This is a genomic window from Gordonia asplenii (assembly GCF_012933505.1).
In the GTDB taxonomy this organism is placed as follows: domain Bacteria; phylum Actinomycetota; class Actinomycetes; order Mycobacteriales; family Mycobacteriaceae; genus Gordonia; species Gordonia asplenii.
On the sequence record NZ_JABBNB010000004.1, the window covers coordinates 114,408 to 229,750 of the forward strand.

The window sequence follows — 115,343 nt, forward strand, 5'->3', positions numbered from 1 at the left end:
CCATCGAGGTGCGACGTGGACGCGGTAGGCCGTCTCACGACTCGCGAGAGTCTTCGGCGACAGGTGCCCGGATTGCGAGGCGAGCTGGTCCCACAGGTCGCCGATGGTGATTCGCCCTGCGCGATCGTGGACGAACCGGCCAGTGTTGCGCGCAGTGGTCAGCGATGACAGGTAGGCGCCGGCCTCCGACTTCTTGTCGAACGAGCGAGAGTATTCCTGACCTTCGTCCACCCATCGGACCAACCAGCGCTTGCCGCGCCCCCATCGGGCCGAACGCGTGCCGTCTGCCCTGGTCCACGAGTCTGTGACGCCTTCGCGTCGATTCCGGTTCACTTGGCGTTCTCGATCTCGGCCCGGTCTGCGGCGTAGAACGCTGCCAGCGCCTTGTCGAGGGTTACGCGCGTGATACCGGCCCATCGGGCAACGTCGGCCTTACGGTAGCCGCCATCGACCGCGCAGCAGGCGGCTTCGTAGAGCTCGGCCCGCGCCTCTGACTCGCGTTGCATTGTCTCGGCGTGCTCGGCCGCGAGCTGTTCGAGGTTGTCGCGGTTGAACGCCGCGGCGTGGCGCTGATAGTTCCGGTCATGTGCATTGCTCTGTGCTTTCATGTTTACCACTGTACACCCTCTAGTCGGCGGGTACATCCAAAATGGACGTGAATTGCACTGCGCGACAAGGGGATCAGTTGACAACTGGCAACATCGAACATAAGTTCGTAGGCGGGAAGGACGGCCCGACAGCACCTCGCAGGGCATCGCGAGGTGAGTGAAGTTGCTAGAACGATGAACGATCCTGGCCAACAGTTGCTGGGTTACAAAGAGATTCACAGTCAGTACATGCCGGGCGTGCCGATCGGCACTCTGCGGATGTTCCAGAGTCGAGGTGACTTGCCCCCGTCTATCGTGGTCGGCCGTCGTCGCGTATGGCGACGAGCTGACATCGAAACGTGGATTGACGGCCTGTATGACGGTGCCGCATGAACATTCGGCACTCGACTACCTGCGCGCGCAGTTCGCCCGCGTATGGCGCGCACGTCAAGCGTTACGGCCCGGTCTGTGATCAGTTCGCCCGGGATGCATTGGAGGACTTGGGATTACCCGAGTCGCGCCCCGCTCACGACGAGGACCAGCCGCGGCCTATGCGGCTGGTCCGGGTCGAGCGTATCCCGAGGGGGCGCGCGTGACGTGGATTCGCACTGACGACAACTTCACCGACTGGCCTGTGTTCGAGAGTCTGGACTTTGCCGCGCGCTGGCACTACCTCGCGCTGATTCACCTGTGCGGCCGGACATTCCGCTACGACGGCCGGCTTCGCGCGGTTGACGTCCGCAGAGCATCCGACGTGCCTGACCCCGACGCTTGCACCGAACAGCTGATTGTCACAGGTTTGGTCACGCGTGACGGTGACGGTTACAAACTTGCGCGCATTGACGAACACATGCCCCCGCCGAGCATGAGGGACGGTCGGCGCAAGGAAAGCCAGAGGGACCGTCAGAGACGTGCGCGGCTCCACAAGCAGGGGAACCACTGCGAATGCCTACCTGAAAATTGTGACGCCGCAACGGCTCCCGACGCCCCGGTCACAAGTGAGGTCACGCGTGACCCCGGGACAGGTCAGGTTCCGGGTACAGGTCTGGCCGCGATGAGAACGGAGTTCTACACCTGCGTATGCGGTGAACCGGCGCCCTCCGGCGAACAGTTCCATCCCGCTTGTGCCGACTCTGCTCGCCGGTGTGCCCTGTGCCTCACGACGAAGGTCGCGGGCACGAAGGTGCGAGGCACCGATCGCCAAAAGGTCTACTGCGATCCCTGTTTCGCGGTTGTCCGGGCATTGCTCCCGAGTCTCTCGACCAATCGGCGCGAGATAACCCTCGCAGACCTGACGGCCTTGCTGCGGGCCGCTGACGAGCGCGAGGTCGCCGACGTCATGGAGCGAAGTCTCGGGCCGCTCCCGAAGGCGAGGGCGCTGTCGGAAGTGCTACGCCCCTTGATTGGGAGGGCGTCATGAATGAAATAGCAAGTGATACAACAAGATTGGAGGACACTTGATCGAGAGTTTCACCACGTGGTTCGACGCTCAGACCGCGAAGTCCAGAACGTGGGCGCGCGCTCGCTGGCATCGCGTCGTCGCGGGTCAGGTCATGTGCGCGATGCTGACTGACCGTGATCGCGAAGTTGGTGGTGCCGTCGCGATCCCGGCAGTGAATCCCGACGAAGCGGTTCAGGCCATCGAGATCTGGAGATCCGGTCGGCGCGTCGTGCTCGACGGCTACTTCCGGTTGACGTCGGACGAGGCACTCGAGCTCGCCCGCGAACTCGCACGTCACGCCGCGGCAATCGACCGGGCGGACTGAGATGGGCCGACGACGCCAGAAGCACAAGGGCAAAGCGCGCCCAAGGTCATGGCACCACCGAGGCGCCGGCCCCGACGCCGCGTTTCGGGCAGCTGCCCGCACGCTCGACCGCGCGATTCGACGCGGTGAACGCGATCGAGAGGAGGGCGACGAATGACTCGATATGTCGATTCGCCCGCCGGTGAGCGTCGCTACGGCGTGCCGATCGGTACTCCGATCACCGGCGGTCGACACCGGCTCGCGGAAGACATGAAGGGTGTCCGCTCGATGGACACCCACAGCCGTATCGAGCGTGCCACGGTCGACGACATCATGAAGCCGCCGAAGTTCACCACGAGCACGCTTAAGGAGCATCTCCGCTCGCTCGGCGTCGACCCCGTGCCCGGTCGGTACGACTACGCAGCGGTCACGAAGTCGCTGAACGCGTCGCTTCGCGACTCCTACGCCGACACTCGCGAAGCCGTGACGACCGACACGATCGCCAGCGAGACCGACTATTCCGCCGCAGCGCTGATCGACACCCTGGCGGATCACGCGCTGGTCGATGACGCGCCGGACCTGCACGCACTCGTTGACGCGGGCCACTGGGACGACGCTCCCGCCGTTTGGAAGGCATTCGAGGGCGGGGGCATCCCGTGGGCGAATGACCAGCGAAACCCGGCGCTCGACGACAGACCAGCGGTCCGAACCCTGACGCCTGCCGAAGAAGCCAGGGTCATGAAAATGCTCGGTCGCGACCGCGGCCGCAAGATCACACCGATGAGACACCGAGGAGTTCCGAAATGACCAATCCTGTTGCGCCCAAACGTAATAGCCCCGTCACGCCGAACCGTGATAAGACCGTTAACACGGCACGCAAGGCGCCGACCGCTGCACAGCTCGCCGACGCGATCAAGGCCAAGGGCTACAAGCCCAAGCCGAAGACCGCGTCCAAGCCGAAGACCGAAGCGCCCACGACGCCGTGCCCGGCGTGCGGGTCCGACGCCGTCGAGATCGACCGCGCCGCGCTGAACAGCAATACCCCCAACCGCGAGATCGACGCCGCACGCGCCGACCGCGCAGCACGCCTTGCCGACCGCGCCGGAAACTACGAAGAAGGTATCTATCGACGCGACCTGAGCGCCGTTCTCCGCGCGCAGAGCGTCGAAACGCCCGCGGCTACCGGACCGGCGAAGTCGGGTACCGAGACGTGCCCCGCGTGCGGTGCCACCAACGTGACCGTCGACCGCGCCAAGCTGAGCCCTATCGGCGCGCGACGCCTGCGGTCCTCTACGGCGTCGAGCATCGACGCGATCCGCGAGGGCAAGAAGCGCCCCAAGCTCGACCAGGTTAAGGCGCACAACGCCAAGGCCAAGCGCTTGCGCGACGCCGAGCTGGAGGCGCGCGGTATGGGACCTGGAGGAGATGCAGCATGAGCGTGAAGAAGGTGGGACTTGAGCCCGCTCTACTCGCCGATGAGCGACGCCGGATCGACCGAGCCGTCGACCGGCGTGCTGCGTTGCGCGAACGTACCCAGGTGCTGGCCGAGCGATTCCGCCGCACGAAGGAACGTCACGCGATCACCGCCGATCATGCCGACTTTGTTCAGGCACTTGAGATTCATCGTGTCTGGGCCGCTCTCCAGGCCGAGATCGACGCTGAGCGTGATTAGGAGAGGAGGCATGGAAGGTTCCGCGCGCGCGTCCGGCGTCCGGCCTGCCGACGTCGAGGTCGAGATCCGGCGTATGCACGACCAGGGCGCTACCCAGGGTGAAACCGCTCGCGCCCTGGGCGTGTCCCCTGCCTCACTGAGTCGCTGGTCCAAGCGCGCTGGTCTGTTCTGGGGTATCCCGCCTCGGGTGGAGTTCGCCCGGGCCGAGCGTCTCCGGGCAGCACGTGCACAGCTCGCCGAGGAGGCACTCGCCGACGCGCTTGAATTGCGAAAACGGTTGTGGGACAAGGTAACTGAGCACGTCGTCACAGCGGACGGGGTGGAGAAGGTCATCCACGACTTGCCGTCAGCGCGTGCAGTTCGGGATCTCGCGAGCGCGATCGAGCGCCTGAGCCGTATTTCGGATCACGAGTCGGTCGGCGCCACCAACGACGCGGTGAGCATGGTCGACGCCTTGACCGTTCAGCTCCGCGAGTGGAAGGAGGCCAACCCTTGAGGTTGGAGGTGAAAATCGTTGGCGACGTCATCGTCGCCCGCGCTATCCGCGACGACGGTTCGGTGTCCGGCGTGCAGCGGGGTACGAACCTCCTGCTCCAGCGCCCCGAGGTCCGCCGTCAGACCGCGCAACTCCTGGCCCAAGAGCGCGCCCAGGAGGCCGCGCAGATGAAGCGGGATGGTTGGTCGACCGTCGTGATCAACGACCGCTCGGACGCCGTACGCCGCGCCGTGCCGCAGGTGCTTCGTTCGACGGACGACATCTATCGGCGCGTGGTTCAACAGGTCATGTCGCAACCCTTGACCACGACCACCGAGGACGAACGACTCGCTGCGGTTCAGCGCGCGTTGGACAAGTTCGCCTCACGGGGCATCACGGCGTTCGTCGACGAGCGGGGGCGCCGATGGGGCTTGGACTCGTACCTGGAGATGGCGACCAGGACGGCCGTCGCCCGGGCGTCGATCGACGTGTTCGCGGCCGACCAGCAAGCGCAGGGGCGCGGTCTCGCGCTGGTGTCGCAGCACGTCGATTGCGCACCGCAGTGTGCCCCGTACCAGGGTCGAGTCCTGTCGTTGTCCGGCGCGACAACCGGAGATGTCCGCGCCCGCGACGGTCAGGTTCCGGTGGTCGCGAGTCTCGCCGAGGCCAGGGCGCGCGGCTTCGGTCACCCAGGGTGCCGACACTACCTTCTGCCCTGGGCAGAGGGCGACGAGTACGTCGAACCGCGCCCTGTCGACCCGCAGGCGTACCGCGACAGTCAGGAACTCCGCCGACGCGAGCGTGCCGTTCGCGCTGCGCAGCTTGAGCAGGCACGGGCCATCACCCGTCCTGCCAGGGGCGCGGCTCGACGCCGTGTCGCAGCGGCTCAGAAGGCGATGTACGAGCACGCGAGAGCGGCCCAGATCAGAACCCAGCAGCACCGAACGGTTGCGAACGGGGCGCGCTAGCAACGCTGGTAAGCTCGACGGTGGTATCAGTTCGGGTTGTAGCTGATCACAATCTCGCGCGGCACGGCATGGACAACCCCCGAAGCGATTCGGGATCGAGTATCCATGCAAGTGAAGGGACGAAACCCAATGCGCGACAACACCAATCGCGTCGCACGTCTGCGACGGCTGGCCAAGACCAACGGGCTGTTGCTGGTCAAGAGTCGCCGGCGTGATCCGAGCGCCGACGACTACGGGCTGTATGTGCTTGTGGATGACAGCAAGGGAAACCGCATCGGCCGCTACGGAGGCCAGGCCGCAGCGTCGGCGTTCTGGAGAGGCGAGGGGACGACGCTCGACGGCATTGCCGCTGAACTTGGTATCCACTGACCCGAACGACAAAAGCGCCCCCGACCAGCGTCGGGGGCACTCTCGTCTGTGCGGTCAGTGGCGAATGGCGACACCGGCCGACCGGCGACCGGCGCAGTCTCGCGCGTCGGCTTCGGTCGAGTGCTGACAGAGCACTACCCACGTCCGTGTGAGGTAGCGCGGGTGCTCACACACCGCTATCCACGTCCGAGACCGGAACGTCTCGACGCTCCAGGCGACGGCGCCGGTCGTGAATTGGTGCTTGTTGCAGGTGCGGTACATGGTTGGTTCCCTCCAGGGTTTCGTCCCGCAGCCGTCCCGCAGTGGTCCCGCAGTAGGTCCAACACGTCCGGCTGTAACCAATACTTTCAGCGGTGTAGTTCACGCGATCGGTGCAGGTGAGAGCGGTTTTGTTGCGCGCTGACCTGGGAGGGTGAAAACCGTGAAGAACTCGTTCGCATCGAGTAGGTCGGGAGTTCGATTCTCCCTAGCTCCACAACCACGAGACCCCCTCTGGCCTGGGATGGAGCAGGAGCGAGGGGGTATCGGCGTCGGAAGGCCGAAGGACACAGCGAGGGCACGCGCAGCGACCCTGCGGGCCGCGTGCTAACGTCTCATCAGCAAGTCCTTGTAGATCGGCTAGGCGAATCTTCGGGCTGCCTGCTGCCGGATCAGCCTGATTGTCGAGATACGGTTCGGAGTCTGAGACGCTGAATGTATGACCACCGCGATCCCGCTCGACACGGAAGCAATCGCTGCGGTGTCCGTGCGGTATGGGGTCGAGCGGTTGCGGATCTTCGGTTCGGTACTAACCGACCGCTTCGATCCGGGCCGTAGCGATGTCGATTTTCTGGTGGAGTTCAAGAGTGATCGCGAGAACGTGTTTCATGACTACTTTGACCTCAAGGTGGCGCTCGAACAGATCGTTGGGTGCGATGTCGATCTGGTCGTTGCCAATGCCGTGAAGAATCCTTATGTGGCCAAGTCGATCTTCGACGGCGCTGAAGAGGTCTACGCGGCCTGACAACAGCGAGGCCGCGTACCTTGGGACGCGTTGACCGCAGCACGAGACGCGCGGTTGTTCCTCGCCGAGATCTCACTTGATGGCTACGTCGGCAACCTACTCTTGGAGTCTGCGACCGAGCGTCAGATGGAGATCATGAGCATCTCGCTGATCGAATACCGCACGGGCACAAGATTATTGGCATGCGCAACGTGCTTGTGCACGGGTACGCCCAGGTAGACAGCTCGATATTTGGGAGAGGAACTGCTCGCCGGGTTCGACAAGGATCTGTCGCTTCACAAGTAGTTGGCTGGCGCGATTCTTTGAGGACTTAGTGACGTGGGAACCCACCGTACCGACACCTGCGACAATCACAGCGTGCAGCAACACATCCGGCGTGCCGAACTCTCCGATGGGACGTCGGTCGCCTATGCGGTCTCCGGCACCGGGCCGCCGCTGCTGTTGATGCCCGGTTGGGTGTCCCACGTCGAACTGGACTGGGCGCTGGCACCCGGTCGGCGATTCTTCGAGGCGCTCAGCGACGGCCGCACCCTGCTGCGCTACGACCGTTCGGGTTCGGGACTGTCCGAGCCCGTCCCCGACGTCGACATCGTCGAGCGCGAGTTCCAGATCATCGCCGCGGTGCTCGACGCCGCCGCCTACGACGTCGTCGACCTGCTCGGCATGTCGCTGTCCGCGCCGCTCGCGGTCAAATGGGCTGCGGCACAACCGAAGTCGGTCCGCAGGATGGTCCTCTACGGCGGCTGGCTCGACGGTGCCCGGCTCGCCGATGCACAGGTGCAAGCGCACGTCCTCGGACTCGTCGAGCAGCATTGGGGTTTCGGATCGCAGATCCTGACCGAGATCTTCGCGCCCGACGCCGACGCCGCGTTCCGCACGGCCTTCGCGACTCTGCAGCGCGACGCCGCAGGACCCGACTTCGCACGTGCCATGCTCGACGCCGGCTACCGCATCAGCGTCGCAACAGAATCGGCGAAGGTAACCGCACCGACGACGGTCATTCATCGCGACGGTGACCGCGCCGCGCCTATCGCCGAGGGGCGACGACTCGCGGCAGCGATCCCCGGCGCACGGTTAGTCGTCCTGCCGGGCCGCGCCCACATCCCGTATGTCGGCGACGTCGACACCCTGATCGATCACATCCGGGCAGGACTCGGCCTGCCCAAGACGCGTGCGCACACCGCGCCCCGGTTGACCGCCCGACAGCTCCAGGTGGCGGCCCTGGTCGCTGCGGGCATGACCAATCGCGAGGTGGCAGCCGAACTAGTCATCTCCGAACGGTCGGCGGAGTCGCACGTCGAGCGCATTCGCACGCGCCTGGGACTTCGATCCCGCGCACAACTCGCCGCCTGGTACGCGACGACATACCCGTGAAAGTGCGGTATTTCCACGGCTGATTCCTTCCGCCGTCCGCGTCAGGATCGAGTCATGAACCGTGCTCTGCTGATCCTCTACGCGACGATCGCCTACCTCGGATTCTTGGTCGTAATGGGGTGGGCCATGGCCTTCCTCGCCGATGTCGACGTGCTCACCACCATCGACTCCGGGCCGTCCTCGTCGTACGCCGTTCCCGTCGACCTCGTTCTGCTCGGACTGTTCGCCGTACACCATTCGGTGCTGGCCCGTCCGGCGTCGAAGCGGCTGCTGACCCGGGTGATACCAGTCGAGGCGGAACGCGCCACCTACGTGATGTCGACGAATCTTATTCTGGCGCTGACGTTTTGGCTGTGGCGGCCAATCGGTCCGACAGCCTGGGACATCCAGACCCAGCCGTGGCGCTGGCTGGTCTGGGCGGTCTATCTGGTCGGTTGGACGATCGCGATCGCGTCGACGTACATGATCGACCATTTCGACCTGGTCGGCCTTCGGCAGGCCGCGACCCGTGACTATCACCCGCCGGTGTTTCAGGCGCGGTGGCTCTATTCGGTGGTCCGGCATCCGCTCATGCTCGGTCTGCTGATCGCGTTCTGGGCCACGCCGACGATGACTGTCGGACATCTGCTGTTCGCCGGCGCGTCGACGGCCTATATCGCGGTAGGAGTGCACTTCGAAGAGCGGGATCTGCGCCGTGAACTCGGTGAACCCTATGTCGAATATGTCCGACGCGTGCCCGCGGTGATTCCGCTGATGCGTCGCCGTACCATCCGTTCGACGCCATCGTAAGCCCGCCAACGTCAACCTTGCCATTACCCGATGTAAAGGTTGGCGCGACGTCCGGCTACAGTCACTCCCCATGACCTCACGCGAACTCACGCCGGTGTACATCCTGGGCGGCAACCGCATTCCCTTCGCCCGCTCGAACGGCCGCTATCTCGGCCAGACCAATCAGACGATGCTGACCGCCGCGCTCGACGGACTCGTGACCCGATACGGGCTGCAGGGCGAGCATCTCGGCGAGGTGGCCGGTGGTGCCGTCGTGAAACTCGCCCGCGATCACAGCCTGACCCGCGAGGCCCTGCTCGACACCGAGCTGTCGCGGGCGACGCCCACCGTCGACATGCAGCAACAGTGCGCGACGGGCGGTCAGACCATCGTCCACATCGCCAACAAGATCGCGTGCGGTCAGATCGAATCGGGTGTGGCCTGCGGTGCCGACACGACGTCGGACCCGCCGATCGGCTTCGGTCCGCGCCTACGTGAACGTCTCGTCCGGATCAACGCCGCAGGTTCGACGCTGGAGATGGCCAAGCAGGCCGCTCGTATCCCGCTGTCGCTCGACTTCGACATCCCCAGCCCGGCTGAGCGTCGAACCAACCTGGTTCCCGGTGCGGCACAAGCGATTACCGGAGCAGCGTGGGGCGTGACCCGCGCCGATCAAGACCAGATCGCGCTCAACTCGCACCGGAACCTTGCTGCGGCTTACGACAACGGCTTCTTCGATGACCTCGTCTCGCCGTTCGCCGGACTCACCGAAGACGACAATCTGCGCCGCGACATCTCCGCCGAACGCCTCGCCACACTCAAACCGTGTTTCGGCGGCGCCGACGGCACGATGACCGCGGCCAATTCGACGACCCTGACCGACGGCGCGTCGTCGGTCCTGCTGTGCAACGAATCCTGGGCGGCCGCACGGGGATTGACGCCGATGGCGCGCATCGTCGACGCCCAGAGCTGGGGCGTCGACTACGTCGACGGTGATCCGAAGACTCAAGGCGTCCTAATGGCGCCGGTCTACGCGGTCGACGAGTTGCTGCGCCGCAATGAACTCACACTGCAAGACTTCGACTTCTACGAGATCCACGAAGCCTTTGCCTCCCAAGTGCTTTCGACGCTGGCCGCCTGGAACGACGCCGACTTCTGCCGCGACCACCTCGGTCGCGACCGCCCGCTCGGCACGATCGACCGCACGACGCTCAACGTCACCGGCGGATCGCTCGCCACCGGGCACCCGTTCGGTGCAACCGGCGGACGGATCACCGCGACGGTGGCAAAACTGTTGGCCCAGAAGGGAAGCGGTCGGGCGTTGGTGTCGATCTGTGCCGGCAGCGGGATGTCGGTGGCGATGATCGTCGAGGCCGCCTAGCGTCCGTACTGTTCAGTTCCAGACCGCTGATGCGGTGATCGGGGCGCCACGACTGGTTGATCGAGTAGCCGTCGTGCGAGGACCCCGGCGCCACCACTGGCTGATCGAGTGCCGTCGTGCGAGCGCAGCGAGCCCGTCGGCATATCGAGATCCGGTCAGACACCATACTCGACGCACCCACCACTGCGATTGGTGTTGTCGGTTGTGTGAGTTCTGTTCTGCCACTGTGCTTTTCCGGTGATGATCGGAATTCGTATCGCTGGGGGTCTCGATATGCCGGCGGGCTCGCTGCGCTCGCACGACGGCTACTCGACCACCCAGCCTGGATCCACCGATCGCAGGCCCTCCGCTGGTCAACCAATGGTTGAGCCGTGAGGAGCGTTGGCGACGGGCGTGTCGAAACCAAGGTGAAACAACGGATTTCGGCAACTGATGGCTGACCGGGACCGCAGCATCAACGCAACCGTCGGATGCACCTGCTGGGTGCGCGGCTGGTAGATGATCACCACGAGCGTAACGCGACATGAACGGTCGCGCGAAATCTGTTGTGTCACCGTGGTTTCGACACGGACCTCGGCTAGCGCCTCGGACCGGCTCAACCGGCGAAATGAGTTCACCATCGGTGGATCCAGGCCCAGGGGGCGGACTCGCTGCGCTCGCTCGTCGGCTACCCGCTCGATCCACTTCAGGAGAATCAAAGTTCATTAACTGAAAGCCACATCGAACAACTGACCCGGTTCAACCTGTTGACCCGCCGACTCGATCGAGTTAGTGTATCGCTATTCACTAACTCGATCTGAGTCGACGAGAGGGTCATGCATGTCCGTCCTGAAGACCGCGATAGACGTCGCAGCCGCGGAGTATCTGGAGAATCGCCGTGTTCAGGAGGCGGCGGTGGCGGCGCTCAACACCGAGCTGGCCACCGTGGTCGCGGGCGGCGGGCCGCGCTATGTGCAGCGTCACCACGACCGTGGGCGTTTGCTGGCCCGCGAGCGGATCGAACTCCTCCTCGATCGCGATGCACCGTTCCTGGAACTGTCGGCACTGGCGGCGTGGGGGACGGAGTTCACCGTCGGAGCGGCCATCGTCACCGGCGTCGGCGTGGTCTCCGGCGTCGAATGCATGATCATCGCCCACGACCCGACCGTCCGCGGCGGCACGATGAACCCCTACACGCTGCGAAAGAACTTGCGTGCGTTGGAGATCGCGCGGATCAATCGCCTCCCGGTGCTCTACCTGGTCGAGAGCGGCGGCGCGGACCTGCCCACCCAGTCGGAGCTGTTCGTCCACGCGGGCAAGATCTTTCACGATCTCACCGAACTGTCGTCGATGGCCATACCGACCATTGCGCTCGTCTTCGGCAACGCGACCGCGGGCGGTGCCTACGTCCCCGGCATGTGCGACTACTCGGTGCTCGTCGACCAGGGCGCCAAGGTATTTCTCGGTGGCCCGCCGCTGGTCAAGATGGCGACCGGAGAGGATGCCGACGACGAACAACTCGGCGGCGCGGACATGCACACCCGGGTCTCCGGCGTCGGTGACTACTTCGCCGTCGACGAGCACGACTGCATCCGCATCGGCCGCGACATCGTCGCGCATATCAACTGGCGCAAGCTCGGTGGCGGTCCGACCCGCGCCGCCGACGAACCGCTCTACGACGCCGACGAACTCCTCGGTGTCGCCTCGGGTGACCAACGTGTCCCGTTCGATCCGCGCGAGGTCATCGCACGCGTCGTCGACGGGTCCCGATTCTCCGAATACAAACCCCGCTACGGAACCAGCCTCGTCACCGGCTGGGCGTCGATCCACGGCTACCCGGTCGGGATCCTGGCCAACGCTCGCGGCGTCCTGTTCAGCGAAGAGGCAAAGAAGGCAAGCGAATTCATCCAGCTCGCCAACCAGAGCGACACACCCCTGATCTTCTTGCAGAACACCACCGGCTATATGGTCGGCACCGAGTACGAACAGGGCGGCATCATCAAAGACGGCTCGAAGATGATCAATTCGGTCACCAACAGCCGCGTGCCGCACATCACCATCAACATCGGCGGATCGTTCGGCGCGGGCAACTACGGAATGTCCGGGCGCGCATACGATCCGCGGTTCATGTTCACCTGGGTCAACGCCAAACTGGCCGTCATGGGCGCGGCTCAACTCGCCGGTGTGATGTCCATCGTGGGCAAGGCGTCGGCGCAGGCGAGCGGGCGCGAGTTCGACGTCGAGGCCGACGCAGTGCGGACCGCCGCGATCGAGGAACAGATCGAGAAGGAATCGCACTCCTTCTTCGTCTCCGGCCGCATCTACGACGACGGCGTCATCGATCCTCGCGACACCCGCTCGGTGCTCGCGATGGCACTCTCGGCGGCCCATTCCAATGTCATCGCCGGCCAGCGCGGCTACGGCGTCTTCAGAATGTGAGACTCTCCATGGCCATCAACAAGATTCTCGTCGCCAACCGCGGTGAGATCGCCTCCCGTGTCATCCGGACCGCTCGCGAGATGGACATCGCAACGGTCGCCCTCTACTCCGACGCCGACCGTGATCTGCCCTATGTGCGGGCCGCAGACGAGTCGGTGCGCCTGCCCGGAACGGCGCCGGCCGACACCTACCTGCGTGCCGACCTCGTGCTCGCCGCCGCGCGCGCCATCGGGGCCGACGCCGTCCATCCGGGTTACGGATTCCTTTCTGAGAACGAGGATTTCGCCCGCGCCTGCGCCGCCGATGGAATCGTGTTCATCGGTCCCTCACCCGCGGCCATCGCCGCCATGGGGTCGAAGATCGAGGCCAAACGAATCATGTCCGACGCCGGGGTGCCGGTCCTGGCCGGAATGGTCATCGAATCCGAGGCCGACGAAGATCCCAGCCGACTCGCCGCGGCGGCCGTCGACATCGGACTGCCCGTGCTGGTCAAGGCAGCTTTCGGCGGCGGCGGCCGCGGCATGCGAATCGTCGAGACCACCGACGAACTCGTCGAGGCCGTGCACAGTGCGCGTCGCGAGGCGGCCTCCGCCTTCGGCAACGGCACGGTGTTCCTGGAGAAATTCGTACGCTCCCCGCGGCACATCGAGGTACAGATCTTCGGCGACAGCCACGGCACCATCGTTCACCTCGGTGAACGTGAATGCTCCATTCAGCGCCGCTATCAAAAGGTCGTCGAGGAATCGCCGTCGACCGCCGTCGACGCCGAGCTGCGAGACAAACTGGGGCAGGCTGCGGTCGCCGCGGGTAAGGCACTGTCCTACGAAGGCGCCGGCACCGTCGAGTTCGTCATGGCACCCGACGGGGCGTTCTACTTCCTGGAAGTCAATACCCGCCTACAGGTGGAGCATCCAGTGACCGAACTCGTCACCGGCACCGACCTGGTGCGGGCCCAGATACTCGTCGCGGCGGGCGAGCCCCTGCCGCCGGCCGTGGCGCAGCCGGTGTTCACCGGGCACGCGATCGAGGTGCGCCTGTACGCCGAAGACGTTGCGGCCGGATTCATTCCGGTGTCGGGCGAGCTCACCGCGTTCGAGATCCCCGACCTGCCGGGCATCCGCGTCGACGGTGGATTCGCGCCCGGTTCGGTGGTCAGCACGTTCTACGACCCGATGCTCGCCAAGGTGATCGCCTATGGTGCCGATCGCGACGACGCGCGACGTCGGCTGGCCCGAGCCCTCGACGAATCGGTGATCGGCGGCGTCACCACCAACCGGCAGCTGCTCATCGGGATCCTGCGCGACGACGAGTTCCGTTCGGGGGCAACGGATACCGGCTACCTGGAGCGGCATCGACCGGCCGACTTGATGGCCTCGCGCGCGCACCCTGATCGGCACCCCGTCCATACTCTGATAGCTGCCGTCGCCGGAGCGACCCGGAGACGTTCAGCGGCTCCGGTGCTGGGTGGGTTGCCACCGTCGTTCCGGACGGTTCGCAGTGCGTCACAACGTATTTCGTACTCGGTCGGCGACGACCAGTACGACGTGGCCTACGACCTGAGCCGCACCGGGGTCAGCGTCACGGTGGGGAATCGGGAATTCCCCGATGTGCAGGTGATCGGCAACGACGGGACCACGCTCGACGCGGTGATCGACGGTGTACGGCGAACCTACCGGGTCGCGCAGTCGGGTGCCGGCGTCGTCGTCCACAGTTCGCTCGGTGTGAGTGAACTGCACGAGTGCCAACGCTTCACCGATCCGAGCGAGCTCACCGAGGAAGGCTCGCTGCTGGCGCCCATGCCCGGATCGGTGGTCCGAGTGGAAGTCGGCGAAGGCGACCGAGTGAGCGCCGGACAGGCGATCGTCGTTCTGGAAGCGATGAAGATGGAGCACACCGTTCGCGCCGCCGTCGACGGCGAGGTCGCCAAGCTGGTGAGTGTCGGTGAACAGGTGGATTCGGGCACGGTGCTCGCGATCATTCACGACGACCACTCCGGCGAGTAGCCGGCTCCGCTGACCGGACGAGAGAACCACCGTAGGAGGGAACAATGACCGACGACGTGACGTATCGACTCGACAATTCCGTCGCATGGCTGACCATCAACCGGCCCGACGCTTGCAACAGCCTCAACCAGGCGGTGCGCGACGGACTGTTCGACGGATTGCGCAGATTCAACGCCGACGACGACGCCAAAGTCCTGGTGCTGACCGGTACGGGGGACAAGGCGTTCTGTGCAGGCGGCGACCTCAAGGAGATGGCCGACGCCGCGCTGGGCGTGCCGCCGGTGAACTTCGTCCCGCAGATCGGGCGCAACATCGAGGTCGACAAACCCACCATCGCCGCGGTCAACGGATCCGCACTCGGCGGCGGCTTCCTGCTGGCCCAGACCTGTGACCTGTGCGTGGCGTCGTCGACGGCGAGATTCGGGATCTCCGAAGTCAAGATCGGACGCGGATCACCGTGGGCGGCACCGCTTTCCTGGTTGATACCGCCACGTGTCGCGATGGAGATGGTGTTGACCGGCGAGGCGCTCTCGGCCCAGCGCGCACTCGAAGTCGGGTTCGTGAACCGGGTCGTCGAACCGGCCGAGCTGCACGACGCCGCACAGGGGCTCGCCGAGCAGATAGCGGCGAACGCGCCGTTGTCGGTGCGCGCGGGACGCAAGACGGTCCGACTGAGCGCTGAAATGCCGTTGTCGTCGGCATTCGAACGGGCCGAGGCCATCTGGGAGCCCGCGTATCTCAGCGACGACGCTCAAGAAGGCATGGCCGCCTTCCGGGACAAGCGCCGCCCGGTCTGGACGGGACACTGATGGCACTCGACTATGCCCGGCTCCTCACCGAGCTCCGGGTCGAATCGCAAGGGCTCAGCGCCGTGCTGGCCGACCTGTCCGACGCCGACTGGGCACTGCCGACGCCGGCGGCAGGCTGGTCGATCACTGATCAGGTGAGCCACCTCGCGTTCTTCGACGACGCGGCGAGCTCGGCGATCACCGCACCGGACGACTTTCGCTCGGCAGCCGATGAGTTGATCAGCGGCGGAATGGATTTCCCCGATCGCATCGCTGAGCGATACCGCGACACGCGTCCCGACGCGCTACGGCGCTGGTTCACCGACGGCCGAGCGCAGCTGCTCGACACCTTCGCCGCCACCGACCCCAAGGCGCGGGTGCCATGGTACGGCCCCGACATGTCGGTGGCATCGTCGGCGACGGCGCGGCTGATGGAGACCTGGGCGCACGGGCAAGACGTCTACGACACCCTGAACATCGAGCATCCGCCGACGCTCGCACTGCGCAGCATCGCTCATCTCGGTGTGAGTACCTTCGGGTTCACTCACCGGAACAACGGGCTGCCGGTGCCCGACGCACCCGTTCGGGTCGAACTCACCGCGCCCGACGGCGACGTCTGGACGTGGGGCCCCGAGACCGCCGACGACGTGGTGACCGGCGCCGCAACCGATTTCGTGTTCGTGGTCACTCAGCGACGCCACCGCGACGACACGAATCTGCGCGTCGTCGGCGACGTCGCGATGGCCTGGATGACGATCGCGCAGGCGTTCGCCGGAGCGCCGTCGCCGGGGCGTGCTCGACTGACTGGGGGTGAATCCGGACGCACCGACACCGAATCCGGCCGCAGAGACACCGAATCCGTTGGAGGACAACGATGATCGAGAACCGTCCGGTACGCATCGGCAACATCTCCGGCTTCTACGGCGACCGGCTCTCGGCGTTCCGCGAGATGATCGACGGCGGCCCGCTCGACGTCGTCACCGGCGACTACCTCGCCGAGCTGACCATGCTGATTCTGTGGAAGGCCAAGGCCAAGGACCCCCATACCGGTTATGCCCGAACGTTTCTCACCCAGCTGCGCGATGTGTTGGCCGACTGCGTCGACCGCGGAATCAAGGTCGTCGTCAATGCGGGCGGGCTCAACCCGGCCGGGCTGGCAACCGAGGTGCGTAAAGTCGCGGCCGACCTCGGCGTCGACGTTTCGGTTGCACATGTCGAAGGAGACGACATCGCACCACGGCTGGCCGAACTCACCGCGGCCGGTCATCGGCTGACCAATATCGACACCGGCGTCGACCTCGCCGACGCCGGCATCGAACCGGTATCGGCCAATGTGTACCTGGGCGGCTGGGGAATAGCCGCAGCACTCGCCGCCGGCGCCGACATCGTCGTCTGCCCGCGGGTGACGGACGCCTCGCTGGTCGTCGGCGCCGCCGCGTGGTGGCACGATTGGGCCCGCGACGATTTCGATGCTCTCGCCGGAGCGGTCCTGGCCGGCCACATCATCGAATGCGGCCCGCAGGCCACGGGCGGCAACTACTCGCAGATCGGTGAGGTGACCGATCGCTCCTATCCCGGCTTCCCGATCGCCGAGATCGCCGACGACGGCGCCTTCGTGATCACCAAACACCCCGGCACCGGCGGTCTGGTCTCGGTCGGCACGGTCACCGCGCAGATCCTCTACGAGATCAACCACCCGCAATATCTGAACCCCGACGTCGTAGCGCACTTCGACACCGCCCGGCTGCATCTCGAATCACCTTCGCGGGTAAGGGTTTCCGGTGTGCGCGGCACGCCTCCGCCGGAGACGTCGAAGGTCGCGATGAACTACGTCGGCGGCTACCGAAACACGATGACGATGGTGATCACCGGACTCGACGTCGAGGAGAAGGCGGCGTGGGCGCTCGACGAATTGTTCGACATCATCGGTGGCAGAACACAATTCGCCGACGTCGACGTACAGTTGCTGCGCTATGACACCCCCGATCCGCCGACCGCGGCACAGTCGACCGCTCACCTGCGCGTCACCGTCAAAGATCCCGACCGACGCAAAGTGGACCGCCGATTCTCCAACGCGGTGATGGAGCTGTTCCTCGGCGGATACGCGGGCTTTCACACGACGACGCCACCGTCGTCGGCCACCGAATACGGGGTCTACTGGCCCGCTCTGATCGACTCTGGGGAGGTCAGCCACGTTGTCGTGCATGCGGACGGATCTCGACAGGACATTCCCCACACCCCCGGGGTGCCGCAACCGAGAACCGAATCCCCGCACGTGCCGACGCCACCGGTGGTGCACGACGGTGACACCGTCAGGGCGCCGCTGGGCAGGGTCGCGGCCGCCCGCTCCGGCGACAAGGGCGGCAGCGCGAACGTCGGCGTCTGGACCGACACCGACGACCGCTGGGAGTGGCTGCGCGCGACGCTCACGGTCGACGCCTTCGCCGACCTGGTGCCCGAGGCGGTCGGTCTGCCGATCACCCGATACGAGCTGCCGAATCTACGGGCACTGAACTTCGTCGTCGAACGCTTTCTCGGTGAGGGAGTGGCGTCGTCGACTCGACCCGATGCCCAGGCGAAGGGGCTCGGCGAGTACATCCGCGCCCGCCACCTCCCGATACCCGACCGACTCCTGACCAACCCACCGGCCTCGCCGCCCACCACCCAGGGAGAACTTCGATGACCACCGCCGCCAACGCCTTCGACGAGAACGAGGACCACCGTGCCATCCGCGCGGCAGTCGGTGCCATCACCGACAAGTTCGGCGGCGCCTACTTCGCTGAGCGTGCCGCCAGTCACGAACCCACCACCGAGCTGTGGAAAGCCTTGGCCGACAGCGGTTTCATCGGCATCAATCTGCCCGAGGAGTACGGCGGCGGCGGGGCGGGCATGACCGAACTGGCGCTGGTCTGCGAAGAGACCGCGGCACACGGCTGCCCACTGTTGCTGCTACTGGTCTCCAGTGCCATCTCGGGCGAGCTGATCGCGAAGTACGGCAGCGCCGAGCAGAAGCAGCGGTGGCTGCCGGCGATGGCGTCCGGCGAGACCAAGGTCGTCTTCGCGATCACCGAACCCGACGCCGGATCGAATACGCACCAGATCTCGACCAGCGCGGTCGCCGACGGCGACGACTACATCCTCAACGGCACCAAGTACTACATCTCCGGCGTCGATGAAGCCGACGCACTCGTCGTGGTGACGCGCACCGGCGTCGACGAGACCACCGGTCGCGGACTCCTGTCGCTGTTCGTGGTGCCGACCGATTCGCCGGGCCTGATCAAACAACGTCTGCCCGTCGCCGTCTCGGTGCCGGAGAAGCAGTTCACCCTGCATTTCGACGACGTCCGGCTGCCGGCAGACGCGCTCATCGGCGAGGTCAACGAAGGCTTCCGGCAGGTGTTCGACGGCTTGAACCCCGAACGGATCACCGGCGCCGCGGTATGCGTCGGAATCGGCAGGTACGCGGTGGCCAAGGGCGCCGAATACGCCCGCAACCGCGCGGTGTGGGGACAGCCCATCGGTGCGCACCAGGGTGTGGCGCACCCGCTGGCCAAGGCGAAGATCGAAGTGGACCTCGCCGCGCTGGCAACCGCACGTGCGGCCTGGCTGTATGAGACGGGCCGGTCGGCCGGCGAGGCGTCGAACATCGCGAAGTACGCGGCCGCCGAAGCCGCGATCAACGCGGTCGACACCGCTATCCAGACGCACGGTGGCAACGGGCTCAGCGTCGACTTCGGGCTGATCCCGCAGTGGGGGCTGGCGCGACTGCTGCGCATCGCACCGGTGAGCCGCGAGATGATCCTCAATTACGTTGCCCAGCACAGCCTTTCACTTCCTCGGTCCTACTAGTCGCGCACAGCAGAACGGAATTGGCCATGAGTCATGATGTGCATTCGCTCTACAACCGTCGGGCCGACAATCGGTGGGACCGCACGGCGGTGGGTGATCTGCTCGAACGCGTCACGTGGAGTACACCGGACAAACTGGCGCTGATCGGCGTCGTCGGAGCGTACGCTCACCCGCAACACCAGCGACTGACCTACCGGCAGGCCGACGAGATCGCGAACCGCTTCGCGAATGGCCTTCGCGCCCACGGGCTCACACGTGGCGACGTGGTGATGTTGTTCTGCGACAACTCGGTCGAAGCGATCCTCGCCAAGATCGCGATCGCCAAGGCCGGGCTCGTCGCCGCGCCGGTGAACACGATGATGGCACCCGACGTGATCGCCGGACTCATCGAGTTGGTGGAGCCGAAGCTCGTGATCGCCGACGAATCAGCGTCGCAGCAGGTGCGGGATGTCTTCGCGGCGGCGGGACTCGACATCGGCGTGACCATCGACCTCACCGGGCAGTCGTCCGCCGAGGGAGTGACATTCGCCGATTTCTATGCGGGACAGGAGAAGTCGGAGCCCAAGGTCGTGATCCACGGCGACGACATCTGGCAGATTCTGTTCACCTCCGGCACGACGTCAGCACCGAAGGGGGTGATGATTTCGCACCACGCGGCGTATGCCGCGGGTACCGCGTTCGCACTCGACGTCACCCGGGGACTGCGCTTGGCCACCGACCTCGTGCTGTGCTCATTTCTGCCGATCGTCTACCACGTCGGCGAGCTGCCGTTCGTGTTCTCGACGTTGATGTGCGGCGGTACCTTCGTGGTCGGCCGCAAACCCGATCCGGCCCAGATCGCACAGACCATCGCCGCGCAGCGGGTGACCGCACTGTGGGCCGGTTCGCCGGCGATGCTGAGTGCGCTGGATGACGTGGTCAGCGCTGATCCGGCGTTGGATGTGGGCTCGCTGACGATCGCGGTGTACGGCTGGGCTGCGCTGGCCCCGGCGGTTCTTGCTTCGCTCAAGCGCAGGTGCAGCAAGGACTTTCAGGTGTTTGCGATCTTCGGGCAGACCGAGGCGATCGCGTGCCATCGATTCTGGCCGGACAGTTGGCGCGAGTTGTACGAGCGCACCGCTCCCCGCGACAACTACGTCGGGGTGCCCAGTTCGATGCTGGCGTCCAAGATCACCGACGTATTCGGTGGGTCGATCGGCGCAGACGGCGGGCCCGACGGCTCGGCGGGTCCCGGCGAGGCCGTCTATCGATCGCCGGCAGTGATGTCCGGGTACTACCGCAACGCCCAGGCGACGGCCGACGCATTCCAAGGCGGATGGTTTCACTCCGGTGACAGCTGTGTGATCGGCGAAGACGGCCAGCGGATCATGGTGGACCGGTTCAAGGACATCGTGAAGTCCGGCGGCGAGAACGTCTCCACGATGCGGGTGGAGGCCGTCCTGTTGGGACATCCCGACGTCGAGCGGGTCGCGGTGGTCGGCCTGCCGCATGAGCGGTGGGGCGAGGCGGTGACCGCCGTCGTCGTTCGCGCGGCGTCGTCGGAGTTGTCGGCGAATGAGCTCATCGAGTGGGCGCGCGAGCGGCTCGCGGGATTCGAGACGCCCAAACAAGTGGTGTTCGCCCCGACGCTGCCCGACACCGTCGGCGGCAAGGTGCTCAAATACAAGCTGCGGCAGGAGTATTCGGGACTGTACGAGACCTGAGCGGGTTGGGCGTGACTACCGCGTCACGTCGCCAGGCAGTTTTTCGCCACCGCGGCCAGCCAGGCACTCTCTTCATCCCGCGTTCGGCCGCTGCGGTAGCTGACCACCGACTGAATGGCACCGATGGCCGCGTACACCAGCGACCGCGCCGCTGCGTCGTCGAGTTCGGGGCGTAGTTCGAGCAGCGTCGACACCCACTCCTCGTTGTAGCGGCGCTGCATTCGCCGGAGGCGGCGGCCGTCCTCGACTTTCAGCGAGTGCAGTTCCCTGCGGTAGAGCAACACGTGAAGCGATGAATCCAGGCAGAAGTCGATCTGTGTCGCGACGAGCCGGTCCATCGTGGTCGAGCTGTCCGCGTGGTCGTCGATGATCGTGTCCGTGCTGGCCAGCAGGCGGGTCATGACGTCTTCGAGCAGTGCGACCAGGACGGCGTACTTGCTGTCGAAGTGACGGTAGATGCCGGACCCGACGATGCCCGCGGCCTGACCCACCTCGGCCATCGACACCGAGTGGTAGCCGCGCTCGGCGAACAGCTCGGCGGCCGCGTTGAGGATCTTCGCGCCGCGCTCGGGATCGCGTACCCGGCTCGCGACCGCTTCACGTTGACTCACGCAACGACTTTACCATTGTGATGGCTCATTCACTTATTCTGGCGCGGATCTATCGGAAATGGTGTTCTTGTGACACACTCGGGTGGATTCAGTTAGTTGTTGGCAATTCACTAGAGGAGTGGTCGATGAGTGACCAGCTAGCTCTCAATCTCATTCACCGGGTCAACGTCGGCGACAGTCTCACGCGAAGCGCGGCGCGCGACGCGGCTGCGACAGCGGTCGTCGAAGGAGACCGGCGATTGTCCTACGCGCAGTTCAACCGATACGTCAACCGCACCGCGCACGCACTCGCGAGTGCGGGAATCGATGTGGGCGACGCCGTCGGCCTCGCGTCCGGCAACAGTATCGAATTCCTCACCGTCTACTACGCCTGCGCCAAACTGGGTGCCGTGTGCGTGCCGATCAACCTCGGTTGGCGTGCCGACGAGGTCCGCCACGTGCTCAGCGATGCCACGGTGGCGTTGTTCGTCGTCGCCGAGCCCTTGCAAGAGGTACTCGCCGAACCGGCGAAGTCCACTGCCACAATCGAACTCGTCGTCGTCATCGGCGAGCCGACCGAGTGGACCGGCGTGCGGGTGACGTCCTTCGCAGACTTCGTGGCCGACCGATCGGAGGACGAGCCGCAGCGCGTCGTCGACGACCGTGCGCCGTTGACCTATCTGTACACGAGCGGCACGACGTCGTTGCCGAAGGGAGTGGTCGGAAACCACACGGCGGTGTATCTGGAGTCGATGACGATGGCGCTGGAAGGTCAGTTCCGCGCCGACGATCGATTCGCCGCGATGATGCCGATGTTTCACACCGCGCAGCTCAATTGTCACTGCACGTCGGCGATCATGGTCGGCGCGACCATCCACATCTTGCCCGGGTTCGACGCGGTGGTGCTGCTGGACCTGATCGAGCGCGAGTCCATCACCCAGGTGTTCGGTCTCCCGATGATGTATCGCGCGATGCTCGACCACGAGTCCATCGAGCGGCGGGATCTGTCGAGTCTGCGCCGAGCGCTCTACGCGATGGCGCCGATGCCCCAGGACATGCTCGTCAAATGCATCGAAGTGTTCGACTGCGGCTTCTACCTGCTGTTCGGCCAAACCGAGATGAGCCCGACCGCGACCATCTTCCGCCCCGAGAATCAGTTGACGCATCCCGGAGCGGCCGGCACGCCCGTCGTCAACGTCCAGGTGGCGATCATGTCACCGGACGGAGATCTTCTCCCGTCGGGAAGTGAGGGGGAGATCGTCTACCGCGGTCCGCATGTGATGACCGAGTATCTGAACAACCAGGCCGCAACCGACGAAGCGTTTCGGTTCGGGTGGTTCCATTCCGGAGACATCGGGCGATTCGACGACGACGGGATCCTGTGGTTCACCGACCGCCGCAAGGACGTGATCAAGACCGGCGGCGAGAACGTGTCGTCGTTGGAGGTGGAGAAGGCCCTCTACTCTGCCGAACCGGGTGCGGCGGAGGTCGTCGTCGTCGGTCTTCCGCACGACCACTGGTCGGAGGCGATCACCGCGTTCGTGGTTGCGCGGCCAGGCGTCGTACTCGACCCCGAACTGATCCGTCGATCCATGCGCGAGCATATCGACGCCTACAAGATCCCCAAGGCGATCGTCGTCGTCGACATGTTGCCCAAGACGTCGACCGGAAAGATCCAGAAGAACAAGGTGCGCGACGCCAACTCCGGCCTCTATCGCTGACTCCGCGTGTTTTACCCGGCGCCGCGGCGCTGATTGCGGAAAGGTGATGGGCGTGGAGTTCATCACCTTTGCCGTTATCGGCATCCTGATCGTGGCCGCGGCCAACGCAGTCGGCCCCAAACTGGCCGTTGCGCCCGCGCTGATCCTGGTGCCGCTCGGCGTCGCCATCAGTTTTCTGCCGGTGGTGTCGGCGATCGAGGTGGATCCGGAGTGGATCCTCGTCGGTGTGTTACCGCCGCTGCTGTATTCGGCGGCCGTGTCGATGCCGACGATGGATTTCCGCCGGGACTTCACTGCGATCAGCGGTCTTTCGGTGGTGCTCGTCGTGCTCAGCGCCGTGGTACTCGGCTTCATTCTCAGTGCCCTGATTCCCGGGGTGAACATCGCCACCGGCATCGCGCTGGGCGCGATCATCAGCCCGACCGACGCCGTCGCCACCGCGATGGTCAAGAAGTTGGGCGCGCCGTCGCGGGTCGTGGCGGTGCTCGAAGGGGAAAGCCTGCTCAACGACGCCACCGCGCTGGTCCTGTTGCGTGCGTCGGTGGCGGCGATGGCGGGCGGCATCTCGTTCGGCGGGGTCGCATTGAACTTCGTGTGGGCGGTCGTCGCCGCCGTCGTGGTGGGCCTTGTCGTCGGCGGAGTCAACCTGTGGGCGCGCGCCCGGATCGCCAATTCGACGGTGAACACCGCCATTTCCTTCACCGTTCCCTATGTGGCGTATCTGCCTGCCGAGCATCTGGGTGCGTCGGGGCTGGTCGCGGCTGTCGCGGCCGGGCTCGTCACCGGGCGTGGCGCGGCGAAGTATCTGAAACCACGCCACCGCGTGTCCGACACCGAGAATTGGCGGACCGTCGAGCTCCTCCTCGAAGGCGGCGTCTTCTTCCTGATGGGGTTGGAATTGTGGGGGCTGCTCGGGCATGTCCGCGAAGAACACGAGAGCGCTACCGTCGCCCTGTGGGTGGGGCTGGCGGCGCTGCTCGTCACGCTCGTCGTCCGGGCGGTGTTCGTCGGGCCGCTGGTCTATGCGCTGTCGCGCAGTGCACGCCGGGGCGAGAACATCAAACCCCGGCTTCAAGACCTCGGCGAACGTCTGACCCCGACCGACGGCGAGCCGGTGGCGCTACCCAAGCGAAAACTGTTCGGCCGCAAGGCCGTCGACGGTGACGAGCTTCACTCGCCCGAACAGGTCGCGCGGTTCAGCTCGCGGGTCAACCGCAAACTCGCCGACATCGACTACTACCTGTCGGCGCCACTGGGCCGCAAAGAGGGCGCGCTGGTGGTGTGGGCCGGCATGCGCGGTGTCGTCACCGTCGCCGCCGCGCAGACCCTGCCGGGCGACACGGCGTCGAGGTCGCTGCTGGTCCTCACGGCATTCACCGTCGCCGCGGCGTCGTTGCTGATCCAGGGGGGCACCCTGCCGTGGTTCATGCGCGCCCTGCGCCTTCCCGACACATCGTCGGAGCAGGAGTCCGAACGGGACCGTCTGCACCTGGAGATGCGCGGCTCCGCACAACGCGCGATCGCCGAGTCGGGCGTCCTCGACTCGATTCCCGGGCTGCGTGAGCGGCTCGGCGCATACATGAAGACCGCTGAACACGAAGACGACGAGGAACACCACCTGACGCCGATCGCCCGCGCCAACTTCATCAAAGCGCGGTTGACGATGATCGAAGGCCAGCGCACCGAGCTCCTGCAGCTGCGGGACGAGGGGGTTTACAGCGCGTCGGTGCTCACTCACGAGCTCGCCGTGCTCGACGCCGAGGAGATCAGTCTGCGGATGCGGACCGAGAACGACTAGAGTGGCCGGTCGTGGGTAAACGGAACGGGCGGAAGACTCAGAAACGGCATCTGCGAGTGGTGCCCAGCAGCCAGCCGCGCACTACTCCATCGGCTCCCGACGCCGAGATGCTCGCGCCGCTGCGTGGACCCCTGCGCGCCGACGACGCCCTCGCGATGTTCATGAACTTGAGCGGCTTGGTCGAGGCGGCGTCGCATCGGGGCGACCCGTTTTATCGCCCCTCACCCGACGAACCGACGATCGAAACGCTCGTCGAGGCCTTCTGTCAGGCCAAATTCGCGGAAACCACGGCGGCACTGACCGTCTTGCGGGCGATGGTGTCCGACGACGTGCTGCGCGGGCGGATCGCCCGCGAACTCGCCGGTCGGCGTCACCCGATGCCTGACTGGTTGATCGGCCTCGACGCGGTGCGCGTGACATCCGAGGTGATGGTTGTCAGCCATGAGCTCGGGGACGGGGAGAACTATATATTCACCGTCGAACTGCAGTCGGGGTACGAACTGACTGTGATCGCCTACATCGATCACAACCTCGGGTCGGCGGTGAAGGACGCCTTCGTCGTCGACATGGGTCACGCGGAGACCGTCGACCGATACCGCAACGGCGGCGCTGAAGCGGCGGGTTTGACAGTCGCCGGCGTCGACGCCGCGGACGCGCGGGCCACCATCGAGGATGCCATCGACGTCGGTATGCACATCCTGCCGCCACCGGAATCCGACACGTGGCCATTGGCCCGACCACTGATCGAATGGTTGCTGCGACTGCTGCCCGCCGGCGGCGTCGCTCGTGAGCGGCGACTGTGGGACGAATCGGAATGTCGCGTACTCACCGACGACTTCTTCGCGTCGCCGGAAGGTCGTGATCTCGATCCGGTGGAGCGCAGCATCTTCGAGCCATTGCTGTGGATGTGTTCGAACGACCCGATGCGATGGAGCCCCGCCGTCGTCGAGACCATCATGCTCTATTTGTTTCCGCGCAAAGTCGCCGACAAACCGGAGAACCTGGCGAAGCTGCCGAAGGTGTTGCGCGCCTTCGTCAAATACTGCGGCCGGGTCCGCGGGATCAGTGCTCGCGGGATCGCCGAAACGTTGGTCGCTATCGACCATCTCGAACCGGAGTACCGCGACGAGATCGCTCGCCCACAGCCGTCCGCGGAGGACAATGCCCTGATGCTGGCCGAGCTGGTGCGGAGCCAGATGAACGTGGCCGAGCCCCTGCCCGAGTCACCCCTCGCGGATGATTTGTCCATTGCCCGTTACCGGGCTGATTTCGCCGAAATGCGTCTGGAAAGCGCGGAGCGGCGCGCGGGCAGCTGGGAGAACCTGTTGTCGCTCAACGAGATCGAGCTTCCCGATGAAGAGCTCGACGTAACGGGTGTCGCCGACGACATCGTCGAGATCGTGCGGCAGATCAGCCGACGCTGCGACGAGTGCGCCGACGCATTGTTCGACGTCGAACACCGAACGGCGATGCGCCGCTTGCTTTCTCGTGTCGCGACCGCCGATCCGGCGGTGTTTCGCCGCAAGGCGTCGGTGGATCGCAGTGCCGCGGCCATCGGATGGGCGGTCGCCCGGATCAACAACTCGATAATGTACAACGGCGCGATGCCGGTGAAGGACTACCTCGCGTGGTTCGGACTCAAGTCCACCGTGACGCCACGTGCGGAGGTCATGCTGCGCGCGATCGGCGTAGCCCATGTCACCACGCCGACGTACTCCGGGGCACTGGAAGTCGGCGACCTCGATCTGCTGACCTCGGCCTCCCGCCGCGACATGATCGACGCCCGCGACGCCGCGCTGGGCTAGGGGAGAGTCGCGTCTATTTTCGGTCGCCACGTGATGGCGGTCGTAGGGTGAATCGGTTCGGTGTCACTGGTGGGGCGGGTGGTGTGGCTGTTGCAAGTCGGGGATGGTTGTGTGAGCGTTCGGCGTGGGTGTCGGTGTCGCGTCAATCGCGGTGGCAGTCGCAGAGTCCCTGGCACCGATGGGAAACTGCCTGCTCAGCGGTGGCGGGGTGAATGTTCCCCCGGCGCCGGTGACGGGGCAGAGTGCAATCGGCCGCTCGGGGCGCGAGGCCGCAACACCACACCGTGTAGCCGCGACACTCCACAAGGGGTGGAGTGGGCAGAATTTCGTCGGCGCCCGAGCGGCAATCCCCGCCCCGCGCCGCTGGATCGCCGCCGTATCAATCACCTAGTGACCCCGCCCACAGTGGCGTATGCCTCACCGTGGAAATTCGCGGTTCAGGTTACCGTGGCGTACTCTTAGAGATGATTGATCCGCGCTTCGGCGCCGATCACGCGTCGTAGAACGCTTCTTTGAGCCGGACAGCCCGGCGGTGATGACTTCATACGGCGAACGAATGCGCACACCTGCGCCTTCGCCATTCGATTCCACCGGATCGTTGCAGCGCAGCCACAAGCTGCGATGCGCGCGGTGAATCATGTTGCCGGAAAGGCAGTTTAGAGTTTTGAGTACCACCTTCGAGTCCCTCGGCGTGCCCGCACCCATCGTGAAAGTGCTTGCGGCGCAGGGAAAGACCGAGGCATTCCCCATTCAGGCAGACACCCTGCCCGATACCCTCGCGGGCGACGACGTGCTCGGCCGCGGTAAGACCGGCTCGGGCAAGACGCTTGCTTTCGCCATCCCGATGGCCGCGGGCCTGGCCGAACTGGAGGTCACCCGCAAGCCGGGTGCCCCGACCGGACTGATCCTCGCGCCGACCCGCGAACTCGCGACCCAGATCGCCGAAGCGCTCAGCCCGCTCGCTGAGGCCGTCGGCCTGACCGTCACCACCGTGTTCGGCGGGGTCAAGCAGGCACGCCAGGAGCAGGCGTTCCGCCGCGGCGTCGACATCGTCGTCGCATGCCCGGGCCGTCTGGAAGACCTCATGCGACAGAAGATCGTTCGACTCGACGACGTCGAGATCACCGTGCTCGACGAGGCCGATCACATGGCCGATCTCGGCTTCCTGCCGGTCGTCACCCGCATCCTCGCCGCGACGCCCGCCGACGGTCAGCGGCTGCTGTTCTCGGCGACCCTCGACAACGGCGTCGACAAGCTCGTCAAGCGCTTCCTCAACGATCCGACCCTGCATTCGGTCGACGAGGCCAACTCGCCGGTCGCGCAGATGACCCATCACGTCTACGAAACCGCTTCTGCCGCAGAGAAGAACGACCTCGTGCAGGAACTGGCATCGGGTCTGGGCAGGCGAATCCTGTTCATGCGCACCAAACATCAGGCCAAGAAGCTCGCCAAGAAGCTGACCGCCGAGGGCATCCCCGCCGTCGACCTGCACGGCAATCTGTCTCAGGCGCAACGTGATCGGAACCTCGCGGCGTTCGGCGACGGCAGCGCGCGGGTGCTGGTGGCGACCGACGTCGCCGCCCGCGGTGTACACGTCGACGGCGTCGAGCTGGTCGTGCACGTGGATCCGCCCGCCGAGCACAAGGCCTACCTGCACCGTTCGGGCCGCACCGCCCGTGCCGGAAGCGAGGGTGACGTCGTCACCCTCTGCCTGCCCGAACAGCGCAGCGACCTGCGAAAGCTGTTGAACAAGGCCAAGATCGACGTCAAGCCGCAGCGCGTCGACGCGAAGTCCGCCGTCGTCGACGAGTTGGTCGGCGAGCGTGCACCGTATGTCAAGCCGGAGCCCGCCGCGCAGGCACCGCAGCAACGCGCCGGTGGCGGACGGTCGTCGAACGGACGAGCATCGAACGGGCGCAACGGTGGTGGCCGGCCGTCGGGCAACCGTGGTGGCGCCGGAGCGCGTCGCGGCGGTTCCACCGGCGAGGGCGGTCAGTCCCGCCGGTCCGGTGGCTCCGCGGAGAGCCGCAGCGGCAGCGGCCACAGCGCGTCGGGCCGCTCGGCGGGCAACCGTCGCGGCGGATCGTCGAACGCAGGGCACCAGCCCGGCCGACGTCGTAGCGGCGCCGCGCAGGGCGCCCGTCGTCCGGCTCGCCAGGCCTAGCCTCATACATCCGACTCAACGGCCCAACCCACCCGTCTCGCCGGGTCGGACTTGGGCCGTTGTGCTGGATGTAGTTGTGCCGGATGCGGAGGCTATGCCAGGCCGGCGACCCGCAGCACCGCCGTCGTTGCCGCGGCGACGACGATCACCACGACTAGCGGTGCACGGAGTACCGCTGCCAGGATGCCGACCGCGACGCCGATCGGGCGGGCCGGCCCGGCGAGGTCGGAGCCGACGAACAGCGTGCTGGTCAAGGCGACGGCCATCAGCAGCACGATCGTCGCGCGTTCCATCACCGCTTCGGTAGCGGGCGAGAGGTCGAGCCGCGCTCGAAGCGCCGTGCCCGCGACCCGCATCAGGTAGGTGCCACCGGCCAAAAGTGCTACGGCACCGGCGAATTGCCATTCGGTCATCGTGTCGCCAATTCTCGGTCGCTCGGTTCGGCGGCGTCGGAGGTTCGACGCCGGGTCACCACCCAGCCCAGCGGAACACCGAGCAAGGCGAGGACAACGGGTAGACCCGCGGTGATGAATCCCGCGGTGGCGACGGCGACACCGCCGCCGAACAATGCGGCCCAACGGGTTTCGCGGTCGCGTAGTGCGGGGACCGCGAGCGCGAATAAAAGGGCGGGGAACGCGGCGTCGAGCCCCAGAGTCTCCGGCGAGATGATCTGTCCGATCAGACTGCCGGTCAGTGCGCCGAGCGGCCACGATATCGCCACTCCGATCCCGCAGATCACGAAAGCGGTTCGTGCAGAACGGATATCGCGGTGCGGAGCCGCGTAGACCGCGGTCTCGTCGTTCACGAAGTGTGCCAACGCCAGTCCGCGTATCCCACCCGGCAGATAGCGGCCCGCGGAGAGGCCGTATGAGATGTTTCGCGCATTCACCAGCAGTCCGGCCAGTGCGCCGACGATCGGAAGACCGCCGCCGGCGACCACCGAGATCAACACGAACTCCGACGAGCCGGCCAGCACGGCCGACGCCATGAGGAGAATCTGCCACCAGGCCAGCCCGATCGAGTGTGCCGCCGCTCCGTACGACGCGCCGATGGCCCATATCGATGCCGCGATGACTAGCAGATCCCGGGGAACTGTTCTCCATACTGAACGCATGGACATTATGATGGACCTATGGGTGAGATCCGTCAAGATGAACAACCGGCCGGTATGACGAACGCAAGGTCGAAGACGACGCCTCAACAGCTCGTCGCTGCCGCGCTGAAGCGCGAGCGCGGTCGAGCGGGGCTGTCGATCACCGAGTTGGCCCGTCGGGCGGGTATTGGAAAGTCGACCCTGTCACAGCTGGAGAGTGGGGAAGGGAACCCCAGCGTGGAGACGCTGTGGGCGCTGAGTTTGGCGCTCGGCATTCAATTCTCCGCGCTCGTCGACGCTCCCACGCCGACCGTCGAGGTGATCCGACTCGGGGAGGGGCCGACCATCAAAGCCGGTGACGCGGACGACTATTCGTCGACCCTGATGTCGGCGGCCCGCCCGGGGACGCGTCGCGACATCTACGTGATTCGAGCAGAGCCCGGTAAGCCACGCATCTCCGAACCCCATGCGCGCGGGGTCGTCGAGCACGTGATCATCAGCACGGGCCGTGCGCTGGTGGGCCCGACCGATCACGCGGTTGAGCTGTCGCCGGGAGACTACATGAGCTACGCGGGCGACCTGGAGCACATGTTCGACGCGCTGGAGCCGGGAACCGTCGCGGTATTGGTGAGCGAGTTCTGAGGGGCGAGATCCCCTTGTTTATCGTCGGCTGCGCGTTTAAAGTGAACCTCGTTCACAATTAGGTATGGTAAGCCTAACCAATACAGGGAAACGCATATGTCGACAACTGCGCCCGCGCACGCCGTATCTCAGGACCCGGTTCACGATTCGGCCGGGACCGATGACCCGAAAGCGCAACAAAAAGCAGGAGCACGCGCCCTCAATGAGCTGATGAAGCCGGTATCGGTGCGACTCACCGCCGGACGCATCCTCGCGGTGATCTCCGGAATCTTCGCGGTCTTTCCGTATGTCGCTCTGGTTCACATCGGTGACGTGCTCCTGGCGTCCTACAACTCAGGTGCGGCCGTGGATGACGACGCGGTCCGACGGTGGATCCGGATCCTGGTCCTCACCTTCGCGTTACGGCTGCTGTCCTACTTCATCGCACTGTTGGTCACCCACCTCGCCGACATCAAGCTCGGCCACATCATCCAGTTGCGGATGGTGAAGCGTTTCGCGAGAGTGCCGCTGGCGTGGTTCACGTCGACCAATTCCGGCCGGGTTCGCAAGGCGCTGCAGGACGATGTCGGCACCATCCACCAACTCATCGCACACCAGCCGGTCGACGGAACCAACGCCGTCGTGATGCCGGTGGCGTTGATGGTCTACGCGTTCATCGTCGACTGGCGACTCGGACTGCTGGCGATCGCGACCATCCCGCTCTACGTCGCCGCGATGTCGATGTCGTTGCGCGGCATGGGCCGCAAGACAGTGGAGTTGGACCAACGGCTGTCGACCGTGTCGGCGCGGATGGTGGAGTTCGTCACCGGCATCGTGGTGGTGAAGGCCTTCGGTCAGGTGGGCCGCGCGCACCGCAGATACCAGGACGCGGCCGACGACTTCTACGACTTCTACACCGACTGGGTCAAGCCGCTGATTCGGGTCTCCGCCCTGGGCACGTCATTCCTCGCGGTTCCGCTGGTGCTGCTGATCAACCTCGGAGTCGGGTCGATACTGGTCCACCACGACGTCGTCACCGCCGCGGACCTGCTCGCAACCTCTCTCATCGCGCTGCTGATCCCGTATGCGCTCGAGACGCTGATGAACTCGATGTGGGCACAACAGATCGCGGGCGCGTCCGCGTTGCGGCTCGTGGAGCTCCTCGATACGCCGACTCTGCCGGACGGCGAGGTCGGCCTAGAGCCCCGTTGCCACGACGTCACCTTCGAGCATGTGAGCTACTCCTACACCGCCGAAGCCGATGCGCCCCTCGCTGTCGACGACGTCAGTTTCGTACTGCCGCAGGGATCGGTGACAGCGCTCATCGGTCCGTCCGGCTCCGGCAAGTCGACCATCGCCACCTTGCTGGCCCGTTTCGACGACCCACGATCGGGCACCGTCCGTATCGGCGACGTGCCGATCGCGGCCCTGCCCGACCTGTACTCGCATGTCGGTTTCGTCCTGCAGGACCCGCAACTGCTCACCATCAGCATCCGCGACAACATCACGCTCGGCCGCCCCGACGCTACCGACGACGATATTCGCACGGCGGCACGAGCGGCTCGCATCCTCGACGAGATCGAAGCGCTACCACGAGGTTTCGACACCGTCTACGGTGCCGACGCCGGACTGTCGGGTGGGCAGGCGCAGCGCATCGCCATCGCGCGGGCCCTCCTGGTCGACGCACCCGTTCTGATCCTGGACGAGGCGACCGCCCTCACCGACCCCGAGTCCGAGCATCAGATCCAGCAGGCGTTGTCGGCCCTCGCACGAGGCAAGACGGTGTTGGTGATCGCTCATCGGCCCGAGGTCATCAAAGGCGTCGATCAAATCATCGTCGTCAACGACGGACGAGTGAGCGCGATCGGAACTCACGACGAACTGCGCGACGACCCCGACTACGCACGATTGTGGCGAAACACCGGCGCTGACGCACGAGTCTCACATACCGCGCCCGCCGACCTGGACGGAGACCGACGATGACGACACTCCCGCTCATCGACATCGTGCCGCGGATGCAACGCATGATCTCGCATCCGGAGAAGATGCGTCCGGCCGTCGCGGCGAGCATCGCCGTCGGTGCGGTGGAGGGCTTGGCCCTCGCCGCGGTGTTGCCGACCATCAGCGCGCTGGCACAGGGCAGCGCCGTGTGGGGACTCGGTTTCGCCGGGTGGTTATGGATTCTCGCGATCGCCTCGGCGGCCAGTTTCGGTCTCAACTATCTGGCTGAACGCGCCAACTATGCTGTCGCTCTTGACTTTCTGCTGAGTCTGCACCGCCTCGTCGGCGATCAGGTTGCCAAGCAGCCGCTCGGCTGGTTTGCGCGGCCGCTCGCCGGCGCGCTGTCGCGGATGGTGTCGTCCGAGTTGATGTCGGCCGGGGAGATCTTCGCGCACATGTTCGGACCACTCCTGTCCCGGACGACGGCGGCCGTCGTGATCGTCATCGCGGCGTGGTTCTGGAGTCCCGCACTCGGTCTGATCCTGACCGTGGCGATACCCGTGTTCGTTCTCATCACACTGGCGTCCACGGCGCTGATGCGCACGGGGCGGGCGATTCACGAGCCCGCGGAAATCGTGCTCGCCGACCGCGTGGTGGAATACGCACAGTGCCAGGGCGCTATTCGCTCATGTGGGCGCAGCGACCACTATCCGGCACTCGACCGAGCACTCGAATCCGCGTACGGCGCGAAGACCCGAGCGTTGTGGCTGGAGACGGTCGGAATGCTGCTCAGCGGCATGGTCACGCAAGGGGTGGTCGTCGTCCTGATCACGGTGACCGGCTCACTCGCGGTCGACGGCACCCTGAAGCCGATTCCCGCGCTGGCGTTCATCGGACTCGCGCTGCGCTTCACCTCGACGCTGTCGGCGATCACCACCAGCGCCATGGCGTTGGAGTCCAGACGTCCGCTGCTCGACGGACTCGACGATGTCCTGACCGCGCAGGCGCTACCCGAACCGGAGGTGCCGGCCGTACTCTGTTCGCCGGGCGCGGTGGAACTCGACGACGTGACGTTCTCGTATTCGCCCGACGCCGCGCCCGCGCTCCGCAATGTGTCGATGACAGTTCCCGCGCGGTCGATGGCGGCACTCGTCGGACCGTCGGGTGCGGGTAAAACCACTGTCGCACGGGTGATCTCGCGATTCTATGACGTCCAGGGCGGCCGGGTGCTGGTCGGTGGCGCGCCGGTGCGGGAGCAGACGACCGAACAGCTGATGGGACAGTTGTCGATGGTCTTCCAGGATGTGTACCTCTTCGACGACACCCTCATGGCCAATGTTCGTCTCGGCAGGGCCGACGCGACCGAGGCAGAGGTCTCCGAAGCCGTCGAACTCGCCGGCGTCGCGGAGATCGCGCAACGACTTCCAGACGGATGGGACACGCGGGTCGGCGAAGGTGGGCGAGCACTGTCGGGTGGCGAGCGGCAGCGCGTCGCGATCGCACGCGCGTTGCTCAAGAAGGCGCCGGTCGTACTTCTCGACGAAGCGACGTCGGCGCTCGACGTCGAGAACGAGGCCCACATCGTCGCGGCCGTTGACAAACTGCGCGAAAAGGCAACGGTAATCATCATCGCTCATCGCCTGGCGACCATCGCGAGGGCTGACACGATCATCGCGTTGGACAGCGACGGGCGAATCGAAGCGCAGGGCACGCACGCTGAGTTGCTCGACGGCGGCGGTACCTACGCGAGATTCTGGCACCGGCTCCAGAGTGCGCAGGGGTGGCAACTGACCAATTAGCCTTGATGTATGGCTCATAACGCGCGCGCCGGTAATGCCACGGCGAGGGCGGTAGGTAGGAAGGTCGGTCGAAAGCCCGCGTTCACCGAAGACGATGTCATCGCGGCCGCGATCGACGAAGGGCTCGACCGGTTCACCATGTCCGCGGTCGCGGGCAGGCTGGGGGTCGTCACCGCCGCGATCTACCGTCGGTTCGCCTCGCGCGAGATGATCGTCGTCGCGTGCCTAGACCACATCGCCGCCGGAATCCGGCTTCCAGACGACGATGCGGACTGGCGTGATGTCCTCGTCCTGTGGGCCGACGAATGCTGGCGAGTCTGCGAAGACTTCCCTGGTCTGAGCAGGGTCGTCTACGAGTACGCGCCGGCTTTCACGCGAATCGAGGGTGTTCTCGAGGGCTATGCCCGGCGGCTCGCGGAGCACGGCAAAACGAGCGGGCAGTCGATGTTCGCCCTCGACTTCATCGGTGACACCGTGTTCGCCTGTCACCTCGGTGTGGAGGCACTGCGTACGGTTGACGAACGCGGTACCTCCGGCTTCGACCGCGTGAGACAGGCGGTGGATCACGGGTCGATCATCGAACCGCGCGAGTCTTGGCGCGACCGTGGCGTCGTCGACGTCAAGCTCGATTTCATTCTCACGGGTCTGGAGAACTTCTGGCCAGAGATCTGACGTGTCGGCGGGCTGGCGAGGTCGGGTCGCCACACCTCGATACACGCAAGCTCGCGAGCTCGCTTGCGCACTCGGCGAGCGGGGGGCATCAGATCTGACGTGTCGGCGGGCTGGCGAGGTCGGGTCGCCACATCTCGATACACGCAAGCTCGCGAGCTCGCTTGCGCACTCGGCGAGCGGGCCCATCGTCGAGTCGTGGAGTGTCATGCGGGCTCGCTCAACCAGCGGAGGGACCTCCCGCATCTACACCCGCGCCAGTGCTCCCGCTTCGAGGTCTTCGCGCAGCATGCCGACAGTCTCGGTCGAGTCGGTCTTGTTCGTGCCGATGAAGCCCGACGGGCCGCGCTTGATCCAGCCGGTGACGTAGCGGCCGCGGATCGGCGTCGAGCCGTCGAGTACCCGACCGCGATCATTCGGGATCACTCCGCGCGTGTCGTCGAACGGAAGGCCCGGCACTGCAACACCGCGGTAGCCGATGGACGTCAGGACCAAGCCGGCCTCGACGTCGACACTCGTGCCGGTCGCTACTGCGCTACCCGCGGCGTCGATTTCGTTGATGCCGAAGCGAATTCCGTTGACCGACCCGTCGGCCCCGACGAGGATCTCCTCGGGGGAGCGGCGGAAGGCCAAGCGAATGACCTTGCCGGGGCGCGGCGCGCGCTCCGCGATCTCCCGCAGCAGCGCGACCTTTTCGGCGGCGACGTGATCGCCCGGGCGACCTTGCGCCGCAGCGAGATTCGGCATCGCGGACAACTCGAGCGGATCGACTGCGACGTTGGCGTGGCCGTCTGCCAGGCCGACCAACTCGGGCAGTGTGAACGCTGCGACGTCGGGTCCGCGACGTCCGACGACGAGTACCTCGGTTACCTGGGACTCCCGCAGTTTCGCCAGTGCCCGACGCGAAATCGTCGTCGACGCAAGGGAATCCGGGTCCGCGGTCAGAATTCGGGCGACGTCGAGTGCGACATTGCCGTTGCCGACGATCACGACTCGTTCGCCGGACAGGTCGAAATCGAGGTCGGCGAAGTCGGGATGACCGTTGTACCACCCGACAAATGACGTGGCGCTGGCACAGCCGGGTGCGTCGACGCCGGGAATGTCCAGACGACGATCAGTCGGTGCGCCGCCGGCCCAGATCACGGCGTCGTGCCGTGCGTCGAGTTCGTCGAGCGTGAGGTCGCGGCCCACTTCGGTATTCACCAGGATGGTCAGCCGGGGATCGCGTGCGACGGTGTCGTAAAGTCTTATGACGCTTCGTGTTTCGAGGTGATCGGGAGCGACGCCGAACCTGGCGAGCCCGAACGGCGTCGAGAGGCGTTCGTACATGGTCACCTCGACACGCGGATACCGGAGCAGCTCGTCGGCGGCGTACATCGCCGACGGCCCGGACCCGACGATGGCCACCGAGACCGGTTTGTTACCCGAAAGCCGAAGTGGCTCAGGATGACCCATCGGGGCCATCGGTAGCCGGAACTTCTGGTCGACGGGGAAGCGAACGTCGCCGACCGAGTCGCCGTACTGTCCGGCGTTGATATCGAGGAATCGTTGCTGGTCGTCGGGGAGTCGATGACCCGGCTTGATCGCTCCGACCGGGCATGCGCTCACGCATGCGCCGCAGTCGACGCATGTCGACGGATCGATGTAGAGCATTTCCGCTGTGCCGAAGTCGGGTTCGTCGGGCGTCGGGTGAATGCAGTTGACAGGACAGGCATAGACACAGGAGGCGTCGCCGCAGCACGCCTGGGTTACAACATGGGGCATGGGGAGATCAGGCCGCCCGGTACAGCGGTTCGCTGCGGAAACGCGACGACCGACCGTCGATGCCGAGCACCTTCCAGAGGCGACGCGAAACCGGGTTCATCAGGCCGCACTGATCGCCGAGCATCCGGACGTCGCCGAAGACGTTGTGCAGGAAGGCCTTCGAATCATCCGAACGCCAGAACAGGTCCTTCATGACCGAGTCCGGCACATCGAAGCGTCGCTGAAACTCCTTGGGCGGCACCACGATCGCGCCACACAGAATTCGCATCACCAAGGGGAACATCAGTGACAGCAGGAAGCGCTGGACCCGGCCTTTGGCCGGCACCGTCTCACGGAGCAGATGATGCGCGAACGAGATGTGCCGCGCCTCTTCGGCGACGTGCAACTGCATCACCGCGGCCATCGTCGGGTGCAGCTGGGACCCGGTACGCAGGAAGTCCTTCTGAATGTGGTCGATCGGCTCCTCGCCGCCGAGCACGCCGAAGAAGAAGATGGTGGGAAAGATCGTCGACGCCAGCGGCACGAGCGGTGAGATGATCCGGTAGCCGACCTTGGCGCCGGGAACGTCCATGCCCGAGCGGTTCACGAACTCCTGGAACATCAGAGTGTGGTTGCACTCTTCTTTGGCCTCGTGAGTCGTGTAGCGGAACTCCTTGGCCATGTTCGGCAACTTGAAGCTGTATTGCATGAGCCCGCGGATCAAGATCGACTCGAACTGCAGCCCGACCTTCGCGACGTTGGCCTGGCGCCACATGCCGATCTCGATCTGTTTGGCGAGCGGCAGGGACTGATACCAGGACGAACGGCCGATCGGGTCGGCCTCGGCGGACAGCACCCAGCGCGGATCGTCGGGAACCACGGCCATGTGCGGCGCATCCCAGTCGATGTCGACGTAGGGGTCGAAGTTTCGCCGCACCGACGCGTCGGAGAGATCGTCGAGGAGCTGCGCGTAGTCGTCGCGCTCGTCCGTTGCCGGAGCGGGGACGTACTTCTGGGCATTGCCGCCGTTGAGTGTGCTGGTCATGATTCCTACGTTACCAACAGTCATTGTCACAATCCATAGTGGCGGGCGACGGATTGTGAAACGTACAGCTCAGCGACCTGACGTGGACGACTTTCCGAACGGCAGAAGGGCCATTTCGCGCGCATTTCGTATCGCCGTCGCGACTTGACGCTGCTGTTGAGGCGTCAGTCCGGTGACCCGCCGGCTACGGATCTTGCCGTTGTCGGACAGGAATTGCCGCAGGAGCGCGGTGTCGTGATAACCGATCGGTTCGGTGCGTCCGGCGAGCGGGTTGGGCCGGGGTTTGACGGGGACGGAGGTGCGGACGCGGCGTTTGGAGCCCATGGTCGAATGCCTTTCTCGATTACCAGCTGGATTTGGTGATGCCGGGCAGCTCGCCGCGGTGCGCCATGTCACGGAAGCGGATGCGCGAGAGCCCCGCCTTTCCGATGTAGCCCCGCGGTCGACCGTCGACGACGTCGCGGTTGCGAACGCGGGTGGCGCTGGCGTCGCGCGGCTGGCGGTCCAGCTCGGACCGGGCGGCGGAGACCTGTTCGGCGCTGGAGGCCGGGTCGGCGATGATCGCCTTCAACTCGGCGCGCCGCTGAGCGTACTTCGCCACGATGGCGCGGCGTTGCTCGTTGCGAATGATCTTTGACTTCTTGGCCATCGGTTTCAGCGCTCCTCTTTGAAGTCGACGTGGCGTTTGACGATCGGGCGAGCGTCCGTCGAGCGGCTCATACCCGTTCTCCTCGCGCGCGGATCGCCGCGACGACAGCTTCGATGCCGTCGCGGTCGATCGTCTTGATTCCTTTGGCGGATACCCGCAGCGTGATGATGCGCCCCTCGTTCGGGAGGTAGTAGCGGCGACGGTGGATGTTGGGATTCCAGCGTCGTGACGTGCGCTTATGTGAATGCGACACCTGCTTGCCGAAGCCCGGACGGCGTCCGGTGACCTGGCAGTGTGCGGACATGACGTGACCTTTCTCGTGACCGATGCCGACTCGTTAATGAAAACGATTGGCGTTAACTGTGTGGCCACGCTACAGTCGAATTCGTTCAAATGGAAATCGTTACCAATAACCGTTCTCAAAGACTCGGAGGTGGGACATGCCCGAATTCGGGCGTACCCCGGTGGTGCTGGTCGCCGGACTAGACGCCGACGCGACTGCCCGAACAGCCAATGCGCTGGTCGTCGCGGGAGTGACCCTCGTGCATCACGACCTGTCGCGACTCGAGGAGGGAGTTGTGGTGGCGACGGTCCGCAGCGTCGACCTCGCCGGCGACGAGCACGCCACCACGACCGAACTCGTCCTCGACCACGGTTGTGTCTCCTGCACGCTGCGGGCCCATCTGCTACCGATGTTGCGTCGGCTCCACCGACGATCGTCAGTGGAAAGCATTGTGGTGCAACTGGACCCGGCGATGGAGCCCGAACGGGTGAGTTGGGCGATCAGTCATGTCGTCGTCGCCGACATGCCGGGATTCGCCGACGCCGCGGCGGGCGCCGATGTGTGCGTGCGGGCCACCATCACCTGCGTCGCCGAAGACTCCTGGCTGACCGCGGCGACAGGCGACGAAGAACTGCCCGGCGCGCCCGACGACGACGAGCGGACTCTCGCGCAGGTCGCCGTCGGACAGGTGCGCTTCGCCGATGCGCTCGTGGTCGCCGGGTGCGATCCCGTGCTGCGCGAACCCTGGGAATCGGCGCGGTTGATGGCAGTGCTGCGGCGCCTGGTGCCCAGGGCTCCGATGATGATCGAACTCCCGCAGCGGCGAGTGACACCGATCTTGCTGGCGCAGTTGATGACTGCGATCCCGCCGAACTCGCGGCGCGGTCGCGTGTCGGGGCCGCACGACCCCTTGTTGTCGGGGCAGCCGCCGCTCGACGAAGACTGCGGTGTGCGCCTCGTCGAATTCAACTCAGACCGCCCGTTTCACCCGCAACGATTGCACGAGGCGGTCGACGCGTTGCTCGACGGCGTCGTGAGCGCACAGGGCAGGCTGTGGCTGGCAACTCATTCCGCCGATGCGCTATGGCTCGACAGTGCGGGTGGCGGCCTGCGCATCGGCTCGGGTGCCCCGTGGCTCGCCGCGCTGGAACCCGACGAACGATCGCTCGAAGACCCTGTGCGCGTTGCGATGTCGGCGTTGCGCTGGGACCCGGTATACGGCGACCGGCACAGTGCGGTCGTCGTGCTGGTCCACCGGCCCGACGCCGGGCGCATTCAACACGCTTTGCGCGCCGCGTGCCTCACCGATGCGGAAATGGCCGGTGGTCCCGAACTCTGGGACACCTTCGACGATCCGTTCGGTATGGCGCATGTCGACCCATGCGACGACATCGAGCTTTCCGACCCGTCCACCCACCCCGCTCAGAAGGGCGAAAAACCATGAGTACCAACGTGAATCCCTACGCCGGCACCGGCGAGATCGACTACCACCCGGTGGTCTTCGCCGACGCCACCACCGGCACGCGTTTCCTCACTCGTTCCACTGCGACCTCGGAACGGACCATCGAATGGTCCGACGGCAACTCCTATCCGCTGATCACCGTCGACGTCACGAGCGACTCCCATCCGTTCTGGACTGGAACGGCGCGACGGATGGATACCGCCGGGAGGGTGGAACGCTTCGAACGGCGCTACGGGAAACGGTCGAGGTGACCTCGCGCGCTCCGACCGCTCCGAGTGCGCAGCCGATGGTGACCAGGCAGCACAGCGCCATCGCGACGCTGATGTGCTCACCGAGCAACAGCACCGACCATCCCAGCGTCATCACCGGTTGCACCAGCTGAACCTGGGAGACCTGACTCATCGGTCCGAGCGCCAGCCCGCGATACCAGGCGAAGAAACCGAGGAACATGCTCACCACACCGAGGTAGGCGAACGACGCCCAGGTGTGGGCGTCGACGTCGGCGAGCGGCGTTTGCGCGCGCACCGCTCCGCACACGCCGATCACGACCATCACCGGCAGGGCAACCACCAGCGCCCAGCTGATCGTCTGCCACGCCCCGAGCGTTCGTGAGGTGATGCCGCCCTGCGCGTAGCCGAGCGCGCCGAGTGCGACGGCGGCGAACAGGTAGAGGTCGGTTGACTGCCACGCGCCGATTCCGCCGTGTGCGACAACCGAATACACGACCACCGATACGGCACCTCCGGCGCTGTAGAGCCAGAACTGCAGTGCGGGCCGCTCTTTGGTGAGGGTGACCGCGACGATCGCCGTCGCCATCGGCAGCAGGCCGATGATGACCGCGCTGTGGCCGGCGGTGGTGGTGGTCAGGGCGACGCTGGTGAAGATCGGGAAGCCGAACACCACGCCGAGTCCGACGATCGCGGTGCCGATCAGCTCGCGACGGGTGGGCAGTCGCGAGCGAGTGGCCGACAGGAGCGCCGCGGCCAACACCCCGGCGACGACCGCGCGAGCACCGCCGACGAACAGCGGGTCGAGCTCGCGGGTGGCGATACGGGTGAACGGCACAGTCAGCGAGAACGCGGCGACTCCGACGAGGCCCCACGCGACGCCGCCGGATAGCGGTTGATGGCCAAGTGTGATAGCGCTATTCTTGATCTTCATGATTGACGATAGCAGTAGTCGTATCGCCACGCACCTGCGTTCCGTCGTCGCGCAGTCGGCGACCGGAACCAAGCTGCCGTCGACGAGGGCGCTCGCCAAGCAGTTCGGCGCGGGCCCGGTGACGGTTCAGCGCGCCATCGCGACGCTGGTCGGTGAGGGGATCGTCGAAACCCGCCCCGGCGCAGGGAATTTCGTCCGGCGCGCGCGGTCGGCGGTACCCGGCGTCGACCTGTCGTGGCAGACGACGAGCCTTGGGGCACAACGTACTTCTCGTGGCGAAGTGGGTTCGCCGTTGGCGACGGCCGGGCCGGACACGATCGTGATGCACAGCGGCTACCTGTCCGACGACCTGCTTCCGATGCGTGAACTGCGCGCCGCGTTGACGCGAGTCACCAAGGGCGACACCGCCTTCACCCGGCCGCCGGTCTCCGGGCTGCCCGAACTCCGACGCTGGTTTGCCGCCGAGCTCTCCGACTACCCGGGTGCGGCAGGGGGCTGGCGGGACTCCGACGTCGCGATCGCGTCGGGCGGACAGGGCGCTCTCGCCTCGCTGTTCCGGGCACTCGCCGGACCCGGCGACGACATCGTCGTCGAATCCCCGACCTATTGGGGCGCCATCGCGGCGGCACATCAGGCGGGGCTGCGGATTGTGCCGATCGCGACCGCCGACGACGGCCCCGCGCCGGACGCGCTCGACGCCGCGCTGAGTCGCGGAGCGCGGCTCGTCTACGCCCAGCCGACGTTCACCAATCCGACCGGCATCGTGTGGAGTCAGCGGCGCAGAGCCGAGATTCTCGACGTCGTCGCAGCTCACGGAGCCTTTCTTATCGAGGATGACTGGGCACGTGGATTCGGCATCGTCGACGAACCGGCGCCCGTCGCGACTCTCGACACCCGTGGACACGTCATCTATCTGCGGTCGCTGACCAAGTCGCTGTCGCTCTCGATGCGGGTGGCGGCGGTCTGTGCACGTGGGCCCGCGCGGATCAGATTGGAAGACGATCTCGCCGTGAACGACCTCTACGTGTCGCCTCTGTTGCAGGCCGCGACGCTCGACGTCGTGAGCGGGGCAGGTTGGCGTACCCATCTGCGCAGGTTGCGCGGGCAGTTGCAGCAACGTCGGGATGCGCTGGTCGACGAGGTGCGCGGTGTCGCCGGGCTGGAACTGACCCGAATACCCGGCGGCGCGACCAATCTCTGGCTGCGACTGGCCGACGGAATAGAACCCAATGATGTCGTCGCACAAACGTTGCGCCGTGGACTGTCGATCTCACCGGGCAGCGAGTGGTTCCCGACGCAGTCACCCGCCCCGTTCATCCGGCTCAACTACGGGGCGGTGGAGCCATCGCGGTATCGGGAGGCGGCAGAGATCCTCGGTGAGGTGCTGGGCGACTGGCGCTGAGTCGAGTCGTCGTTACGGACGTGTCGCTCAACCAGCGGAAAGGAATAGCTCGCCCAGTTGCGGCAGCGCCACCGGTCTCACTCGGTGTTCAGGACCACACTTCCCGAGGACATGAACACCATCAGCGACAGGCACAGCAGGAACCATGCGGCGCCCTGCCAGACGCCCCAGCGTCGACCGCTGCGGTAGGCGAGATAGGTCCGGACCAGCGCGGTGAGGCCGCCGAGCAGCATGATCGCCGGCGCGATCAGCAGCAACGCCGTACGCAGGGCATCGCTCGATGCCGCCGCGACGATCAGCGTGCCGACTCCGAAAGCGGCCGTGACCACGGTATGCAGCACCGCCTGCCGAAGCGAGGGGTCGCGGGCGTCGAGGTCGGACGGATCCGACTGCGGTATGGAGCGGTGCGGCCCGGGCTGTGCAGGGCCGGAATTCTGGTGACCGTCCGCCGAACTCACACCGTCGATCGTACTCGTTTGCCCGATTTCGATGTCCGCGGTCTCACCCGGGCGGCTATGCGCGCACCGGAACGACAGGGGACCGAAGTCCATTGCCAGGCATTGCGTACGACGGCACCATAGGTGGTGAGTCCGCAATCAAGGCGGACCGTTCGGTTGAGTTCGACACCACGAAGGAGCGCACTAAAGATGGCTAAATTCGTTGTCGGAGTTGATGATTCGGAGTCATCGACCAAAGCGATTCGGTGGGCCGCGCATGCGGCGGCCATGGAGGACGCCGACCTCACGGTGGTATGCGCCTACGACGCCAGCGTGAGCAACTATGCGCCGGGGCTGGTGATTCCGCAGGACGTCGTCGACGCGATCAGTGCCGAAGCACGTGAACTCGCCGATTCCTCCGCAACGCTGGCCGCCGAGGTGGCTCCCGACATTCACATCTCGACGACCGTCGTCGAGGGTGACGCCGCGGGCGCGCTGCTCGAACTCGGCAAGGACTCGACGGTGGTCGTCGGCACGCGCGGGCTCGGGAGCATTCGCGGATTGCTGCTCGGTTCGGTCGGCGTGTCGATCGCCGCGCACCATCACGGACGTTCGGTCATCGTCGAGGGCGCTTCGACGCTCCACGAGGACGGACCCGTCGTCGTCGGCGTCAGCGACGACCCGATCAGCGACCCCGCCGTCGCCGAGGCATATCGGCAGGCATCGCTGCGCAACGTGAAACTCATTGCGGTGCATACCTGGTCGCAGCTCGACGCCGACGCGTTGCACGGGTACGGCATCGAACCCGACGCCATCGCGCGGATGTCCGACGACGCCGTCGAAGCGCTCGCCGAGCGAATGGCGGGCTACGCGGCCGACTATCCCGACGTCGTCGTCGACCGGCGAGTACTGCCCGACGACGCGGCGAAGGCGGTCGTCGAGGCGGCCGGCGAAGATGCGTCGCTGATCATCGTCGGCAGCCGGGGACGGGGCGGATTCCGTGGCCTGCTGCTCGGCTCGACGAGTCAGAAGGTTCTGCACCACGCGCGCTGCCCGGTGATGGTGGTCCGCCAATAAGCTCTGTCTCACCTCGGCGATAGTCTTGAGGTCATGGCGAAACGCAGGCGGGTTGCCGTCGCACTGGGCAGCGGCGGTGCTCGCGGCTACGCGCATATCGGAGTCCTGAACGAGTTGGACGCGCGCGGGTTCGAGGTGGTTTCGGTGTCGGGGTCGTCGATGGGTGCACTGGTCGGCGGTCTGTACTGCGCGGGCAAACTCGACGACTATGTCGACTGGACCCGCAAGCTCACTCAGCTCGACATCGTTCGACTCCTCGACATCTCACTGTCGAAACCCGGTGTGATCGCCGCGGAGAAGGTCCTCGCGCGAGTACGGGAGATCCTCGGCGACGTGATGATCGAGGATCTGTCGATCCCGTTCACCGCGGTCGCGACAGACCTCAACGCCGGTCGATCGGTGTGGTTTCAGCGCGGCAGTCTGGTGGACGCGATCCGTGCGTCCATCGCCATCCCCGGCGTGATCAGCCCACATGTCTATGACGGGCGGGTGTTCGGCGACGGCGGAATCCTCGACGCCCTGCCCATCTCACCCACGACGTCGGTCGTCAGCGACCTCACCATCGGGGTGATCCTCGGCTCCGACGGCGTTCCCGACATGGGCTTCGAGCCGGCCGCGGTCGATACGAGCATCCGTCCGGACACCATCTGGCGGCGCAGTTCGCGGACGTTCATGGACAGTGACTTCATGCGGTCGGTGCGCGACCGATTCGGCATCGAGCCGCCGCCGGGACAGACCGAACTGCCGATGGTGGATGAGGCGGGCCAGCCGATCGTCGCACCCGTCGCCGACGCCGCGCGTCCCGCCGAACGGCAGCCGGGCGATGGCGCGGCTGATCCGGCGACCGTCGACCCGAGTGCCGAGATCCTCGCCAAGATGGGGCGCTTCGATGTGCTCAGCCGATCGCTGGACATCATGCAGGACACCCTCACTCGCTACCAGTTGGCCCGCAACCCGCCCGACCTGATGATCCGGGTACCGCGAAAATCGGTGCGCACCTTGGACTTTCACAAGGCAGGGGAGATGATCGAGCTGGGTAGGCGGCTGGCCGTCGAATCGCTGGACCGACTCGACGCCGGGAGCGGCGCGTGAGTGGGCGCGCATCCGCCGGTGACGCATGACCAGGATTCCGCGCGGCATCTGGGTGCTGCTGTCGGCGAACGTCGTCATCGCGCTCGGTTACGGACTGGTGGCACCCGCGCTGCCGACGTTCGCGAAGAGCTTCGACGTCGGGTTGACCGCGGCGTCGGCCATCGTGTCGGTCTTCGCGATCATGCGGTTGGGCTTCGCGCCGACCGCGGGGCGGCTGGTCACCAAACTCGGCGAGCGCCGTGTCTATCTGACCGGACTGTTGATCGTCGCGGTGAGCACACTCGCGACGGCATTCGCCCACACGTATTGGCAGCTCTTGCTGTTCCGCGGCCTCGGCGGCATCGGATCGACGATGTTCACGGTGTCGGCCATGGCCCTGCTGATCCGGATGTCGCCGCCGGACATCCGCGGCCGAGTCTCGGGCTACTTCTCCGCGGGCTTCCTCATCGGCAATATCACCGGACCGCTGATCGGCAGCGCGCTGGTGCCGTTCGGGTTGCGGTTGCCGTTCGTCGTCTATGCCGTCGCGCTGCTGGTCGCATTGGCCGTCGTCGCGACGCAGCTCGGCGACGCCCATGCCCCGCTCAAGGTTGACGGCCCCAAACTGGCGGAGCCGTTCACGCTGCGAGAAGCGTTGCGCGAGCGCACCTATCGCGCCATCCTGGCGTCCAACTTCGCTCAGGGATGGGCCTCTATGGGTGTGCGTGTCGCGGTGGTGCCGCTGATGATCACCGAGGGGCTGCACGAGAACGAGGCATGGTCGGGGATCGTGCTCGCGGCCTTCGCGGCGGGCAACGTCGTCGCGATTCTGCTGTCCGGCCGAGCGTCGGATACGCGGGGGCGCCGGGTGATCATGCTGCCGGGGCTGCTGGTGACCGCGGCGTCGACGGCGGTGTTCGGTTTGGCGACGCATCTGGCCGTCGTGATGGTGCTGTCGGTGATCGCCGGCGCGGGTGCCGGACTGTTCGCACCTACCCAGCAGGCCGCGCTGGCCGACGTCCTCGGTTCGCGCGCGCAAGGCGGATCGGCGCTGGCCGCCTATGGCATGGCGTCGGACTGCGGTGCGGTGAGCGGGCCGATCGTCGTCGGATTCCTCGCTCAGCAACTGGGCTTCGGAGTCGCCTTCGCGGCGACCGGAGCCGTCGTCGCCGTCGCATTGGTGATGTGGCTCTTCGCACGCGAATCGGCTCCCGCGGTGGTACTTTCACCGAAAACGTAGCGACCGACGGCTCATACGACGACGGACTCGACGACAGGAGAGTGCGATGGCAGGCGTGGGACCGGGGTCGTCGACGGCCGTGCTTCCCGAAGGAGTCGCGCTCGGCGCGGCGTCGGAGGTGGCGCCGCTGCGCGCGGTCCTGCTGCACCGGCCCGGCGAAGAACTGTCAAGGCTGACCCCGCGCAACAACGATCAGTTGCTGTTCGACGCGCTGCCGTGGGTTGCGCGGGCCCAGGAGGAACACGATGCCTTCGCCGCGGTGCTGCGCAGCCGTGGCGTCGCGGTCTATCTGCTGGGTGATCTACTCGCCGAAACCATCGCGCACAGCGGTGCGGCCCGGATCCAGGGCATCAGCGCCGCGGTCAGTCCGCGTCGACTGGGGCTGGGGCTGGCCGAGGAATTGTCGGCGTATCTGCGCGGGCGTCCAGCCGACGAACTCGCCCGAATCCTCACCGGCGGAATGACTTTCGATGAGTTGCCGGGCTCGGGCAGTGACTCGGCCTCGCTGGTGAGGCAGATGCATCACGGTGGGGACTTCGCAATCGAGCCGCTGCCGAATCTGTTGTTCACCCGTGACAGTTCGTTCTGGATCGGGCGCAGATTCGCGATCACATCGCTGGCGCTGGCCGCGCGGGCGCGCGAATCGTCGCTCACCGATCTCATCTACGCCCACCACCCGATGTTCAGCGGATCGCGACGTGCCTACGAATCGCAGATCGCGCCGGTCGAAGGCGGCGACGTACTGCTGCTCGCCCCCGGTGTCGTCGCGGTCGGGGTGGGGGAGCGCACGACGCCCGCAGGCGCGGAATCGTTGGCGCGCAGTCTCTTCGACGACGGCCTGGCGCACACTGTGCTGGCGGTACCGATCGAGCAGCAGCGCGCCTTCATGCATCTCGACACCGTCTGCACCATGGTCGACCGGGATGCGGTGGTGATGTATCCGTCGATGCACGACACCGCCGTCGCCTATACGATGCGCGCCGACGACGGTGGAGTGAGCGTCGGCGAGGCACGCCCGTTTCTGGAGGCGGCAGCCGAAGCGATGGGGATCGCGAAGCTGCGGGTGATCGACACCGGTCTCGACCCGGTGACCGCCGAACGCGAGCAGTGGGACGACGGCAACAACACGCTCGCGCTGGCGCCGGGGGTGGTGGTGGCCTACAACCGGACCGTCGAGACCAACAAGCGGCTGATCGACGCGGGCATCGAGGTACTGGAGATCGAAGGCGGCGAACTGGGGTCGGGCCGAGGAGGTCCGCGCTGCATGTCGTGTCCGCTGTCGAGAGAGTTCTGACGAGTGATTGTGCGTGTGACGCTTCGACATCTTGTACGCTGAGTTAACAATATGTACCGAATGTCTGGAAAAGGGTGTTCCGGGCGGCGTTGTTTGGTTGTGTGACTATGTGGCCAATACGACAACAGACGCTGAACAGACCGTGAACCAACCGGATTCGCCGCCCACGCAGCTGCGCGTCGACCCATGGGTCTTCGGCATCACCGCGGCCATCGTCATCGGATTCGTCGTCTGGGGACTCGCCGGACCGGACAGTCTCAACGACGTGACCGGCAAGGCGCTCACCTGGATCACCGACAACCTCGGCTGGCTGTTCATTCTCGCCGCAACCGGATTCGTGGTGTTCGCCCTGTTCCTGGCCATCGGCAAGTACGGCAAGATCCCCCTGGGGCGAGACGGCGAGAAGCCCGAATTTCGTACCGTCAGCTGGATCGCGATGATGTTCAGTGCGGGCATGGGCATCGGCCTGATGTTCTTCGGAGCGTATGAACCGTTGCGGCACTTCATGTTCGCGCCGCCCGGAACCGACGCGCGGGACGTCGGGGTGGCGATGGCGACCACCATGTTCCACTGGGGATTTCATCCGTGGGCGATGTACGCCGTGGTCGGGCTGGCGATCGGTTACAGTACCTTCCGACTGGGGCGCGGGCAGCTCCTCAGCGCTGTGTTCGCGCCGATCCTGGGACATCGGGCGACCGGCCCGGCGGGCAAGGTGATCGACATCCTGGCGATCTTCGCGACGTTGTTCGGAACCGTGGCGTCGTTGGGGCTGGGTGCGTTGCAGATCGGTTCGGGCATGCAGTCGGCGCACTGGGTCGACGAACCGAGCAAGATGCTTCTCGTGGCGATCATCGCGATCCTGACCGCCGCGTTCGTGGCGTCGGCGGTGTCCGGCGTCGCGAAGGGGATCCAATGGCTGTCGAATACCAACATGGTTCTCGCGCTGATCTTGGCGGTGTTCGTATTCGTCGTCGGCCCAACGGTTTTCATTCTCAACCTGCTGCCGACGAGCCTCGGTGCCTACGCCACCGACATCACCACCTTCTCGGCCCGGTCGTCGGCGACTGTCGACGGTGACGGGCAGGGGTGGCTGGCCGGCTGGACCATCTTCTACTGGGCGTGGTGGGTGTCGTGGACGCCGTTCGTCGGGATGTTCCTGGCGAAGATCTCCAAGGGCCGGACCATCCGGGAATTCGTGATCGGCGTGATGGTCGTGCCCACCACGGTGTCGCTGGTCTGGTTCTGCATCTTCGGCGGCGCGGCGATCCGCGATCAGCAGGACAACACGCTCGCCGGTGTGCCCGACGACATCACCGCGAAAGCCTTTGACGCGCTGTCGGATTCGATCCTGTTCAAAGTCCTCGACACGATGCCCTGGTTCCCGTTGGCGGCGGGGCTGGTGATGCTGCTGGTCGCCATCTTCTTCGTTTCCGGCGCCGACTCGGCGTCGTTGGTGATGGGCACGCTGTCGCAGCGGGGCGTCGTCGAACCCCATCGATGGGTGACGGTGTTCTGGGGTGTGCTGACCGGGGCCGTCGCAGCCCTGCTCCTCGCGATTCAGGAGGACGCGCTCAACGGCATCAAGCAGATGGCGATCATCGCGGCGCTGCCTTTCGTCGTCGTGATGATCGGAATGTGCCTGGCGCTCTACCTCGACTTGCGCAAGGATCCGCTGATAGTCGCGAAGGCGACGTTCGACAAGCAGCGTGAGGAGGATATCCGGACGCAGGCGATCGAGTTGGAAGAGACGGCCCCTACCCCCAACTAGGCAGCCAGATCTGCAGCCGCCAGATCTGCTGGCTGATCGGCGCTCCGGTCAGGATGGGCCACAGCCACAGGAAGTTAGCGATCACCAGGCCGGTGTACAGACAGACGACGAGGATCGCGAGGATGTGACGTTCGGGTCGGCGGGCGGCGGTGCGAGCGGTCGTGGCGATGATGTCTCCGCAACACAGGGCCAGACCGATCACCAGGAACGGGGCCATCGCGGTGGCGTAGAAGAAGTACATCTGCCGGTCGAGGTTGGCGAACCAGGGGAGATAACCGGCTCCGTAACCGACGAGGACGGCGGCGTAGCGCCAGTCGCGGCGTACGACCACGGCCCACAGACCCCAGGCCAGGACCGGGAACGCCAACCACCACATCGCCGGGGTGCCGATGAGCATCTGCGCACGGATGCAGTCACCGCCGCCGCACTTGTCCGGACCGTTCTCGATGGCGTACAGCATCGGCCGTAGCCCCATCGGCCAGGTCCACGGCTTCGATTCCCACGGATGGTGGTTGCCGGCCGAATTGGTCAGCCCTTCGTGGAATTTGAGGATGCTGGCCTCGTAGTACCACAGCGACCGCCATGCGGCCGGGACCCACGAGAAGGGCCCGTCGACGCCGACGGCGTTGCCCACCTCGTAGCGGTACACCGACGTCTCGCTGTTGAACCAGGGGATGAACGTGGCGAGGTAGATGGCCACCGGCATCACCGCCAGGCTCAACCCCGACGGCACGACGTCGCGTACCAGCGTCCCGACCCACGGCCGCTGGACCTGATAGGCGCGGCGTGCGGCGACGTCGAAGCCGAGTGCCAGCACGAGGAAGAAGATGACGAAATAGATTCCCGACCACTTCGTGCCGCAGGTCAGACCGAGCATCACCCCCGCGGTGAATCGCCACCAGCGAAAGCCCAGTCGTGGGCCGAACGGACTGTCGGCGATCCGGCCCTCGATGTAGACGCGGTGCATGCGCTCACGGACCTGGTCGCGATCGGCGATGAGCGCGGTGAACGCGGCGAGCATGAAGAACGCCTGAAAGATGTCGAGCATGCCCAACCGGGACTGGACGACGAGCACGCCGTCGCAGATCGCGAAGATGCCCGCGAGTGCGCCGATGAGCGTCGAGCGCGACATCCGGCGTGCCACCAGGTAGATCATCATCACGATGCCGATGCCGCACAGGGCCGGCATGATCCGCCAGCCCAGCGGCGTGTAACCGAAAACCGATTCACCGATCGCGAGCATCCATTTGCCTACCGGCGGATGGACCACCAGGCCGTAGGCGGGGTTGTCCTCGATCCAGTGTCCGCCGGTCAGCACCTGCCAGCCCTGCGGCACATAGTGTTTTTCGTCGAAGACCGGTGTGCCCTGATCGGTGGGATACACCAGCGTCCAGAAGCGGGTCACCACTGCGAGAACGAAGATCACCACGCCGGCCCAGAAGCCGCGGACGCGGTCGGTCGGGCCGAAGATCGGCGGCGGAATCGACGGTCCGGGGCGGGTCCCCAAGTCGGCGGCGGTCCCCTGGGAATCAAGAGCCGCCTGCCCGGGCGCGGTGGAGTCGGCGTCCAGTACGGCGGAAGTCACCCAACCGATCCTAGTGCCCCGTGTCGGAAATTCCTTGGGCGGTATGCCGCGGCCACCTGAACGCCTGGCAGCGTTGTCGTCGGTCGCGATACCTACCGGTATCGCTCCCTCCTCCGCCTTGCCAGCCGTCCAGCTGACTCACGGCAACCGGCCAACAATCTCCGACACGGGACACTAGAGGTCGACGCCGCACATAGGGTGGAGGCATGACTTCATCGTCGGCCGGTCGACTGATTCTCGCGGCGACGCCGATGGGCCAGTACGGTGACGCGTCACCGCGACTCCGTCAGGCGCTCGCCGACGCCGACATCGTCGCCGCCGAAGACACCCGCCGCGCCAAAGCGCTCGCGGCCGGCCTGGACGTCACCATCGGCGGGCGGCTGATCAGCTACTACGACCAGGTCGAAGCCGCCCGGACACCCGCGCTCGTCGAGGCGATCGCCGGCGGCGCCGACGTCCTGGTGGTCACCGACGCCGGGATGCCGTCGGTCAGCGACCCTGGATTCAAACTGGTCGCGGCGTGCGCACAGGCGGGATTGCCGGTGACGTGCCTGCCCGGTCCGTCAGCGGTGACGACGGCGCTTGCGGTGTCGGGTCTGCCCTCCGAGCGGTTCTGCTTCGACGGATTCGCGCCCCGCAAACCCGGTGCCCGCACCGCATGGTTGACGACGCTGGCGACCGAGCCGCGCACGGTCGTGTTCTTCGAGTCGCCGCATCGCCTGGCCGACACGCTGTCGGCGGCGGTCTCGGTACTCGGGGCGGATCGACGCGCTGTCGTGTGTCGCGAGCTCACCAAGACCTACGAAGAGATTCGGCGCGGCACCCTCGGCGAATTGGCGGGGTGGGCCGCCGACGGCGTACGCGGCGAGATCACCGTCGTCGTGGCACCTGCCGACGCCGTCGACGCCGACCCGGCTGATCTGGTCGATCAAGTGGAAGCGCTTGTGGCGCAAGGTGATCGTCTGAAAGATGCGTGCGGTCAAGTGGCCACCGAGGCGGGTGTGTCACGGCGCGAGTTGTACGAGGCGGTGCTGGCGGCACGCGGATGAGGGAATCCCTACCGACTCACCTCTGGAAACCCACGATCGACGAGGCCTTGTCCAGGCACTCCTGCCATTCGCGCGCCGGATCCGAGTCGATGGTGATGCCGCCGCCTACGCCCAGGGTCGCTGATCCCTCCGGGGTGATCTGCACCGTCCGGATCGCCACATTCAGGTCGAGCTCGTGGTCGGGTCCAGCGAAACCTATTGCGCCGCAATAGACTCCGCGCGCCGACGGCTCCCAATCGGCGAGGAGTTCGCACGCGCGGATCTTCGGGGTGCCCGTCACCGACGCCGGGGGGAACGTAGCGTCGAGAAGCGCCTCGTTGCCGACGGTGTCGTCGAGCACCGCCGACACGGTCGAGACGAGGTGCCATACGCCGGGCGCGGGTACCACCGAGAGCAGATCGGGAACGGTGACCGAGCCGATCCGTGCCACGTGCCCGAGGTCGTTGCGGACGAGGTCGACGATCATGATGTTCTCGGCGACGTCCTTGACCGAGCTGCGCAAGGACGCCGGGTCGTCGCCCGCGGCGATGGTGCCTTTGATCGGGCTCGAGCGCACCGCTCCCGCGCTGCGGGCGAGGAACAGTTCCGGCGAGAAGCTTGCAACGGCTCCCCAATCGCCCTGCAGGAAAGCAGCTTTCGCCGGCCGCGTGGCCGCGGCGAGGTCGCCGAAGAAGTCCAGCGGCCGACCGTCGAGCCGACCGGTGAAACGAGTGCACACGCATGCCTGATAGATCTCGCCGGCCCGGATCGCTTCGAGACAGTCCTCGACGGCCGCGACGTGCGGCGCCCGTTCCGGCGCCGTCCACGACGCAGTCCACGGTCGGCCGTCGCCGACTTCGCCTGCCACCGAAAGGCTTTCGGCAATCCAATCGGGACACTGCGCGCCGCCGACGTGTCGATACCGCCAGTGGCCGTCGCGGAGCACCACGATGTCGTCGGACATGCCTCCGACGACGTCGGGTAGCGCCGCGACGTCGGCGCGATCCCCGAAGTCGCCGAGCCCGAACCCGAGATAGCCGATCCAAAACCGTTGCGGCCGATCGGGAATCGTGACGCCGGGCCGCAGCGTGACAGACGGCATGATCACGGCCTCACCGCCGGCCCAGTCGCCGATCAATGCGGCGGGCCCGGGTAGTCCACCCGCCCGGGCGCGGGAGTCGAGTGCTCGCAGCACTGCCAACGGCGATGCCGTCATGCAGACTCGATCAGGCCTCGTAGCGGGGGAACACCGGCGACGGCTTCGGCAGTGCGGTACCCGGAGCCAGACGTGTTGCAGTGGCGGTGAATTCGCGAGCGTCGGGGTCGACGACGAGCAAGTCGAGCAGCGTCGCGCACGACGTCGGCATCACCGGCTGCGCCAGCAATGCGACGATTCGCACCACCTCCGCGCACACGTAGAGCACGGTGCCGGTCCGCTCGAGGTCGGTCTTGGACAGCTTCCACGGTTCCTGTGCGGAGATGTAGCGATTGGTCTCGGCGAGCGTCGACCACAGCACCTCGATGCCCAAATGTATTGCCTGGTCGTCGAAGTGGCCGCGCATCTGCTCGAGCAGTCCATCGGCGCGGGCCAGCAGAGCGGCGTCGTCGGCGGTGTATTCGGCCGGCTGCGGAACGGCGCCGTCGAAGTACTTCACGATCATCGACAGCGTGCGCTGTGCGAGGTTGCCGAATTCGTTGGCCAGGTCGGCGTTGATACGCGAGACGATGGCGTCGGTGGAGTACGAGCCGTCCTGCCCGTAGGACACCTCCCGCAGGAAGAAGTACCGCACGGGATCGAGTCCGTATTCGTCGATCAGCGCTTGCGGGTCGACGACGTTGCCGACCGACTTGCTCATCTTCTCGCCCTTGTTGAACAAGAAGCCATGTGCGAACACACGTTTCGGCAATTCGATGCCGGCGCTGAGCAAGAATGCCGGCCAGTACACGCAGTGGAATCGGATGATGTCTTTGCCGATGATGTGCAGGTCGGCCGGCCAATACCGGCGCATCGTCGCGTCGTCGTCGGGGAAGCCGACGCCGGTGAGGTAATTGGTCAGCGCATCGACCCAGACGTACATGACATGGTCGGGGTGACCGGGCACCGGCACGCCCCAGTCGAACGTGGTGCGCGAGATCGACAGGTCGTTGAGGCCGCCCTTGACGAAGCTGAGCACTTCGTTGCGCCGGACGTCGGGGCCGATGAACTCCGGATGCGACTCGTAGAGCTCGATGAGGCGATCCTGGAAGGCCGAGAGCCGGAAGAAGTACGTCTCTTCCTCAGTCCACGTCAATTTGTGGCCGGTGTCGGTGGCGACGCGGTTGCCCGCGTCGTCGGTGGAGGTGTCGGCCTCGGCGTAGAAGGCTTCGTCGCGGACGTCGTACCAGCCGGAGTACTTGTCGAGGTAGATGTCGCCGGCATCGGCCATCCGCTGCCAGATCGCCTCCGACGCACGCTGGTGGTCGGCGTCGGAGGTACGGATGAAGCGGTCGAAGCTCGACCCCAGCCGCTCCTGCAGCGCCTGGAACTGGTCGGAGTTGCGATTGGCGAGTTCGTCGGTGGGGATGCCCTCGGCCTCGGCGGTCTGCTGCATCTTCTGCCCGTGGACGTCGGTGCCGGTGAGGAACCGGACGTCGAAGCCGTCGAGGCGTTTGAACCGAGCGAGCGTGTCGGCCGAAATGTATTCGTAGGCGTGCCCGATGTGCGGGGCGCCGTTGGGGTACGCGATGGCCGTGGTCAGGTAAAACGGGCGGGACTGACCGTGTGAGGCTGCGGTGGCATTGGTGCTCGACATGATCGTCTCATGGTAGCCGCGGAGGGTGGTGAGTTCGCGAGGTGGTGGGTCTGTCGGTCCCCGGTCAGGTGGGTTGCACCGGTGCCGGCCGATCGACGTTCCGCGCCACCCACTCGAACAACTCATCGGCGGTCATCGGTTCGGCGATCAATGGACCCGCAATCATGTCGCAGCCGATCGCGGCGAGGGTATCGACGATCGCGTGTGATTCGACGCCGTCGACGATGACGGTGAGACCGAGGTGATGGGCAGCGTCGATGATCGATTCGGCCGGGCCGACGTGATCCGGGTCGTCGGCGTCGCCCAGCAGTGCCCGATCGATCTGCACCGCCGTCACCGGTAGCCGTTCGAGGCGGGCCAACGCCGAGAAATCGGGTCCGATGTCGTCGATGTCGATGCACCCTCCGAGTTCGCGCAACTCGCGCAGGAGTCGTGCGGTCAGCGCGGCGTCCAGATCGTCGTGCACCGGGGACCGGTCGGGCGGCAGCCCACGGAGAAACCGCATCGCGCGGATTCGCCCCGTTGCGCGGCTGCCGCCCGCCGACGAGGAGATATCCATCGAGATGGGCAGCGGTGTCGCGCGTCGGTGCAGGTCAGCCGCGGTCGACAGCACGGTCCGCAGCGCCGAGGTGGTGAGCGCGTCGATCAGTGGGTCCGTGCCGACCAGCGGGAGGAGATCGGACAGGCACAGAGCGCCACGCGTCGGGTGTTTCCAGTGGACCAGTGCCTGGGCGCTGACGACTCGGTGGTCCCCGACGGCGACCACCGGCCGGTAGGTGACGGTCAGTGCATCGGCCTCGACGGCTTCGCGCGGGCCGGCGACCGGCGCGATCGGCCCAGATGGTGGACTGAGCGAATCGGGCGCCGCGTAGGCGACGACGCCGCCGCGGTCTTTGGCCCGATAGAGCGCCTCGTCGGCCACGCGCAGGAGCTGCGGGATGTCGCTGCCGTGGTCGGGGTTGTAGGCCACACCGATGCTGGCGCCGATCCGCACCGGCACACCGTCGAGCACGGCCGGCCGCTCGATTTCGTCGAGGATCTGCCGCGTGCACTCGGGCACCGCCGAGGCAGGCAGCACGACCGCGAACTCGTCCCCACCGAGCCGGGCGAGCAATTGCGGTCCCGCCAGGTCGTCGAGCCGGCGGCCGATGACGCGGAGCAAATCGTCGCCGCTCGCGTGCCCCATGGTGTCGTTGACCACCTTGAACTTGTCGAGATCGATGAGTAACAGGGCCGTACCGCTGCGCGCGGCCAGCTCGGCACCCTGCGCGTAGAAGCCGCGCCGGTTCGGCAGTCCGGTGAGTTCGTCGGTTTCGGCGAGGATGCGGAGTTGGGCCGCGGCGTCGATCTGGCTATACGAGATGGCCAGCCGTGCGAGCGCGACCAGGACCGTTATCGCGGCGCTCCAGATCGCGAAACCGGTGATCGGGTGAAATGCTCCGATGGTGAGGACGGCGACGGCGACCGCCGAGGTGAGTAGCGGCATTCCGATGACCAGTCGTCGGGCATCGGTCGGCTGCGCCCGCACCTGCGACCACCCCGGCAACAACGCGATCAGGAGAGTTCGCAACTCCAGGATGTCGTCGAGCGGATCGCCGGAGTGCGCGCCGCTGACGACCGCTGCCAGCAGCATCCAGACCACGCCGCACGCCAGCCCGAGGACCATCAGCGAGCATTCGGGCGAGAACCGCCAGCGCCGCATCGCCATGATGATCGACACCTCGACGAACACCGCCGCCTGTACCGCGACGTATCCGATCATCACCGCGTTGACGGTGTCGTCGTTGGTCAGCACACGGTCGATCCACGGCCCGCCCAGGGCGCTGAGGACAGTGATCAACCCGCATCCGACCAGCAGTCCATCGAGGTCCGCGGAATTGTCCATATGGCGGCGCTGATGGATGCCGAAGAGCGCGAAGGCGACGATGAGCTGGGCGAACATCACGAAGATCAGGATGTCCACGGGGCTCACACCCGACCGGAATCCGAAGCTGGCAAAGCAGAAGAAATAGATCTTCGCCGCGGACTCCGCGCAGAGCGCGCCCACCGCCCAGATCCAGATGCGCAAGGTCCGCGCGGCACGTGCGCGCAGATAGCACAGCAGTGCGCAGGACAGACTGATCGCGATCTGCCAGCCGCCGTCGAGCCAGGCCACCGCGTGGTCGGGCCCGACGCCGGGGATCGTCCGGACCGCGTAACCGATGATCAGAGCGAGGCACCAGACGTGCCACCACGTCACGAAGGTGCGCCTTGCCCCGTCGGCCATTCGGGAAACGCTACTCGGCCGACCAGCCGTCGCGGAGCAGACGCGACGACACTCGCCGATCATTCCCGTCGATACGGCTCACATCCGATCGGCGCCTTCGGCGGCTCGGTGGTCACCAGCGACGGGATGTCGAGGGTGACCGGACCGGCGTCGAGCAGGAACGGTTCGCCGTGGTGGGCCAGCTGGATCGCCGGGCCTTCCATCAGGCGATAGGTAGCCGTGCTCGGATCGATCGCGACGACGATCTTCGACCCACGCACCACCATGCGAAACGACAGATACGACAACCGCGTCGGCAACCTGGGCGCGAAGGTGATCCGCCCACCGAAGTCGCGCATGCCGCCGAATCCGGCCACGCAGTCCATCCACGCTCCGGCCAGCGCCGCGATGTGCAGGCCGCTGCTGACGTTCTTGTGCAGGTCGTGCAGATCGGTGAAGACCGACTCGCACATCAGGTCGTAAGCGAGGTCGAGGTAGCCCACCTCGGCCGCGACGATCGCCTCGCAGCACGCCGACAATGACGAGTCGCGCACCGTCAACGGGTAGTAGTAGTCGAAGTTGCGCAGCTTCTGATCCGGCGTGAAGGCGTCGCCGCGGGTGTACATCGCGAACACCAGATCGGCCTGCTTGATGACCTGCTTGCGATACAGGTCGTAGTACGGGTAGTTCAACAGTAACGGGTATTTGCCCTGGGACGCTTCGAAGTCCCACGGTCCCAGATTCGTGAACGACTCGCACTGCTGGTGCACGCCGAGCTTCTCGTCGAACGGGATCACCATGGCATCGGCACACGAAACCCAGTGCGCGACTTCGGCGTCGGTGACACCCAACTCGGCTGCCACTTCGGGACGCCGACGCACCGCGGCCACCGCGTCGCGCAGATTCTGTTGCGCGGCAAGGTTGGTGAAGATGTTGTTGTTGACGATCGCGGTGTACTCGTCGGGTCCGGTGACACCGTCGATGCGGAATCCCCCGTTGGAGTCATGGTGGCCGAGACCGGCGAACATGCGTGCCGTCTCCACCAACAGCTCGACGCCGCACTCGGTTTCGAATTGCTCGTCATCGGTGGCACGCAGATAGCGTGCCGTCGCATTCGCGATGTCGGCGCTCACGTGAACGCCCGCGGTGCCGGCCGGCCAATAGCCCGAACACTCGTCGCCGTTGATCGAGCGCCACGGGAACATCGCGCCGGGCTGCGAGAGCTCCTGGGCGCGGTGGCGTGCCTTGTCCAACGTCGAGTGGCGCCAACGCAATTCCTCGCCGGCCGACGCCGGGACGGTGTAGGTCAACATCGGCAGCACGAACGACTCGGTGTCCCAGAAGGCATGGCCGTCGTAGCCCGGACCGGTGAGGCCCTTCGCGGGGATCGCGCGCGACTGTCCGCGAGCACCCGCCTGCAGAACATGGAACAGTGCGAATCGGATCGCCTGCTGCAGTTCGGGATCGCCGTCGAGCTCGATGTCGGCGTTGTGCCAGAAGTCCTCCAGGTAGGCGGCCTGGTCGGCTTTCAGTTCCTCCCAACCGGTTTCGACGGCCATCGCCAGCGCCGCGTCGACCTGGGCGCGCAGCGCGGGAACGCTGCGGCGCGCCGACCAGCCGTATCCCATGTACTTGGTGAGCACGAGTTTGGTGCCCTGCGGCACGTTCGCGGCGACGGTCAGGCGCGCGAGATCGCCCTCAGCGCGTACGAAAGTGTCTGCGGTGTCGGGGAATTCGATCTCGTGATCCATCCCGGCGGCCATGTGCAGGCCCGACTGCTTGGTGTGGTGGACGAGCACACCCCAGTAGTTGCGGCATTCGGCCAGGTCGGAGACCAGCGGGGCGTCGAGCGCCGCGGCCAGGCGGGGATCGCTACCGGGCGGCGCCACCGGCTCGTTGGCCAGAAGATCCGACTGCACAACGAGTTTCATGCCCTCGCCGATCGGTTCGACCTCGTAGCGGATCGCGGCGATGGTGCGTTTGGTGAAGGACACGAGCCGCTCGGACTTGATCCGCACGGTACGCCCGGTGGGGGAGGTCCACAGCGTCTCTCGACGGAGCGTTCCGGTCCGGAAGTCAAGTGTGCGTTCGTGTTCCACGGTCGTGCCGTAGCGCAGATCCATCGGCTCGTCTTCGACGAGAAGCCGGATGATCTTGCCGTCGGTCACGTTCACCACGGTCTGACCCGACTCCGGGTAGCCGTAACCGCTTTCGGCATAAGGCAATCCGCGCAGCTCGTAGAAGCCGTTGAGGTAGGTGCCCGGCATGTCGACCGGTTCGCCCTCCTCGAAGCTGCCGCGCAACCCGATGTGTCCGTTGGACAGCGCGAACAACGACTCGGTGACCGACAACATGTCCACGTTCAGGCCGCGCCAACTCAGCTGCCACGGGTGGACGTCGAAACCATGATCAGGGGTAGTGGCCATCACGACTCTCCTTCGAGCAGCTGGTCGAGATCGGTGACGACGACATCGGCGCCCGCGGCGGTCATCGACGCCGCCTGTGTTCCGCCGACACGGTCGATGCCGACGACGTATCCGAACTTTCCCGCGACACCGGACTCGATGCCCGACAACGCATCTTCGAAGACCGCGGCCTGCGCCGCGGGCACGCCCATCAGTTCCGCGCCGAGCAGATAGGAATCCGGTGCCGGCTTGCCGGGCAGTCCGCGCCGGGCCACTTCGATGCCGTCGACGCGCACCCGAATGAACTTCGACAGGTCGGCGGCGTCGAGCACGGCCGCACCGTTCTTCGACGACGTCACCACGGCGATGCCCAGCCCGGCGTCGGAAGCGGCCTGCAGGTAGCGCACCGACCCGGGGTACGGAGTCACGCCGTCGCGCTGCAGCAGAGCGGTGAATCGGTTGTTCTTGCCCTCGCCGATGGCGTCGGCGGTCGCATCGTCGACGGTGACGTTGCGCGACGCCAGAAAGTTGCGCACGCCGTCGGCGCGGGGGCGCCCGTCGACGTAGTCGAGGTAGTCCTGCTCGGTGAACGGGCGGTAATCCTCGTTCGGTTGCCCGGAGCCGTCGGTCGAGCGTTTGGACAGGAAAGCGTCGAACGCTTCACCCCAGGCGGTGCGGTGCAGCACGGCGGTCGTGGTCAACACGCCGTCGAGATCGAATAGTGCGACTTTGATTGCATCTGGCAAACCCAACACCTCCGAAACGGTACCTGTCTTCGACCGATATGGCGCGCGATGCGCAAGGGTTGTGCGCGCGTCGAATCTCATTCGTCGGCGGGGCCGTCCGCGCCCGAGTGCAGGCGCCACAACGGAACGGTGATGTCGTCGACGACGGCGGTGATCTGATCGTCGGACAGGCTGCCGCGGATCAGGATGTGGTGGCGCGCGAGATCCATCGGCATCCGCACCGCGGCGGCGGGAATCGGCGCAGAGCCGAGTTCGCCCCGAATGCGTGCTCGCTCGATGACGGCCGACATCAGCGTCTCGTTGTGCGTGAAGAGCAGCGCGTCGAGCGCGCCGGATTCGGCGACGTCGAGGTCGGCGAGCAGACCCAGCGCTGTTCGGCGTTGATCGGGTATGGCCAGTTCGCGCATCGCGATGAGGCGCGAGGCGAGGTCGGTGCGCAGGTCGCCCGCGCCGGGATCGTCGGCTAATGCCGGCAGCTGGGCTGCCACCCGCGCGGTGATGGCGGCCACGACCATCTCGGCCTTCGTCGGCCAGCGGCGGTACAGCACGGGTTTGCTGGTGCCCGCACGGGCGGCGACTCCCTCGTAGGTGGTTCCGCTGTATCCCAATTCGGTGAGTTCGCCGAAAATCGCGGCGTGCAGCGCCGCTTCCAGTGCGGCGCCGCGGCGGCGAGTAGTCATAGCGCTCCCAATAGAAGATACGTTGCGTATCTTAAAAGTCGAGACTACTCTCTCGACTCAGAAGATACGAACCGTATCCAAAGGAGAATTCAGATGACTGACACGACCGCTACGGCGTCGCGGGCCTCGAGCGAGGGACGGCGCGTCGCCCTCCTCGTATTGGGGTTGACGGCGCTGCTCGGAATAATGCTGACCGCGTTCGCGCTGCCCGCGATTCACTCCGGGGCCAAAGGGGACGTACCGATCGGAGTAGTTGCCGCGCCGCCGGCTGCCGACCAGCTGACGCAGCGGCTCGGCGGTTCGTTCGACGTCACGGTATATCCGGACGCTCAAGCGGCCCGACAGGCGATCTTGCACCGCGACAGCTACGGTGCGCTTGTCGTGACGCCGGGGCATCTGGAGGTGATGGTCGCGACGGCGGCGAGTACCGCGGTGGCGCAGGCGATCACCCAGGTGGGTACGGGAGTGGCTGCGGCCCTGCATGTTTCGCCGTCGGTGACCGAGGTGCGCGGCTTCCCGGCCGGCGATCCGCGAGGCGCGGGTCTCTCCGCGGGCGCCCTGCCGCTCGCCCTGGGCGGATGGATCGGCGCGGTGTTGATCATGCAGTTGATCGCTTCGTCGCGCAGCCGCATCGTCGCGGTGTTCGCGTTCGCCGTCGTCGGCGGATTCGCGCTGACGGCGATCATCCAGTTCGGGTTCGGGACTTTCGACGGGAACTATCTGCTGACGTCGCTCGCGGCCGCACTGGGTATCGCCGCAACCGCGATGGGCGTCCTGGGATTGCGGGAACTCTTCGGCAATATCGGCCTCGTCATCGCCGCCGTCGCCCTCATCCTGCTCGGGAATCCACTGTCCGGACTGACCAGCGCGCCCGAGATGCTGCCCGCGCCATGGGGATTCATCGGCCAGCTGTTGCCGCCGGGAGCGACCGGCGCGTTGCTGCGCGACGTCGCGCTGTTCGACGGGTGGGGTGCGACGCACGGGTTGATCGTGTTGGTCTGCTGGCTGGTGGTCGGTCTGGCGTTCTACGCGCTCGGTTTGCGGCGGCAGGCGTCGAAGGACATCGAACCGTCCGCGCAGCCGGACGAGACCGCGGCCACCGTCGACGCCGCGCACTGACAGCACGATCCGCGGCGTTCGTCGGCTGAGGAAAAATCAACTGACGTGCCGGCCCGGACCGTGCCACGATGACGCTCATGCTCCGTGAATTCGCTCAGGTCGATGTGTTCAGTTCCGTTCCGGTTCGCGGCAATCCGGTCGCCGTCGTCGTCGACGCCGCAGGTGTCTCCGACGCAGAGATGGCCGCCTTCGCACGGTGGACGAATCTGTCGGAGACGACGTTCATCTTGCCGGCCGACGACGAGCGCGCCGACTACCGCCTGCGAATCTTCACTCCCGCAGGCGAATTGCCCTTCGCCGGGCATCCGACGCTCGGGTCGGCGCACGCCTGGTCGGCGGCCGGCGGCACACCGCGGGGCGAGACGATCGTGCAGGAGTGCGGAGCCGGACTCGTCGACATCCGCGTCGACGGTGACCGTTTCGCCTTCGCCGCGCCGCCGCTGACACGCAGCGGACCGGTCGCGCAAGAGACGTTGGCGCAGGTGGCCGGCGCGCTCGGGATCGGCGTCGACGCGATCGTCGATGCCGCGTGGGTCGCCAACGGGCCCAACTGGATCGGGCTGCTCCTCGACTCGGCGCAGGCCGTCCTCGACCTGCGCCCGGATCTGGCGGCGATGGGCGGCCACGAAGTCGGAGTTGTCGGTCCGTACACGAATTCCGTTGCGGGGGAACCGAATTACGAGGTGCGAGCATTCGCGCCCGGCCAGGGGGTCCCGGAGGACCCGATCACCGGGAGCCTCAACGCCGGTCTCGCGATGTGGCTACGTGCCGCACACGGCGCCCCGGCGTCGTACATCGCGGCGCAGGGGACGGTGCTCGACCGCGTCGGACGAGTCTTCGTCGACGACGACGGTGAGCGGATCTGGATCGGCGGACACACCGCGACGGTCATCGCGGGGACGGTGCAGTTGTAGTCTCGGCTTCCCGCCCGAGCTGGATCAGGGTCGCCAGGGCCGTGCGCAGCGCTGCGACGTCGTCCGGCCCCACGCGTGCGGTCAGCTCAGCGTCGATACGTCGGCGTGCGTCGGCTTGTACGGCTGCCGCACCGCGGCCCCGTGTGCTCAGGGTGACGACTGGCCCGTGCTGATCCTGCCGGCCCGCACGGCGTTCGAGGTAGCCTCGCTCCACCAGCGTTTCCACCAGTTGCCGCGCGGACCGCTCGGAGATGCGCAAATCGCGAATGAGGTCCGCCAGTGGTGCGTCATCTGCGCCTGACGCGAGTCCGCCGATGACGTACAGGCCGTTCTTCGGAATGTCGTCGTAACCCGACTCCTCCAACGCTGCACGCATCGCCGTGCCATAGGTCGTGCGGGCATGACGGAGCAGTGCGGGAATGCTCACGTCGTCGAGTGACGTCACCTGATCTTCGTGACTCACGAGGATGCGGCCTTCGGTGGGCGCGCGACATCTCGATGACCAGGACGCCGTCGATGGTGGCCGGCGTCGAACGCGGTGTGTTCCGGCATGGTGAGTCTCCTCAGACGGGTGCGACGCTATGGGCCTGCCGCGAAGTTGTCAACACGGTTGACCGATGGGCGCCAGGCGGTGCCGCTCGACGTCCACCTGGCACAGTAGACCCGGTGAGTAAGAACCGTCGTCGTGAACCGCCGCCAGATCCGACGCCCCTGCCCGGGCTGATCGACGCGCACACCCATCTGGCGGCATGCGGCGGCCGCGACGCGGAGTCGGTCCGGGCAATCCTCGACCACGCCGAGAAGGTCGGTGTGGGAGAGGTGGTCACCGTCGCCGACGACATGATCGACGCGCGGTGGGCCGTCGCCGCGGCGGAGTGGGACGACCGTGTCTATGCCGCCGTCGCGCTGCATCCGACGCACGCAGACGATCTGACCGAGGTGACCGGCGCCGAGCTGGAAGAGCTGGCGGCGCACCCGCGCGTCGTCGCGGTGGGCGAGACGGGCCTCGACTACTACTGGCCGGGCAAGTCCGAGACGTGTGCCGAACCGGCCCGGCAGAAGGACGTCTTCGCTTGGCACATCGACCTCGCCAAGCGTGTCGGCAAGCCGCTGATGATTCACAACCGGGAAGCCGACGCCGATCTGCTCGACGTGCTGGCGGCCGAGGGCTCGCCAGAGACCGTGATCATGCATTGCTTCTCCGGTGACCGAAACGTTGCACGCCGATGCATCGACCGTGGCTACTATCTCAGTTTTGCGGGAACTGTGACCTTTACCAATGCTTCAGAGTTGGCCGAGGCATCGAAGATCGTGCCCGACGATAAGATCCTGGTCGAGACCGACGCGCCCTTTCTGACCGCGCATCCCTACCGTGGCCAGCCGAATCAGCCGTACTGCCTGCCGTTCACCGCGCGCGGGCTCGCCGAGATCCGCGGCGTCGACGCTGCGACCCTCGCTGTGCAATTGGGACAAAACGCCCGCGCTGCCTACCGCCTACCTTTGCGGTAGGTGTATTACTTCGTTACCATACTGTGATCCGTCGAAACCTTCGGGTACCCGACGGAGCCGAACGAACTGTCGTCGAGCCAGGATTGCCACCACGTGTCTGTCGTTTCAAAGCTCAATAGCTCCCAATCGAACCGTGCGCGGCTGGCCGTCGGCGCGGTCGCGCTGACCGTCGCAGCAGGTGGTGCGATGGGCGTTGCGGTGCACAAGAACGTCACCATCGACGTCGACGGCAACGTGTCGCACGTGTCCACGATGTCGATGTCGGTCGACTCGGTGCTGCGGTCGCAGGGCCTCACGCCGGCAGACGGCGATCTCATCGTGCCGTCGGCGGATTCGGCGCTGCACGACGGCGAGACCGTCCGGATCAAGCGGATGAAGTCGGTGACCCTCGACGTCGAAGGCGTCCCCAAGACGGTCCGTACCAACGCCTCGACGGTTCCCGAACTGCTCGCCCAGAGCAATCTCGGCGGTTCGACGAGCGATACGCAGTACGCGACGCTGCCGACCGACGGCGCCGTCGTCGATGTGACGCTGCCGAAGAAGGTCAAGCTCACCGACGGCACCGTCACCTTCACGCCGATCGTCGCGGCCAAGACTGTCGCCGACGTCCTCGCATTGACAGGCAAGCCGCTGGCGTCGACCGACGAGGTGGTACCGCCGGCGTCGACGGCTGTGAAGGCCGGCATGGCGATCACCGTGACCCGGATCCGCATCTCGCAGACCTCGCGTGTCGAGGCCGTCGCCCCGCCGCAGATCGAGAAGAAGGACCCGACGCTGATCAAGGATCGCAAGGTCGTCGTGAACCCGGGCAAGCCCGGCCAGGCGCTGGTGACCTACGAGATCACCACCGTGAACGGCAAAGAGACCAAGCGGACCAAGGTGCAGACGCAGACCACCACCGAGCCGGTCGCCGCGACCGTGCGCATCGGCACCAAGCCGGGCGCCCCCTATGTCGCACCGGGTTCGGTGTGGGACGCGCTGGCCCAGTGCGAGTCGACCGGCAACTGGGCGATCAACAACGGCAACGGCTTCTACGGCGGCATTCAGTTCGACGCCGGGACCTGGCTGCGCTGGGGTGGCGGCAAGTATGCACCGCGCGCCGACATGGCCACGCGTGAAGAGCAGATCGAGATCGCCAAGAAGACGCTCGCCGCACAGGGCTGGGGCGCCTGGCCGGCGTGCGCGTCGAGGCTCGGCCTGCGCTGAGTACCGACAGCTCGCCACAGCTTCTCGGTCCCGTCCAAATCCGTTCCCTCGCAGAGGAATTGGGCGTTCGGCCAACCAAGACCCTCGGTCAGAACTTCGTCCACGACGCCAACACGGTCCGGCGTATCGTCACGGCGTCGGGGATAACCCGCGAGGACACCGTCCTGGAGGTCGGGCCCGGGCTGGGCTCGTTGACTCTCGCACTGCTCGCGGTCGCCGGATCGGTGGTCGCGGTCGAGATCGATCCGGTCCTGGCCGGTCGGTTGCCGACGACGATCGCGCACTTCGCCCCCGGACAGGTCGATGACTTCTCGGTGGTGCTCGCCGACGCGATGAAGGTGCATGCCGCCGACCTGCCGTCGTCGCCGACGGCACTGGTCGCGAATCTCCCGTACAACGTCGCGGTGCCGGTGCTGTTGCATCTCATGGCTGAGATACCCACTCTTGCAACGGCTTTGGTAATGGTTCAGGCCGAAGTCGCGGACCGCTTGGCTGCTGGCCCGGGCAGCCGCGTGTACGGGGTGCCCAGCGTCAAGGCCCGGTATTACGGCACTGTCTCGCGTGCGGGGGCGGTGGGCCGCAACGTGTTCTGGCCCGAGCCGAAGGTCGAGTCGGGTCTCGTGCGGATCGAGCGCACCGACACCTATCCCGACGACGCCGATTTTCGACGCCGAGTGTTCGCCGTCATCGACGCGGCGTTCGCGCAGCGGCGCAAAACCCTGCGCGCCGCGCTCGCCGGCTGGGCGGGCGGCGCGCCCGAAGCCGAACGTCGGCTGCGTGCGGCCGGCATCGAACCGAGCACGCGCGGCGAGCGGCTCGACATCGACGACTTTGTCCGGTTGGCACAGGTCGAACCGGTTTAACTGCACTACGCTGTATTTCCGTGCCTCACTCCCTCTCGGCGGTCCCGACCGCGATCACCGTGCACGCACCGTCGAAGGTGAATCTCTACCTGCGCGTCGGCGAGCTGCGCGACGACGGCTATCACGATTTGACGACCGTCTTTCAGGCGTTGTCGCTCGGCGACGACGTCAGCGTTGTGCACGCCGAGGAACTCACCGTCACGACGACGGGCGAGGGTGCCAACAACGTCCCCGACGACCCCACCAACCTGGCCGCCAGAGCCGCGATCGAGCTGGCCGCGTGGGCCGGACGTGATCCGAGCGCCGCGATCACCATCCTCAAACAGATCCCCGTCGCTGGCGGTATGGCGGGTGGCAGCGCCGATGCCGCGGGCGCACTCGTCGCCCTCGCTCAGTTGTGGAAGCTCGACATCGACCGCGACACGCTGGCCACCATCGCGGCGAAACTCGGCTCGGATGTTCCGTTCGGACTCCACGGCGCGACGGCGCTGGGCACCGGGCGCGGTGAACAGTTGATCCCCGTGCTCTCCCGCGGACAGTTCCACTGGGTGCTGGCACTTGCCCGCGAAGGACTCTCGACACCGGCCGTCTACCGGGAACTCGATCGGCTGCGCGCCGCCCGGGAAGGTGCGCACGACGAACCGCTGCCGCCCGACGATCTCCTCCAGGCGCTCGCCGCGGGTACCGCTGCGCGCGTTGCGGCGTTGCTGCACAACGACTTACAGCCGGCCGCGTTGTCCCTGCAACCCACCCTGCGTCGAACACTGCGGGCCGGCGTGGACGCCGGAGCACTGTCGGGCGTCGTGTCCGGGTCCGGTCCGACATGTGCCTTCCTGTGTGCCGACGAGGAGTCGGCGATCAACGTGGCCGCGGAATTGTCGGGTGCGGGAGTGGCGCGCGGAGTGCGGATCGCTACCGGTCCGGTACCGGGTGCGCGGGTGGTGTAGACGCTGCGCGCTCGTCGTCCAGCTTCGACGCCTCGTCGTCGATGAACCGACCCACCAATGCGGGCTGAATCAGTGGAAACAGGTGGCTCGCGGAATCGACGACGGTCAGTCGTGCATCGTGCGCCGCGGCGACGAACCGCCGCTCGTCCAGCCGGAACGGGTCCTGGGCACCGTTGAGGAACTCCGTCGGGCCCGCGTAGTCACCGATGGCGGCCAACGCGTCGAACGCGGCGAGCCCGTTGACCACGTCGCGGATGGAATGCAGGGCCAGCCCACCGGCCTCCATATCCGCTGACACACCGCGTCCGACGGCCAGCCGGGTGAGGAATTTGCTGATCGCGGCCGCCTCCTTCGGCAGGAAGCGCGTCGCGGCGCCGAAGACGCGGAACGGCGCAGCGAGCAGCGGAGTGGGCTGCGTGGTCGCGCACATCACGACGAGCCCGGCGACCGCGTTCGAGTCGCGCGCGCCGGTCGCCATCGCCACGTACCCGCCGAGGGACATGCCGGCGACCAGGGCGCGGCCGCCGACGTCGTCGATGGCGTCGAGCACGGCGTCGACCGCTCCGTCCATCGTGAAGGTCTCGCAACTACGGGTGCCGTGACCGGGGAGATCGGGACAGCGGGTCTCGCGGTCGGTGATCGATGCCGCGATGCGATGCAGCGCCGCGCCACTCACGCGCAGGCCGTGCACGAGTATCACCGGCAACGGTTCGGGTGGCGACATCGGTTCGCGGGCAGACCTCGACGCGTGGTCGGACGCGTGGTCGGCGGTCATGCGCTGCGTTGGTATCGTCTAGCAGTGCCTGTATCGAGCGAGCGTCGCCAATTGGAGTGCGCCGTGCTGAGCGAGTCGAAGTGCGCCGTGCTGAGCGAGCGTCGCCAGTTGGAGTGCGCCGTGCTGAGCGAGCGCAGCGAGTCGAAGTGACCGCTTCCAACGCCGTACTGATCAATGCGGAGAAGATCAGCAAGAGTTTCGGCATCAAACCGCTGCTCGACGACGTCAGTGTCGGTATCCATTCCGGTCAACGTATCGGCGTTGTGGGTCTAAACGGTGGCGGCAAGACGACATTGTTGGAAATTCTGTCCGGCATCGTCGAGCCCGACGACGGGCGTGTTTCCCGTGCGGGCGGTGCCCGCGTCGTGACGGTCACTCAGCGCGGCGAACTGCCGCCGGAGGCGACGGTCGCCGACGTCGTCGTCGGACAGTTGGGTCTGGCCGAGCACGAGTGGGCCGGCGATGCGCGCATCCGAGGCGTTCTGGCCGGTATCGGCGTCGACGGACTGCTGCATGCCCGCGTCGATGAGCTGTCCGGCGGGCAACGACGCCGCGCGGCGCTGGCCGCGGCACTGGTGTCCGACGCGGACCTGCTGATCCTCGACGAGCCGACCAACCATCTCGACGTCGAAGGCGTGCAGTGGCTAGCGGAGCATCTCGTGTCGCGGCCGAGTGCGCTGGTGGTCGTGACGCACGATCGCTGGTTCCTCGATACCGTCGCGCAGCGTACCTGGGAGGTGCACTCGGGTCGCGTCGACGAGTACGACGGCGGCTACAACGACTGGGTGTTCGCCCGCGCCGAGCGTGCCCGGCTCGCCGATGCCGCCGAGGAACGTCGACGCAATCTCGCGCGTAAGGAATTGGCGTGGCTGCGACGCGGTCCGCCGGCGCGAACCTCCAAGCCGCGCTACCGAATCGAGGCCGCGGAGAAACTCATCGCCGACGTTCCGCCGCCGCGGGACAGCGTCACCCTGAGCGCGTTCGCGAAGCGTCGACTCGGCCGGGTCGCGATCGAATTGGAGAACGCCCACATCGAGACGCCGCCCGGCGTCGACGGAGTGACGACGGTGCTCCTCGACGACTTGACCTGGCGGTTGGCGCCGGGTGAACGAATCGGCCTGGTCGGAGTGAACGGTTCGGGCAAGACGACGCTGTTGCGTGCGCTCGCCGGCGAGGTGCCGGTCGCGCCGGGGCGTCGTATCGAAGGCAAGACCGTCTCGCTGGGGTGGCTGAAGCAGGAGCTCGACGACCTCGACGAGGACCAGCGCGTGCTCGACGCCGTGGAGGCGGTTGCGGGCCATATCACGTTGGGCGACAAGGAGTTGTCGGCGAGTCAGCTCGCCGAACGCCTCGGCTTCTCGCCGGCGCGGCAGCGCACCCCGGTGAGTGACCTGTCCGGCGGTGAGCGACGTCGGCTGCAGTTGACTCGGGTGCTGATGGCCGAGCCGAATGTGTTGCTCCTCGACGAGCCGACCAACGATCTCGACATCGACACCCTTCAGCAGCTGGAGGATCTGCTCGACGGTTGGGCCGGGACGCTCGTGGTGATCAGCCACGATCGCTATCTCATCGAGCGGATCTGCGACACCACCTGGGCCTTGTTCGGCGACGCTACGTTGACCAACCTGCCCGGCGGCATCGAGCAGTACCTGACCAAGCGCGCGCAACTGGTGGCGTCGGCGGGTTCGGCGAAGACGGCGAAAACCACTGCGGCACAGAACGAACCGGTGAAGGTCACGGATGCCGCCGCCCACCATCAGGCACGCAAGACGATGAACCGGCTCGAGCGCCAGATCGAGAAGCTGACCGCTCGTGAAGAGAAACTGCACACCGAATTGGCCGCTGCCGCAACGGATCAGAGCAAGTTGATGACGCTCGACGCGGAACTTCGGCAGGTCGTCGCCGACAAGGACGAGGCCGAAGCACAGTGGCTCGAAGCCGCGGAACTGTTGGAGTGAGTGGGGTCGGAGCGTTAGCGAAGGCCATCGGTTCTGCTGGTTGAGCCGGGTTTCACCGGTCGGGGCACTGCATCTGCTGGTTGAGCCGCGAGGAGCGCTAGCGCGCCGTACTGAGCGAGGCGCTAGCCGAGTCGAAGTGACGAGCGTGTCGAAACCTCTGTACCACAATGCATTTGATGGTGGCGCACGTGTCGAACTGTGGTGGTATCGAACATTGAGGCGTGTGCACCCGTAGGGTGCACACGCGTCACTTGCCGGGTGTCATCGTCGATGTTGGCGCGCATCATCGAAAGTCGTTGTGGCTGAGAGGTTTCGACACGGACTCGGCTAGCGCCTCGTCCGGCTCAACCAGCAGAGGGGCGCTTCGGTCGGCCGGTGGATCCAGGTTGAGCAGGTCCGACCGCTCGTCGCCAACGCTCCTCACGGCTCAACCAGCGGAAGGGTCCACCATCGGTGAATCCTGGTTGAGCCGGGCCGGAGCGTTAGCGAAGACCATCCACTCCGCTGGTTGAGCCGGGCCGGAGCGTTAGCGAAGACCCGTGTCGAAACCACGCAACCCGCAGCTCTCAGCGAGCCAAACGCTCAGCGGCAGTGGGGAACTCGTCTCACGGTGGTTTCGATACGGGCGCGGCTCGCTGCGCTTACTTCGACTCGCTGCGCTCGCTCAGCACGGCTCGTCGAGCCCGGCTCAACCAGCGGACTAAAGCGTCTCGCTCAGCACGGCGCGTCGAGCCCGGCTTTGCGAATTGATTACCGCCGTTGACCCCGATTACCGCAGTCGGAGGGGTACATCGTCTGAGGTCGCCGGCCCCTCGTTACACCGAAGCTCGCGAGCTCGCTTCGGCACTCGGGGAGCGGAGGGGTCGGGTCTCGATCCGTTTTTCCCGGTGGGCTTTCGTCTCGCTGGCCCCTCGTTACACCGAAGCTCGCGAGCTCGCTTCGGCACTCGGGGAGCGGAGGGGTCGGGTCGCGATCCCGGTCTTCCTTCGGGGAGCGGAGGGGTCGGGTTGCGATATCTGGTTTCCGTGTTGGGCTTTCGTCTCACCGGCCCCGGGCCTGCTGCAACGGAGACCGCGCCGTCGGCGTCCGGATGGGCGTGACCATCAGCGCCGCTGACTACGCACGCATCGCGGTGACGGCTCCGTTCATCGTCGGCCGGGTCGTCGCGGTGATCCTCGCCGAACGAAGCCCGCGGCTACGACCGGGGGTCGATCGATATGTCACCCGGCTGGTGCGCAAGCGGTTGGCCACCTATGGCAACCCCGAATTCCGTACCGACGCAGCGCATTACACACCGGCGGCCTGATCGGTTTCGTTCTCGTCGACATCGAGTGTCACCGTTCGCGAGACGCCCACTCGTGCGACGAAACTCTCATCGTGGGAGACCAGGACGATTGCTCCCGTCCAGTCGCGCAGCGCGGCTGCCAATTGCTCGACGGTGTCGAGGTCGAGATTGTTCGTCGGTTCGTCGAGAACGAGCAGCTCGGCCGGCGTCGAACCGGCCAACCCGATCGCCAGCGCGACGCGTAGGCGTTCACCTCCCGACAGCGTCGACAGTTGCTGCTTGGATCGCTCGCCGCGGAACAGCATCCGCGCCAACGCGCAGTGCACTTCGACCGGCGTCAACTCGGGGTGGGCGTCGGACATCGCCTGCGCGATGGACCGCTCCTCGGCATCGAACGTGATCAACTGTGGCACAAAGCAATACCGAACTCTGATGGCGGCGTCGTCGATGAGTCGGTGCAGCAGCGTCGTCTTGCCGGAGCCGTTGGCGCCCGCGATGCGGATCCGCTCGGGTCCGTTCACCGGGAGTCGATCGTCGACGACGATCTCCCGACGGGTCACCGTCGTGGCGTGCGGCAGGACGAATTTCGCCGTGAGATCTTTGCGGACGTCAGCGGAAACGTCGTGCAGACGTTCCCGGGCGGCGTCGACGTCGGCGCGCACCTCGGTGCGCAGTTTGCCCGCCGACACCTGGGCCGCCTGCTTGCGTCCGTGCGCGATGATCTTAGGCACCCGCTTCTCGGCTTCGGCCTTGCGGCCCATCTGCGCGCGATGCGCCAATTTCGTTTGCGCATCGGCCATTTCACGTTTCTGCCTACGCAGATCATTCGACGCGGTGACCACCGCGGCGGCCGCGGTCTCCTGCTCGGCGGCGAGGGCCTCCCGATACAGCGAGTACGGACCGCCGAAGCTACGGAGCCGGCCGCGGTAGAGCTCGACGGTGTGCTCGACCCGATCGAGCAGCTCGAGGTCGTGGCTGACGAGGAGTACCGATCCGGAAAAGCGATCGATCGCGTCGAACAGCAGTCCGCGGGCACGTCGGTCGAGATTGTTCGTCGGTTCGTCGAGGATCAGCACCGTCGGACGGCTCAGCAACTGCGCGGCGACGGCGAGAAGTGTCGCCTCACCGCCGGAGATGTTCCCGACCGGGCGGTCGAGTTCGAGGTCGCCGAGCCCGATTGCCGAAATCTCTGCGCGTGCAAGGGATTCCACGTCCCAGTCATCGCCGACGACGGTGTAGTCGTCGGCGTCGACCGAGCCGTTCTCGATCCGGTGCAACGCCGCGATCTTGTCGGCGACGCGCAGAACGTCGGCGACGGTGCGGTGGGGATCGGCCTGTGGATGCTGATCGACGAGTCCGACAGTGCCGGGCACGCCGACGGAACCCGACTGCGGCGTCAGCCGTCCCGCGACGAGGTTGAGCAGGGTGGTCTTGCCGGCACCGTTGGCACCGACGAGTGAAGTCACACCCGCGGGGAGGATTGCGGACAGATCGGTGAACACGACGGTGCCGTCGGGCCAGGAAAAGTCGACGGCGGACAGCGTGACGGACGAATCCGCCGAGAAAGAATTGATAGACATGAGTGACTCCACAGAGATTGATCCGAAGGTGCCGTCGGCTCAGCGCGAGACGCGTGGCGCGGCGGGGTGGACAATCTCAGTCATTCATATCGGGCGATCAACTCCTCGGTGGGGGACAAGAACGGCGACAACGTTAACTCGTCTCAGGAAATCTGGCAAGTGTGTTCGGTGAGCTCGTCTACTATCGACGAATGGGGCTCTTGGCGTGGCTGACTCGTGATGCACACACCGAACGAGACGAGTTCGAAGACGAAGAAATAGTTGAATTCGCCAGTGCGCGTGGAACATTGACCTACCGCAACTACCGAGATCCGCGACAGGCGGCGCATTTCCAAAAGATGGCCGCGGTCTGGTTGGTGGCGATGACGCGTCGTCGTCTCGTGATCCGATTCGGCAGGAGGACCTTCGTCGATCTCGACTGGACCGACCCGCGCGTCGCGAACCTGTCGGTCAGCGTCGACGACGGCGGGAAGTTCCTCGTGGTCTACCGGGCGGAGAAGCTGCGCAACGACGCTCGGGGCACGGTTGAGATCCGCGTCAAAACCGACGACGCCGAGCGACTGGTAGAGGCGTTCGAGGCGTTGCGCGTCTAGGTGGTGTCTGTCTGTCTGGGCTCACACCTGCCGCGACAGCCCCAACGACTGAGTCCGTTCGGGCTGTCGCCATTGTCGGGTCGCCGCTCAGGCGCCGGCCAGCACGTTCTTGTGTGACTCCTCGGCGTCGACGCGCTGGTTGTCTGCGTCGAATGCGCGGTAGGCGCGGTAGTAGGCGAACAGCTGCAAGCCCCAGGTCGCCAGCGCCAGGATGTAGAAGATGGTGTGCGCCTCGTCATCACCCGGGATGTGCACGAAGTCGTACATCGATGCGATGACGAACCCCAACGCGGTCGCGATGCCGACCCAGATCGCGTGGGCGCGCTCGTTGATCTCCCACAGCCGCTTGGCGAAGTAGATCAGGAACAACGTGGTAGCCACGTTCACGACGATGTAGAAAATCTTGCCGGGCGCGCCGAGCTGCTCGGCGTACTCAGCGAGGACGTAGCCGAATACAGCGGCGAGCGCGAAGGCGCCGATCTCGACCGTGAGTGACGGCTTGTATCGGTGCGTCACCTTCATCAGTCCCAGGACCAGAATCAGCGTGATGCCGATCGATCGAGAGAAAGCGTCGAGGAAGTAGGCCAGCGTGTACATCGGGCTGTCGTAGCCGGCCTTGAGGACGCTGAAGACGAGGAAGTTGGTCCCCGACGTCGCGATGATCATCCATTCGAGGCCGAGCAGCCAGTTCTTGTAGTTGCGAATGAACTTGATGCCGTAGGTGAAACCTACCGCGATCATCCAGACGTCTGCGGCGACGAACAGGAGTTCTTTGATGGACATGGAATGTCTCCTGGTTGAGGTGAAGCGATTAGTTGGGTTGGGGAATCTTGTGCACGGTGACTCGGATGGGTGGGCGAGTGCGTCAGAGCCCTAGGCGAGGTGTAGTCGCGGTGCCCGTCGCGCGGACGTCAGGCCGGGATGACGCCGGTGCCGCGAGCGCGCACGGCGAGGATGGGAGTGTCGAGCAAGGCCGACCGACCGGTGTCGTCAGACCCGCGGCAGACCACGCGCAGCTCGAAATCGACTGTGCGACTACGGTTTCCCTTGCGCGCCAAAGTTGCTTGCGCCTCCACCACGTCGCCGCCGCGGATCGGCGCGAGGAATTCGACCGACTCGTATCCGGCGAAAAGTCCTTCGTGGCCGTCGGTTTCGATCGACAGGTTGGTGCCGACGTCGCCGAACAGCTTGAGCGCGTAGGCGCCGTCGACGAGGTTGCCCGCGTAGTGCGCGTCGGAGAAGGCGACATAGCGGCGATGGATGACGGTGCTCATGAGATCTCCTGGTGGATCGGGCCGAGATTGCGTGCGGTGGCTTCACCGTCGAATGCGATGCCGGGGTAGCCGCGCTTGGCGATCTCGGTGCACATCCGGCGGTACTTGCCGACGCCGCCCACGTAACCCATGAAAGTGTTCGCCTTTCCAGTGACGTTGGAGCCGCGGTACCAGGAGTCGGTGGTGGCGTAGAGCGTCGGCGCGACAGTCTCTTCGGTGATGGCCACCCAGTCGTCTTCGGCTTCGACGGTCGCCTGCACGAGGGTCGCCCGTTCGTCGCGGGCGTGCTCGATCAGGTCGGCGATCCAGTCGACCGACTGCTCGATGCTCATCACCACGTTGCTGGCCAGGGCCGGGCTCTGCGGGCCGGCGACCATGAAGAAGTTGGGGAAGTCGGCGGTCATCATGCCGAGGTAGGTGTGCACGCCGTCGTGCCAGGTGTCCTGTAGCTTGCGGCCGGACGCGCCGGTGAGGTTGAGACCGTAGAGCGGCCCGGTGAAAGCGTCGAAGCCGATCGCGAGTACTACTGCGTCAGCGTAGTAGGCATGCTCGGAGGTCACGATGCAGTCGTCGGTCATGGTTTCGATCGGCTCGTCGCGCAGCGAGACCAGTGACACGTTGGGTCGGTTGAAGGTCTCGTAGTAGTCGGTGCCGAAGCAACTGCGTTTGGCGCCCAGCGGGTGGTACTTGGGGACGAGGAGTTCGGCGGTTGCCGCGTCAGTCACGATGCCGCGGATCTTTTCGTGGATGAACTCCGACGCCGTGCGGTTGGCGTCGATGTCGAGCAGCAGGTCGGCGAATTCGCCGCCGACGCCATTGAATCCGCTGCGCTCGTACGCTTCCTCGTAGCGGCGGGCGCGTTCGGAGTCGTCGACGTCGAAGGCGTTGTCGGTGACCACGTAGTCGGGGATGCCGCCGAGCGAATGCCTGCACTCCTCCCGAATCGCCGCGTAGTTGCTTTTCACGGCGTCGACGGTGTCGTCGGGCAGCGCGGAGTTGCGGGCCGGCATCACGTAGTTCGGTGTGCGCTGGAATACGGTGACGTGTTCAGCGACCTCGGCGATCAGCGGAATTGCTTGAACGCCAGACGATCCGGTGCCGATGACGGCGACCCGCTTGCCGGTGAGGTCGTTGAGGTCGATGTTCCACCGGCTGGTGGACACCCGCAGGCCGGTGAAGTTGGTCAGGCCCGGGACGTCGAAGTCTTTCGGCGTCGATAGCCCGCCCGCTCCAGAGATGAGGTAGCGGGCGCGGCGTGTCTCACCGGTGGACAGCGACACCTCCCAGAGCCGGTCGTCGGCGTTCCAGGTCGCTGCGGTGACGCGCGTGTTGAAGGTGAAGTGTCGACGCAGGTCGAAGCGGTCAGCGACGTGGTTGATGTAGCGCAGGATCTCTGCCTGCGGGGCGAATCGCTGGCTCCAGGTCCACTCTTGCTGCAGCTGCTCATCGAACGAATAGGAGTAGTAGATGCTCTCGACGTCGCAGCGGGCTCCGGGGTAGGTGTTCCAGAACCAGGTGCCGCCGACGGAGGGCCCGGCCTCGAATCCGGCGAAGCTCCAATTGGCTGAACCGTCTCCGGTGGCTTCGTTCGCCCGGGTGAGTCGGTGTGCGAGATACAGGCCGGAGAAACCGGCTCCGACGACGATGACGTCGACAGTCGTGGTGTCGTCGTCGGTAGTGGTGTTGGTCATGGGAAGTGCTCTTTCACTCGCGAGAATATTGTCGATCAGCTGTCATGATCAAACGTCTCGATCAATTGACTAAGAAAAACGATAAGGGGTGACCCCACTCACAGTCAAGGGGAATCCGCTTACATCGGCAGGTCAGGCGAGTCGACGCCGACCACGCGATCGCCGCAGAAGACACGCACGGATTCGGCGGGACCGTGTCCGCCGATGCCCGCAGATCCCCAGAAGCTCTGCGCGGAGTCGTCACCGAGGTCGACGAGTTTGGCGCCGTTCACCCGCACCTCACCGGAGCGGATCTGGGCGCCGACCTCGATGGCGTGGTTCAAGTCGGTACCGAATACGTAGGCGTCGAGGCCGGACGGGTTGGCGTTGGCGGCGCGCAAGGCGTCCGCATCGGAGTCCACCGAGTGCAGGCTGACAACCGGGCCGAACAGTTCGGCGGTCGCCTCCGACGCGTCCAAGCCGGCCGCCACGGTGGGCGAGAGGAAGAAGCCGTCGAGGTCGGGTGTCGTCGCCGGCTGGTGAATCGTCGCACCCTTGGCCCGCAACTCAGCGATGCGGCTCTGCAGCGTCGCGTAGTGCGCCGCATTGGAAATCGGACCCACGTCGGAATCCTCGTCAAGCGAGTGGCCGATGCGCAGGGCGGCGATCCGGTCGATCAATGCCTGCGTCAGCGGCTCGATCAAATCCTTGTGCGCCAACACCTTTCCCGGTCCCTCACACCATTGACCGTTGATCTTGGTCAGGCCGTCGACGATGCCGTCGGCGGCCACGTCGACGTCCGCGTCGGCCAGCACCAACACGGGATTGTTGCCACCGAGCTCGAGTTGCAGCACCTTGAAGTCCTCGGCCGCGGCGCGTGCGATCGCCCGTCCGGCATTCGGTCCGCCGGTGAACGACACCACCTTCACGCGGGGGTCGCCGGTGATCGCGGCGCCGACGTCGCCGCCGCCGTGGACCAGCTGCAAAGCGCCGGGTTCGAGACCGGCCTCGACGAAGCATTCGACGACGATCTGGGCACTGCTCGGCGCATGCTCGGACGGTTTGAGGATCACCGGGCAGCCGGCCGCCAATGCGCTGGCGACCTTTGCGGCCGGAATGAAGCTCGGGCCGTTCCACGGCGTGAGGATCGCGGCGGGCCCCCACGGCACCTTGTAGAGCCGCACGTCGCGGCCGCCGGCCCGCAGGGCGGTGCGCCGCGGCAGTGCGCGGAGTTCGGCGGCCGCGGCGCGGATTCGATGCGGTAGGAACTCGGCGACCTTGCGCGCGTTGGCAATCGGGACGCCGCTGGTGAGCGCGTCGGTGCGGGCGATGTCTTCGACGCGCTTGGCCGCGATGTCGGCGGCGCGCTCGATCGTCTCGGCACGTTCCTCGGTCGCCGCGTCGTCCCAGCGATCGAAGCCATAGGACTGCTCGGCATAGGCGAGTGCCCGCTCGATGTCGGTGGCCGACGTCGTGACGCCCGCGTGGACCGGGAGGCCGGTATTGGGGTCGAGGTTGGGGGCGTCGTCGACGGTGACGCAGGGCGTCCACTCGTCGGCGATGTAGTTGACGGGTAGGGGGAGGGTGGTCATTAGTCGTCCTTTCTGGTTGGTGTCCGGTCGTCGAGATCGGTTGTGCCACAGTTTGTGTCGTCGGGTCACCAGGGTTTCGACACGGACCTCGGCTTGCGCCTCGGCCCGGCTCAACCGGCGGAGGGGGTGGTTGGGTTGCGTGGTTTCGACACGGACCTCGGCTTGCGCCTCGGCCCGGCTCAACCGGCGGAGGGGCCTCGGTCCGGCTCAACCGGCGGAGGGGCCTCGGTCCGGCTCAACCGGCGGAGGGGCGTCGTCGGTCCTGCTCAACCGGCGGAGGCGGTGGTCAGGTCGGCCACGATTCGGGTCACGTCGCCGGACTTCATTGCTTCGAAGCCCTCGTTGATCTGGCTGAAGGGCACCACGTCGGTGACCATCTCGTCGAGTAGGAGGCGGCCCTGCTGGTACAGCCGGGCGAACTGGGTGATGTCCTCGTGCGCTTGGCCCGACCCCATGTATGAACCGACCACGCGCTTCTCGCCGAAGAAGAAGTCGGCGGCAGGCAGGGTGAGATCGGTGCCGTCGGGCGCGATGCCGACCAGGCAGGCCGTCCCGGTAGCGCGCAGCGACGCGAACGCGGTCGCCGCGGTGCGGGCCGATCCGACTGCTTCGAAGGCGTAGTCGACGCCGTCGCCCAGCAACGCGCGAATCTCGGCGGGGACGTCGAACGCACCGTTGACGACGTGCGTCGCACCGTAGGTCTTGGCCGCGGTGAGCCGCGCGTCGTCGAGGTCGACGGCGACGATGGCCGATGCGCCGGCGAGTCGGGCGCCCTGGATGATCGCCGAGCCGACTCCGCCGCAGCCGATCACCGCGACCGTCGAACCCGGACGGACCTGCGCCCCGCGGAACACCGCGCCGACCCCGGTGATCACACAGCACGACAACAGGCAGCCGACGTGCAGTCCGACGTCGTCGGGCATGGTGACCAGCGAGTTCTCCCGCATCAGGATGTGCCGGGAGAACGCCCCGACGTCGCCGAGCCGGTGGATCGGGCGCCCGTCGGCGAAGGAGAATGCGGGTCGTCGACGCTGCCTCAGCTGTCCGACGCGGGTGCACTGCGTCGGGTGCCCCGCCGCGCAGTTGCGGCATCGACCGCAGGACGGGGTGAGTGCGCCGACCACTCGGTCGCCGGGCTTGAAGTCGGTGACCGCGGTGCCGATCGCCTCGACGATTCCGGCGACCTCGTGGCCGACGACCACCGGCAGGTCCGAGTGAACGGTGCCGGTCATGTAGTGCAGGTCGCTGTGGCACAGACCGACATTGGTGACCGCGACACGGACCTCGGAGGGTTCGGGGTCGTCGACGACGATGTCGGTGAGCACGAGCGGTTCGTTGACCGCGTTCAGTACGGCGGCTTGGGTGGTGATCATGTTGTCTTCCCTTCAATGAGTGAGGTGGTCGCGGCGGTCTTCGAGGCCCAGAAGCCGGTGACGCCGTCGGTGAAAGCGCCGCAGTCCCAGGCGTGTTCGGCTGCTGAGTCTTCGCGGGCGAAGGCGGCCTCGACGTCGGCCAGTGCCGGGCGTAGCAGCTCCAGATGCAGTGCGGTAATCCTCGGGTCCCAATTCCATTGCCCGACAATTTCTTTCGCCCGATCGACGAGTCGATCGGCGGGCACCACCTCGTCGAGCAGTCCGATCCGCAGCGCGTCGTCGGCGTCGATTCGGTTGGAGCCGAGCACTATTCGCATCGCGTGGCTGCGGACAAGGCGTTCGAGCAACAGGCTCGACGCGTTCGAGATGATGATTCCGCGATGATTCTCGGGCTGGAAGTAGGTGGTGTTCGGGGTGCCGATGCGGGCGTCGCAGCAGAGGGTGATCTCCGACGCGCCGCCGACGGCAAGACCGTTGACCGCGGCGATCACCGGAACGGTCGTCTGCAGAATCGCACGGGTGATGTCGTGGAAGGTGCGCACCGCCTCGTGCATTTCGGCAAATGTGGTGGGGACCGAGGCCAGGTCCTCGCCCGCGGAGAAGGCGCGGCCGGTGCCGGTCAGAATGATGCCGCGGACGATGTCGTCGCTACCGAATTCGCGGATCGCCGCGGCCAGCCGACGTCGGGTCTCGACGTCCATCGCGTTGAGCTTGTCCGGACGGTTCAGGGTGAGAACCGCGACTGGAATATCCCCCGTCGCTGCGCTCGCGCGGATGAGGTCGACGTCCAGGTAGTTATGCGTCATGTGCGTTCCGATCGCCGGGAGGGCCGAAGGTCGTAGGTGACTCCCGGCCGCTCTGCGGCACGGGCTTTCAGGGCGGGTTTGGCGATACGTTCGGACGGGGTCCGGGGGAAGTCCGCGACGAACTCGACGTAGCGGGGCACCTTGAAGCGGGCCAGCTGAGTGCTCGCGCGGGCGACGATCGCCTCGGCGGTGCCGCGGTCGGCGTCGACGCCGGAGGCGAGTTGGATGAACGCCTTGACTTCCTCACCGAACAGCTCGTCGTCGACGCCGACGACGGCACCGGCCACGACCGCGTCGTCGCGTTCGAGGATGCGTTCCACCTCGGCGCTGGCGATGTTCTCGCCGCCGCGGCGCACCATGTCTTTGAGTCGGCCGACGAGGCGGAGACTGTCACCGTCGCGTTGCGCGACGTCGCCGGTGTGCAACCAGCCGTCGCGCAGGACGTCGGCGGTGGCGTCGGGTCGATTCCAGTAGCCGAGCATCATCGGTCGGCCAGAAGTGATCAACTCACCAGACCTGCCGTCGGCGACGTCGGTCCCGTCGGCGTCGACGATGCGGACGTTCTTGGTGGGCACCGGGCGGCCGAGGCGGCCGCTGCCGACGTCGGAGTCGGACAGACTGACGAGGTCGACGCCGCTTTCGGTCATGCCGAAGATCTCCCGCCAGGGCGTTCCCCAACGTCGTTCCAACTCGGCATGCAGCGCTACCGGAATCGCCGAGCACAGGACCAGGCGCAGTCGGTTATCGCGATCGGCGGGGTCGGGCGGCTGTTTGAACAGCAGCGTGGGCATCGAGCCGAGCACGTAGCAGAAGGTTGCGCCGTGCCGGCGGACGTCGGCCATGAAACCCGACGCCGAGAACCGTCGCAGCACCACCAACGGCGCGCCGATAGTGAGACACAGCGCGGTGTTCCACTGCGGATCCATGTAGGAGAATGGCTGCGAGGTGAGCACCACGTCGTCGGGGCCGAGGTCTGCGGCCGCCGCACACACCCACCCCAGTCGCGTCCAGTAGTCCTGGGTCAGCATGCACGCCTTGGGGAATCCCGTTGTCCCGGAGGTGTATTGGAGGTTGGCGAGGGTGTCGCCGGTAACGGTGACCGACGGCGCCGTCGCGGCGGGCAGGTGCTCGAGCGTGTCGACGTCGACGACTCGCACGCCGCTGAGGTCGTCGGCGCTGTCGCGGACCTCGTCGACCAGCGGCCGGTGCTCGGCGTCGGTGAGGATCACCCGCGCCCCGGAGTCGCGCAGGACGAACTCGAGGTCCGCGCGCTGGTAGGAGGAGTTCACCGGTACCGAGACCGCGCCGGCCTTTCCGATGGCGAGCCAGGCGATGGGCCACTGCACGACGTTGGGCAGCATGATCGCGACCCGATCGCCGGGGGCGACGCCGTCGACGTCGATCAGCCGATTCGCCAGCCGCGACGTCCGGTCCTCGACCTCGCCGAAGGTCCACGACCCGTCGTCGAAGCGGAGGAACTCGCGGTCGGGGTGTTCGGCGGCGCGGGCGGCCAGAAGTCCGGTCAGCGTCGGGATCGGCGGCGCGACGGCGAGGCGGGCGTCGCGGTCGAGTAGATCGCCGGCGTTCATGCGGGGACCGCGGTCGGGGTGGCGGTGGCACGACGTCGGCGCCGGGTGACCACGCAGAACACGGTGCCGAGCGCGACGATCGCGGGGGCGATGGCGATCGCCACGGCAGCGGGACTCAGCACGACGGTGAAGGCGACCCAGCCGATGCCCAGGATGCCGACCACACACGCGAGGGCCACCAGCGGCTTGCGTTGCCCGAGTCGGCGATTCAGAGCGATGGCGCCGAGGCAGACCAGCACGTACGGAACCACCCAGACCAGTGTCATCAACGTCGCCAACAGGGTGTAGGCGACGATGAGGCTGCCGGTTGCGAGGGTCAGCGTGAGGATCAACGCGGCTCCGAGGGCGGCCATGATGACGATTGCCCGGCTGGGGCTGTGGTACCGCTCGTGGATCTTCGTGAAGGTCGCGGGCAACAGTGCGTCGTCGGCGATGGCCATCGTGCAGCGGGAGGCGTAGTTGATCATGCCGATCAAGCCGGCGAACGCCGCGACCGCCAGCACCACGTCAGTTGCCGAGGCGATGGTGGCACCCAGGCCGGCGTTGATCGCCAACGCGGCGGGCGCGGATTCTCCCGCGGCCAGTCGATCCTGGGTGGCGATCAGGCCGGGGACTTCGGCGATGGTGCAGACGACGTAGAGCACACCGAGGACGATCGGGCCGGCCATGACGGCCAGCGGAACCGCTCGATGCGGGTCTTTGGTCTCCGTCGCCATCGCGGTGCAGCTCTCGAATCCGATCAGCCATGCCGCGCCGGTCGCGACGCCGAGCAGAATGCCGCTCACCTGGCCGGACGCCAAGTGGAACTGACCGCCCAGGTTCAGGTGGGTGTGCAGTGCGCTGGCGCCGACGATCAACGCGACCAGGGGAATCGACACGAGCGCCAAGCCGACCGCCGCGCGCACCGAGGTATCGGCACCGCGGTAGGCGACGACGGTGGCGATCACGATCGCCGCGACCGCCGAACCCGCCTGGACGAGCAGGCCCGCGGTGCCCGTGACTCCGTGGGAGGCGAAGAAGCTGCCGACGAACAATCCGACGCAGGACGAGATCGCGGCGATCTGAATGGCGTAGCCGGTGAGCAGGGCGCCGGCGCTGAGCAGTCGCGCCCACGGGCCGAATACCTCGCCGACGTAGGAGTAGATGGACCCGGCGGCGACGTAACGTCGGGCGAAGGTGATCACCGCGACGCCGACGCAGCTCATGAGCACCGCGGTCAGCACCGTCGAGAAGACAGCGCTGGGTCCGGCTGCGCTCACCATCAGCATCGGCAGCAGAGCCATGCCGAGGGCGGGCATGAAGGTGGACAGCGACAGCGACACCAGTGCGGTCTGGCTGAGGTGGCCGCCTTCGAGGTGTGCGTCGTCGGGGGTGGCGGCGGTCTGAGCCGTCACGGATTCTGTTGAGGTCATGGCACTCTCACTCGTTCTCGGTCGTGTCGCGGGTCAGCGGGTGGGGAGTCCGGCGTCGACGGAGGTGTAGTCGTCGCGGGCGAGCAGTTCCATCGGGTCGGCCATCTGTCCGCCGACCTCGACCCAGCCGAGGTAGTGCTCGGCCGACCAGTCGAGCTCGCGCTGGAGCTCGGCGGGCAGCTTGCGGATGTCGTCGAGCGAGTAGGTGAGGAAGGGGTTCTCCTCGGGGCGAAGCAAGGCGAGGTCGTAGCCCATGCTGAGGCCGAAGCGGTAGGAGTCGCTGGTGGTGTTGGTGCCGCCGCCGTGGTAGGTCGAGCCGATCCAGATGAGTGCCGAGCCGGCCTTCATGACGGTGGGGATGGCCTCGTCGAGCCGCGGCGCACGGTCGTCGTCCCAGCGGTGCGAGCCCGGAATGACAAGGGTGCCACCGTTTTCCGCGGTGAAGTCGCTGACCGCGACCATGATCTGGACGCGTGCCTCGCGGCCGTAGGCTGGGTGACGCCACAGCCACACGGAGTCGTCGCGGTGCAGCGGCTGCGAGCCCTGGCCGGGGCCGATCTTGATGGCCATCGTCGCGCCGATGTGCTTGCCCGACGGGCTGGGAACCGCGTCCTCACCCATGTGCACGGTGATCGGCTGGTTGAGGATCGTATCGGCGATTGCGCGGTAGAGCGGGTTCATCGCGATGGTGACCATGTGCTCGGTCTTGGCGAACAGTCCGCCGGCACGCTTGGTGCGGTTGCCGGCGAACACCTCGTCGTGGCCGGTGTCGACGGCGTCGAGGACGGGGTCGAGGTCGGCGCGAAGGCCGCTGATGGTCGCGTCGTCGAAGAGTCCTTCGATGATCACGCCACCGTCGCGCATGATCACCTCGACCGCTTCGGCCGAGGTGGCGGTGTTGGCCAGGCGGGTGAGGGTGGGGGTGGTGGTCGTCATGGGAGTGGCCTTTCGAGAGGCTGCCCATCCGGAGTCGGCGAACCGGGGGCGAGAGCAGTGGATGTGATGCCGGTCATAACGCTAGAGCATCACTGTCAAATGATCAAGACGTATGACTATGAATTCGGTATTGTTCTATTTCGAGCACCTGGTACGGTGTAGTGACTAGATCAATTGATCGACAATTAGCGAAGGAGTACTGCCATGGCTCGCATTCCGGCCGCGGAACGGCGCGTCGAGCTGATCGACGCGGCCGTGCGGGTGATTGCGGAGAGCGGCGTCGACGGCGCCACGACGCGCAGGATCGCCGATGAGGCGAACGCGCCGCTCGCGACGCTGCACTATTGCTTTGCGTCCAAAGAGGTGTTATTCGCCGCGGTGTTCGAGCACGTCGCCGGCCAATATCGCGACGTGCTGCTGGCCAACGATTGTCACGGAGACGTTCGGGCCACCACCCGCGGACTGCTGCGAGCCATGGCGGAGTGGTACCTCACCAATCGGGAGACGGCGCAGGCGATCGCCGAACTGATCTCATGGGCGCAACGACAGGACGCGCAGCAGGCGCACCTGGTGTACGACGAGGCGATCACCACGATGCGCGACATCGTCGGAGCCGCGGCGGAATCAGCGGGGCAGGACCTCGAACCGGAGATCGTCGACGAGCTCGTCACGTTGGTTACCACGATGTCGGACGGCTTTGCGCTGAACTATCTGGTCTTTCCCGACCGTGACGCGGCCCTGCACCAGATCGATCTGCTGGTCGGCGTGCTCGACATGTGGATGGACGCGCGGCTGGCCGCAGCGCCCGCGGACAGTCGCTCGGCGTCGGTCGTCGTGTCGATGTTCGATGGGGTGACGCCGCCGGAATCCAGGTTGCGAAGCTCCCTGGTGTCGTGGGTGCCGGCCTAGTAGCGGCACCTCGATGTGATGGGGTGAAAGGCGCACGGTCGCAGGGTGTTTTGGGTCGGGCTGCCTCGTCTGCCCCTCCGCTTCGATGTAGTCCCTCCGTTGGTTGAGCGAGCGTAGCGTCTCTCCGTTGGTTGAGCCTGGTTTGACCGGTCGAAGCGTCCCTCTGCTGGTTGAGCCGGACGAGGCGCTAGCCGAGTCCGTGTCGAAACCTCTCAGCCACAACGACTTTCGATGATGCGCACCAACATCGGCGATGACACCCGGCAAGTGAGGCGTGTGCACCCTATGGGTGCACACGCCCTCGATGTTCGATACCATCACAGTTCGACACGTGCGCAACCATCAAATGCATTGTGGTACAGGGGTTTCGACACGCTCGTCGCTAGCGCTCCTCGCGGCTCAACCAGCGGTCGGGGTCGACCGTCGGTGGATCCGGGGTTGCGCGAGCGCAGCGCTCCTCCGTTGGGTGAGCGAGCGTAGCGAGTCGAAACCAGTGGGCGGAATTCGTAACTGTGTCAACGTGTTTGGTTGCGATGGCAGTTCGGCTTACGCGGTTTCGACACGGGCCTGCGCTAGCGCTCCGGACCGGCTCAACCGGCGGACGGACCGGCTCAACCAGCGGACGGGGCGGCTCAACCAGCGGACGGAGCGAGCTCACCCACGTGGGAGCTCGACCACCCAGGGGAATCGCCTGGGTGGTCGAGGTCTTGGTGCGGTGCTCAACTCATGTGTGCACCTTCGCGTGCGGTTGCCTGTTCGACGATCCAGCGCAGCGCGCCGTCGTCGCTCTCCATCCATTCGGGGTGCCATTGCACACCCAGCGCCGACCCGTCGGGCAGTTCGATCGACTCGACGACGCCGTCGGACGTGCGTCCGCCGACGACGAGTCCCGCGCCGCACGTGTCGACCGCCTGGTGGTGCCACGAGTTCGTCCGATGTCGGCTGCCGAAGATCGACTGCGCCACCGAGCCCGGCGTGAACTCGACCACGTGATCGGCGCCGCCGTCGGACAGCGGGCCGGTCGTCATCAGATGCCGCACCGGACCGCTCGGCAGATCCGCGACCAGGGTGCCGCCGAGTGTCACGTTGAGGACCTGCATGCCGCGGCATACGCCCAGCAGCGGCACCCCGGCGTCGAGCACGGCTCTGATCAGCGCTGTCTCGAACAGGTCGCGTGCCGGATCGTGCACCCCCGGATCCGACAGCGGATCGACATCGGTGACCACCGACTCGTCGCCGCCCCAGCAACTGGGGTGCACGTCCTGACCACCGGTGATCACGACGCCGGAGAGCCACTGCGTCAACGCGCGCGGATCGGCGTCGTAGGGGAGCATCACCGGCACACCGCCGGCGCGAGTGATGCGCTCGGCGAAGTCGGTCATGAAACTGTCGGTGAGCCGGTGGCTGTAGCCCGGATGGGCGCCGGCGACGAGGCCCATCCGGAACCGCCGACCGGTGAGACCGATCAGCGGCGGCCGGTGACCCGCCGCGATACCGCTCACGGGAACTCGAAGTAGCGGGTCGACTCCCACTCGGAGAGTTCCGCGAACGGATCACCGCCGCCGGTGTGGAACTGCATCCACTCCCAGCGCCGGGTGCCCACCCAGAAGTCGACGAATTCGTCGCCGAGGAGCTCGCGCAGAATCGGGTCGGCGTCGAGCGCGTCGGCGGCCTTCGACATGGTGTCGGGAATCCGGTCGACGCCCAGGCCCGGAGGCATGCACCACGCCATCGTGGCGACCTGCTCGCCGGGGTCGCTCTGCCGCTGCAGACCGGCGATGATGCCGGCGAGGACGGTCGCCACCGCCAGGTACAGATTGGCGTCGGCGCCGGGCACCCGGTATTCGATGCGGGAGTACTTCGGATGTCCGCAGACCGCGCGGACCGACGTCGTCTTGTTGCTGATGCCCCAGGAAATCGTGGTCGGGGGACCGCTCAGGTCGACGAGCCGCCGGTAGGAAGTGATCTGCGGTAGGACGATCGAGGTGGCGCCGGGCATGGTCTCGAGCAGACCGCCGATGGCGTGGCGCATCGTCTCCGACGGCCCGTCGGGTGCATAGAAGGCATTGACCCCGTCGCGTTGCAGCGACACGTTGAGGTGCGACGCCTGACCGTAGCCCGCAGTCGGCTTGGCCATGAAGGTGACGGTGTGTCCCTGCTCGAAGGCGACCTCGCGCAGCACCTGGCGGGTGCGGGCCCAGGCGTCGCAGACGTCGATCGGCGATCCGGGCGACAGGTTGAGCTCCGACTGGCCGGGCGCATCCTCGTCACTCCACGCCTCCCACTCGATGCCGAGCTCGTCGAGACGACGCTCGACGGCGGTCATGTAGGCGACCCAGTCGGTGGATCGGGCGAGGTGGTAGGCGGTGCCGGCGGAACCGCCCAGCGGCGTCAAGTTCTGGTAGCCCTTGGTGCGCGCCTCGTGGATCGACTCCTCGAACAGGGTCATCTCGATCTCGACGGCGACGGTCGCGGTGAAGCCGTGGGTTGCGAGTCGGTCGACCATCTTCTTCGCGAGATTGCGCGGACAGATCGACACCGGTTCACCGGTGCGCAGCCAGTAGTCGCCGATGACCGACTCCAGGCCGGGTTGCCACTCGACCTTGGTGTTCAGGTCCGCACGCAGGTAGACGTCGTCGAGGTGGCCGCGGAACTCGGGGAAGGCGTAGCCGAAGTGCGGCATGTTGCCCAGGTCGAGGCCGAATAGCAGGTCGGCGAAGGCATACCCGGAATCGAGACCCGAGGCGAACTTGGCGGGCGAGACGTTCTTGCCCAGGAAGCAGCCGTCGTGGTTGGTGGCTTCCAGACGATAGGCCCGGACGGCGGGGGTGGTGAGCAGATCAGACATCGTAACGAACCTTCCAGGAAGCGGCGGTCAACACCGACAGTTGGGACATGGTGCCGGACAGCCCGAGCTGACCGGTCATCAGCGCGGCGAGGAGATCGTCTGCGCCGCTGAAGATTCCGGCGAGCAGCTCGGGTGGACCGGCGATCAGATACTGCGATTCGCCGGCGCCGGCGACGTGTTGCTCGATATTGCCGTCGTCGTCGGCCGCGATGACGACGAGCACGTCCGGGATGCCGCGGATCGAGCGTGCCGCGGCCCAGAACGAATCGGCAGCCTCCTGCCAGTGCGGCAGCGGCGGGGCCAACGCGTCGAGCACCGCGGCGGCGGTCGATGAGTCACCATCCGGCTCGCCCACCGAGGCGAACCGTCCGTTGAGGTCGACGGTGACGGTGGCGTCGGGGGTGCCCGACACGCCGTTGGACACCGCGATCGACCCGCCGGAGAAGGCGACCGTCGCGGCCTGCGGGGTGTCGTGTGATCGCACGGCGACCACCGCACGCAATTCGTCCAACGCGGCCGAGGCGTGGCCGGTGTGAACCGAGTCGCGCAGGGTGCGTCCGATAAGTCGGACGATCGGGGTGGCGTCGTCCTCGATCGCAATTGTGACGCCCAGCGGCGCCACGGTCGGCTCGGGAGGCGCGATGGTGTGAGTCATGGTGTTTTCCTTTCGACTCGATCTGCTGTCATAGTCATTTGTCTCGATCAAGTGACTATGATCGTGCGGCATGGATCACACTTTGTCAATCGGCCTGCGTGAAGAACTGGGCGACGCCGCGTCCCCCACCGGCGGTGATCCGGGCGAGGCCCACTAATGTTCGGTGCATGTCGCATATCCGCAGCACCATCGCCAACGGCGTCGGAGAGATCGTTCTGGATCGTCCCAAGGCGCTCAACGCTCTCGATCAGTCGATGGTCGACGACATGCACCGGATTCTCGCCGAGTGGGGCGACGACGACGCGGTGCGCACGGTCCTCGTCACCTCGGCGTCCGAGCGGGCGTTCTGCGCCGGTGGCGACATCCGCGTGATGCGCGAAGCGGCGATCGCGGGCGATCATGCCGCCATCACCGAGTACTTCAGCGCGGAGTACCGGCTCGATCAACTGGTCGCCGATTACCCCAAGCCGTACGTGAGCCTGATCGACGGCGCGGCCATGGGCGGCGGCCTGGGCATCAGCATTCACGGCGAGATCCGCGTCGTCACCGAGAAGGCCCTGATCGCGATGCCGGAGGCCGCGATCGGCTTCTTCCCCGACATCGGGTCCACCTACTTTCTGCCCCGCCTGCCCGACGGCGTCGGAAACTGGATGGGGCTCACCGGTTCTCGAGTGTCCGGCGCGCAGGCGCTGGAGATCGGCCTGGCAACGCACGCGGTCAGCTCGGCCGACCTTCCGGAGTTGGCGGCGGCGATCCGAGCGGGCGCACCCCTGGTGGAAGCCCTTGGCGGACTGGCGGTTCCGGCGGCGCAACCGCTGCCGCTGGACAAGATCGCCGAGTATTTCACCGGCGACAACGCGGCCGCGATCGTCGGCGGTCTGCGCGGTGCGGCAGGCGCCGACGATGGGGCGTCGACCGAAGAGAACTGGGCGTCGAGCATGCTCGATCTGCTCGCGTCGGCGTCGCCGACGAGCCTGGCGGTGACGGCAGCGCTGATCGCGGCGGGTGCACGCTCAACGCTCGACGAATGCTTCGATCGGGAACTTCATGCGGCAGAACAGATTACGGCGACGCCGGACTTCGCCGAAGGAGTCCGCGCGGTCCTCGTCGACAAGGACCGCAGCCCGGCCTTCACCCCGGCGACACTCGAAGGGGTCGACGCGGCGACAGTTGCCCGAATCGTCGGCGCCTGACACCTATCTCGACACGCTGAACCATCCGGAAAGCAGTGCGGTGCGCGGTGTTTCGGACGGTGCCTGCGGTGCGCCGGGCACCGCGGAACTCGCGGCGGTCTCGTCGGAATCGTAGGACACATCATCGGACGGGTCGAAGGGATTGGCCTTCGACGTTGTGGCAGTGGGGCATTGGAAGAATGCGGCGGCGCGCGTCGACGACATCGCGGTGATCTTCAGCGAGCACTGCGTCGCCTGATAGTAGGTGCCGTTCGCGGACACGCCGACCTGCGCGTTGATGGGCGCCACCAGAGCGGGCACGACGTGCCGGACGCCACCGGCCGGAGGCGGGCCGCCACCGGTGAGATCGCCGACGAAGAAGGACACCTGGGCGCCGCCACTGCCGTCGCCCTTGAAGGCGAAGAGCAGCGAGTCGGGGGGAACCGAGGGATCGCTGTTGCCCCACCGGCGGTAACCGAAGCACTGCGATGCCGGAGCAGCGGGCGCGGCGCTGGATGACGTCGCCGCAGCGCTGGACGTCGGGGCCACGGGCACCGGCGGTGGCGTCGGAGCCGGCACCGTCGTCGGAGTTGTCGCGGTGGGGACCAACGAGATTCGGATCTCACCGGAATGGAAGTTCAGATCCGAGCCGGTCCGGTCGACGGTGCCGGTGGGCGGGGTCTGTTGGCATTCGCTGTCGGCGACGACGGCCGATCGGACGCTCACCGGTTTCGACGTCGGGCTGGAGGCAGTCGACACCGCGGCGTCGGTCCCGCAGGCGGCGAGGCCGCCGAGTGCGGCGGTGGCCATCGCCACCGCCCCGGGCGTGCGCATCCAGCGCCGACGGCGTGCGCCGGGTGTCGCAGTCGAGGGCACGGTCGTCAATCCGCCGTCGCGACAAGCGGTTCCAGCGTCAGGTCGGGGAGTTCCTTCTCCACATACGCCAGTCGCCACTTGTCGCTGAACAATGCCAGGATCGCGCCGTCGGTGCGCGTGAAGACCTCCACACCGCGCTGCCGATCGAGCTCGGCGCGGCTGCCCTCATCGGTGCGACGCGCCAGCGAATAACCAAGGGGCTCAATGGTCGTGTCGACACCGAACTCGGACTTCATTCGCGCGGTGACGACTTCGAACTGCATCGGACCGACCGCCGCCAGCACCGGCGACGCATCGCCGCGAGTGTCGTTGCGCAACACCTGAACCACGCCCTCGGAGTCGAGTTGGTCCATCGCCTTGCGGAACTGTTTGTACTTGCCCGCGCTGTTGGCGCGCAGCGTCGCGAAGTGCTCCGGCGCGAAGGACGGGATCGGCGGGAACTGCACGCGCGGGGCGTCGAACAGCGTGTCGCCGGGTGCCAATGCCATCGCGTTCACCAGACCCACGACGTCGCCGGGATAGGCGGTGTCGACGGTCGAGCGATCGCGGCCGAAGACGGCCTGCGCGTACTTGGTGGCGAAGGGTTTGCCGGTCTGCGCATGCGTCACGACCATGCCCCGCTCGAACTCACCGGAGACGATTCGCATGTACGCCAAGCGATCTCGGTGGCTGGCGTCCATTCCGGCCTGCACCTTGAATACGACGGCGCTGAACGGTTCGGTGACGTCGCGCAGATTGTCGTCGACGTCGAGGCGCCCGGCCGGGGCCGGCGCGAGTTCGACGAGGGCCTCGAGCAGTTGGCGCACACCGAAATTCAGCATCGCCGAGGTGAAGATCATCGGGGAGGTCTGCCCGGCCAGGAACATCTCCTGGTCGTGGTCCTGGCCCATCTCGGACAACAGCTCGCTCTCCTCAAGCGCGGAGGCCCACTCGTCGCCCTCCCGCGCGGCCGCGGCGTCGGCGTCGAGGATCTCCTCCGGTGCGATCTTGGCGCCACCCGCGGTGCGACTGAAGCGCACGTATTCGCCGGTGCGCCGGTCGAGGAGTCCGCGGAAATCGCCCGCGATGCCCACCGGAACGAACAACGGTGTTGGGGTGAGGCCGATGCGTTCGCTGATCTCGTCGATGAGTTCGAGCGGGGTGCGGCCGGGCCGGTCCCACTTGTTGACCACCGTGATCACCGGGATGCCGCGGTGACGGCAGACCTGGAAGAGCTTAAGTGTCTGCGGCTCAAGGCCTTTCGCGGCGTCGATGAGCATCACCGCGGCGTCGACGGCGGTCAGGACGCGGTAGGTGTCCTCGGAGAAGTCGGCGTGGCCGGGGGTGTCGACGAGGTTCACGACGTGCGGATGGTCGGGGTCGTCGGCTGGGGTCGTGGGGGACTGCGATGCGGTGTAGTTGAACTGCAGCGCCGTCGAACTGACCGAGATGCCGCGGGCCTTCTCCATCTCCATCCAGTCGGAGACGGTCGCCTTGCGCCCGGCCTTACCGTGGACGGCGCCCGCCTCGCTGATCATGCGCGCGTGCAGGGCCAGCGCCTCGGTCATCGTCGACTTGCCGGCGTCCGGGTGGGAGATGATCGCGAACGTGCGCCGACGACGGACCTCGCGGGCAACGGTGTCGGAGTGCAAAGTCACCCAGCCACCTTAGTCGGTGGGCGCGCGGAGACGAATTTCGAGTAGTCCCCGCGCGCGGTATCGACTATTCGAAGGGCACCGGCGGCATCTTCACGACCTGAGCCGCGTAGCTCAGGCCCGCGCCGTAGCCGAGCAGCAGGGCCGTGTCGCCGGGCTTTGCCTTGCCGGTCGACAGAAGATCCTCCATGGCGAGCGGGATCGACGCCGCAGAGGTGTTTCCGGTGTACTCGATGTCGTTGGCGACGACGGTGCCGTCCTTGAGCTTGAGGCTGCGGGCGAGCAGGTCGTTGATCCGCGAATTGGCCTGGTGTGGAACGAAGACGTCGAGGTCTTCGGCGCCGATCTTCGCGGCGTCGAGCGCGCGCTGGGCGGCCTTGCCCATTTCGAAGGCGGCCCACCGGAAGACGCTGGTGCCCTCCATGCGCAGGTAGGGGCGCTTGCGGTGATCGTCGCCGTCGAGGAAGGTCACCCAGTCGATGTCCTGGCGGATGGCGTTGAACTGGGTGCCGTCGGAGCCCCACACGACTGGTCCGAGCTGCTGGTCCTCGGTGGGGCCGACGACGACGGCCCCGGCGCCGTCGCCGAAGATGAAGCAGTTGCCGCGGTCGTTCATGTCCATCGTCACCGACAGCTGCTCGGCGCCGATCACCAGGACGTGGCTGGCGCTGCCGCCGCGCACCATGTCCGAGGCGATGGCCATCGCATAGCCGAATCCGGCACAGCCGACGGTGACGTCGAAGGCCGGGACGCCGTTGGCGCCGAGTTCGGTGGCCACCTTCACCGCGGCGGCGGGCGTCAACAGCAGGTGGGTGTTGGTCGCGACGATGACGGCGTCGATGTCGGAGCCGGAGAGCAGCGCATTGGCGATCGCCTTACGGCCGGCGTCGACGGACATGTCCATCACCGTCTCGTCGCGGCGAGCGAAGCGGCGGGTCTTGATGCCGGTCCGGGTGTAGATCCACTCGTCGGAGGAGTCGATGTTCTCGCAGATCTCGTCGTTGGTCACGACGCGCTCGGGCCGATAGGCGCCGATGCCCAGAATGCCGATGTTGCGTGTACCGCTGGTCTCCGCAAGGACAGTCATGTGGTTCCTTCACCTTTTCTCGACACGCCGAACGGCATGTGCGTTATGTAGTTCATCATAGACGGTCTCACATACCGAGGTTACGGGGAAGTAGGTTGGGTTCTTCGTCTTGCGAACCCCCGACGGCGATGCGCTCGGGGAGCGTCGAAGCCTAAGGTGGACAACCATGGCCGTCTCGACGACACACATGCTGCTGCTGGGCGCGGTGGGTCTGTTCGAGCCGGTCAACGGCTACCAGATCCGTCGGGAGCTGATGTCGTGGCGCGTCGACGAGTGGGCCAACATCAAGCCCGGGTCGATCTACCACGGACTCGGCGCCCTGGCCGAGAAGGGATTGCTCCTTCGGCACACGTTGACCGATCGTGGGCGCGACGTCGCGGTGTACGAACTGACGCCGGCCGGGCGGGAGCGGCTCGATGAACTGTTGATGTCGGCGCTGGTGACCGTCGACCTGTTCGATCGGCGTCATTTCAACGCGGCATTCGGCATGCTCCCGCTGCTCGGCCGCGAGCGCGGCGAACAGATGCTGGACGAGCGGCGTGCGGCCTTGTCGGCGACGGTGGAATCATTTCCCGACTTCAGCGATCCGTCGGCGTACCCGTACGCTCCGCCACACGCGCTGCGCAGTCAGCAGTTGTGGCAGGACGCGGCGGTCGCCGAGCTCCGTTGGCTGGAGTCGGTGATCGACGACTATCGCGCGGGCACCCTGGAACTGTTCGTCAACGACGCGGGATCGACTTGGGTGCCCCCCGCCGACGATCCCGGCTATCAGATGTCGAGCGATCGCGAACGCTATCTGCGCATGCTGCACCGATGAGTTTCGCGAGCTGACCGAGTCTGCCTCTGCATGCCCTGCACGTACGACGCGAGCGGTTGACGCGAAGCGGATTTCCAGGCAGGCTCAAGGCGGTGTTCAAATTTGAATAGTTGCCGAGGTTTGAAAGTCGGCGGAGTCGGGACAAGCGGACGGATACTGACCGGAATATGCGACAAGCTGGGAAAGACCACGAGGGAGGCGGAATTCCATGGACATGATTCGTGCACGAGGTCTCGTGCAGACGTTCCACACCGGAAAGGGCAAGAAGAAACGCGAGGTGCGCGCGGTCGACGGCGTCGACCTCGACGTCGCAGAAGGGGAGGTGGTCGGGTTCCTGGGGCCCAACGGCGCCGGAAAGACGACGACCCTGCGCATGTTGACGACGCTGCTGCGGCCGAGTGCGGGCACCGCGACCGTCAACGGCTACGACGTCGTGGCCGATTCGGTGATGGTGCGACGCAGCATCGGCTACGTCTCGCAGGCCGGCGGCACGTTCAGCCAGGCCCAGGCCGGCGACGAAGTGGTCGACCACGGGATGCTCTACGGCATGTCCCGCAAAGACGCGATCAGCCGGGGGCATGAACTGTTCGCGCAGCTACAGCTCGACGGTCTGTGGGAGCGCATGCCGAAGAACATGTCCGGTGGACAGAAGCGTCGCCTCGACATCGTGATGGGCCTCATTCATGACCCGACGCTGGTGTTCCTCGACGAGCCGACCACCGGCCTCGACCCGCAGGCCCGCGCCAACCTGTGGGACCACATCGCCAAACTGCGCACCGAACGCGGTGCGACGGTCTTCCTCACCACGCACTACCTCGACGAGGCCGATGCGTTGAGCGACCGGATCATCATCATCGACAACGGCACCATCGTCGCCGCGGACACGGCGTCGAATCTCAAGGCGCAGGTGTCCGGCGATCTGGTGAGCCTGCAGGTGGCCGACGACACGCACGTCGCGGTGGCGTCGTCGAAGCTGGGGGCCATCGCCACCGACCTCGACGCCGACGGTCGACTGGTGCGCGGACGAGTCCGCGGCGCCGGACGCGAGATCCCCGGGTTGCTGCGCGCCCTCGACGCCGACGGCGTGGTGCTCGACTCCATCGAGATCGTCAAACCGACGCTCGACGACGTGTTCCTCACCCTCACCGGGCGGTCTCTGCGCGACGCCGAGGCCGAACAGTCCGGCGGCGACTCCGCGGCCGAATCCCTCGAACTCGCGAAAGAAGGTGCGTGACAATGACATTCGCTCGTGAATCGTTCATCGTCTTCCGTCGGCAGATCCGGATGAATCTGCGCAACCCCGCCTGGGTGCTGATCGGCATCATGCAGCCGGTGCTATATCTGGTGCTGTTCGGCCCGTTGCTCAAGCCCTTGGTCGCGCAGTTCCCCGGCGGCTCGGACAACGCCTACACCTTCCTCGTTCCCGGACTCCTGGTACAGCTGGGCATCTTCGGTGCGTTCTTCGCGGGTTTCGGGCTGATCGGCGAATGGCGAGAGGGCGTCATCGAGGCCGAGCGTGTCACCCCGGCAAGCCGGACCGCGCTGTTGGTCGGGCGGTTGATGCGCGATGAACTGCAACTGCTCGTGCAGGCCGTCATCCTGGTGCTGCTCGGGTTGCTGATGGGGATGCGCGGATCGTTCGTCGGGATCGTCGTGGGCATCGTGATCACCCTGCTGATCGGCGGGGCGTGCGCCGCGGCGTCGAACGCGCTCGCGTTGACCACCAAGAGCGAAGACGTGATGGCGCCGCTGATCAACATGGTGATGATGCCGGTGCTGCTGTTGTCGGGCATCCTGCTGCCCATGACGCTGGGGCCGTCGTGGCTGCACCGGATCAGTGACTTCATGCCGTTCCGGTGGATCGTCGACGCCGCGCGGTCGGCATTCGGCGGCGACGTCGCCACCGCGTCGGTGGCCTGGGGCCTGCTGGCGTCGGTGATCCTCGCCGCACTCGGAACCTGGTGGGGGACAAGCGTTTTCCGCAAAGAGGACGCGTAGGCCGGTTGGGTGTGTTTCCTATGTGGTTTGCCGGGTGAGGATGTGTGCAGTGTGCCGGCGGTGTGCGCGAGGACGTGTCGGTAGTGAGTGAAGGGCGCCTCCCCTCGCTGGTTGAGCCGGGCCCGACGCGCCGTGCTGAGCGAGCGCAGCGAGTCGAAGTAGGCGCAGCGAGACGCGCCCGTGTCGAAACCATGGTGAGAACGAGTTATCAACTGTCGCTTCGAGTTTGGTGCGTTGGCAGCGTCGGGTTGCGTGGTTTCGACTCGGGCCTGCGCTAGCGCTTCGGCCCGGCTCAACCAGCGGGCGACTGCGACCGGACACCGACTTTTCAAGTCGAAGTAGCGAGGGCTCGGCAGGCCGCGCAACTGAAGTACACGACCCGCCAACCGTCCTGCCACTCCAACGGGTGGTGTGCCCCACACCACCCGTTGGCCACTCTGTGATGAGCATCACCGCACCGGGCGACTCCCGCCGCCCGCGCAGTAGTTCGACTCACAGAGGAGGCCCTGATGGGGCGACTGATCAACATAGACAACGGGGGAACCCTCACCGATATCTGCGTGATCGACGGCGACGACATTCGGCGCACCAAGACACTCACCACACCGCACGATCTGTCGCGCTGCTTCGTCGAAGGTCTGCGGGAAGCGTCGAAGCTGATCTACGGCACCGCCGACCTTCCGTCGCTGTTGCGGACCACCGACAGCATCCGCTACTCCACGACGCAGGGCACCAACGCGATCGTGGAGAAGAAGGGCCCACGCATCGGCGTGGTGCTCTCCGGCGACATCACCGTCGCCGACCTGACCTCCGACGCCGCCGAGCGCGAGTTCTGGGAGGTGTTGGTCGGTGAACGCGTCGCGACCATCGATGCCGACGCCGATCTCGGGACCGAGGTACTCGCCGCCGTCAATTCGCTGACTTCTCGCGGAGCCAACCGCGTGGTCGTAGTGCACGGTGGCGGCGATCGAGTGAAAGTCGAATCGCAGATCCGCGTCATCACCGCGTCCAAGTTCCCCAAGCACTTGCTCGGCGCGGTTCCGGTGCTCTATTCGCACGAGGTCGTCGACGACCGGGATGACCGGCGCCGGGCCTGGACCACGATATTCAACGCGTTCCTTCATCCGGCGATGGAGAAGTTCCTCTACAACGCCGAACATCATCTGCGCGCCAACAAGAATCAACGGCCGCTGCGTATCTTCCGCAACGACGGGCTGTCGGCGCGCGTTGCGAAAACCACTGCGATCAAGACCTACAGTTCAGGACCGCGTGGCGGCATCGAAGGCATCAAAGCCGTTGCGGCGCACTACGGATTCGGTCACGTCGTCTCGATGGACGTCGGCGGGACGACGACCGACCTGGCCGAACTCACCGACGGCGAGTCTCGCGTCGAACGCTACGGACAGATTCACGGCATCGCGACGAGCTTTCCGCTGAGCGAAGCCGAGAGTCTCGGTGTCGGCGGCAGTTCGATCATCCGGGTGGTCGACGGGAAGATTGTCGTCGGGCCCGAGTCGGTCGGCAGTGCTCCCGGCCCCGCCTGCTTCGGCCTCGGCGGCGACAAGGCCACCATCACCGACGCGGCCGTGGCCAGTGGCCTGATCGACCCGGCGACGTTCTTCAACGGCAACCTGACCCTCGATCGCGCCCGGGGCGTCGCAGCGATCGATGAGCATGTCGGGAAGCCACTCGCATTGAGCACCGAGGAAGCGATCGACGCCATCCAGAACGCCTGGGTGGGAAAGATCGCCGACGGTCTGACCGACTTCGCCTCCATCACCGAGCGCACCACCCTCGCGGCGTTCGGCGGCGGCGGGCCGCTGCTGGCCTGCCGAGTCGCCGACGCGGTCGGAGTCAACCAGGTGTTCATTCCCGGACTGGCCCCCGTCTTCTCCGCCTTCGGACTCGGCTTCTCCGACATCGGACACCGTTACGAAGTGCTGGTCGCCGACGCCGGCGAGGTCGACGCCGCGCTGTCGGAGGTGATGGACACCGCACGGCGCGACATGTTCGCCGAGGGCGCCGACCTCATCGACTGCACCGTCACTGCGACACTGCAGGTCACCTCCGACGGTGAGGTCACCCAGATCGACCTTGGTGACGGCCAGGCGCCTGACGCCACGCTTGCGGCCGGTGCAGTCGGCGATGAACTGACGCTGGCGGTGACGGTATCCGCGGCCGCCCCGCACCCCATGCTGACCGGCACCCTCGGGGCGTCCGATGCGCAACCCGCGGTGGCCGTGGGCACCCGCACTCTGCTGCGCGACGGCGAGCCCACCCAGGTGCCGCTGTTCCGGGTCGAGGACCAGCCGGGTGCGGTGTTCGCAACCGGTCCCGCGGTACTGGAGGACCAGTACTTCACATGCCGCGTCGACCCACTGTGGCAATTCCACCTCAACGAGAACGGCGACATTTTGCTGTCGCGCCAATAAGTCCGTCGTCGACCGAACCGTCGAATCCCGAATGCTTCGTCTGCAACTGAGGAAATCAACATGAAGAAAGTCCTGGTGACCGAAAATCTCCGCATCGACCTCGATGCCGAGATCTGGGAATGCCGTTCCTGTGACGGCGAGATCATCTCCGCGCGGGACAATTACAAGCGTGGCCTCCTGGTATACGACCGCGATCCGCGGGAGATTCATCAGCCGTTGCTCGACCCCGAAAAGTACGAGTACACATTCTCCCCGGACCCGTCCTGGTGCCGCATCCTCGAGTATTACTGCCCGTCGTGCGGGCAGCTGGTCGAGGCCGAGTACCTGCCACCGGGGCATCCGCCGACCCATGACATCGAGTTCGATATCGACAAACTCAAGCAGCGCTGGCGCGACGTCGAAGTCGTCAATCATCCGCACGCCCGTCCCGGAGAGGAAATCTGACATGCGTCGAGTTTCGGTTGATATCGGTGGCACGTTCACCGACTGCTTCGTGGTCTGGGACGAGCGGACCTTGCTGCAGAAGTCGCTGACCACCCATCAAAACCTCGCGATCGGCTTCAACGAGGCGCTCGAAACGGCGTGTAAAGAGCTCCAGCTGACGACGACGGAACTGCTGTCGGGCGTCGACTCGGTGCGATATGCGACGACGCTGGGCACCAACGCCCTGATCGAGCGCAAAGGTCCCCGCGTCGGATTGCTGACCACGGCCGGATTCCGCTCGTCGGTGCCGCTCGCCCGGGCCAAGGGTTACGGAGTCGGCCTGGATTGGAAGTCCATGCTCGACATCCCCAACGCCGAGCGACCCGACGCCATCGTCCCGATTCCGCTGATTCGGGAAGTCAATGAACGCATCGACTTCGAGGGCGATGTACTGCTGACCCTGAACGAGGACCGCGTCCGATCGTCGTTGCGCGAGCTCATCGACCATGGCGCCGAGACGATCGTCGTGTGCCTGGCCAACAGCGTCGTGAATCCCGCCCACGAACTGCGCATCCGCGAGATCTTCCTCGAGGAGTACCCGGGCCACCTTCTCGGTGCCATCCCGATGTTGCTGTCACACCAGGTCAGCGGCCGCAAAGGCGAGTACACCCGCGCCACGTCGACGATCATGGACGGCTTTCTGCACAGCGTCATGTACCACGGCCTGGGCACCCTGGAACTGCATCTGCGCGACGACGGCTACGACAAGCCGATGCTCGTCATCCACAACTCCGGCGGCATGGCGCAACTCAACTCCACCGACGCGCTGCAGACGGTCCACTCCGGCCCGGTCGCGGGTATCGCGGCGTCGGAGGCACTGGCGAACACGACCGGGCTGGGCAACGTCGTCGCGACCGACATGGGCGGTACCAGTTTCGACATCGGCATCGTCGTCGAAGGCGGCGTGAAGCATTACGACTTCGAGCCGGTCATCGAACGCTGGATGGTCAGCGTGCCGATGGTGCACCTGGTGACGCTGGGCGCCGGCGGCGGCTCAATCTGCAGCTACGACTCGGTCTTCAAGACTGTCGCCGTCGGGCCGGAGAGCGCCGGATCCGACCCCGGCCCGGCGTGCTACGACCGGGGCGGTTTGCTGCCCACTGTCACCGACTCGGACTTGCTGCTCGGCTACCTCGATCCGGAGAACTATGCCGGCGGCAAGATCGCTCTGAACCGACGGCGGAGCAAGCGCGCCGTCGAGGACGAACTGTGCGACGACCTCGATCTCGACGTCACCGAGACGGCCAAGCTGATCAAACGGACCGTCGATTCGAATATGGCCAACGGCATCGCTACCGAGCTGCGAGTTCGAGGTTTCGAGCCGGCCGATTTCACCTTCCTCGCCTACGGCGGTAATGGTCCGCTGCACGGTTGTGGCATCGCATCCGCTCTCGGCGTCAGCCGGGTCCTGTGCCCGCCGCATGCGCCGATCTTCTCCGCCGTCGGCGCGGGCGACATGAATCAAATGCACATTCACGAGGCGAACACGTGGATCGTGCTCTTCGATCCGACCAACAAGTATTTCATGACCGACTTCACCGAATTCAACGAGAAAGTCGCCGAATTGGAAGCGCGGGGCCGCGCGGATCTGGAGCGGCAGGGCATCGACGGCTCATTGGTCAAGCACCGTCTCGAATTGGATATGCGTTACGGAAATCAGCGGGTACAGACCGCGGTGCAGGCACGCGGAAATCGAATCACCTCGCAGAAGGATGTGCTGGATCTGATCAGCGCATTCGATCAGCGCTACGCCGAGCGGTTCGGTGAGGGTAGCCAGGCCACCGCGACGGGCGTTCGAGTCAACACGGTGCGCGTGCTGTCCTGGGTCGAGACGCCGGGCGTGCCGTTCGCCGACCTGACTCCGCTGGAACAGGGCACCACCCCCGAGCCGGTCGCCACCCGCGAGTGCCATTTCGTCGGCGTCGACGGCGGCGTACCGACCTCGATCTTCGACGACGCCGCCTTGACACCGGGCACCGACATCACCGGGCCGGCCGTCATCGAAACAGAGGCGACGACATACCTCGTCGAGCCCGGCTGGCGCTACCAGGCGGTGGACGGCCGAGCGGTCTGGATGACCCGGATCGCCGACTGAGCTGTCGCGTCGACTACTGAACCTGAATTCGAAAGAAGGAATCATGTGTGAGAACACCCCTCTGAGCGCCGAGGACCAGGCGCTGCAGGACGAGTTCCTTGCCGGAAACGTCCTTTTCCACGGCCCGGATCCGTCGATCTTCCGCAACCACCGCATCGAGGGTCGCAGTGACGAGGAAGTGCGCATCCTCGGTGACGACGGTCTCGATCCGCACCTGGTCAACCAGATCCGCGGTCGTATCATGGCGGCGCTCGACGAATCCAACACGATGATCGAACAGATGGGAGCGGCGCCCGGTGCCAAGTGGGGCGACCTCGTCGCCGCCATCTTCACCGCGTCGGGCGACCTCGCGATGATCGCGCCGAAGGGCGTCGTCGGATTCGCCGGATGCTGCCACTATCCGATCAAGTACATCCTGCGGACCTGGGGCGACGAGCCGACCGTCGGCATCCGCGACGGTGACGGCTTCATCCACAACGACGCCAGGTTCGGCGGCATCCACAACACCGACCAGTCGACGATCATGCCGCTGTATCACCGCGGCGAACTGGTCGCGTGGCTGTCGGCGACCATCCACGAGGGTGAGAACGGCTCGACCGAACCCGGCGGCATGCCCGCCGCGGCGGAGAGCAAATTCGACGAAGGCCTCAAGATGTCACCGTTCAAGGTCATCGAGAACTTCCAGATCAAGCGTGACCTGCAGACGTTCTTGCAGAACTCGGTCCGCGACCCGAAATTGCAGTACGAGGACATGTCGGTCAAGTTGCACGCGCTGCTGCGTCTGCGCAAACGCATCGAGTCGGTGCTCGACGAGTTCGGCCCCGATGCGTTGATGGGTACGATGCGCCAGCACATCGAGGGGGTGGCAGACGAGGTCCGTCGCCGGATCGCCGAGATGCCCGACGGCACCACGCGCGTCACCGGCTTCTGCGATTCGACGCTGCGCGAGAGCGTCCTGATGCGGATCAACTGTGCGATCACCGTCGACGGCGACGAGATGACGATGGACTTCCGTGGCACGTCGCCGGAGTTCTTGAATCGCTCGATCAACACCAGCCAGGGCTCGATGAAGACGATGCTGATGTCGGGATTCCTGCAGAACATCTGGCCCGACCTCCCGCAGACGCAGGCCGTGTTCACCCCGCTGAACTTCATCTGGGACGAGAACTCCCTCGTCAACGCGTCGTTCGTGACTCCGCAGGCGATGAGTCTGATTCCGCTGTTCAAAGCGATGACCTTCCCGGTCATCCCGATGGCGAAGTTCATCTACCAGTTGCCCAAGCAGTACACCTCGATTCTCGCCTCGCAGTACGACCAGCCGGCGACGATGATCTACGGCGGACTCACCCAGCACGGCCAGGAAGTCGGCAACTTCTGCGCGGATATCAACGGCGCGGGTCAGGGTGGTCGCTACAACCGCGACGGTGAGCACTCGGTGTCGCCGCCGTTCGCGGCGTTCTGCGACATCGGCGAGATGGAGCTCGCCGAGGAGGAACTCCCGATGGTGCGCCTCGGGGCGTTCACGCTGGCCAAAGACCGCATCGGGTTCGGCAAATACCGCGGTGGGCTGGGCTACGAGCAGATAGCGACGTCGCAGAAGACCGACATGTGGGGCTTCATGTTCGGCTGCACCGGCTCCAAGTTCTCCGCGCTGCAGGGACTGTTCGGCGGCTACGGCACACCCGCGTATCCGCTGTGCCGGGTGGAAGGCATCGACGTCCTCGACCAGCTCGCCGCGAACCCCGACGAAGCCAACTTCGACATCATCGACATCATGAACCGCCAGCCGTTCGAAGGGGGCAGATATTCGACGATGCCGATGGCCCAGACCTTCAAGCTGGTGCAGCGCGGCGAGCTGAACATGATGTGCCAGGGCGGCGGCGCGGGCTACGGTGATGTCCTTGAACGTGATCCGGTACTGGTGATGAAGGACATCGAGGAGGACCTGCTCTCGGTCAAGGTGGCTGAAGACATCTACCGGGTGGTGCTCGATCCGCAGACGCTCACCCTCGACGAGGAGGGCACCGCGGCGGCCCGGGCGGCCGAGCGAGCCGCCCGCATCGCCCGCGGCACACCCTATGACGAGTTCGTCGCGCAGTGGGTGACGGCCGAGCCGCCGACGAACCTCGACTACTTCGGTGCCTGGGGCGACTCGTCGGTCGTGTACGGCAGCACGCTGGGCCAACGGGTCGCGATGCCCGGTGACGAGCTGCAGAGCATGATGATGCTCAACCCGAAAGACGTGGAGATCGCTCGGTTGGAGGCCGAGAACGCCGCGCTGCGCGCCCAGGTGCAGCCGTGAGCACGACGTCGTTCGCAGCAACACTGGCCGGCGAGTCGGCCGGCCTCGTGTGGCTCGACTACACGCCCTACGTCGAGCAGCTGCTCGACGAGCGGGTTCGGTGGCTCGACGTCGACGCGGTGATCGCCTGGCAGCGCACCGCGATGAGCCTCATCGACTCCGACGTGGTCGGGGTCGATGCCACAGCCGTCCTCACCGCGTGGATCGATGCTCATCCCGACCTGGTCGAAGCGATGTCGGCGAAGCGACGGACCACCGCGGCGCTGCGGACGCTGTTCGCCGACGAGGCGTTGCGCGCCCATTTCGCCGACTTGATCGGATCGCTGCGAACGGCGTTGAGCGGCAAGGTGATCGCCCTGGTGACGGCGGCGCCGGACGCATTAGTGACGCTCGCCTACCGAGGAGCGTTCGGCGGATCGTCACCGGAGCTCGACGAGGACGACATCGATTCTGCGGCAGTCTATCTCGCCGATTTCCTCCGGACGCTGTCGGAGTCCGGTCTTGACGCGCTGGTCGTCGAGGAGCCCGAGTCGGGCGACGCGCTCACCGCCGACCGGGTCGACCTCTACGGCCCGATCGTCAACGTCGCGGCGCACTATCGATGGTCCCTCGGGTACGTCACCCGGTCTGCGCCTCCGCAGCTGGCCGCGTCGTTACGGCCCTCGTTCTGGATCACCGGTGTCGAACTGGACGACGTCGCCACCGGAGTCATTGTCCCGGAGGGCTTTTGGGCCGACGACGCACCGCCGGATCCGCCGGTTCGGGGCTTTCTTCATTCGCGGATTCCGCCGGGTTCCGGCCCCGAGAAGGTGCTCGATCGGATAGCGGTGCTCCGCGGTGCGGTGACTTAGGCCGTGCCCACACTTACTCGATCCTTGACACAGAAGGAGAAAACCATTGTCTGACAACGTATTCCGCCTCGATGGCAAAGTCGCCCTGATCACCGGCGGTGCCCGGGGGATCGGCGCGGCGCTCGCCGGCGGGCTGGCCAACAACGCGGGGGTGGAATTCATGAAGGAGATCACCGACGTCGCCAACGCCGTGCAATTTCTGGTCTCCGACGCATCGTCGTGGATCACCGGCGTGGAACTCCCGGTGGACGGCGGCTGGACGGCGGCGTAGGCTCCGCCGATCCGTACCCTGAGAGTTTCTTCTAGATGAGTGAGTGGTGAATGTCAGGTCCGGGTGAGGGTGTGGGAGATCAGCCGCAGGCGTCGACGAAGTTCGAGTCCCGGATGACTCGTCGCGGACTCGTGCGACGTCAGCGACTGCTCGATGCGCTGGCAACCGGACGGACCAACCCGCTCACCGTGATTCACGGCCCGGCCGGATTCGGCAAGAGCACCCTCGCCGCGCAGTGGCAAGACCAGCTGCGCAGCGAGGGTGTCGCCGTCGGGTGGCTGAGCATCGATCGTGACGACAACAACCCGGTGTGGTTCGTCCGCGACTTGATCGCCGCGATCACCCGTGCGCAGGCGTCACTCGGTTCGGGTCTGATCAGCATTCTGGAACAGCATTCCGGCGATGGCGTGCGCGCGGTCATGGCTGGGCTGATCGAGCAGATCGTCGACGACGGTCGGCCGTTGGCGGTCGTCATCGACGATTGGCATCTGATCGACGATGCCGCCACCACCGACGTGTTCGAGTACCTGCTGGACTTCTGCCCGGACAATCTGAACGTCATCGTCACCAGTCGCACGAGGATGCACGCGGTCGCCACGCTGCGGGTACGCAGTCGACTGACCGAGATCGACGCTCGCCAGCTCCGGTTCGACCGACGCGAATCAAGCGCTTTTCTCCGGGAGATGAACGCGCTGACGCTCGCCGACGACGACGTCCAAGCCCTGTGGGCGACGACGGACGGATGGGTCGCGGCGCTGCAACTGGCGACGCTGTCGCTGCGGAATAGCGGTGATCCGGCCGCGGTGATCGCGGGCTTCAGCGGACGACATCATTCCATCGGCGAATACCTCGCCGAGGCGGTGCTCGATTCGCTTTCGCCGGAGCTGCTCGATTTCCTGTTGACGACGTCGATCTGCGATCGATTGTGCGCGTCGCTGGCGGCCGCGGTGAGCGGCCACCGCGATGGGGGCGCGATGCTCGACGAACTGCGGCGCCGAAACCTCTTTCTGGTGTCGCTCGACGACGAAGACGTGTGGTACCGCTATCACCACCTGTTCGCCGGATATCTACGGCGTCGACTCGAGCGCGACTACCCGGAGCGGGTCACCGAACTGAACAGGGTGGCATCTGTCTGGTTCGCCGAGCACGGCCACCTGTCCGATGCCGTCGATCACGCATTGGTCGCGGGCGAACCCGAACGGGCGGCCGACCTCGTCGAGGAGCGCGCGATGGCGTTCGTCGAACAGAGCCGCATGGCCACCCTGCTCGGCCTCGTCGACAAACTGCCCGGACGGATCGTTGCTGCCCGGGCCACATTGCAGATGGCGATCGCGTGGGCCTATTGCCTACTGCACCGCCTCGACGAGGCGGATCTCGCACTGGTGCGCGCTCGCTCTCTCGCCGACGATCCGCCGGCCGCGGTGTCGGTGGAGACCGACCTGCTGGCCGCCTGTATCGACGTCTACGGCGACCGAATCGATCGCGTCCGGCGGCTGACCGCCCCGATCTTGGAGCACCCCAACGACTTTCGGCCATTCGTGGTCGCCGGTGCGGCCAATCTGCTGTCTTTCGTCGATCTGCACACGTTTCGCTACGAGCAGGTTCGCGCGACACAGCGTTCGGTCAGCGGCTTCCAGGAACTCAATCCCGGTGCGTTCGCGCCGGTGTACGGGAAATGCTTCGTCGGTTTGGCTGAGACCGCACGCCTGGACCTCGACGCGGCCGAACGTAACTACCGCGACGCGGTGGCCATCGCCACCCAGAACGGCGGTTCGGGAACCTATGCTCAGCGACTCGCGGCGGGGCAGCTGGGCATCCTGCTCTACGAGCGGGACGATCTCGACGCGGCCGAGACGCTGATCGGGGAATGTCTGCTGTTGGGCGTCGAAGGCGGCGTGGCCGACCTGATGATCCTCACCTACACGACGATGGCGCGCATCAGAGCGTTGCGCGAAAACTACAGTGGTGCAATCGAATTGCTCGGTGACGCGCGCAAGGTCGCAGGCAAACTGCGGCTGCCGAGACTGGCGTCGGCTGCCGATCAGGAATTGACCACGCTGCTGGTGATGATGGGCGATCTGGCCGGCGCACGTGATGTGGTGACCAGAAACCAGGTCGATTTCGGCGTGGTGGCGGCCGCGTCCGCGGATTCTCCGCCGAATGGGATCGTTCTATCCATCCGGCGAAGCCAGCTCGCGATGCGCACGAAACTGCTTCTCGCCCAAGGGGATATCGATGGCGCGACGAAGGTGGCGGCGGCGCGTCTCGACGAGGCGCGAGCCGCGCCCTGGCCGTATGAGGAGATGGCGGCACGAGTCGCGCTGGCCGAGGTCGTCAGCGTCGCCGACCGTGACGACGCCGCCCGGATCTTGGCGCCCGCCGTGATCGTGGGCAACCGTGTCGGCCTGATCAGGACGATCGTCGACGGTGGTCCGGCGATCGCCCGTGTTCTCGGCGACCTGCTCGACAGTCAGCGGGTCGGCCGACACGTCGACGACGTGCCCGCGATGTCCGCGGATTACCTGCGGACCTTGGTGACGTCGACGCAGGTCTCGGCGTCGAATGCGATTGCGGTGGCGCCGGCCCACGGCAAGCGTCGTGCGATGCCCGAGGAGCAATTGAACGGACGGGAGATCGACATCCTCAAACTCCTCGAACGCGGCATGCCCAACAGTGCGATCGCGCGGGGTTTCGGTATCAAACTCAACACCGTCAAGTGGTACCTGAAGAACATCTACACCAAGCTCGGCGTCACCAGCCGTGCCGAAGCGGTCGCCGAGGCGCGCCGCCGCGCATTGATCGACTGACGGGCACCGAGCGCCACTCCGACGGGTGGTGCCTATTCGCCCCGCTCAGGTGACAGTTATCACATGAATCACAGTGTGGAAGGGACGGCGATGGTGAACGACAACGACTTGTTGTGGACTCCGAGCGCGGCGTTCGCCGAGGCGTCGAACGTGACGAGACTCCTTGACTGGCTGCGTACCGAGCGCGGTGTCGATCTCGCCGACTACCCGCAGCTGTGGCAGTGGTCGGTCGACGATATCGCCGCCTTCTGGGAAGCACTGTGGGACTACTTCGGATTCACCTCGCCGACGCCGTATTCAGCGGTGCTGACCAATCCCGTGATGCCCGGCGCGCAATGGTTCGTGGGCGCACAGATCAACTACGCCGAGCAGATTCTGCGTCGCGCGCGGCCCGGCGAGACGGCGATCCATTTCCGCTCCGAAGCAGCCGGCGCCGGGTCGCTGACCTGGGACGAACTGGGGCGTCAGGTGCGCTGCGTGGCCAGTTGGCTGCGCGGTGCCGGTGTCGAACCGGGTGATCGCGTTGTCTCCTATCTGCCGAACTCTCCACAGGCGGTGGTCGCGCTGCTCGCGACCGCCGCGGTCGGTGCGATCTGGTCGAGTTGCTCGCCCGACTTCGGCCAGCACAGCGTGCTCGACCGATTTCAGCAGATCGGGCCGAAGGTGTTGTTCGCCGCCGACGGGTATCGCTATGGCGGTCGCGACTTCGATCGCCGAGTCGAGACCGCGGGCATCGTCGACGCGTTGCCGGATCTGCAATGGTATGTCCACGTTCCCTATCTCGACGAGGCGTCGGCGCCCGTCGCGACGTCCGCCGCGTCGGTGCTCTGGAGCGAGTTGGCGCCCGCCGACGTCGATCGGCCCGATTTCAGCTTCACGCCAACGGAATTCGACCATCCGCTCTGGATCGTCTATTCGTCGGGCACCACCGGATTGCCCAAGCCGATCGTGCACGGTCACGGCGGTATCACTCTCGAAATGTCGAAACTGCTGCATTTCCATTTCGACCTACGGCCGGGAAAATCGATGTTCTTCTTCAGCACCACCGGCTGGGTGATGTGGAACATCGTCGTATCGTCGTTGTTGACCGGGGCCGCCGCGGTGCTCTACGACGGCAATCCCACCCATCCCGACCCCGACGCCCTGTGGCGGATGGCCGCCGAGACGGGCACCACCTTCTTCGGCACCAGCCCGAGCTACATCGGCTTGATGGACAAGGAAGGTATCTCGCCCCGGAACAGATACGACCTGTCGAAGATCTCCGGCATCATGCTCGGCGGATCGCCGGCCAGCCCCGAGGCGATGGCGTGGTGTTATGCCAACATCCACGACGACATCTGGCTGACATCGCAAAGCGGTGGCACCGACATCGCGTCGGCCTTCGTCGGAGCAGCACCGACGCTACCGGTCCACGCCGGCTGGATTCAGTGTCGAACGCTCGGCGCCGACGTTCATGCCTACTCCGAGGATGGCCGAGCGATGATCGGCGAGGTCGGCGAGCTGGTCGTCCGCCAGCCGATGCCGTCGATGCCGCTGTACTTCTGGAACGATCACGACGGGGCGCGCTACCGCGCGTCGTACTTCGACGAGTTCCCCGGCGTCTGGACGCACGGAGATCATCTGACCATCAACGACCTCGGTGAATGTCAGATCCACGGTCGATCCGATTCGACGTTGAACCGGTTCGGTGTTCGAATCGGCACCGCCGAGGTGTACCGGACCGTCGAGGCACTCGACGAGGTGGACGACAGCCTGGTGGTCTGCCTCAACCTCCCCGGTGGAGGGTTCTTCATGCCGCTTTTCGTGAAACCGGCGTCCGGCGTCGACGTGGACGACGCTCTCATCAACACCATCGCCGAGCGGCTGCGCGCGGAGAACTCCCCGCGGCACGTTCCCGATCGTGTCTACCGTGTCGATCACATCCCGTACACGTTGACCGGCAAGAAGATGGAAGTGCCGGTGCGCAAACTGCTGCTCGGCGTACCGGTCGCCAAGGCGGCCAACCGAGACTCGATGGCCGACCCGGCCGCGCTCGATTTCTACGTCGAGTTCGGCAGTCGGCACAGCGACTATGAGTTGGAGAAATCATGAAAGACATCGTCGTCGCGGGCGTCGGCATGGTCCCGTTCGCCACGCCGCGCAGGTCCGAACCATATGACGTCATGGCGGCAGCTGCGGTGCGTGCCGCGCTGACCGACGCCGGAGTGACATTCGAGCAACTGCAACAAGCCTTCGCCGGATACGTCTACGGAGATTCGACGAGTGGTCAGCGCGCGCTGTATCGCGTCGGTACCAGCGGAATCCCGGTCGTGAACGTCAACAACAACTGTTCGACGGGGTCGTCGGCGCTCTGGTTGGCCCGCCAGGCGATCGCCGCCGGCGCCGACTGCGTCCTGGCCTTCGGATTCGAACAGATGGAGCGTGGCGCGCTGGCAATCAAATGGCCTGACCGGCCGAGCCCGTTCGCGGACTTCATGACGGTTGCCGAAGGCAGCAACGGGGTGAGCGACGCCCCGTTCGCGGCGCAGCTGTTCGGCGGTGCGGGCACCGAGTACGCCCAGCGCTACGGGATGGCTCCGGAGACATTCGCCGAGGTGTCGGTCAAGTCGCGCAGGCACGCGGCGCGCAATCCGTACGCGGTGTTCCGCGACGAACTGACCGCCGCGCAGGTGCTCGCGGCCCCGCCCGTCTTCGGTCCACTGACTCGACTGCAATGTTGTCCTCCGACGTGTGGAGCGGCCGCGGCAATTGTCACCAGCGGTGACTTTGCGCGCCGACACGGCCTGCGCACCGACGTCGTGATCCGCGCGCAGGCGATGACGACCGATCGTGCCGACACCTTCGGTGGGTCGCTGATGGAACTGGTCGGCGCGGGGATGAGCCGCCGCGCCGCCGACGACGTCTACGAGACCGCCGGCGTGGACCCGCATGACCTCGACGTAGTCGAGCTGCACGACTGTTTCACCACCAACGAGGTCCTCAGCTACGAAGCCCTCCGGCTGACTCCGGAGGGCACCGCGGAAAAGTTCATCCGGGACGGCGACAACACCTACGGCGGGCGGGTGGTGACGAATCCCTCCGGTGGGCTGCTCTCGAAAGGCCACCCGCTGGGCGCGACCGGCCTGGCGCAATGTGCCGAACTGACCTGGCAGCTACGTGGCGAGGCCGGGCCGCGACAGGTCGACGGTGCGCGATTGGCGTTGCAACACAACATCGGACTGGGTGGCGCGGCAGTCGTGACCTTGTACGAGAAGGTGTCGTGATCTGTCTGTGAGCATCTGCGGCGAGCATTGACGCCACCTTCGGTAAGTAGTAACTTACCGTTCGTGGCTGCTTACCAATCTGACGACGTGTGGGCGGCGGTCGCCGATCCCACCCGCCGCAGCATTCTGGAACGACTCGCCCGCGGTCCGTGTGCCGTGGGCGAGTTGGCGTCGGGGCTGCCGATCAGCAGACCTGCCGTGTCGCAACACCTTCGGGTGCTGCGGTCGGCGGGATTGGTCAGTGATCACGCGGCGGGAACACGCCGCTTCTACCGGCTCGACCGCGCGGGACTCGACGTCCTGCGCGATGAGATCGACCGGTTCTGGACGAGTGTGCTGGACTCGTACCAACGGATCGTCGAGGCCGAAGCGGCCGCCGAGAGATATGCGAAAAGTCAACGGCAGCAAAAGGATTGATCATGACTCAGGCGACACCACACACCACCGTCCGCAAGACCATCACCGTCGCGGCGCCCCTGCATCTCGCGTATCGCGTGTTCACCGAGCGCTTCGGTGATTTCAAGCCGCGTGAGCACAACATCATGGCGGTGCCGATCGAGGACACCGTCTTCGAGGCTCGCGTCGGCGGTTACATCTACGACCGCGGCACCGACGGCACGATCTGTCGATGGGCACGCGTACTGGAACTCGATCCGCCCAACCGCGTCGTGTTCAGCTGGGACATCGGGCCGACGTGGCAGGTGGAGACGGATGCGTCGAAGACCAGTGAGGTGGAGGTGACGTTCACCGCCGAAGGCGACGAGCGCACCCGCGTCGACCTAGAGCATCGGCACCTCGATCGGCACGGCGAGGGGTGGGAGGCCGTCGCGGGCGGCGTCGGGAACGACGCGGGCTGGCCGTTGTATCTCCAGCGGTACGCCGAGATCGCGGAATCTGTTTGAGCGGGAGAGCGACCCACAGTTGAACGGGGTGCACGACGATAACTGTCGTGCTCGCCGACTGCGCTGTAGGTAACTTTCGAATTCGCGGCTACAGACTCGTCACCGTCGGGGCCGGCGGCAGAGTCACGACCGCCCCGGCGTAGCTCAGGCCGGCGCCGAAGCCCAGCAGCAACGCGGTCTGACCGCCGGTCGCCTTGCCGCTGACCAGCATCTCCTCCATGGCCAGCGGGATCGACGCGGCCGACGTGTTGCCGGTGTTCTCGATGTCGTTGGCGATCGGAATGTCGTCGGCGAGACCGAGATTGCGGGCCATCAACTCGTTGATGCGGGCATTGGCCTGGTGTGGGATGAACACCTCGATGTCGGATTTGTCGACGCCGGAGCGTTCGATGACGGCGCTGAGCGCCTTCGGCAATGTGATTGCCGCCCAACGGAATACGCGGGGCCCCTCCATGGTCACGACCATCCGCCCGACGGGATCGGTTGCGGCGTCGCGATTCTGGTAATCCTGGGCGCGATCCATGTACTCGGGGATGTCGTAGTTCTGCGCGATGGCTGCGGAATTCTCGCCGTCGGAGCCCCACACCGTCGGGGAGATTCCGTTGACGTCGCTCGGTCCGACGATCACCGCGCCCGCGCCGTCGCCGAAGATGAAGGCGGTGTTGCGGTCGGTGGGGTCCATCACGACCGACATCGTCTCGACGCCGATCAACAGCACGTACTCGGCGGTGCCGGACCGGACGGTGTCGGCGGCGATGCCCAGGCCGTACCCGAAGCCGCCGCAGCCGGCGGCGATGTCGTAGGCGGGGATGCCGTTGATCCCGAGGTCGTATGCGACTACCGGCGCGCCGTGCGGGATCTTGGTCTTCCAACTGCCGGTGGCCAGGATCAGCGCGCCGACTTGCTCTTTCGCGATGCCCGCGTTGGAGATGGCGCGCTCGGCCGCGGCGACGGCCATGGTCCGCGCCGACTCGTCGCCGCTGATCCACCGGCGATTGCGGATGCCGCTGCGCTCGAAGATCCACTCATCGGTCGAGTCGAGTACCTCGCACACCTCGTCGTTGGACACCACTCGCGTGGGCCGGTAGGCACCGATTCCCAACATGGCGACATTGGGGCGTCCGACGGTAGTGGCAAGTGGCATCGATCAGATCCTCACGGTGAGTGAACGTGTTCTCTCGAAATGTCTACCAGGCGTGCACGGTGTTCTGGGCATCGGTCAGGCTGCGCGTGACCAAGAGTTCGGCAGCGTCACAACCATTCGCGATCAGCAATTCGACGTCGGCTTTCGCCGCGGGAGGGAAGGGTTTGAGCACGAAGTCGGCGGGATCCTGCCGACCGGGCGGCCGCCCTATGCCGAGCCGGACACGCAGATAGTCGCGGGTTCCGAGCGCCGCCGAAATCGAGCGCAACCCGTTGTGGCCGCCCTCGCCCCCGCCCTGCTTGAGGCGGACGGCGCCGAAATCGATGTCGAGTTCGTCGTGCACGACGATCACGTCCGCCGGAGCGATCGAGTAGAACTTCGCCAGCGGGCCGATATGGTTGCCGGCTTCGTTCATGTAATTGCGATTGCGTGCGACGAGGACGGATTGCCCGGCGATGGTCACGGTCGCGACGTCGGCGCCGGACTTCTTGTGCACCTTGTAGTTCTGCGCAGCAGAACGGACCAGGCCGTCGGCGACCAGTGCGCCGACGTTATGCCTGGTCCGCTCATAGCGTGAACCCGGATTGCCAAGTCCGACAATCAGTTTCATCGTGATATACGGATAGCCGCAGGACTACTCCGCGGCGTCGCCCTCAGCGTCGGCCTCATCGCCTTCGGCGTCGGCCTCGTCGTCGGTCGCGGCGGCCTGAGCCTCGTTGACGGCGACGATGAGGGTCTCCGGATCAGCGGTCAGCTCGACGCCCGCGGGCAGCTCGAGATCGGCGGCCTTGATGGAGGTGCCTGCCTCGGCGCCCTCGACCGAGACGGTGATCTGCTCGGGGATCGACATAGCGTCGGCCACGACCTCGATGGTGTTCGCATCCTGGGTGACCAGGGTGCCGCCCTGAGCTTCGCCCTCGACGACGACGGGGATCTCCAGGGTGACCTTCTCGCCACGCTTGATGATCACCAGGTCGGTGTGCTGGATGTAGTCGCGGATCGGGTGAACGTCGATCTGCTTGGTCAGCGCCAGCTGGGACTTGCCCTCGATGGAGAGCTCGATGACGACGTTGGTGCCGTTGTTACGCAGGATCGCGGCGAACTCCCTGGTCGGCAGGTAGAGGTGCACGGGATCGGTGCCGTGGCCGTACAGGACGGCCGGGATGTTGCCGGCGCGACGAGCGCGGCGAGCCGCACCCTTGCCGGTCTCGGTGCGAGTGGTGACTGCGAGCTGGGGGGCCTTGGAAGCCATTGCGATCTTCTCTCCTCGTGATGTGACGCCGGTCGGCGACGAGGGAGGCAGATCAGTCCCGTTTCCGGGCTTTCGACGTACGACGACGTCGGAAATACTGAGCCGCGCCGATAACGGTGACCTGACAGTTCACCCTCGCCGAGACAACGCGGACCAGACTAGTCGATCCGACGGCGGCCAGGCAATTCGAGCCGGACGCGTTACCGTGGCATATGACCTCCACCACTGCGCTCGACCTGATCACCGACCGCTTTCTCGACCGCCTCGCCGGCCTCGACATCGACGGTGCGTTGGAGAGCGTCGACGACGCGATCGTCTATTCGAATGTCGGGCTGCCCACGGTCCGCGGCAAGAAGCGATTCGCCTCGGTGATGCGGCTGCTGAACACGAAATGGTCGAACTTCGACTACCGCATGCTCAACGCGGCGGCCGACGGCGACGTCGTGCTCACCGAGCGGATCGACGAGCTGACCATCGGTCCGCTGCGCTTGCAGTTCTGGGTGTGCGGCCGGTTCGAGATCAGCGACGGCCGGATTGTGGTGTGGCGGGACTACTTCGACTTCTTCGACTGCACCAAGGCGTTGGTACGCGGCGTCGTCGCGCTGGCCTTTCCGCGGGTGCTGCCGCCGCTCAAGGGGTGATCGCCTACAGCACCTCGTCGACGTTCTGGAGCGGGCGTGCCAGTCGGGCGCCCTTGTCGGTCACCACGAACGGACGCTCGACGAGT

Annotated in this window: 105 protein-coding genes (2 of these 105 cut by a window edge); 62 read left to right on the forward strand and 43 right to left on the reverse strand. The window is 66.1% G+C overall.

Annotated features, from left to right (window positions below; all coding sequences use genetic code 11):
• Together HH308_RS05025 and HH308_RS05030 are read right to left on the reverse strand one after the other, a co-directional pair.
• A protein-coding gene (locus HH308_RS05025) for a tyrosine-type recombinase/integrase (protein WP_312870385.1) crosses the window boundary here: on the reverse strand, positions 1-231 show its start. Its footprint begins 849 nt before the window's first position; only the first 231 of its 1,080 coding nucleotides appear in the window; it begins with the start codon at positions 229-231; the stop codon falls past the left edge of the window.
• Between the two features lie 98 nt (positions 232-329).
• Positions 330-608 (reverse strand): hypothetical protein, encoded by a 279-nt coding sequence (locus HH308_RS05030; RefSeq protein WP_170193090.1) that lies wholly within the window; start codon positions 606-608, stop codon positions 330-332.
• 1,436 nt (positions 609-2,044) lie between these two features.
• On the opposite strand from HH308_RS05030, the gene HH308_RS05035 reads away from it, so the two are divergent.
• From HH308_RS05035 to HH308_RS05045, 3 genes are all read left to right on the forward strand, one after another.
• Positions 2,045-2,353: a hypothetical protein gene (locus tag HH308_RS05035; RefSeq protein WP_170193091.1), complete on the forward strand. Its 309-nt coding sequence runs from the start codon at positions 2,045-2,047 to the stop codon at positions 2,351-2,353.
• A gap of 153 nt (positions 2,354-2,506) precedes the next feature.
• Positions 2,507-3,139 carry a hypothetical protein gene (locus HH308_RS05040; protein WP_170193092.1) on the forward strand — a complete coding sequence of 211 codons (633 nt, stop codon included), beginning with the start codon at positions 2,507-2,509 and terminating at the stop codon, positions 3,137-3,139.
• Positions 3,136-3,768, forward strand: coding sequence for a hypothetical protein (locus tag HH308_RS05045; protein WP_170193093.1), 633 nt, complete (start codon positions 3,136-3,138; stop codon positions 3,766-3,768). The genes HH308_RS05040 and HH308_RS05045 overlap by 4 nt, the downstream gene beginning before the upstream one ends.
• A 29-nt stretch (positions 3,769-3,797) precedes the next feature.
• On the opposite strand, the gene HH308_RS05050 is transcribed toward HH308_RS05045, so the two are convergent.
• A complete protein-coding gene (locus tag HH308_RS05050) occupies positions 3,798-4,016 on the reverse strand; it encodes a hypothetical protein (RefSeq protein ID WP_170193094.1) in 219 nt (72 codons plus the stop codon).
• On the opposite strand from HH308_RS05050, the gene HH308_RS05055 reads away from it, so the two are divergent.
• The 8 genes from HH308_RS05055 (at position 4,015) to HH308_RS05085 (ending at position 10,342) form a co-directional block, all read left to right on the forward strand.
• Positions 4,015-4,500, forward strand: a complete 486-nt coding sequence (locus HH308_RS05055; protein WP_170193095.1) for a helix-turn-helix domain-containing protein — start codon at positions 4,015-4,017, stop codon at positions 4,498-4,500. The two genes, HH308_RS05050 and HH308_RS05055, sit on opposite strands and share 2 nt — an antisense overlap.
• 8 nt (positions 4,501-4,508) lie before the next feature.
• Positions 4,509-5,447, forward strand: coding sequence for a phage minor capsid protein (locus HH308_RS05060; RefSeq protein WP_170193096.1), 939 nt, complete (start codon positions 4,509-4,511; stop codon positions 5,445-5,447).
• Positions 5,448-5,576: 129 nt separating this feature from the next.
• A complete protein-coding gene (locus HH308_RS05065; protein ID WP_170193097.1) occupies positions 5,577-5,816 on the forward strand; it encodes a hypothetical protein in 240 nt (79 codons plus the stop codon).
• 697 nt (positions 5,817-6,513) lie between these two features.
• Entirely contained in the window at positions 6,514-6,819 is a 306-nt protein-coding gene (locus HH308_RS05070) for a nucleotidyltransferase family protein (RefSeq protein ID WP_170193098.1), read from the forward strand.
• 173 nt (positions 6,820-6,992) lie between these two features.
• Entirely contained in the window at positions 6,993-7,133 is a 141-nt protein-coding gene (locus tag HH308_RS30650; protein ID WP_376767173.1) for a HepT-like ribonuclease domain-containing protein, read from the forward strand.
• A gap of 43 nt (positions 7,134-7,176) precedes the next feature.
• Complete coding sequence (locus tag HH308_RS05075) at positions 7,177-8,193, forward strand: LuxR C-terminal-related transcriptional regulator (protein ID WP_211188190.1); 1,017 nt, start codon at positions 7,177-7,179, stop codon at positions 8,191-8,193.
• Positions 8,194-8,247: 54 nt separating this feature from the next.
• Complete coding sequence (locus HH308_RS05080; RefSeq protein WP_170193099.1) at positions 8,248-8,982, forward strand: methyltransferase family protein; 735 nt, start codon at positions 8,248-8,250, stop codon at positions 8,980-8,982.
• A gap of 70 nt (positions 8,983-9,052) precedes the next feature.
• Positions 9,053-10,342, forward strand: coding sequence for an acetyl-CoA C-acetyltransferase (locus tag HH308_RS05085; RefSeq protein WP_170193100.1), 1,290 nt, complete (start codon positions 9,053-9,055; stop codon positions 10,340-10,342).
• A 353-nt stretch (positions 10,343-10,695) separates the two neighbouring features.
• On the opposite strand, the gene HH308_RS05090 is transcribed toward HH308_RS05085, so the two are convergent.
• A complete protein-coding gene (locus tag HH308_RS05090; protein ID WP_170193101.1) occupies positions 10,696-10,962 on the reverse strand; it encodes a hypothetical protein in 267 nt (88 codons plus the stop codon).
• 199 nt (positions 10,963-11,161) lie between these two features.
• Between HH308_RS05090 and HH308_RS05095 the strand changes: the two genes are divergently transcribed.
• Genes HH308_RS05095 through HH308_RS05125 form a run of 7 tightly spaced genes read left to right on the forward strand, consistent with a single transcriptional unit; the run spans position 11,162 to position 21,103 of the window.
• Positions 11,162-12,760, forward strand: coding sequence for an acyl-CoA carboxylase subunit beta (locus HH308_RS05095; RefSeq protein ID WP_170193102.1), 1,599 nt, complete (start codon positions 11,162-11,164; stop codon positions 12,758-12,760).
• Between the two features lie 8 nt (positions 12,761-12,768).
• Entirely contained in the window at positions 12,769-14,763 is a 1,995-nt protein-coding gene (locus tag HH308_RS05100; RefSeq protein ID WP_170193103.1) for an acetyl/propionyl/methylcrotonyl-CoA carboxylase subunit alpha, read from the forward strand.
• Between the two features lie 44 nt (positions 14,764-14,807).
• Entirely contained in the window at positions 14,808-15,572 is a 765-nt protein-coding gene (locus HH308_RS05105; RefSeq protein WP_170193104.1) for an enoyl-CoA hydratase/isomerase family protein, read from the forward strand.
• Positions 15,572-16,429 carry a TIGR03084 family metal-binding protein gene (locus tag HH308_RS05110; protein WP_170193105.1) on the forward strand — a complete coding sequence of 286 codons (858 nt, stop codon included), beginning with the start codon at positions 15,572-15,574 and terminating at the stop codon, positions 16,427-16,429. The genes HH308_RS05105 and HH308_RS05110 overlap by 1 nt, the downstream gene beginning before the upstream one ends.
• The gene (locus HH308_RS05115) at positions 16,426-18,234 is read left to right on the forward strand and encodes an acyclic terpene utilization AtuA family protein (RefSeq protein ID WP_170193106.1); all 1,809 of its coding nucleotides are present in this window, start codon (positions 16,426-16,428) and stop codon (positions 18,232-18,234) included. Before HH308_RS05110 ends, HH308_RS05115 begins: the two co-directional genes overlap by 4 nt.
• The gene (locus HH308_RS05120) at positions 18,231-19,400 is read left to right on the forward strand and encodes an acyl-CoA dehydrogenase family protein (protein WP_170193107.1); all 1,170 of its coding nucleotides are present in this window, start codon (positions 18,231-18,233) and stop codon (positions 19,398-19,400) included. The genes HH308_RS05115 and HH308_RS05120 overlap by 4 nt, the downstream gene beginning before the upstream one ends.
• A gap of 26 nt (positions 19,401-19,426) precedes the next feature.
• On the forward strand, positions 19,427-21,103 hold the full coding sequence (locus HH308_RS05125; protein ID WP_170193108.1) for an AMP-binding protein: 1,677 nt from the start codon (positions 19,427-19,429) through the stop codon (positions 21,101-21,103).
• Positions 21,104-21,126: 23 nt separating this feature from the next.
• Here HH308_RS05125 and HH308_RS05130 read toward each other — a convergent pair whose 3' ends face one another.
• The gene (locus HH308_RS05130) at positions 21,127-21,714 is read right to left on the reverse strand and encodes a TetR/AcrR family transcriptional regulator (RefSeq protein ID WP_170193109.1); all 588 of its coding nucleotides are present in this window, start codon (positions 21,712-21,714) and stop codon (positions 21,127-21,129) included.
• A 125-nt stretch (positions 21,715-21,839) separates the two neighbouring features.
• Between HH308_RS05130 and HH308_RS05135 the strand changes: the two genes are divergently transcribed.
• The 4 genes from HH308_RS05135 (at position 21,840) to HH308_RS05150 (ending at position 29,181) form a co-directional block, all read left to right on the forward strand.
• Positions 21,840-23,414: a class I adenylate-forming enzyme family protein gene (locus HH308_RS05135; RefSeq protein WP_170193110.1), complete on the forward strand. Its 1,575-nt coding sequence runs from the start codon at positions 21,840-21,842 to the stop codon at positions 23,412-23,414.
• Positions 23,415-23,466: 52 nt separating this feature from the next.
• Positions 23,467-25,212: a cation:proton antiporter gene (locus tag HH308_RS05140; protein WP_312870388.1), complete on the forward strand. Its 1,746-nt coding sequence runs from the start codon at positions 23,467-23,469 to the stop codon at positions 25,210-25,212.
• Between the two features lie 11 nt (positions 25,213-25,223).
• Positions 25,224-27,017 (forward strand): hypothetical protein, encoded by a 1,794-nt coding sequence (locus HH308_RS05145; RefSeq protein WP_170193112.1) that lies wholly within the window; start codon positions 25,224-25,226, stop codon positions 27,015-27,017.
• A gap of 664 nt (positions 27,018-27,681) precedes the next feature.
• Positions 27,682-29,181 (forward strand): DEAD/DEAH box helicase, encoded by a 1,500-nt coding sequence (locus tag HH308_RS05150; RefSeq protein WP_246284238.1) that lies wholly within the window; start codon positions 27,682-27,684, stop codon positions 29,179-29,181.
• A gap of 92 nt (positions 29,182-29,273) precedes the next feature.
• Here HH308_RS05150 and HH308_RS05155 read toward each other — a convergent pair whose 3' ends face one another.
• On the reverse strand, positions 29,274-29,594 hold the full coding sequence (locus HH308_RS05155; RefSeq protein ID WP_170193114.1) for an AzlD domain-containing protein: 321 nt from the start codon (positions 29,592-29,594) through the stop codon (positions 29,274-29,276).
• Positions 29,591-30,295: an AzlC family ABC transporter permease gene (locus tag HH308_RS05160; RefSeq protein ID WP_170193115.1), complete on the reverse strand. Its 705-nt coding sequence runs from the start codon at positions 30,293-30,295 to the stop codon at positions 29,591-29,593. Before HH308_RS05160 ends, HH308_RS05155 begins: the two co-directional genes overlap by 4 nt.
• Positions 30,296-30,349: 54 nt before the next feature.
• Between HH308_RS05160 and HH308_RS05165 the strand changes: the two genes are divergently transcribed.
• The 4 genes from HH308_RS05165 to HH308_RS05180 all read left to right on the forward strand — a co-directional run bounded on the left by HH308_RS05165 (position 30,350) and on the right by HH308_RS05180 (position 35,307).
• Positions 30,350-30,916, forward strand: coding sequence for an XRE family transcriptional regulator (locus tag HH308_RS05165; protein ID WP_246284273.1), 567 nt, complete (start codon positions 30,350-30,352; stop codon positions 30,914-30,916).
• 210 nt (positions 30,917-31,126) lie between these two features.
• Positions 31,127-32,878 carry an ABC transporter ATP-binding protein gene (locus HH308_RS05170; RefSeq protein ID WP_246284240.1) on the forward strand — a complete coding sequence of 584 codons (1,752 nt, stop codon included), beginning with the start codon at positions 31,127-31,129 and terminating at the stop codon, positions 32,876-32,878.
• A complete protein-coding gene (locus tag HH308_RS05175) occupies positions 32,875-34,635 on the forward strand; it encodes an ABC transporter ATP-binding protein (protein ID WP_246284242.1) in 1,761 nt (586 codons plus the stop codon). Before HH308_RS05170 ends, HH308_RS05175 begins: the two co-directional genes overlap by 4 nt.
• A gap of 9 nt (positions 34,636-34,644) precedes the next feature.
• Entirely contained in the window at positions 34,645-35,307 is a 663-nt protein-coding gene (locus tag HH308_RS05180; protein ID WP_170193118.1) for a TetR/AcrR family transcriptional regulator, read from the forward strand.
• 243 nt (positions 35,308-35,550) lie between these two features.
• Here HH308_RS05180 and HH308_RS05185 read toward each other — a convergent pair whose 3' ends face one another.
• The 5 genes from HH308_RS05185 to rpmB all read right to left on the reverse strand — a co-directional run bounded on the left by HH308_RS05185 (position 35,551) and on the right by rpmB (position 39,045).
• Positions 35,551-37,068 carry a 4Fe-4S binding protein gene (locus tag HH308_RS05185; protein ID WP_170193119.1) on the reverse strand — a complete coding sequence of 506 codons (1,518 nt, stop codon included), beginning with the start codon at positions 37,066-37,068 and terminating at the stop codon, positions 35,551-35,553.
• A gap of 7 nt (positions 37,069-37,075) precedes the next feature.
• A complete protein-coding gene (locus tag HH308_RS05190; protein ID WP_246284244.1) occupies positions 37,076-38,092 on the reverse strand; it encodes an AurF N-oxygenase family protein in 1,017 nt (338 codons plus the stop codon).
• A gap of 69 nt (positions 38,093-38,161) precedes the next feature.
• Entirely contained in the window at positions 38,162-38,416 is a 255-nt protein-coding gene (gene rpsR, locus HH308_RS05195; RefSeq protein WP_170193121.1) for a 30S ribosomal protein S18, read from the reverse strand.
• A gap of 19 nt (positions 38,417-38,435) precedes the next feature.
• Positions 38,436-38,741 (reverse strand): 30S ribosomal protein S14, encoded by a 306-nt coding sequence (gene rpsN / locus HH308_RS05200; RefSeq protein WP_170193122.1) that lies wholly within the window; start codon positions 38,739-38,741, stop codon positions 38,436-38,438.
• Positions 38,742-38,808: 67 nt separating this feature from the next.
• The gene (rpmB, locus tag HH308_RS05205; RefSeq protein ID WP_170193123.1) at positions 38,809-39,045 is read right to left on the reverse strand and encodes a 50S ribosomal protein L28; all 237 of its coding nucleotides are present in this window, start codon (positions 39,043-39,045) and stop codon (positions 38,809-38,811) included.
• 136 nt (positions 39,046-39,181) lie between these two features.
• Between rpmB and mrf the strand changes: the two genes are divergently transcribed.
• The gene (gene mrf / locus HH308_RS05210) at positions 39,182-40,468 is read left to right on the forward strand and encodes a ribosome hibernation factor-recruiting GTPase MRF (protein ID WP_170193124.1); all 1,287 of its coding nucleotides are present in this window, start codon (positions 39,182-39,184) and stop codon (positions 40,466-40,468) included.
• Entirely contained in the window at positions 40,465-40,737 is a 273-nt protein-coding gene (locus tag HH308_RS05215; protein WP_170193125.1) for a type B 50S ribosomal protein L31, read from the forward strand. The genes mrf and HH308_RS05215 overlap by 4 nt, the downstream gene beginning before the upstream one ends.
• On the opposite strand, the gene HH308_RS05220 is transcribed toward HH308_RS05215, so the two are convergent.
• On the reverse strand, positions 40,634-41,647 hold the full coding sequence (locus HH308_RS05220; RefSeq protein ID WP_170193126.1) for a DMT family transporter: 1,014 nt from the start codon (positions 41,645-41,647) through the stop codon (positions 40,634-40,636). The two genes, HH308_RS05215 and HH308_RS05220, sit on opposite strands and share 104 nt — an antisense overlap.
• On the opposite strand from HH308_RS05220, the gene HH308_RS05225 reads away from it, so the two are divergent.
• Positions 41,646-43,049, forward strand: coding sequence for an aminotransferase-like domain-containing protein (locus tag HH308_RS05225; RefSeq protein WP_170193127.1), 1,404 nt, complete (start codon positions 41,646-41,648; stop codon positions 43,047-43,049). The two genes, HH308_RS05220 and HH308_RS05225, sit on opposite strands and share 2 nt — an antisense overlap.
• Positions 43,050-43,126: 77 nt before the next feature.
• Here the strand turns inward: HH308_RS05225 and HH308_RS05230 are convergent, their stop codons facing one another.
• Complete coding sequence (locus HH308_RS05230; RefSeq protein WP_312870390.1) at positions 43,127-43,507, reverse strand: hypothetical protein; 381 nt, start codon at positions 43,505-43,507, stop codon at positions 43,127-43,129.
• Positions 43,508-43,696: 189 nt separating this feature from the next.
• On the opposite strand from HH308_RS05230, the gene HH308_RS05235 reads away from it, so the two are divergent.
• The 5 genes from HH308_RS05235 to HH308_RS05255 all read left to right on the forward strand — a co-directional run bounded on the left by HH308_RS05235 (position 43,697) and on the right by HH308_RS05255 (position 49,936).
• Entirely contained in the window at positions 43,697-44,563 is an 867-nt protein-coding gene (locus HH308_RS05235) for a universal stress protein (protein WP_170193128.1), read from the forward strand.
• A gap of 33 nt (positions 44,564-44,596) precedes the next feature.
• Entirely contained in the window at positions 44,597-45,655 is a 1,059-nt protein-coding gene (locus HH308_RS05240) for a patatin-like phospholipase family protein (RefSeq protein ID WP_170193129.1), read from the forward strand.
• 25 nt (positions 45,656-45,680) lie between these two features.
• Positions 45,681-46,874 (forward strand): MFS transporter, encoded by a 1,194-nt coding sequence (locus HH308_RS05245; protein WP_170193130.1) that lies wholly within the window; start codon positions 45,681-45,683, stop codon positions 46,872-46,874.
• Between the two features lie 46 nt (positions 46,875-46,920).
• The gene (locus HH308_RS05250) at positions 46,921-48,168 is read left to right on the forward strand and encodes an arginine deiminase (RefSeq protein WP_170193131.1); all 1,248 of its coding nucleotides are present in this window, start codon (positions 46,921-46,923) and stop codon (positions 48,166-48,168) included.
• Positions 48,169-48,310: 142 nt separating this feature from the next.
• A complete protein-coding gene (locus HH308_RS05255; protein WP_170193132.1) occupies positions 48,311-49,936 on the forward strand; it encodes a BCCT family transporter in 1,626 nt (541 codons plus the stop codon).
• On the opposite strand, the gene HH308_RS05260 is transcribed toward HH308_RS05255, so the two are convergent.
• Complete coding sequence (locus HH308_RS05260; RefSeq protein ID WP_170193208.1) at positions 49,923-51,506, reverse strand: dolichyl-phosphate-mannose--protein mannosyltransferase; 1,584 nt, start codon at positions 51,504-51,506, stop codon at positions 49,923-49,925. The genes HH308_RS05255 and HH308_RS05260 overlap by 14 nt on opposite strands.
• A gap of 221 nt (positions 51,507-51,727) precedes the next feature.
• On the opposite strand from HH308_RS05260, the gene rsmI reads away from it, so the two are divergent.
• Complete coding sequence (gene rsmI, locus HH308_RS05265; RefSeq protein ID WP_170193133.1) at positions 51,728-52,570, forward strand: 16S rRNA (cytidine(1402)-2'-O)-methyltransferase; 843 nt, start codon at positions 51,728-51,730, stop codon at positions 52,568-52,570.
• Between the two features lie 16 nt (positions 52,571-52,586).
• Here rsmI and HH308_RS05270 read toward each other — a convergent pair whose 3' ends face one another.
• The 6 genes from HH308_RS05270 to HH308_RS05295 form a co-directional block, all read right to left on the reverse strand.
• Entirely contained in the window at positions 52,587-53,765 is a 1,179-nt protein-coding gene (locus HH308_RS05270; protein ID WP_170193134.1) for an aminodeoxychorismate synthase component I, read from the reverse strand.
• 10 nt (positions 53,766-53,775) lie between these two features.
• On the reverse strand, positions 53,776-55,341 hold the full coding sequence (metG, locus tag HH308_RS05275) for a methionine--tRNA ligase (RefSeq protein ID WP_170193135.1): 1,566 nt from the start codon (positions 55,339-55,341) through the stop codon (positions 53,776-53,778).
• A gap of 64 nt (positions 55,342-55,405) precedes the next feature.
• A complete protein-coding gene (locus HH308_RS05280; protein WP_170193136.1) occupies positions 55,406-57,607 on the reverse strand; it encodes an EAL domain-containing protein in 2,202 nt (733 codons plus the stop codon).
• A gap of 59 nt (positions 57,608-57,666) precedes the next feature.
• The gene (locus HH308_RS05285) at positions 57,667-60,012 is read right to left on the reverse strand and encodes a glycoside hydrolase family 65 protein (protein WP_170193137.1); all 2,346 of its coding nucleotides are present in this window, start codon (positions 60,010-60,012) and stop codon (positions 57,667-57,669) included.
• A complete protein-coding gene (locus HH308_RS05290) occupies positions 60,012-60,746 on the reverse strand; it encodes an HAD family hydrolase (RefSeq protein WP_312870391.1) in 735 nt (244 codons plus the stop codon). The genes HH308_RS05285 and HH308_RS05290 overlap by 1 nt, the downstream gene beginning before the upstream one ends.
• A gap of 68 nt (positions 60,747-60,814) precedes the next feature.
• Complete coding sequence (locus HH308_RS05295; protein ID WP_170193139.1) at positions 60,815-61,417, reverse strand: TetR/AcrR family transcriptional regulator; 603 nt, start codon at positions 61,415-61,417, stop codon at positions 60,815-60,817.
• A 93-nt stretch (positions 61,418-61,510) separates the two neighbouring features.
• On the opposite strand from HH308_RS05295, the gene HH308_RS05300 reads away from it, so the two are divergent.
• Entirely contained in the window at positions 61,511-62,536 is a 1,026-nt protein-coding gene (locus HH308_RS05300; protein ID WP_170193140.1) for a hypothetical protein, read from the forward strand.
• Between the two features lie 77 nt (positions 62,537-62,613).
• Positions 62,614-63,450, forward strand: a complete 837-nt coding sequence (locus tag HH308_RS05305) for a PhzF family protein (protein WP_170193209.1) — start codon at positions 62,614-62,616, stop codon at positions 63,448-63,450.
• Here HH308_RS05305 and HH308_RS05310 read toward each other — a convergent pair.
• Positions 63,425-63,913 carry a winged helix DNA-binding protein gene (locus tag HH308_RS05310; RefSeq protein WP_170193141.1) on the reverse strand — a complete coding sequence of 163 codons (489 nt, stop codon included), beginning with the start codon at positions 63,911-63,913 and terminating at the stop codon, positions 63,425-63,427. The two genes, HH308_RS05305 and HH308_RS05310, sit on opposite strands and share 26 nt — an antisense overlap.
• A 203-nt stretch (positions 63,914-64,116) precedes the next feature.
• Between HH308_RS05310 and HH308_RS05315 the strand changes: the two genes are divergently transcribed.
• From HH308_RS05315 to HH308_RS05330, 4 genes are all read left to right on the forward strand, one after another.
• Positions 64,117-64,959 carry a TatD family hydrolase gene (locus HH308_RS05315; protein ID WP_312870392.1) on the forward strand — a complete coding sequence of 281 codons (843 nt, stop codon included), beginning with the start codon at positions 64,117-64,119 and terminating at the stop codon, positions 64,957-64,959.
• A 93-nt stretch (positions 64,960-65,052) separates the two neighbouring features.
• Positions 65,053-66,165: a resuscitation-promoting factor gene (locus tag HH308_RS05320; protein ID WP_170193142.1), complete on the forward strand. Its 1,113-nt coding sequence runs from the start codon at positions 65,053-65,055 to the stop codon at positions 66,163-66,165.
• Entirely contained in the window at positions 66,129-67,028 is a 900-nt protein-coding gene (rsmA, locus tag HH308_RS05325) for a 16S rRNA (adenine(1518)-N(6)/adenine(1519)-N(6))-dimethyltransferase RsmA (protein ID WP_170193211.1), read from the forward strand. Before HH308_RS05320 ends, rsmA begins: the two co-directional genes overlap by 37 nt.
• Before the next feature lie 20 nt (positions 67,029-67,048).
• Complete coding sequence (locus HH308_RS05330) at positions 67,049-67,975, forward strand: 4-(cytidine 5'-diphospho)-2-C-methyl-D-erythritol kinase (protein WP_170193143.1); 927 nt, start codon at positions 67,049-67,051, stop codon at positions 67,973-67,975.
• Here the strand turns inward: HH308_RS05330 and HH308_RS05335 are convergent.
• On the reverse strand, positions 67,941-68,699 hold the full coding sequence (locus tag HH308_RS05335; protein WP_170193212.1) for an alpha/beta fold hydrolase: 759 nt from the start codon (positions 68,697-68,699) through the stop codon (positions 67,941-67,943). The two genes, HH308_RS05330 and HH308_RS05335, sit on opposite strands and share 35 nt — an antisense overlap.
• A gap of 75 nt (positions 68,700-68,774) precedes the next feature.
• Here HH308_RS05335 and HH308_RS30105 point away from each other — a divergent pair, with 75 nt between their 5' ends.
• The 3 genes from HH308_RS30105 (at position 68,775) to HH308_RS05345 (ending at position 72,014) form a co-directional block, all read left to right on the forward strand.
• Positions 68,775-68,900, forward strand: a complete 126-nt coding sequence (locus tag HH308_RS30105) for a hypothetical protein (protein ID WP_281362931.1) — start codon at positions 68,775-68,777, stop codon at positions 68,898-68,900.
• Positions 68,897-70,708 carry an ABC-F family ATP-binding cassette domain-containing protein gene (locus HH308_RS05340; RefSeq protein ID WP_170193144.1) on the forward strand — a complete coding sequence of 604 codons (1,812 nt, stop codon included), beginning with the start codon at positions 68,897-68,899 and terminating at the stop codon, positions 70,706-70,708. Before HH308_RS30105 ends, HH308_RS05340 begins: the two co-directional genes overlap by 4 nt.
• A 1,090-nt stretch (positions 70,709-71,798) precedes the next feature.
• Positions 71,799-72,014: a hypothetical protein gene (locus tag HH308_RS05345; protein WP_211188191.1), complete on the forward strand. Its 216-nt coding sequence runs from the start codon at positions 71,799-71,801 to the stop codon at positions 72,012-72,014.
• On the opposite strand, the gene HH308_RS05350 is transcribed toward HH308_RS05345, so the two are convergent.
• The gene (locus tag HH308_RS05350) at positions 71,996-73,573 is read right to left on the reverse strand and encodes an ATP-binding cassette domain-containing protein (RefSeq protein WP_170193145.1); all 1,578 of its coding nucleotides are present in this window, start codon (positions 73,571-73,573) and stop codon (positions 71,996-71,998) included. The two genes, HH308_RS05345 and HH308_RS05350, sit on opposite strands and share 19 nt — an antisense overlap.
• Before the next feature lie 191 nt (positions 73,574-73,764).
• On the opposite strand from HH308_RS05350, the gene HH308_RS05355 reads away from it, so the two are divergent.
• Entirely contained in the window at positions 73,765-74,166 is a 402-nt protein-coding gene (locus HH308_RS05355) for a hypothetical protein (RefSeq protein ID WP_170193146.1), read from the forward strand.
• A gap of 87 nt (positions 74,167-74,253) precedes the next feature.
• Here HH308_RS05355 and HH308_RS05360 read toward each other — a convergent pair whose 3' ends face one another.
• From HH308_RS05360 to HH308_RS05400, 9 genes are all read right to left on the reverse strand, one after another.
• Positions 74,254-74,949 carry a transporter gene (locus HH308_RS05360; RefSeq protein WP_170193147.1) on the reverse strand — a complete coding sequence of 232 codons (696 nt, stop codon included), beginning with the start codon at positions 74,947-74,949 and terminating at the stop codon, positions 74,254-74,256.
• Between the two features lie 128 nt (positions 74,950-75,077).
• Entirely contained in the window at positions 75,078-75,440 is a 363-nt protein-coding gene (locus tag HH308_RS05365) for a hotdog domain-containing protein (RefSeq protein WP_170193148.1), read from the reverse strand.
• Positions 75,437-77,131 (reverse strand): flavin-containing monooxygenase, encoded by a 1,695-nt coding sequence (locus HH308_RS05370; protein WP_170193149.1) that lies wholly within the window; start codon positions 77,129-77,131, stop codon positions 75,437-75,439. The genes HH308_RS05365 and HH308_RS05370 overlap by 4 nt, the downstream gene beginning before the upstream one ends.
• A gap of 119 nt (positions 77,132-77,250) precedes the next feature.
• Positions 77,251-78,702, reverse strand: coding sequence for an aldehyde dehydrogenase family protein (locus HH308_RS05375; protein WP_170193150.1), 1,452 nt, complete (start codon positions 78,700-78,702; stop codon positions 77,251-77,253).
• A gap of 266 nt (positions 78,703-78,968) precedes the next feature.
• Entirely contained in the window at positions 78,969-80,075 is a 1,107-nt protein-coding gene (locus tag HH308_RS05380; protein ID WP_170193151.1) for a Zn-dependent alcohol dehydrogenase, read from the reverse strand.
• Complete coding sequence (locus HH308_RS05385) at positions 80,072-80,881, reverse strand: enoyl-CoA hydratase/isomerase family protein (protein ID WP_170193152.1); 810 nt, start codon at positions 80,879-80,881, stop codon at positions 80,072-80,074. Before HH308_RS05385 ends, HH308_RS05380 begins: the two co-directional genes overlap by 4 nt.
• Entirely contained in the window at positions 80,878-82,470 is a 1,593-nt protein-coding gene (locus HH308_RS05390) for an AMP-binding protein (protein ID WP_170193153.1), read from the reverse strand. Before HH308_RS05390 ends, HH308_RS05385 begins: the two co-directional genes overlap by 4 nt.
• Positions 82,467-83,882: an APC family permease gene (locus HH308_RS05395; protein ID WP_170193154.1), complete on the reverse strand. Its 1,416-nt coding sequence runs from the start codon at positions 83,880-83,882 to the stop codon at positions 82,467-82,469. Before HH308_RS05395 ends, HH308_RS05390 begins: the two co-directional genes overlap by 4 nt.
• A gap of 33 nt (positions 83,883-83,915) precedes the next feature.
• Positions 83,916-84,818 (reverse strand): phytanoyl-CoA dioxygenase family protein, encoded by a 903-nt coding sequence (locus HH308_RS05400; RefSeq protein ID WP_170193155.1) that lies wholly within the window; start codon positions 84,816-84,818, stop codon positions 83,916-83,918.
• A gap of 204 nt (positions 84,819-85,022) precedes the next feature.
• Between HH308_RS05400 and HH308_RS05405 the strand changes: the two genes are divergently transcribed.
• Positions 85,023-85,727, forward strand: coding sequence for a TetR/AcrR family transcriptional regulator (locus HH308_RS05405; RefSeq protein ID WP_170193156.1), 705 nt, complete (start codon positions 85,023-85,025; stop codon positions 85,725-85,727).
• A gap of 719 nt (positions 85,728-86,446) precedes the next feature.
• Here the strand turns inward: HH308_RS05405 and HH308_RS05410 are convergent.
• From HH308_RS05410 to HH308_RS05420, 3 genes are read right to left on the reverse strand one after another with little or no spacing between them, the layout of a single operon-like run.
• The gene (locus HH308_RS05410) at positions 86,447-87,166 is read right to left on the reverse strand and encodes a gamma-glutamyl-gamma-aminobutyrate hydrolase family protein (protein ID WP_170193213.1); all 720 of its coding nucleotides are present in this window, start codon (positions 87,164-87,166) and stop codon (positions 86,447-86,449) included.
• Between the two features lie 59 nt (positions 87,167-87,225).
• Positions 87,226-88,575: a glutamine synthetase family protein gene (locus HH308_RS05415; protein ID WP_170193157.1), complete on the reverse strand. Its 1,350-nt coding sequence runs from the start codon at positions 88,573-88,575 to the stop codon at positions 87,226-87,228.
• The gene (locus HH308_RS05420; RefSeq protein ID WP_170193158.1) at positions 88,568-89,230 is read right to left on the reverse strand and encodes a hypothetical protein; all 663 of its coding nucleotides are present in this window, start codon (positions 89,228-89,230) and stop codon (positions 88,568-88,570) included. Before HH308_RS05420 ends, HH308_RS05415 begins: the two co-directional genes overlap by 8 nt.
• Positions 89,231-89,397: 167 nt before the next feature.
• Here HH308_RS05420 and HH308_RS05425 point away from each other — a divergent pair, with 167 nt between their 5' ends.
• Positions 89,398-90,423 (forward strand): enoyl-CoA hydratase/isomerase family protein, encoded by a 1,026-nt coding sequence (locus HH308_RS05425; RefSeq protein WP_170193159.1) that lies wholly within the window; start codon positions 89,398-89,400, stop codon positions 90,421-90,423.
• Positions 90,424-90,426: 3 nt separating this feature from the next.
• Here HH308_RS05425 and HH308_RS05430 read toward each other — a convergent pair whose 3' ends face one another.
• The 3 genes from HH308_RS05430 to HH308_RS05440 form a co-directional block, all read right to left on the reverse strand.
• On the reverse strand, positions 90,427-91,278 hold the full coding sequence (locus HH308_RS05430; RefSeq protein WP_312870394.1) for a hypothetical protein: 852 nt from the start codon (positions 91,276-91,278) through the stop codon (positions 90,427-90,429).
• Positions 91,279-91,283: 5 nt separating this feature from the next.
• Positions 91,284-92,915: a peptide chain release factor 3 gene (locus HH308_RS05435; protein WP_312870395.1), complete on the reverse strand. Its 1,632-nt coding sequence runs from the start codon at positions 92,913-92,915 to the stop codon at positions 91,284-91,286.
• A 64-nt stretch (positions 92,916-92,979) separates the two neighbouring features.
• The gene (locus tag HH308_RS05440; protein WP_170193160.1) at positions 92,980-93,999 is read right to left on the reverse strand and encodes a beta-ketoacyl-ACP synthase III; all 1,020 of its coding nucleotides are present in this window, start codon (positions 93,997-93,999) and stop codon (positions 92,980-92,982) included.
• A 166-nt stretch (positions 94,000-94,165) separates the two neighbouring features.
• Between HH308_RS05440 and HH308_RS05445 the strand changes: the two genes are divergently transcribed.
• From HH308_RS05445 to HH308_RS05515, 14 genes are all read left to right on the forward strand, one after another.
• Positions 94,166-94,816: a PadR family transcriptional regulator gene (locus HH308_RS05445; protein ID WP_170193161.1), complete on the forward strand. Its 651-nt coding sequence runs from the start codon at positions 94,166-94,168 to the stop codon at positions 94,814-94,816.
• A gap of 214 nt (positions 94,817-95,030) precedes the next feature.
• Positions 95,031-96,050, forward strand: a complete 1,020-nt coding sequence (locus HH308_RS05450; RefSeq protein ID WP_170193216.1) for an ATP-binding cassette domain-containing protein — start codon at positions 95,031-95,033, stop codon at positions 96,048-96,050.
• Positions 96,051-96,052: 2 nt separating this feature from the next.
• Positions 96,053-96,814: an ABC transporter permease gene (locus HH308_RS05455; RefSeq protein WP_170193162.1), complete on the forward strand. Its 762-nt coding sequence runs from the start codon at positions 96,053-96,055 to the stop codon at positions 96,812-96,814.
• Between the two features lie 509 nt (positions 96,815-97,323).
• Positions 97,324-99,246 carry a hydantoinase/oxoprolinase family protein gene (locus HH308_RS05460; RefSeq protein WP_170193163.1) on the forward strand — a complete coding sequence of 641 codons (1,923 nt, stop codon included), beginning with the start codon at positions 97,324-97,326 and terminating at the stop codon, positions 99,244-99,246.
• Between the two features lie 60 nt (positions 99,247-99,306).
• Positions 99,307-99,690 (forward strand): acetone carboxylase subunit gamma, encoded by a 384-nt coding sequence (locus tag HH308_RS05465; RefSeq protein WP_170193164.1) that lies wholly within the window; start codon positions 99,307-99,309, stop codon positions 99,688-99,690.
• 1 nt (position 99,691) lies between these two features.
• Complete coding sequence (locus tag HH308_RS05470; protein WP_170193165.1) at positions 99,692-101,824, forward strand: hydantoinase/oxoprolinase family protein; 2,133 nt, start codon at positions 99,692-99,694, stop codon at positions 101,822-101,824.
• Between the two features lie 43 nt (positions 101,825-101,867).
• Positions 101,868-104,126: a hydantoinase B/oxoprolinase family protein gene (locus HH308_RS05475; RefSeq protein WP_170193166.1), complete on the forward strand. Its 2,259-nt coding sequence runs from the start codon at positions 101,868-101,870 to the stop codon at positions 104,124-104,126.
• Positions 104,123-104,977, forward strand: coding sequence for a hypothetical protein (locus HH308_RS05480; RefSeq protein WP_170193167.1), 855 nt, complete (start codon positions 104,123-104,125; stop codon positions 104,975-104,977). The genes HH308_RS05475 and HH308_RS05480 overlap by 4 nt, the downstream gene beginning before the upstream one ends.
• A gap of 46 nt (positions 104,978-105,023) precedes the next feature.
• Positions 105,024-105,248 carry an SDR family oxidoreductase gene (locus HH308_RS30655; RefSeq protein WP_281362932.1) on the forward strand — a complete coding sequence of 75 codons (225 nt, stop codon included), beginning with the start codon at positions 105,024-105,026 and terminating at the stop codon, positions 105,246-105,248.
• A 50-nt stretch (positions 105,249-105,298) separates the two neighbouring features.
• On the forward strand, positions 105,299-108,055 hold the full coding sequence (locus HH308_RS05495) for a winged helix-turn-helix domain-containing protein (protein ID WP_170193168.1): 2,757 nt from the start codon (positions 105,299-105,301) through the stop codon (positions 108,053-108,055).
• 63 nt (positions 108,056-108,118) lie between these two features.
• Positions 108,119-110,146, forward strand: a complete 2,028-nt coding sequence (locus HH308_RS05500) for an acetoacetate--CoA ligase (protein ID WP_211188192.1) — start codon at positions 108,119-108,121, stop codon at positions 110,144-110,146.
• Positions 110,140-111,318 carry a lipid-transfer protein gene (locus HH308_RS05505; RefSeq protein ID WP_170193219.1) on the forward strand — a complete coding sequence of 393 codons (1,179 nt, stop codon included), beginning with the start codon at positions 110,140-110,142 and terminating at the stop codon, positions 111,316-111,318. The genes HH308_RS05500 and HH308_RS05505 overlap by 7 nt, the downstream gene beginning before the upstream one ends.
• A gap of 63 nt (positions 111,319-111,381) precedes the next feature.
• A complete protein-coding gene (locus HH308_RS05510) occupies positions 111,382-111,735 on the forward strand; it encodes an ArsR/SmtB family transcription factor (RefSeq protein ID WP_170193169.1) in 354 nt (117 codons plus the stop codon).
• A gap of 2 nt (positions 111,736-111,737) precedes the next feature.
• On the forward strand, positions 111,738-112,220 hold the full coding sequence (locus HH308_RS05515) for an SRPBCC family protein (protein ID WP_170193170.1): 483 nt from the start codon (positions 111,738-111,740) through the stop codon (positions 112,218-112,220).
• 88 nt (positions 112,221-112,308) lie between these two features.
• Here HH308_RS05515 and HH308_RS05520 read toward each other — a convergent pair whose 3' ends face one another.
• The 3 genes from HH308_RS05520 to HH308_RS05530 are packed head-to-tail and all read right to left on the reverse strand — an operon-like array spanning position 112,309 to position 114,616.
• Entirely contained in the window at positions 112,309-113,364 is a 1,056-nt protein-coding gene (locus HH308_RS05520; RefSeq protein WP_170193171.1) for a beta-ketoacyl-ACP synthase 3, read from the reverse strand.
• Between the two features lie 43 nt (positions 113,365-113,407).
• Positions 113,408-113,974 carry an aminoacyl-tRNA hydrolase gene (gene pth / locus HH308_RS05525; RefSeq protein ID WP_170193172.1) on the reverse strand — a complete coding sequence of 189 codons (567 nt, stop codon included), beginning with the start codon at positions 113,972-113,974 and terminating at the stop codon, positions 113,408-113,410.
• A gap of 24 nt (positions 113,975-113,998) precedes the next feature.
• Positions 113,999-114,616 (reverse strand): 50S ribosomal protein L25/general stress protein Ctc, encoded by a 618-nt coding sequence (locus tag HH308_RS05530; protein WP_170193173.1) that lies wholly within the window; start codon positions 114,614-114,616, stop codon positions 113,999-114,001.
• Between the two features lie 212 nt (positions 114,617-114,828).
• Here HH308_RS05530 and HH308_RS05535 point away from each other — a divergent pair, with 212 nt between their 5' ends.
• Entirely contained in the window at positions 114,829-115,257 is a 429-nt protein-coding gene (locus HH308_RS05535) for a limonene-1,2-epoxide hydrolase family protein (RefSeq protein ID WP_170193174.1), read from the forward strand.
• A gap of 4 nt (positions 115,258-115,261) precedes the next feature.
• On the opposite strand, the gene arsC is transcribed toward HH308_RS05535, so the two are convergent.
• Positions 115,262-115,343 carry the 3' portion of an arsenate reductase (glutaredoxin) gene (gene arsC, locus HH308_RS05540; RefSeq protein WP_170193175.1) on the reverse strand. It continues 260 nt past the right edge of the window, so only the last 82 of its 342 coding nucleotides appear in the window; its start codon lies off the right edge, out of view — the gene reads right to left on this strand; it ends in the stop codon at positions 115,262-115,264.

What these genes read in the sequence shown, in the direction of transcription:
- rpsN (WP_170193122.1), bottom strand. Translation starts at nt 38,741, where the DNA reads ATGGCCAAGAAGTCAAAGATCATTCGCAACGAGCAACGCCGCGCCATC.
- HH308_RS05235 (WP_170193128.1), top strand. Translation starts at nt 43,697, where the DNA reads ATGGCTAAATTCGTTGTCGGAGTTGATGATTCGGAGTCATCGACCAAA.
- HH308_RS05465 (WP_170193164.1), top strand. Translation starts at nt 99,307, where the DNA reads ATGAAGAAAGTCCTGGTGACCGAAAATCTCCGCATCGACCTCGATGCC.
- HH308_RS05175 (WP_246284242.1), top strand. Translation starts at nt 32,875, where the DNA reads ATGACGACACTCCCGCTCATCGACATCGTGCCGCGGATGCAACGCATG.
- rpsR (WP_170193121.1), bottom strand. Translation starts at nt 38,416, where the DNA reads ATGGGCTCCAAACGCCGCGTCCGCACCTCCGTCCCCGTCAAACCCCGG.
- HH308_RS05450 (WP_170193216.1), top strand. Translation starts at nt 95,031, where the DNA reads ATGATTCGTGCACGAGGTCTCGTGCAGACGTTCCACACCGGAAAGGGC.
- pth (WP_170193172.1), bottom strand. Translation starts at nt 113,974, where the DNA reads ATGAAACTGATTGTCGGACTTGGCAATCCGGGTTCACGCTATGAGCGG.
- HH308_RS05100 (WP_170193103.1), top strand. Translation starts at nt 12,769, where the DNA reads ATGGCCATCAACAAGATTCTCGTCGCCAACCGCGGTGAGATCGCCTCC.
- HH308_RS05080 (WP_170193099.1), top strand. Translation starts at nt 8,248, where the DNA reads ATGAACCGTGCTCTGCTGATCCTCTACGCGACGATCGCCTACCTCGGA.
- HH308_RS05120 (WP_170193107.1), top strand. Translation starts at nt 18,231, where the DNA reads ATGACCACCGCCGCCAACGCCTTCGACGAGAACGAGGACCACCGTGCC.
- HH308_RS05270 (WP_170193134.1), bottom strand. Translation starts at nt 53,765, where the DNA reads ATGACGGCATCGCCGTTGGCAGTGCTGCGAGCACTCGACTCCCGCGCC.
- HH308_RS05280 (WP_170193136.1), bottom strand. Translation starts at nt 57,607, where the DNA reads ATGGCCGACGGGGCAAGGCGCACCTTCGTGACGTGGTGGCACGTCTGG.
- HH308_RS05500 (WP_211188192.1), top strand. Translation starts at nt 108,119, where the DNA reads ATGAATCACAGTGTGGAAGGGACGGCGATGGTGAACGACAACGACTTG.
- HH308_RS05300 (WP_170193140.1), top strand. Translation starts at nt 61,511, where the DNA reads ATGACTGACACGACCGCTACGGCGTCGCGGGCCTCGAGCGAGGGACGG.
- HH308_RS05115 (WP_170193106.1), top strand. Translation starts at nt 16,426, where the DNA reads ATGATCGAGAACCGTCCGGTACGCATCGGCAACATCTCCGGCTTCTAC.
- HH308_RS05180 (WP_170193118.1), top strand. Translation starts at nt 34,645, where the DNA reads ATGGCTCATAACGCGCGCGCCGGTAATGCCACGGCGAGGGCGGTAGGT.
- HH308_RS05420 (WP_170193158.1), bottom strand. Translation starts at nt 89,230, where the DNA reads ATGACTCACACCATCGCGCCTCCCGAGCCGACCGTGGCGCCGCTGGGC.
- HH308_RS05415 (WP_170193157.1), bottom strand. Translation starts at nt 88,575, where the DNA reads ATGTCTGATCTGCTCACCACCCCCGCCGTCCGGGCCTATCGTCTGGAA.
- HH308_RS05350 (WP_170193145.1), bottom strand. Translation starts at nt 73,573, where the DNA reads ATGTCTATCAATTCTTTCTCGGCGGATTCGTCCGTCACGCTGTCCGCC.
- HH308_RS05530 (WP_170193173.1), bottom strand. Translation starts at nt 114,616, where the DNA reads ATGGCTTCCAAGGCCCCCCAGCTCGCAGTCACCACTCGCACCGAGACC.
- rpmB (WP_170193123.1), bottom strand. Translation starts at nt 39,045, where the DNA reads ATGTCCGCACACTGCCAGGTCACCGGACGCCGTCCGGGCTTCGGCAAG.
- rsmI (WP_170193133.1), top strand. Translation starts at nt 51,728, where the DNA reads ATGACTTCATCGTCGGCCGGTCGACTGATTCTCGCGGCGACGCCGATG.
- HH308_RS05225 (WP_170193127.1), top strand. Translation starts at nt 41,646, where the DNA reads ATGATTGACGATAGCAGTAGTCGTATCGCCACGCACCTGCGTTCCGTC.
- HH308_RS05295 (WP_170193139.1), bottom strand. Translation starts at nt 61,417, where the DNA reads ATGACTACTCGCCGCCGCGGCGCCGCACTGGAAGCGGCGCTGCACGCC.
- HH308_RS05470 (WP_170193165.1), top strand. Translation starts at nt 99,692, where the DNA reads ATGCGTCGAGTTTCGGTTGATATCGGTGGCACGTTCACCGACTGCTTC.
- HH308_RS05185 (WP_170193119.1), bottom strand. Translation starts at nt 37,068, where the DNA reads ATGCCCCATGTTGTAACCCAGGCGTGCTGCGGCGACGCCTCCTGTGTC.
- HH308_RS05360 (WP_170193147.1), bottom strand. Translation starts at nt 74,949, where the DNA reads ATGTCCATCAAAGAACTCCTGTTCGTCGCCGCAGACGTCTGGATGATC.
- HH308_RS05445 (WP_170193161.1), top strand. Translation starts at nt 94,166, where the DNA reads ATGGCCGTCTCGACGACACACATGCTGCTGCTGGGCGCGGTGGGTCTG.
- HH308_RS05495 (WP_170193168.1), top strand. Translation starts at nt 105,299, where the DNA reads ATGTCAGGTCCGGGTGAGGGTGTGGGAGATCAGCCGCAGGCGTCGACG.
- HH308_RS05520 (WP_170193171.1), bottom strand. Translation starts at nt 113,364, where the DNA reads ATGCCACTTGCCACTACCGTCGGACGCCCCAATGTCGCCATGTTGGGA.
- HH308_RS05475 (WP_170193166.1), top strand. Translation starts at nt 101,868, where the DNA reads ATGTGTGAGAACACCCCTCTGAGCGCCGAGGACCAGGCGCTGCAGGAC.
- HH308_RS05515 (WP_170193170.1), top strand. Translation starts at nt 111,738, where the DNA reads ATGACTCAGGCGACACCACACACCACCGTCCGCAAGACCATCACCGTC.
- metG (WP_170193135.1), bottom strand. Translation starts at nt 55,341, where the DNA reads ATGTCGAGCACCAATGCCACCGCAGCCTCACACGGTCAGTCCCGCCCG.
- HH308_RS05040 (WP_170193092.1), top strand. Translation starts at nt 2,507, where the DNA reads ATGACTCGATATGTCGATTCGCCCGCCGGTGAGCGTCGCTACGGCGTG.
- HH308_RS05395 (WP_170193154.1), bottom strand. Translation starts at nt 83,882, where the DNA reads ATGACCTCAACAGAATCCGTGACGGCTCAGACCGCCGCCACCCCCGAC.
- HH308_RS05170 (WP_246284240.1), top strand. Translation starts at nt 31,127, where the DNA reads ATGAAGCCGGTATCGGTGCGACTCACCGCCGGACGCATCCTCGCGGTG.
- HH308_RS05190 (WP_246284244.1), bottom strand. Translation starts at nt 38,092, where the DNA reads ATGACCAGCACACTCAACGGCGGCAATGCCCAGAAGTACGTCCCCGCT.
- HH308_RS05105 (WP_170193104.1), top strand. Translation starts at nt 14,808, where the DNA reads ATGACCGACGACGTGACGTATCGACTCGACAATTCCGTCGCATGGCTG.
- HH308_RS05220 (WP_170193126.1), bottom strand. Translation starts at nt 41,647, where the DNA reads ATGAAGATCAAGAATAGCGCTATCACACTTGGCCATCAACCGCTATCC.
- HH308_RS05045 (WP_170193093.1), top strand. Translation starts at nt 3,136, where the DNA reads ATGACCAATCCTGTTGCGCCCAAACGTAATAGCCCCGTCACGCCGAAC.
- HH308_RS05335 (WP_170193212.1), bottom strand. Translation starts at nt 68,699, where the DNA reads ATGTCGCCACCCGAACCGTTGCCGGTGATACTCGTGCACGGCCTGCGC.
- HH308_RS05400 (WP_170193155.1), bottom strand. Translation starts at nt 84,818, where the DNA reads ATGACGACCACCACCCCCACCCTCACCCGCCTGGCCAACACCGCCACC.
- HH308_RS05050 (WP_170193094.1), bottom strand. Translation starts at nt 4,016, where the DNA reads ATGCCTCCTCTCCTAATCACGCTCAGCGTCGATCTCGGCCTGGAGAGC.
- HH308_RS05440 (WP_170193160.1), bottom strand. Translation starts at nt 93,999, where the DNA reads ATGACTGTCCTTGCGGAGACCAGCGGTACACGCAACATCGGCATTCTG.
- HH308_RS05055 (WP_170193095.1), top strand. Translation starts at nt 4,015, where the DNA reads ATGGAAGGTTCCGCGCGCGCGTCCGGCGTCCGGCCTGCCGACGTCGAG.
- HH308_RS05125 (WP_170193108.1), top strand. Translation starts at nt 19,427, where the DNA reads ATGAGTCATGATGTGCATTCGCTCTACAACCGTCGGGCCGACAATCGG.
- HH308_RS05370 (WP_170193149.1), bottom strand. Translation starts at nt 77,131, where the DNA reads ATGACCAACACCACTACCGACGACGACACCACGACTGTCGACGTCATC.
- HH308_RS05375 (WP_170193150.1), bottom strand. Translation starts at nt 78,702, where the DNA reads ATGACCACCCTCCCCCTACCCGTCAACTACATCGCCGACGAGTGGACG.
- HH308_RS05365 (WP_170193148.1), bottom strand. Translation starts at nt 75,440, where the DNA reads ATGAGCACCGTCATCCATCGCCGCTATGTCGCCTTCTCCGACGCGCAC.
- HH308_RS05385 (WP_170193152.1), bottom strand. Translation starts at nt 80,881, where the DNA reads ATGACGCATAACTACCTGGACGTCGACCTCATCCGCGCGAGCGCAGCG.
- HH308_RS05305 (WP_170193209.1), top strand. Translation starts at nt 62,614, where the DNA reads ATGCTCCGTGAATTCGCTCAGGTCGATGTGTTCAGTTCCGTTCCGGTT.
- HH308_RS05240 (WP_170193129.1), top strand. Translation starts at nt 44,597, where the DNA reads ATGGCGAAACGCAGGCGGGTTGCCGTCGCACTGGGCAGCGGCGGTGCT.
- HH308_RS05070 (WP_170193098.1), top strand. Translation starts at nt 6,514, where the DNA reads ATGACCACCGCGATCCCGCTCGACACGGAAGCAATCGCTGCGGTGTCC.
- HH308_RS05065 (WP_170193097.1), top strand. Translation starts at nt 5,577, where the DNA reads ATGCGCGACAACACCAATCGCGTCGCACGTCTGCGACGGCTGGCCAAG.
- HH308_RS05030 (WP_170193090.1), bottom strand. Translation starts at nt 608, where the DNA reads ATGAAAGCACAGAGCAATGCACATGACCGGAACTATCAGCGCCACGCC.
- HH308_RS05355 (WP_170193146.1), top strand. Translation starts at nt 73,765, where the DNA reads ATGGGGCTCTTGGCGTGGCTGACTCGTGATGCACACACCGAACGAGAC.
- HH308_RS05460 (WP_170193163.1), top strand. Translation starts at nt 97,324, where the DNA reads ATGGGGCGACTGATCAACATAGACAACGGGGGAACCCTCACCGATATC.
- HH308_RS05215 (WP_170193125.1), top strand. Translation starts at nt 40,465, where the DNA reads ATGAGTACCAACGTGAATCCCTACGCCGGCACCGGCGAGATCGACTAC.
- HH308_RS05085 (WP_170193100.1), top strand. Translation starts at nt 9,053, where the DNA reads ATGACCTCACGCGAACTCACGCCGGTGTACATCCTGGGCGGCAACCGC.
- HH308_RS05390 (WP_170193153.1), bottom strand. Translation starts at nt 82,470, where the DNA reads ATGAACGCCGGCGATCTACTCGACCGCGACGCCCGCCTCGCCGTCGCG.
- HH308_RS05285 (WP_170193137.1), bottom strand. Translation starts at nt 60,012, where the DNA reads ATGGCCACTACCCCTGATCATGGTTTCGACGTCCACCCGTGGCAGCTG.
- HH308_RS05455 (WP_170193162.1), top strand. Translation starts at nt 96,053, where the DNA reads ATGACATTCGCTCGTGAATCGTTCATCGTCTTCCGTCGGCAGATCCGG.
- HH308_RS05090 (WP_170193101.1), bottom strand. Translation starts at nt 10,962, where the DNA reads ATGGTGAACTCATTTCGCCGGTTGAGCCGGTCCGAGGCGCTAGCCGAG.
- HH308_RS05405 (WP_170193156.1), top strand. Translation starts at nt 85,023, where the DNA reads ATGGCTCGCATTCCGGCCGCGGAACGGCGCGTCGAGCTGATCGACGCG.
- HH308_RS05155 (WP_170193114.1), bottom strand. Translation starts at nt 29,594, where the DNA reads ATGACCGAATGGCAATTCGCCGGTGCCGTAGCACTTTTGGCCGGTGGC.
- HH308_RS05410 (WP_170193213.1), bottom strand. Translation starts at nt 87,166, where the DNA reads ATGGGCCTCGTCGCCGGCGCCCATCCGGGCTACAGCCACCGGCTCACC.
- HH308_RS05535 (WP_170193174.1), top strand. Translation starts at nt 114,829, where the DNA reads ATGACCTCCACCACTGCGCTCGACCTGATCACCGACCGCTTTCTCGAC.
- HH308_RS05165 (WP_246284273.1), top strand. Translation starts at nt 30,350, where the DNA reads ATGACGAACGCAAGGTCGAAGACGACGCCTCAACAGCTCGTCGCTGCC.
- HH308_RS05245 (WP_170193130.1), top strand. Translation starts at nt 45,681, where the DNA reads ATGACCAGGATTCCGCGCGGCATCTGGGTGCTGCTGTCGGCGAACGTC.
- HH308_RS05380 (WP_170193151.1), bottom strand. Translation starts at nt 80,075, where the DNA reads ATGATCACCACCCAAGCCGCCGTACTGAACGCGGTCAACGAACCGCTC.
- HH308_RS05425 (WP_170193159.1), top strand. Translation starts at nt 89,398, where the DNA reads ATGTCGCATATCCGCAGCACCATCGCCAACGGCGTCGGAGAGATCGTT.
- HH308_RS05250 (WP_170193131.1), top strand. Translation starts at nt 46,921, where the DNA reads ATGGCAGGCGTGGGACCGGGGTCGTCGACGGCCGTGCTTCCCGAAGGA.
- HH308_RS05110 (WP_170193105.1), top strand. Translation starts at nt 15,572, where the DNA reads ATGGCACTCGACTATGCCCGGCTCCTCACCGAGCTCCGGGTCGAATCG.
- HH308_RS05345 (WP_211188191.1), top strand. Translation starts at nt 71,799, where the DNA reads ATGGGCGTGACCATCAGCGCCGCTGACTACGCACGCATCGCGGTGACG.
- HH308_RS05095 (WP_170193102.1), top strand. Translation starts at nt 11,162, where the DNA reads ATGTCCGTCCTGAAGACCGCGATAGACGTCGCAGCCGCGGAGTATCTG.
- HH308_RS05135 (WP_170193110.1), top strand. Translation starts at nt 21,840, where the DNA reads ATGAGTGACCAGCTAGCTCTCAATCTCATTCACCGGGTCAACGTCGGC.
- mrf (WP_170193124.1), top strand. Translation starts at nt 39,182, where the DNA reads ATGCCCGAATTCGGGCGTACCCCGGTGGTGCTGGTCGCCGGACTAGAC.
- HH308_RS05160 (WP_170193115.1), bottom strand. Translation starts at nt 30,295, where the DNA reads ATGCGTTCAGTATGGAGAACAGTTCCCCGGGATCTGCTAGTCATCGCG.